General features: G+C 68.5%; 108 protein-coding genes (1 of these 108 running past the window's edge). 26 read left to right on the top strand and 82 right to left on the bottom strand.

What is annotated here, in order from left to right; translation table 11 throughout:
• The 3 genes from ACFQZQ_RS11205 to arfB all read right to left on the bottom strand — a co-directional run.
• Positions 1 to 252: the 5' end (the start) of a glycosyltransferase gene (locus tag ACFQZQ_RS11205; RefSeq protein WP_386812877.1), read on the bottom strand. The gene continues 1194 nt to the left of window position 1, outside the view; the window shows 252 of its 1446 coding nt (coding positions 1–252); its start codon is at positions 250 to 252; its stop codon lies off the left edge, out of view.
• Between the two features lie 209 nt (positions 253 to 461).
• Positions 462 to 1067 (bottom strand): lysophospholipid acyltransferase family protein, encoded by a 606-nt coding sequence (locus ACFQZQ_RS11200; protein ID WP_386812876.1) that lies wholly within the window; start codon positions 1065 to 1067, stop codon positions 462 to 464.
• Between the two features lie 133 nt (positions 1068 to 1200).
• Positions 1201 to 1620 (bottom strand): alternative ribosome rescue aminoacyl-tRNA hydrolase ArfB, encoded by a 420-nt coding sequence (gene arfB / locus ACFQZQ_RS11195; RefSeq protein ID WP_386812875.1) that lies wholly within the window; start codon positions 1618 to 1620, stop codon positions 1201 to 1203.
• Positions 1621 to 1748: 128 nt separating this feature from the next.
• Here arfB and ACFQZQ_RS11190 point away from each other — a divergent pair, with 128 nt between their 5' ends.
• The gene (locus ACFQZQ_RS11190; RefSeq protein WP_386812874.1) at positions 1749 to 2279 is read left to right on the top strand and encodes a DUF2059 domain-containing protein; all 531 of its coding nucleotides are present in this window, start codon (positions 1749 to 1751) and stop codon (positions 2277 to 2279) included.
• On the opposite strand, the gene ACFQZQ_RS11185 is transcribed toward ACFQZQ_RS11190, so the two are convergent.
• Positions 2276 to 3031 (bottom strand): pseudouridine synthase, encoded by a 756-nt coding sequence (locus ACFQZQ_RS11185; protein ID WP_386812873.1) that lies wholly within the window; start codon positions 3029 to 3031, stop codon positions 2276 to 2278. The two genes, ACFQZQ_RS11190 and ACFQZQ_RS11185, sit on opposite strands and share 4 nt — an antisense overlap.
• 239 nt (positions 3032 to 3270) lie before the next feature.
• Here ACFQZQ_RS11185 and ACFQZQ_RS11180 point away from each other — a divergent pair, with 239 nt between their 5' ends.
• Both ACFQZQ_RS11180 and ACFQZQ_RS11175 read left to right on the top strand, forming a co-directional pair.
• Positions 3271 to 6123 carry a M16 family metallopeptidase gene (locus tag ACFQZQ_RS11180; RefSeq protein WP_386812872.1) on the top strand — a complete coding sequence of 951 codons (2853 nt, stop codon included), beginning with the start codon at positions 3271 to 3273 and terminating at the stop codon, positions 6121 to 6123.
• A 241-nt stretch (positions 6124 to 6364) separates the two neighbouring features.
• The gene (locus ACFQZQ_RS11175) at positions 6365 to 8332 is read left to right on the top strand and encodes a tetratricopeptide repeat protein (RefSeq protein WP_386812871.1); all 1968 of its coding nucleotides are present in this window, start codon (positions 6365 to 6367) and stop codon (positions 8330 to 8332) included.
• 146 nt (positions 8333 to 8478) lie between these two features.
• Here the strand turns inward: ACFQZQ_RS11175 and ubiB are convergent, their stop codons facing one another.
• The 6 genes from ubiB to oleC all read right to left on the bottom strand — a co-directional run bounded on the left by ubiB (position 8479) and on the right by oleC (position 14432).
• Positions 8479 to 10155, bottom strand: a complete 1677-nt coding sequence (gene ubiB / locus ACFQZQ_RS11170; RefSeq protein WP_386812870.1) for a ubiquinone biosynthesis regulatory protein kinase UbiB — start codon at positions 10153 to 10155, stop codon at positions 8479 to 8481.
• Positions 10152 to 10805: a ubiquinone biosynthesis accessory factor UbiJ gene (locus ACFQZQ_RS11165; protein ID WP_386812869.1), complete on the bottom strand. Its 654-nt coding sequence runs from the start codon at positions 10803 to 10805 to the stop codon at positions 10152 to 10154. The genes ubiB and ACFQZQ_RS11165 overlap by 4 nt, the downstream gene beginning before the upstream one ends.
• Positions 10806 to 10908: 103 nt before the next feature.
• Positions 10909 to 11922: a 2-alkyl-3-oxoalkanoate reductase gene (gene oleD / locus ACFQZQ_RS11160; RefSeq protein WP_386812868.1), complete on the bottom strand. Its 1014-nt coding sequence runs from the start codon at positions 11920 to 11922 to the stop codon at positions 10909 to 10911.
• Positions 11919 to 12449, bottom strand: a complete 531-nt coding sequence (locus tag ACFQZQ_RS11155; protein ID WP_386812867.1) for an endonuclease domain-containing protein — start codon at positions 12447 to 12449, stop codon at positions 11919 to 11921. Before ACFQZQ_RS11155 ends, oleD begins: the two co-directional genes overlap by 4 nt.
• 64 nt (positions 12450 to 12513) lie before the next feature.
• A complete protein-coding gene (locus tag ACFQZQ_RS11150; protein ID WP_386812866.1) occupies positions 12514 to 12804 on the bottom strand; it encodes a hypothetical protein in 291 nt (96 codons plus the stop codon).
• Positions 12783 to 14432 (bottom strand): olefin beta-lactone synthetase, encoded by a 1650-nt coding sequence (gene oleC, locus ACFQZQ_RS11145; RefSeq protein ID WP_386812865.1) that lies wholly within the window; start codon positions 14430 to 14432, stop codon positions 12783 to 12785. The genes ACFQZQ_RS11150 and oleC overlap by 22 nt, the downstream gene beginning before the upstream one ends.
• A 173-nt stretch (positions 14433 to 14605) precedes the next feature.
• On the opposite strand from oleC, the gene ACFQZQ_RS11140 reads away from it, so the two are divergent.
• A complete protein-coding gene (locus tag ACFQZQ_RS11140) occupies positions 14606 to 16690 on the top strand; it encodes a sensor domain-containing diguanylate cyclase (RefSeq protein ID WP_386812864.1) in 2085 nt (694 codons plus the stop codon).
• A 13-nt stretch (positions 16691 to 16703) separates the two neighbouring features.
• On the opposite strand, the gene ACFQZQ_RS11135 is transcribed toward ACFQZQ_RS11140, so the two are convergent.
• From ACFQZQ_RS11135 to ACFQZQ_RS11120, 4 genes are all read right to left on the bottom strand, one after another.
• The gene (locus ACFQZQ_RS11135) at positions 16704 to 17069 is read right to left on the bottom strand and encodes a hypothetical protein (RefSeq protein ID WP_386812863.1); all 366 of its coding nucleotides are present in this window, start codon (positions 17067 to 17069) and stop codon (positions 16704 to 16706) included.
• A 106-nt stretch (positions 17070 to 17175) separates the two neighbouring features.
• Entirely contained in the window at positions 17176 to 18105 is a 930-nt protein-coding gene (locus ACFQZQ_RS11130; protein ID WP_386812862.1) for an alpha/beta fold hydrolase, read from the bottom strand.
• 290 nt (positions 18106 to 18395) lie between these two features.
• On the bottom strand, positions 18396 to 19283 hold the full coding sequence (locus ACFQZQ_RS11125) for a hypothetical protein (protein WP_386812861.1): 888 nt from the start codon (positions 19281 to 19283) through the stop codon (positions 18396 to 18398).
• A gap of 33 nt (positions 19284 to 19316) precedes the next feature.
• Entirely contained in the window at positions 19317 to 19601 is a 285-nt protein-coding gene (locus tag ACFQZQ_RS11120) for a hypothetical protein (RefSeq protein ID WP_386812860.1), read from the bottom strand.
• A gap of 3 nt (positions 19602 to 19604) precedes the next feature.
• On the opposite strand from ACFQZQ_RS11120, the gene ACFQZQ_RS11115 reads away from it, so the two are divergent.
• Positions 19605 to 19907 carry a hypothetical protein gene (locus ACFQZQ_RS11115; RefSeq protein ID WP_386812859.1) on the top strand — a complete coding sequence of 101 codons (303 nt, stop codon included), beginning with the start codon at positions 19605 to 19607 and terminating at the stop codon, positions 19905 to 19907.
• A 104-nt stretch (positions 19908 to 20011) separates the two neighbouring features.
• Here the strand turns inward: ACFQZQ_RS11115 and ACFQZQ_RS11110 are convergent, their stop codons facing one another.
• From ACFQZQ_RS11110 to ACFQZQ_RS11050, 13 genes are all read right to left on the bottom strand, one after another.
• The gene (locus tag ACFQZQ_RS11110; RefSeq protein ID WP_386812858.1) at positions 20012 to 20332 is read right to left on the bottom strand and encodes a hypothetical protein; all 321 of its coding nucleotides are present in this window, start codon (positions 20330 to 20332) and stop codon (positions 20012 to 20014) included.
• A gap of 128 nt (positions 20333 to 20460) precedes the next feature.
• A complete protein-coding gene (locus tag ACFQZQ_RS11105; RefSeq protein WP_386812857.1) occupies positions 20461 to 21051 on the bottom strand; it encodes a hypothetical protein in 591 nt (196 codons plus the stop codon).
• A complete protein-coding gene (locus ACFQZQ_RS11100; RefSeq protein ID WP_386812856.1) occupies positions 21029 to 22408 on the bottom strand; it encodes a LysM peptidoglycan-binding domain-containing protein in 1380 nt (459 codons plus the stop codon). The genes ACFQZQ_RS11105 and ACFQZQ_RS11100 overlap by 23 nt, the downstream gene beginning before the upstream one ends.
• A complete protein-coding gene (tssI, locus tag ACFQZQ_RS11095; protein WP_386812855.1) occupies positions 22405 to 25542 on the bottom strand; it encodes a type VI secretion system tip protein TssI/VgrG in 3138 nt (1045 codons plus the stop codon). Before tssI ends, ACFQZQ_RS11100 begins: the two co-directional genes overlap by 4 nt.
• A gap of 102 nt (positions 25543 to 25644) precedes the next feature.
• Positions 25645 to 25992, bottom strand: coding sequence for a hypothetical protein (locus tag ACFQZQ_RS11090; RefSeq protein ID WP_386812854.1), 348 nt, complete (start codon positions 25990 to 25992; stop codon positions 25645 to 25647).
• A 26-nt stretch (positions 25993 to 26018) separates the two neighbouring features.
• Positions 26019 to 28826 carry a type VI secretion system ATPase TssH gene (tssH, locus tag ACFQZQ_RS11085; RefSeq protein WP_386812853.1) on the bottom strand — a complete coding sequence of 936 codons (2808 nt, stop codon included), beginning with the start codon at positions 28824 to 28826 and terminating at the stop codon, positions 26019 to 26021.
• A gap of 67 nt (positions 28827 to 28893) precedes the next feature.
• Positions 28894 to 29994, bottom strand: coding sequence for a type VI secretion system baseplate subunit TssG (gene tssG / locus ACFQZQ_RS11080; protein ID WP_386812852.1), 1101 nt, complete (start codon positions 29992 to 29994; stop codon positions 28894 to 28896).
• Entirely contained in the window at positions 29958 to 31793 is a 1836-nt protein-coding gene (gene tssF / locus ACFQZQ_RS11075; protein WP_386812851.1) for a type VI secretion system baseplate subunit TssF, read from the bottom strand. Before tssF ends, tssG begins: the two co-directional genes overlap by 37 nt.
• Before the next feature lie 31 nt (positions 31794 to 31824).
• Complete coding sequence (gene tssE, locus ACFQZQ_RS11070; protein WP_386812850.1) at positions 31825 to 32313, bottom strand: type VI secretion system baseplate subunit TssE; 489 nt, start codon at positions 32311 to 32313, stop codon at positions 31825 to 31827.
• A 243-nt stretch (positions 32314 to 32556) separates the two neighbouring features.
• A complete protein-coding gene (locus ACFQZQ_RS11065) occupies positions 32557 to 33054 on the bottom strand; it encodes an Hcp family type VI secretion system effector (RefSeq protein ID WP_386812849.1) in 498 nt (165 codons plus the stop codon).
• A gap of 148 nt (positions 33055 to 33202) precedes the next feature.
• Positions 33203 to 34708, bottom strand: coding sequence for a type VI secretion system contractile sheath large subunit (gene tssC / locus ACFQZQ_RS11060; protein WP_386812848.1), 1506 nt, complete (start codon positions 34706 to 34708; stop codon positions 33203 to 33205).
• A gap of 3 nt (positions 34709 to 34711) precedes the next feature.
• Positions 34712 to 35212, bottom strand: coding sequence for a type VI secretion system contractile sheath small subunit (gene tssB / locus ACFQZQ_RS11055; RefSeq protein WP_386812847.1), 501 nt, complete (start codon positions 35210 to 35212; stop codon positions 34712 to 34714).
• 42 nt (positions 35213 to 35254) lie between these two features.
• Positions 35255 to 35881: a tetratricopeptide repeat protein gene (locus tag ACFQZQ_RS11050; RefSeq protein ID WP_386812846.1), complete on the bottom strand. Its 627-nt coding sequence runs from the start codon at positions 35879 to 35881 to the stop codon at positions 35255 to 35257.
• 230 nt (positions 35882 to 36111) lie between these two features.
• Here ACFQZQ_RS11050 and tssJ point away from each other — a divergent pair, with 230 nt between their 5' ends.
• From tssJ to ACFQZQ_RS11020, 6 genes are all read left to right on the top strand, one after another.
• On the top strand, positions 36112 to 36768 hold the full coding sequence (gene tssJ / locus ACFQZQ_RS11045; RefSeq protein ID WP_386812845.1) for a type VI secretion system lipoprotein TssJ: 657 nt from the start codon (positions 36112 to 36114) through the stop codon (positions 36766 to 36768).
• Between the two features lie 140 nt (positions 36769 to 36908).
• Entirely contained in the window at positions 36909 to 38246 is a 1338-nt protein-coding gene (tssK, locus tag ACFQZQ_RS11040; protein ID WP_386812844.1) for a type VI secretion system baseplate subunit TssK, read from the top strand.
• Positions 38243 to 39031, top strand: coding sequence for a type IVB secretion system protein IcmH/DotU (gene icmH, locus ACFQZQ_RS11035; RefSeq protein ID WP_386812843.1), 789 nt, complete (start codon positions 38243 to 38245; stop codon positions 39029 to 39031). Before tssK ends, icmH begins: the two co-directional genes overlap by 4 nt.
• A gap of 36 nt (positions 39032 to 39067) precedes the next feature.
• Positions 39068 to 41890 (top strand): type VI secretion system Vgr family protein, encoded by a 2823-nt coding sequence (locus ACFQZQ_RS11030; protein WP_386812842.1) that lies wholly within the window; start codon positions 39068 to 39070, stop codon positions 41888 to 41890.
• A complete protein-coding gene (locus tag ACFQZQ_RS11025) occupies positions 41883 to 42605 on the top strand; it encodes a hypothetical protein (RefSeq protein ID WP_386812841.1) in 723 nt (240 codons plus the stop codon). Before ACFQZQ_RS11030 ends, ACFQZQ_RS11025 begins: the two co-directional genes overlap by 8 nt.
• Positions 42606 to 42673: 68 nt before the next feature.
• Entirely contained in the window at positions 42674 to 43030 is a 357-nt protein-coding gene (locus ACFQZQ_RS11020) for a hypothetical protein (protein WP_386812840.1), read from the top strand.
• A 553-nt stretch (positions 43031 to 43583) separates the two neighbouring features.
• Here the strand turns inward: ACFQZQ_RS11020 and ACFQZQ_RS11015 are convergent.
• The 5 genes from ACFQZQ_RS11015 to glnA form a co-directional block, all read right to left on the bottom strand.
• A complete protein-coding gene (locus ACFQZQ_RS11015; RefSeq protein ID WP_386812839.1) occupies positions 43584 to 44747 on the bottom strand; it encodes a glutathionylspermidine synthase family protein in 1164 nt (387 codons plus the stop codon).
• A 1-nt stretch (position 44748) separates the two neighbouring features.
• Entirely contained in the window at positions 44749 to 45330 is a 582-nt protein-coding gene (locus ACFQZQ_RS11010) for a DUF1190 domain-containing protein (protein WP_386812838.1), read from the bottom strand.
• Positions 45331 to 45339: 9 nt separating this feature from the next.
• Positions 45340 to 45747, bottom strand: coding sequence for a DUF350 domain-containing protein (locus ACFQZQ_RS11005; RefSeq protein ID WP_386812837.1), 408 nt, complete (start codon positions 45745 to 45747; stop codon positions 45340 to 45342).
• Between the two features lie 67 nt (positions 45748 to 45814).
• Positions 45815 to 47101 carry an ammonium transporter gene (locus tag ACFQZQ_RS11000; protein ID WP_386812836.1) on the bottom strand — a complete coding sequence of 429 codons (1287 nt, stop codon included), beginning with the start codon at positions 47099 to 47101 and terminating at the stop codon, positions 45815 to 45817.
• Between the two features lie 622 nt (positions 47102 to 47723).
• Positions 47724 to 49133, bottom strand: coding sequence for a type I glutamate--ammonia ligase (gene glnA / locus ACFQZQ_RS10995; RefSeq protein ID WP_386812835.1), 1410 nt, complete (start codon positions 49131 to 49133; stop codon positions 47724 to 47726).
• Between the two features lie 208 nt (positions 49134 to 49341).
• Here glnA and ACFQZQ_RS10990 point away from each other — a divergent pair, with 208 nt between their 5' ends.
• The gene (locus ACFQZQ_RS10990; protein WP_386812834.1) at positions 49342 to 50196 is read left to right on the top strand and encodes an undecaprenyl-diphosphate phosphatase; all 855 of its coding nucleotides are present in this window, start codon (positions 49342 to 49344) and stop codon (positions 50194 to 50196) included.
• On the opposite strand, the gene ACFQZQ_RS10985 is transcribed toward ACFQZQ_RS10990, so the two are convergent.
• Entirely contained in the window at positions 50142 to 50543 is a 402-nt protein-coding gene (locus tag ACFQZQ_RS10985; RefSeq protein WP_386812833.1) for a winged helix-turn-helix transcriptional regulator, read from the bottom strand. The genes ACFQZQ_RS10990 and ACFQZQ_RS10985 overlap by 55 nt on opposite strands.
• 113 nt (positions 50544 to 50656) lie before the next feature.
• On the opposite strand from ACFQZQ_RS10985, the gene ACFQZQ_RS10980 reads away from it, so the two are divergent.
• On the top strand, positions 50657 to 50896 hold the full coding sequence (locus ACFQZQ_RS10980; protein WP_386812832.1) for a hypothetical protein: 240 nt from the start codon (positions 50657 to 50659) through the stop codon (positions 50894 to 50896).
• Positions 50897 to 50908: 12 nt separating this feature from the next.
• Here the strand turns inward: ACFQZQ_RS10980 and ACFQZQ_RS10975 are convergent, their stop codons facing one another.
• The 43 genes from ACFQZQ_RS10975 to ACFQZQ_RS10765 form a co-directional block, all read right to left on the bottom strand.
• A complete protein-coding gene (locus ACFQZQ_RS10975) occupies positions 50909 to 51286 on the bottom strand; it encodes a YkvA family protein (protein WP_386812831.1) in 378 nt (125 codons plus the stop codon).
• A gap of 7 nt (positions 51287 to 51293) precedes the next feature.
• Positions 51294 to 51923, bottom strand: coding sequence for a YbhB/YbcL family Raf kinase inhibitor-like protein (locus tag ACFQZQ_RS10970; protein ID WP_386812830.1), 630 nt, complete (start codon positions 51921 to 51923; stop codon positions 51294 to 51296).
• 206 nt (positions 51924 to 52129) lie between these two features.
• Positions 52130 to 54205: a tetratricopeptide repeat protein gene (locus tag ACFQZQ_RS10965; protein ID WP_386812829.1), complete on the bottom strand. Its 2076-nt coding sequence runs from the start codon at positions 54203 to 54205 to the stop codon at positions 52130 to 52132.
• 104 nt (positions 54206 to 54309) lie between these two features.
• A complete protein-coding gene (locus ACFQZQ_RS10960; RefSeq protein WP_386812922.1) occupies positions 54310 to 55302 on the bottom strand; it encodes a YheT family hydrolase in 993 nt (330 codons plus the stop codon).
• 256 nt (positions 55303 to 55558) lie between these two features.
• Positions 55559 to 56365: a lysophospholipid acyltransferase family protein gene (locus ACFQZQ_RS10955; RefSeq protein ID WP_386812828.1), complete on the bottom strand. Its 807-nt coding sequence runs from the start codon at positions 56363 to 56365 to the stop codon at positions 55559 to 55561.
• Positions 56366 to 56513: 148 nt separating this feature from the next.
• Positions 56514 to 56966 (bottom strand): hotdog fold thioesterase, encoded by a 453-nt coding sequence (locus ACFQZQ_RS10950; protein WP_386812827.1) that lies wholly within the window; start codon positions 56964 to 56966, stop codon positions 56514 to 56516.
• A 172-nt stretch (positions 56967 to 57138) separates the two neighbouring features.
• Positions 57139 to 57330 carry a hypothetical protein gene (locus tag ACFQZQ_RS10945; protein ID WP_386812826.1) on the bottom strand — a complete coding sequence of 64 codons (192 nt, stop codon included), beginning with the start codon at positions 57328 to 57330 and terminating at the stop codon, positions 57139 to 57141.
• 60 nt (positions 57331 to 57390) lie between these two features.
• Positions 57391 to 57579: a hypothetical protein gene (locus ACFQZQ_RS10940; protein ID WP_386812825.1), complete on the bottom strand. Its 189-nt coding sequence runs from the start codon at positions 57577 to 57579 to the stop codon at positions 57391 to 57393.
• Positions 57580 to 57639: 60 nt separating this feature from the next.
• Complete coding sequence (locus tag ACFQZQ_RS10935) at positions 57640 to 57828, bottom strand: hypothetical protein (RefSeq protein ID WP_386812824.1); 189 nt, start codon at positions 57826 to 57828, stop codon at positions 57640 to 57642.
• A 436-nt stretch (positions 57829 to 58264) separates the two neighbouring features.
• Positions 58265 to 60205: a phospholipase D family protein gene (locus tag ACFQZQ_RS10930; protein WP_386812823.1), complete on the bottom strand. Its 1941-nt coding sequence runs from the start codon at positions 60203 to 60205 to the stop codon at positions 58265 to 58267.
• A 13-nt stretch (positions 60206 to 60218) separates the two neighbouring features.
• Positions 60219 to 60782, bottom strand: coding sequence for a YceI family protein (locus tag ACFQZQ_RS10925; RefSeq protein ID WP_386812822.1), 564 nt, complete (start codon positions 60780 to 60782; stop codon positions 60219 to 60221).
• Positions 60773 to 61249, bottom strand: a complete 477-nt coding sequence (locus ACFQZQ_RS10920) for a SixA phosphatase family protein (protein ID WP_386812821.1) — start codon at positions 61247 to 61249, stop codon at positions 60773 to 60775. Before ACFQZQ_RS10920 ends, ACFQZQ_RS10925 begins: the two co-directional genes overlap by 10 nt.
• A gap of 85 nt (positions 61250 to 61334) precedes the next feature.
• Complete coding sequence (locus ACFQZQ_RS10915; protein WP_386812820.1) at positions 61335 to 61967, bottom strand: nucleotide-binding protein; 633 nt, start codon at positions 61965 to 61967, stop codon at positions 61335 to 61337.
• 92 nt (positions 61968 to 62059) lie between these two features.
• Positions 62060 to 63148, bottom strand: coding sequence for a hypothetical protein (locus ACFQZQ_RS10910; RefSeq protein ID WP_386812819.1), 1089 nt, complete (start codon positions 63146 to 63148; stop codon positions 62060 to 62062).
• Positions 63149 to 63494: 346 nt separating this feature from the next.
• Positions 63495 to 64493 (bottom strand): helix-turn-helix transcriptional regulator, encoded by a 999-nt coding sequence (locus tag ACFQZQ_RS10905; RefSeq protein ID WP_386812818.1) that lies wholly within the window; start codon positions 64491 to 64493, stop codon positions 63495 to 63497.
• 172 nt (positions 64494 to 64665) lie between these two features.
• Positions 64666 to 66903 carry a winged helix-turn-helix domain-containing protein gene (locus ACFQZQ_RS10900; protein WP_386812817.1) on the bottom strand — a complete coding sequence of 746 codons (2238 nt, stop codon included), beginning with the start codon at positions 66901 to 66903 and terminating at the stop codon, positions 64666 to 64668.
• A gap of 280 nt (positions 66904 to 67183) precedes the next feature.
• A complete protein-coding gene (locus ACFQZQ_RS10895) occupies positions 67184 to 70204 on the bottom strand; it encodes a TonB-dependent receptor domain-containing protein (protein ID WP_386812816.1) in 3021 nt (1006 codons plus the stop codon).
• Positions 70205 to 70387: 183 nt separating this feature from the next.
• Positions 70388 to 70888: a hypothetical protein gene (locus ACFQZQ_RS10890; protein ID WP_386812815.1), complete on the bottom strand. Its 501-nt coding sequence runs from the start codon at positions 70886 to 70888 to the stop codon at positions 70388 to 70390.
• Positions 70889 to 70962: 74 nt separating this feature from the next.
• Positions 70963 to 71328 carry a GNAT family N-acetyltransferase gene (locus ACFQZQ_RS10885; RefSeq protein WP_386812814.1) on the bottom strand — a complete coding sequence of 122 codons (366 nt, stop codon included), beginning with the start codon at positions 71326 to 71328 and terminating at the stop codon, positions 70963 to 70965.
• Positions 71329 to 71456: 128 nt separating this feature from the next.
• On the bottom strand, positions 71457 to 71828 hold the full coding sequence (locus tag ACFQZQ_RS10880) for a nuclear transport factor 2 family protein (protein WP_386812813.1): 372 nt from the start codon (positions 71826 to 71828) through the stop codon (positions 71457 to 71459).
• A gap of 95 nt (positions 71829 to 71923) precedes the next feature.
• On the bottom strand, positions 71924 to 72334 hold the full coding sequence (locus ACFQZQ_RS10875; protein ID WP_386812812.1) for a DUF6855 family protein: 411 nt from the start codon (positions 72332 to 72334) through the stop codon (positions 71924 to 71926).
• Positions 72335 to 72440: 106 nt separating this feature from the next.
• Positions 72441 to 72857 (bottom strand): DUF1801 domain-containing protein, encoded by a 417-nt coding sequence (locus ACFQZQ_RS10870; protein ID WP_386812811.1) that lies wholly within the window; start codon positions 72855 to 72857, stop codon positions 72441 to 72443.
• 91 nt (positions 72858 to 72948) lie between these two features.
• On the bottom strand, positions 72949 to 73341 hold the full coding sequence (locus ACFQZQ_RS10865) for a hypothetical protein (RefSeq protein ID WP_386812810.1): 393 nt from the start codon (positions 73339 to 73341) through the stop codon (positions 72949 to 72951).
• A 135-nt stretch (positions 73342 to 73476) separates the two neighbouring features.
• Positions 73477 to 73965 (bottom strand): GNAT family N-acetyltransferase, encoded by a 489-nt coding sequence (locus ACFQZQ_RS10860; protein ID WP_386812809.1) that lies wholly within the window; start codon positions 73963 to 73965, stop codon positions 73477 to 73479.
• Between the two features lie 102 nt (positions 73966 to 74067).
• A complete protein-coding gene (locus tag ACFQZQ_RS10855) occupies positions 74068 to 74268 on the bottom strand; it encodes a hypothetical protein (RefSeq protein WP_386812808.1) in 201 nt (66 codons plus the stop codon).
• A gap of 86 nt (positions 74269 to 74354) precedes the next feature.
• Positions 74355 to 74783 carry a hypothetical protein gene (locus ACFQZQ_RS10850; protein ID WP_386812807.1) on the bottom strand — a complete coding sequence of 143 codons (429 nt, stop codon included), beginning with the start codon at positions 74781 to 74783 and terminating at the stop codon, positions 74355 to 74357.
• Positions 74776 to 75234: an SRPBCC domain-containing protein gene (locus ACFQZQ_RS10845; protein WP_386812806.1), complete on the bottom strand. Its 459-nt coding sequence runs from the start codon at positions 75232 to 75234 to the stop codon at positions 74776 to 74778. The genes ACFQZQ_RS10850 and ACFQZQ_RS10845 overlap by 8 nt, the downstream gene beginning before the upstream one ends.
• Before the next feature lie 133 nt (positions 75235 to 75367).
• Entirely contained in the window at positions 75368 to 75763 is a 396-nt protein-coding gene (locus tag ACFQZQ_RS10840) for a GFA family protein (protein WP_386812805.1), read from the bottom strand.
• A 477-nt stretch (positions 75764 to 76240) separates the two neighbouring features.
• Positions 76241 to 76729: an AAA family ATPase gene (locus ACFQZQ_RS10835; RefSeq protein ID WP_386812804.1), complete on the bottom strand. Its 489-nt coding sequence runs from the start codon at positions 76727 to 76729 to the stop codon at positions 76241 to 76243.
• A gap of 73 nt (positions 76730 to 76802) precedes the next feature.
• Positions 76803 to 77255 (bottom strand): YciI family protein, encoded by a 453-nt coding sequence (locus ACFQZQ_RS10830; protein WP_386812803.1) that lies wholly within the window; start codon positions 77253 to 77255, stop codon positions 76803 to 76805.
• Positions 77256 to 77746: 491 nt separating this feature from the next.
• Positions 77747 to 78121 (bottom strand): hypothetical protein, encoded by a 375-nt coding sequence (locus ACFQZQ_RS10825; protein ID WP_386812802.1) that lies wholly within the window; start codon positions 78119 to 78121, stop codon positions 77747 to 77749.
• A gap of 60 nt (positions 78122 to 78181) precedes the next feature.
• Positions 78182 to 78481 carry a hypothetical protein gene (locus tag ACFQZQ_RS10820; RefSeq protein WP_386812801.1) on the bottom strand — a complete coding sequence of 100 codons (300 nt, stop codon included), beginning with the start codon at positions 78479 to 78481 and terminating at the stop codon, positions 78182 to 78184.
• 69 nt (positions 78482 to 78550) lie between these two features.
• Positions 78551 to 78853, bottom strand: coding sequence for a hypothetical protein (locus tag ACFQZQ_RS10815; protein ID WP_386812800.1), 303 nt, complete (start codon positions 78851 to 78853; stop codon positions 78551 to 78553).
• Between the two features lie 86 nt (positions 78854 to 78939).
• A complete protein-coding gene (locus tag ACFQZQ_RS10810) occupies positions 78940 to 79221 on the bottom strand; it encodes a hypothetical protein (RefSeq protein ID WP_386812799.1) in 282 nt (93 codons plus the stop codon).
• 123 nt (positions 79222 to 79344) lie between these two features.
• On the bottom strand, positions 79345 to 79734 hold the full coding sequence (locus tag ACFQZQ_RS10805) for a DUF6869 domain-containing protein (protein WP_386812798.1): 390 nt from the start codon (positions 79732 to 79734) through the stop codon (positions 79345 to 79347).
• 57 nt (positions 79735 to 79791) lie between these two features.
• The gene (locus tag ACFQZQ_RS10800; RefSeq protein ID WP_386812797.1) at positions 79792 to 80097 is read right to left on the bottom strand and encodes a hypothetical protein; all 306 of its coding nucleotides are present in this window, start codon (positions 80095 to 80097) and stop codon (positions 79792 to 79794) included.
• A 57-nt stretch (positions 80098 to 80154) separates the two neighbouring features.
• The gene (locus ACFQZQ_RS10795) at positions 80155 to 80802 is read right to left on the bottom strand and encodes an ankyrin repeat domain-containing protein (protein ID WP_386812796.1); all 648 of its coding nucleotides are present in this window, start codon (positions 80800 to 80802) and stop codon (positions 80155 to 80157) included.
• A gap of 816 nt (positions 80803 to 81618) precedes the next feature.
• The gene (locus ACFQZQ_RS10790) at positions 81619 to 81834 is read right to left on the bottom strand and encodes a hypothetical protein (protein WP_386812795.1); all 216 of its coding nucleotides are present in this window, start codon (positions 81832 to 81834) and stop codon (positions 81619 to 81621) included.
• Positions 81831 to 83483 (bottom strand): putative 2OG-Fe(II) oxygenase, encoded by a 1653-nt coding sequence (locus ACFQZQ_RS10785; RefSeq protein WP_386812794.1) that lies wholly within the window; start codon positions 83481 to 83483, stop codon positions 81831 to 81833. Before ACFQZQ_RS10785 ends, ACFQZQ_RS10790 begins: the two co-directional genes overlap by 4 nt.
• On the bottom strand, positions 83480 to 84199 hold the full coding sequence (locus ACFQZQ_RS10780; protein ID WP_386812793.1) for a 2OG-Fe(II) oxygenase: 720 nt from the start codon (positions 84197 to 84199) through the stop codon (positions 83480 to 83482). Before ACFQZQ_RS10780 ends, ACFQZQ_RS10785 begins: the two co-directional genes overlap by 4 nt.
• Before the next feature lie 37 nt (positions 84200 to 84236).
• Positions 84237 to 85982, bottom strand: a complete 1746-nt coding sequence (gene ggt / locus ACFQZQ_RS10775; RefSeq protein WP_386812792.1) for a gamma-glutamyltransferase — start codon at positions 85980 to 85982, stop codon at positions 84237 to 84239.
• Between the two features lie 121 nt (positions 85983 to 86103).
• On the bottom strand, positions 86104 to 88002 hold the full coding sequence (locus tag ACFQZQ_RS10770; RefSeq protein WP_386812791.1) for a putative bifunctional diguanylate cyclase/phosphodiesterase: 1899 nt from the start codon (positions 88000 to 88002) through the stop codon (positions 86104 to 86106).
• Between the two features lie 347 nt (positions 88003 to 88349).
• Positions 88350 to 89003, bottom strand: coding sequence for a tetratricopeptide repeat protein (locus ACFQZQ_RS10765; RefSeq protein ID WP_386812790.1), 654 nt, complete (start codon positions 89001 to 89003; stop codon positions 88350 to 88352).
• 248 nt (positions 89004 to 89251) lie between these two features.
• Here ACFQZQ_RS10765 and ACFQZQ_RS10760 point away from each other — a divergent pair, with 248 nt between their 5' ends.
• The 5 genes from ACFQZQ_RS10760 (at position 89252) to ACFQZQ_RS10740 (ending at position 99091) form a co-directional block, all read left to right on the top strand.
• The gene (locus ACFQZQ_RS10760; RefSeq protein ID WP_386812921.1) at positions 89252 to 92902 is read left to right on the top strand and encodes an indolepyruvate ferredoxin oxidoreductase family protein; all 3651 of its coding nucleotides are present in this window, start codon (positions 89252 to 89254) and stop codon (positions 92900 to 92902) included.
• A 207-nt stretch (positions 92903 to 93109) separates the two neighbouring features.
• Positions 93110 to 94528 (top strand): MBOAT family O-acyltransferase, encoded by a 1419-nt coding sequence (locus tag ACFQZQ_RS10755; RefSeq protein WP_386812789.1) that lies wholly within the window; start codon positions 93110 to 93112, stop codon positions 94526 to 94528.
• On the top strand, positions 94503 to 95714 hold the full coding sequence (locus ACFQZQ_RS10750; protein WP_386812788.1) for a hypothetical protein: 1212 nt from the start codon (positions 94503 to 94505) through the stop codon (positions 95712 to 95714). The genes ACFQZQ_RS10755 and ACFQZQ_RS10750 overlap by 26 nt, the downstream gene beginning before the upstream one ends.
• Before the next feature lie 16 nt (positions 95715 to 95730).
• Entirely contained in the window at positions 95731 to 95916 is a 186-nt protein-coding gene (locus ACFQZQ_RS10745; RefSeq protein WP_386812787.1) for a DUF6537 domain-containing protein, read from the top strand.
• 253 nt (positions 95917 to 96169) lie between these two features.
• The gene (locus ACFQZQ_RS10740) at positions 96170 to 99091 is read left to right on the top strand and encodes an EAL domain-containing protein (RefSeq protein ID WP_386812786.1); all 2922 of its coding nucleotides are present in this window, start codon (positions 96170 to 96172) and stop codon (positions 99089 to 99091) included.
• A 55-nt stretch (positions 99092 to 99146) separates the two neighbouring features.
• Here ACFQZQ_RS10740 and ACFQZQ_RS10735 read toward each other — a convergent pair whose 3' ends face one another.
• Positions 99147 to 100223, bottom strand: a complete 1077-nt coding sequence (locus ACFQZQ_RS10735; RefSeq protein WP_386812785.1) for a YeiH family protein — start codon at positions 100221 to 100223, stop codon at positions 99147 to 99149.
• Between the two features lie 79 nt (positions 100224 to 100302).
• On the opposite strand from ACFQZQ_RS10735, the gene ACFQZQ_RS10730 reads away from it, so the two are divergent.
• The gene (locus tag ACFQZQ_RS10730; RefSeq protein WP_386812784.1) at positions 100303 to 101214 is read left to right on the top strand and encodes a LysR family transcriptional regulator; all 912 of its coding nucleotides are present in this window, start codon (positions 100303 to 100305) and stop codon (positions 101212 to 101214) included.
• Between the two features lie 24 nt (positions 101215 to 101238).
• On the opposite strand, the gene ACFQZQ_RS10725 is transcribed toward ACFQZQ_RS10730, so the two are convergent.
• From ACFQZQ_RS10725 to ACFQZQ_RS10715, 3 genes are all read right to left on the bottom strand, one after another.
• Positions 101239 to 102048, bottom strand: a complete 810-nt coding sequence (locus ACFQZQ_RS10725) for a murein L,D-transpeptidase catalytic domain family protein (protein WP_386812783.1) — start codon at positions 102046 to 102048, stop codon at positions 101239 to 101241.
• 188 nt (positions 102049 to 102236) lie between these two features.
• The gene (locus tag ACFQZQ_RS10720; RefSeq protein WP_386812782.1) at positions 102237 to 102908 is read right to left on the bottom strand and encodes a DUF938 domain-containing protein; all 672 of its coding nucleotides are present in this window, start codon (positions 102906 to 102908) and stop codon (positions 102237 to 102239) included.
• A gap of 10 nt (positions 102909 to 102918) precedes the next feature.
• Complete coding sequence (locus tag ACFQZQ_RS10715; protein ID WP_386812781.1) at positions 102919 to 104592, bottom strand: NAD(P)/FAD-dependent oxidoreductase; 1674 nt, start codon at positions 104590 to 104592, stop codon at positions 102919 to 102921.
• Between the two features lie 324 nt (positions 104593 to 104916).
• On the opposite strand from ACFQZQ_RS10715, the gene ACFQZQ_RS10710 reads away from it, so the two are divergent.
• The 7 genes from ACFQZQ_RS10710 to ACFQZQ_RS10680 all read left to right on the top strand — a co-directional run bounded on the left by ACFQZQ_RS10710 (position 104917) and on the right by ACFQZQ_RS10680 (position 110404).
• The gene (locus tag ACFQZQ_RS10710) at positions 104917 to 107256 is read left to right on the top strand and encodes a DEAD/DEAH box helicase (RefSeq protein ID WP_386812920.1); all 2340 of its coding nucleotides are present in this window, start codon (positions 104917 to 104919) and stop codon (positions 107254 to 107256) included.
• Positions 107247 to 108338, top strand: coding sequence for a ribonuclease H-like domain-containing protein (locus ACFQZQ_RS10705; RefSeq protein WP_386812780.1), 1092 nt, complete (start codon positions 107247 to 107249; stop codon positions 108336 to 108338). Before ACFQZQ_RS10710 ends, ACFQZQ_RS10705 begins: the two co-directional genes overlap by 10 nt.
• Before the next feature lie 120 nt (positions 108339 to 108458).
• Positions 108459 to 108773 (top strand): I78 family peptidase inhibitor, encoded by a 315-nt coding sequence (locus ACFQZQ_RS10700; RefSeq protein ID WP_386812779.1) that lies wholly within the window; start codon positions 108459 to 108461, stop codon positions 108771 to 108773.
• A 67-nt stretch (positions 108774 to 108840) separates the two neighbouring features.
• Complete coding sequence (locus tag ACFQZQ_RS10695) at positions 108841 to 108993, top strand: hypothetical protein (RefSeq protein WP_386812778.1); 153 nt, start codon at positions 108841 to 108843, stop codon at positions 108991 to 108993.
• A 37-nt stretch (positions 108994 to 109030) separates the two neighbouring features.
• The gene (locus ACFQZQ_RS10690; protein ID WP_386812777.1) at positions 109031 to 109345 is read left to right on the top strand and encodes an I78 family peptidase inhibitor; all 315 of its coding nucleotides are present in this window, start codon (positions 109031 to 109033) and stop codon (positions 109343 to 109345) included.
• Positions 109346 to 109484: 139 nt separating this feature from the next.
• Complete coding sequence (locus tag ACFQZQ_RS10685) at positions 109485 to 109955, top strand: ribonuclease domain-containing protein (RefSeq protein WP_386812776.1); 471 nt, start codon at positions 109485 to 109487, stop codon at positions 109953 to 109955.
• On the top strand, positions 109952 to 110404 hold the full coding sequence (locus tag ACFQZQ_RS10680; RefSeq protein ID WP_386812775.1) for a barstar family protein: 453 nt from the start codon (positions 109952 to 109954) through the stop codon (positions 110402 to 110404). Before ACFQZQ_RS10685 ends, ACFQZQ_RS10680 begins: the two co-directional genes overlap by 4 nt.
• Positions 110405 to 110536: 132 nt before the next feature.
• Here ACFQZQ_RS10680 and ACFQZQ_RS10675 read toward each other — a convergent pair whose 3' ends face one another.
• Both ACFQZQ_RS10675 and ACFQZQ_RS10670 read right to left on the bottom strand, forming a co-directional pair.
• A complete protein-coding gene (locus ACFQZQ_RS10675; RefSeq protein WP_386812774.1) occupies positions 110537 to 110770 on the bottom strand; it encodes a hypothetical protein in 234 nt (77 codons plus the stop codon).
• Between the two features lie 91 nt (positions 110771 to 110861).
• Positions 110862 to 111974 carry a DNA topoisomerase IB gene (locus tag ACFQZQ_RS10670; RefSeq protein ID WP_386812773.1) on the bottom strand — a complete coding sequence of 371 codons (1113 nt, stop codon included), beginning with the start codon at positions 111972 to 111974 and terminating at the stop codon, positions 110862 to 110864.
• Between the last annotated feature and the right edge of the window lie 183 nt (positions 111975 to 112157).

Here is a 112157-nt window from a genome sequence, read left to right as displayed (position 1 = left end):
CGGCTGGCGGGTTTGCGCGCGCAGGCCGGCCAGGCAATGCACGATCGTCGCCTGGTGGCGCTGCACGTGGATCACCAGGTCAACCGTGGCGCGGCGCCAGTCCTCGGCCGGGGTCGGCACGGTGGCATCGGCGCCACGCAACAGGCCCATCGCCCCGATCAGGGCGCTGGGCCCGAGCATGAAACGCGCGGCGCCCTTGGCACGCCCGTGCAGGCGCGTGCCGTCGCGTTCGGCGTGGCTGGAGAAATCCAATCGCCCCCCTGTGCCGGCCGCCACCGTCGATCTGCGATCGAGCGCTGGCCGCGGCGTCGTCAGGGAAACCTACGCAAGCAACGTGCCAAGCCGGCCGCCGGTGGCGGTGGTTCGCGCCCGGTGGGGCGGGATTGCCATTCCCGCTTGCGGTTGGCCCTTGGCGGGGTTTAACCCGCGGTGGCGATGGCGATGGCGGGTGGAAACCCGCCCTACGGGGTGCCGTGGAACTTGCCCTGCCAAGGTCGGTAGAAGGCGCGGATACGGGCGATGTCGGCGGCCATGTCGTCGGTCAGGGTGAACACCGGGCCGATGCCGATGGTCTTGTCGGGGTAGTGGAAGTAGGCCGGCAGCACCGGCACGTCGGCGGCGCGCGCGATCTTCCAGAACCCGGTCTTCCAGCGCTCGACCGGCTTGCGCGTGCCCTCCGGGGCGATCCCGAACCAGAAACGCTCCTCGTCGCGGATGCGGTCGGCGAGCTGCTCGACCACCCCGTGGGCGGCGCTGCGGTTGACCGCGATCACCCCCAGCCGCCGCAGCAGCAGCCCCAGCGGCCACCAGAACAGCTGGTGCTTGCCGAGGATCCTGACGTCCAGGCCCATCGCCAGCTTGGCGGCGAAGCCGTAGATGCCGTCCCAGTTGCTCGAATGCGGCGCGCCGATCAGCACCAGCTTGGGGATGTCCGGAAACGCCCCGACCATGCGCCAGCCGCCCAGCCGCAGGATCGTGCGCCCGAGCCAGCGTCCGAACGCATTCGGGCGCACCCGCGGCGCGTTCGGCGGCAGCGGCAGGACGATGTCGGTGTGCGTGTCGGTCATGCGTTCCCCTGTGTTTCCGGCCCCCGCCCGCCCAATCCCACTCGGTCTTCGCCCGGGTGCGCTCGAACCGTGGGGGCGCGGATCAGTCCCACTCGGTCTTCGCCCGGGTGCACTTGACCCGTTGGGGCGCGGATCAATCCCACTCGGTCTTCGCCCGAGTGCGCTTGATCGTACCGCGCTCGCGTTTCGCGCCGAGCCGGCGCTCCTTGGAACCGCGGGTGGGCCTGGTCGCGATCCGCGGCGTGGGCGCGCGCCAGCCGCTGGCGATGAACGCGGCCAGCCGCTCGCGCGCGTCCTGGCGGTTGCGGTCCTGGGTGCGGAAGCGCTGCGCGCTGATCACCAGCACGCCGTCGTCGGTGATGCGGCGGTCGCGCTTGGCCAGCAGCCGCGCGCGCACCGGCTCGGGCAGCGAGGGCGAGCCGGCGACATCGAAACGCAGCTCGACCGCGGTCGCGACCTTGTTGACGTTCTGCCCGCCCGGCCCGGTCGCGCGCACGAAGCGCTCGACCAGCTCGGTTTCGGGGATCGGCACGGCTGGACTGGGGTCGGACATGCGTTGTAATGGGAGGAGCCGGCGGGGATGCGGGCGATTGTAGTCGCCGCCAGCGGTTCCACACGCCAGCGCATTGAACCGGCCGAGGCACGGCCAACCGCGCACGATCAACTTGGGGAGTCGATCCGATGAAACACCTCGTCCAGAAGCACGCCTTGGTGCAATCCCTCGCCCTGGCGGCCTTGCTGCTGCTGGCCGCGCCGTTCGCGGCCGCCGCGCCGCCCACCGACACCCAGGTCGACCAGCTGCTCGAGGTGATGCGCGCGCGCAAGACCGTCGAGGCGATGGTGCCGCAGGTGCAAGCGATGCAGCAGCAGATGGTCGAGCAGGTCACCGCCGGCCAGCAACTCACGCCCGAGCAGAAGCAGAAGCTCGACGGCATCGTCTACAAGTCGAACGCGCAACTGCTGGGCATGGTGTCGTGGAACAACATGCAGCCGCTGTACCGCGAGATCTACCGCCAGACCTTCAGCGGCGAGGACATGGACGCGATGATCGGCTTCTACGGCAGCCCGGCCGGGCAGAACCTGCTCGACAAGATGCCGCAGCTGATGCAGAACACGATGAGCGCGATGCAGAGGGTGATGGTGCCGCTGCTGCAGCAGATGCAGAAGGACATCCAGGCCGAGGCGACGAAACCCGCGGCGAGCGGCGGCTAAGCTTCCTGTAGTGCCGAGCCTGCTCGGCACGCCGCCGCCGGGACGTCGCCGAACAACGCCAGCGCCTTGGCAAACTCCGTATCCACCGGCGCCACGACCTCCACCCGCGCACCGCTGCCCGGGTGCACGAACGCCAGCCGCCGCGCATGCAGCAGCATCCGGTGCACGCCGAGCATGCGGAAATGCCGGTTGTGGCGGCCGTCGCCGTGGCTGGTGTCGCCGATCAGGTGGTGGAACGCGTGCTTGAGGTGGCGGCGGATCTGGCGGAAGCGCCCGGTCTGCGGCTGCGCGCACAGCCACGCATAGCGCGAGGTCTCGAACCCGGCCGAGGCCAGCGCCAGCTCGGTGGTCGCCAGCCGCGTGAAACGGGTGACCGCGGGCTTCTTGAGCGGCTTTCCCGGGCCGCCGTCGAGGTCGTGGTCGATCACGAAACTCTGTTCCGGCCAGCCGCGGCATACCGCCCAGTAGTCTTTTTCGACCTCGCCCGACATCAGCACCTTGCCCAGTGCCGAGGCGGTGTCGCGGTCGAACGCGAGCAGCAGGCAGCCGCTGGTCGCGCGGTCGAGCCGGTGCACGAGGAAGATGGGTTTGCCGAACTGCGCGCGCAGGCGGTCGGCGGCGAAGTCGGTCTCGCCGCGCGCCAGCGCGCTGTCGTGGACCATCAGCCCGGCCGGCTTGTCGACCACGGCCAGGACGTCGTCGACGTAAAGCACATTGAGAGCCTGCACGGGCAGCGAAAGCGGAGCGGACATCGAAGCGGCCGGCAGCGTCGTTAGAATCGGCCATTGTCGCCGATTGCCGATGCCTGGCCTTGGCACCCGTTCTCCGTCGCAACGTTCATGGCAATCGGATCAGCACTCCCCCGGCCGTCGTTCCTGCGGAAGCAGGAACCCAGCGCCTTCGCCTCGCAAGCGCGCAAGGCACTGGATCCCTGCGTTCGCAGGGATGACGAGCAAAGATTCCGCTGTTCGACCTTCACCACAGGAATCCCATGTCGCCCAACGCCCACCTGCCGCGCGCGCTCGCGCTGGCCTGCTCGCTCGCCCTGCTCAGCCTGCCGGCGCTCGCCAACGGCGCCACGCCCGCCGCGTCGCCGGCCCGCGCCACCGCGCCGCCCGCGGCTGCCGCGAACGCGCTGGTGCTACCGGCCGGCGTCAGCGCCGGTCCCTGCGTCGAGGGCATCTGCGAGTACGCCCTGGGCAACGGCCTGCGCGTGCTGCTGTTCCCGGACGCGAGCAAGCCCACGGTCACCGTCAACCTGACCTACGGCGTCGGCTCGCAGCACGAGAACTACGGCGAGACCGGCATGGCGCACCTGCTCGAGCACCTGCTGTTCAAGGACACGCCGACCCACACCGACATCCCCGGCGAGATGAAGAAGCGCGGCATCGCGTTCAACGCCACCACCGCGCTCGACCGCACCAACTACTTCGCCTCGTTCCCGGCCAACGACGCCACCCTGGACTGGCTGCTGCGCCTGGAAGCCGACCGCATGCGCAACGCCAACGTCGCCCGCAAGGACCTCGACAGCGAGATGACCGTGGTCCGCAACGAACTGGAGCGCAACGAGAACAACCCCGGCGGCGTGCTGATGCAACGCCTGCGTTCGACCGCGTTCCTCTGGCACAACTACGGCCACGACACGATCGGCGCGCGCAGCGATGTCGAGAACATGCCGATCGAGCGGCTGCAGGCGTTCTACAAGACCTGGTACCGGCCGGACAACGCGACCCTGATTGTCGCCGGCCGCATCGACCCGGCCACGACGCTGGCCGCCATTGCGCGAAACTTCCGCCAGATCGCCCGGCCGGCCGTGCCGATGCGCAGTTTCTACACCGCCGATCCCGCGCAGGACGGCGAACGCAGCGTCACCGTGCGCCGCAGCGGCGACATCGCGCTGGTGGCCGCGGCATACCACATCCCGGCCGGCACCCACCCGGACAGCCCGGCGCTGGCGGTGCTCGACTCCGTGCTCGGCCACGTGCCGAGCGGGCGGCTGCACAAGGCGCTGGTCGAGGGCAAGCTCGCCGCCGGCATCGGCATCGGCAGCGATGGCCTGCGCGACCCCGGCCTGCTGACCGCGATCGCCGCGCTGCCCAGGGACGGCGACGACGCCCGCGCTGAAGCGGTGCTGCTGGCGCAGCTCGAGCAGCTCGCGGCCACGCCGATCACCCAGGCCGAACTCGACGCCGCCAAGCAGCGCATCGGCAACGCCTACGAACTCAACTACACCAACGTCAATGCGGTGGCGATGGGCCTGTCCGAATCGGTCGCCGCCGGCGACTGGCGCCTGTACTTCGTGCGCCGCGATGCGGTCGACAAGGTCACGCTCGACGACGTCAACCACGTCGCGCGCACCTACCTCAAGCCGAGTAACCGCACGCTCGGCCGCTTCGTGCCGACCGACGCGCCCGACCGCGTCGAGGTGCCGGTCGCGCCGCCTGCCGCCGCGCTGGTCGCCGGCTACAGCGGCCGTGCCGCGGTCGCCGCCGGCGAGAACTTCGATCCGACCCCGGCCAACATCCAGGCGCGCACCCAGACCTACACGATCGGCGACGGCCTCAAGGTCGCGCTGCTGCCGAAAAAGACCCGCGGCGAAACCGCGATCGTCACCGCCACCTTCCGCTTCGGCGACGAACACACGCTGGCCGGCCGCGACGTCGCTGCCGGCATTACCGGCGCGTTGCTGATGCGCGGCAGCCAGGGCCTCAGCCGCGAGCAGATCACCCAGCGCTTCGACGCGCTCAAGACCCAGGCCTCGGTCGGCGGCGGCCTGCAATCGGGCGGCATCGTCCTCAACACGCGGCGCGCGCAACTGAGTGAGGCGCTCGCGCTGGCCGCCGACGTGCTGCGCACGCCGACGTTCCCGGACAGCGAGTTCGAGCAGTTCCGCCTGCAGGCGATCACCGGCCTGGAAGCGGCGCGCAAGGAGCCGGGCACCGTCGCCGGCCAGGCCTTGGCCGAGCACTTCGAACCCTGGCCCGAAGGCCACCCGCTGCATGGCCGCAGCATCGACGAATCGCTGGCCGCGCTGAAGGCGCTGACGCTCGACGAGGTGCGCGCATTCCACCGCGATTTCTACGGCACTGCCACCGGCGAGATCAGCATCGTCGGCGACTTCGACGTGGCCGCAGTCAAGCAGCAATTGCAGGCACTGTTCGCCGGCTGGAAATCGCCCAAGCCGTTCGCGACGATCGCCACCCATTACACCGACGTCGCGGCTAGGCGCGCGCGCTTCGAGACCCCCGACAAGCCCAACGCGGTGCTGCTCGCGCGCGCCAACCTCTCGCTCAACGAGGCCGACCCCGACTACCCCGCGCTGATCGTCGCCAACCACATCCTTGGCGGCGGCACGATCAAGTCGCGCCTGGGCGACCGCATCCGCCAGAAGGACGGCCTGAGCTACGGCGTGTCCAGCGACCTCAACGCCGACGCCAGCCGCGTCGGCCGCGACGACGCCGGCAGCCTGTCGATCCAGGCGATCGCCGCGCCGCAGAACATCGACAAGGTCGAAGCCGCGCTGCGTGAGGAACTCGCGCGCCTGGTCAGCGACGGCATCAGCGCCGACGAACTGCGCGACGCGGTCTCCGGCCTGCTCACCCAGCGCCAGCAGGCGCGCGCCGCCGACAGCACCGTGGCCGGACTGCTCGCGCGCAACCTGTTCATGGACCGCACCATGGCGTTCTCTGCCGGCATCGACGCGAAGCTGCAGGCGCTGACTGTCGACGAGGTCAATGCCGCGATCCGCAAGCACTTCAAGCCCGATGCGCTGAGCGTCTATGTCGCCGGAGACTTTGCGAAGGCGGAGAACGGCGCGCCACCGGCGAACGTGCCTGTCAGATGAGCCGGCTTTCCTGAAGCGAACAACGGGCCAGCTGGGTCCGGTCTTTTGATGGGATGTTTGCTTGCGAGCATTTCCGGAACGCTTTGGCGGGGCCCGCGATAAATCCGGAGGTGCGATGACCGCTCCCGACCCAAAGCGGTCGCAAGAGGTCTAGGTCTCGAGCGGCTAATATCCTTTGCACAAGGGCGACGGGCTGGCCGATCCTACACACTGATGCCCGCAATCTTCCCTTGGAGGAATGGTGTTCAAACGTCTGATCGAGAGCCTGACCGGCAAGTCTATCGGCAGCGAAGCTCCTGCGCATGAGCCAGCCGCGCCATCGGTAGCACGCGCCGAGCAATCTGAGCTCATCACCGCGTACGACGTGCACGGCCGCGAAATTCAGATCACGCGCGCGGACTGGCGCGACAAGATGCTACTGCCGCAGCTACAGGCGAAGTGGAACCAGCCTGACGAGCTCTACGGCCTGATTGTCAACGCACTCAACGACGACTTTGTTGCGGAGATCGGGCCGGCCTCCGCCCGCCTGATCGCGACCGATCCGATTGTCGAACGCAGCCACGTGATCCGTGCGATCGTGTTGATGAAGCACGGGCCGCTGGATGAGGCCGAGCGCGTGCTGCTCGATGCGACGACAAAGGTCGGTGAGACCGGAACGATCCTCACCAATCTCGCCAAGGTCTACGACGCGCGCGGGGATCAGGCGAAGACCGACGCCACCCTTTGGAAAGCCATCACGCTCGACCCCAACCAGGACAATGGCCTCGGATGGTGGCTCGCGCGCGAGCGTGAACGCAGCGGGGACGCGGGATACATCGCGGCGTTGGAAAAGGCCGCGGCATTGCCGGGCAGCTGGCGCGCCACGCTCTACCTGGGGCGGGAGCGTCTTGGCGCCGGTGACGTGCCCGCGGCGCTCGAGCTGTTCCGGAAGGTGCTGGCACAGGCCGCACAGAACACGGACGCGCTGCTCACGGTCTCTGGCGACCTCGGCAACGCAGGCAAGATCGCCGAGCTCGTCGACCTCACCGGGCCGTACTACGACGCGGCCGTGCACGGGCCGCAGGTCGGACTGAACCTGCTGCGGGCCTACCTGCAGCTGGGTCGGCTGGACGAAGGCGAGGCGCTGCTCGATCGTCTGTACGCGCTTAACATGCCGCCCTTCAAGCAGCATCTGGACGCGATGGCGGGCGAGTTCCAGGACCGCCGCCGCCAAGCGGCGCGCTCACGCCCGGTCGATGAGTCCGACCTCCAGATCGGCCAGGTTCCCTTCGAGCTGCCCATCTGGATGTACGGCCTGCGCGATCCAGATTGGCTCTTTGCTCCCAAGCCAGCCGATGCACGCAAGGTGACGTTCCTCATGCTCGGAAAGGTTCTGAGTGGCGTGGAACACGCCGAGGAGCAGCGCGAGGACGACCTCGGACGGCTAAGCCGCGCGATCCCGCTCTATCTGGCGGAGAGCATCTACGAATGGACGCCCGCGCACGCGCAATCGCTGGTCACCGTCGTCATGGGTGGCGGGCCAGTTGTGTTCGGCGCGCAGGATGCAGCAGGCGAGCGCGAGACGGCTGCGCAGCTCGCGGCCCACACTGACGTGCTCGTGCAGGGTTCGATCGCGAGCGCGGACGACGCGTGGACGATCGACGTTGGCATCTGGGATACGGCCCGACTCGAGTTGATCGGACGGGAAACTGTCTCGACGCACCATGCCGGGCTGGAGGCGGCGGTCCTTGAGTTGGAGGGCAAGCTCCTCGCGCGACTTGGAGGGGCACAGGCGCGGCCACACGATCGCCTCTATACGCGACCGACGCTTGATCAGATGCAGCCGTATCTCAACGCGCTGGCGCAGTCGCTGATGCTCGGCCTGGTCGCCAACGCGATGATCCCGAAGGATGCCATGTGGGGCGAGCGGAACATGCTCGAGTGGCCGCTGCGCATGGCGCTCCATTGGCCGGACCACGAGGTGCCCAAGGCGATGTACCTCTCGGGCATCAGCCATGCCGCCCGCTACCGATCCGATGTATTGGGCGAGTTCGAAGAACGATCATTCGCGCTGCTGCGGGATATGACCCAAACCAAGTCACCGGTGGCAGACCTGGGCCCCCTACTGTTGCATGCGTTCAACCGGGCCGAGGGGTTGGCGGCGGTGCGACGTGAGACGAAGGACGCACGTCGGCTCTCTTGGATCGAACGCGTGACTGCTACGCCCTAAGAACAGGCGGCGGCCAGCTCGTCCTGCCACCTACTTCCAGGGCCGTAGGCTGGGTTGGCCCTTCTAACCCAGCGCTTTGCCTGGTCGATGTGCTGGGTTGATGGAGCCAACCCAGCCTACGGGCTGACTGCGTTCGGCCGCGGATCTCAGCCGCGCCGCGGCCACGCCGCCAGCAACGCCCACAGGCCACCCACCCCGGCGATCCACGACGACGCCGGCACCGACCAGAAACGCGGGCCGCCGGCTTCCAGTCCGTACAGCACCGCCGCCGCGATCAGCAGGCCTGTGCCGAGGATCGCCGCGACCGTGCGCCGCTGCGCATCCTTGACCGTGCGGGTGAGCTCGGCCATGTCGTCCGAGCGCATCCGCAGCTGGTGCTTGCCCTCGACCTGCTGGGTCAGCCACGCGTGCAGCAGCCGCGGCATCTCCGGCGCATGCGTAACCAGCTCCGGCAGGCGCTTGCGGAATTCGGCTGCGAGCCGTTGCGGGCTGTAGCGCTCGACCAGGATCTTCGACAGCACCGGTCGCGCCACCGCCCAGATGTCGAGCTTCGGGTCGAGCAGGCGGCCGACGCCTTCGATGTTGAGCAGGGTCTTCTGCAGCAGGATCAGCTGCGGCTGCAGCGTCAGCTCGTAGCGCTGCGCGGTGCGGAACAGCTTGATCAGCACCTCGGCCAGCGAGATCTCGCTCAGCGGCCGGGTGAAGTACGGCTCGCACACCGATCGCGTCGCCGCCTCGAGTTCGTCGATGCGGATGTGCGCCGGCATCCAGCCGGCCTGCACGTGCAGCTCGGCGATGCGGCGGTAGTCGCGGTTGAAGATCGCCATGAAGTTCTCGGCGAGGTAGTACTGATCCTCGTCGGAGAGCTGGCCCATGATGCCGAAGTCGAGCGCGATGAAGCGCGGGTTGAGCTTGCGCGCCGGATCGGAATCGACCCAGATGTTGCCGGCGTGCGCGTCGGCGTGGAAGAAGTTGTCGCGGAACACCTGGGTGTAGAACACGCGCACGCCCTTGGAGGCGAGCGCGTGGCGGTCGATGCCGGCCGCGTCGAGCGCGGCGATGTCATCCGACGGAATTCCGCGCACGCGTTCCAGGGTCAGCGCGCGCTCGGCGGTGTGCGACCAGATCACCTCGGGCACGTACAGGTCGTCGCTGTCGAGCCAGAACCGGCGCAGCACGCTGGCGTTGCCGCCCTCGCGCTGCAGGTCGAGCTCGGCGGCGAGCGTGTTCTCGATCTCGGCCACGATCTCGCGCGGGCGAATCTTGTCGGCGCTCGGGTGGGTGCGGTCGACCACGCCGGCCACCGCCTTTAGCAGCGCGATGTCGCCGGCGATCTGCTTCTCGATATCCGGGCGCAGCACCTTGACCACGACCTCGCGCGCCGGCCGGCCGTCGGCCGCGGGCAGGATCGCCGCATGCACCTGCGCGATCGACGCCGACGCCAGCGGCGTGGTGTCGAACTGCTCGAACGCCTGGCTGATCGGCAGGCCGAGCGCCTGCTCGACGATCGCACGCGCGGCCTCGCCATCGAACGGCGCGACCCGGTCCTGCAGCAGCGCCAGCTCCTCGGCGACGTCCGGCGGCACCAGGTCGCGGCGGGTGGAGAGGATCTGCCCGAACTTGACGAAGATCGGCCCGAGTTCCTGCAGCGCCAGGCGCAGGCGCGCGCCGCGCGGTTGCGCGGCGACCTCGGCCGAGGCGCGCGGCACGAACGGGCGCGCGAGTTTCAGCCACGGCTCGACCGGAGTGTCGTCGAGCAGGTCGTCGAGGCGATACCGCAACAGCACCCGGCCGATGCGCCAGGCGCGGAATAGCGGCCTCACGCCGCGCCTCCGGCATCGCCCACGCGCGCACGTAAGCGGGTCACGCGCGCGGCGATGCGCTCGACATCGTCGCGCAGGGTGTCGACGTCGTCGTGGAAGGCGTTGAGTTCCTCGCGCGGGACCACGTCGCGCGATTCCTCGGTGACGAATTCGGCGGCGTTGCCGGCGAACGCGCCGGCCGCGCCGCGCGCGTGCCTCAGGCCGGCGGCGAGCGCGTTGGCGATCTGCACCCCGAGCACGTCGCCGAACGCCGCCGCGAACGGCTGCTGCCAGTCGGGATCGAAGCGCGAGGCGAGTTTCTGCAGGCGGCGCGCGAGGTCGGCATCCCCTTCGATGCGCAGCTTGCCGACCGGCGGCGCATCGTCGCGCTTGAAGAACGGCAGCTGCGCGATCAAGCCACCCAGCGTGCCGCGCACGCCCAGGTCGGGCTCGTCGCCATCGACCGGCCCGACCTCGAGCCGGTCGCCGGCCACGCGCACCTGCAGCGCCAGCGGCGGCGCCACCACGTGCAGGGCCACGCGCCGGCCGTCGAGCGCGCGCAGGCCATCGCGGGTGTCCGGGTCGAGCGCAAGCGCGCGGTTGAGCGCGGCCTCGAGCGCGCGCCCGGCCAGCGGCTTGAGGGAATCGAGGGGCGAGGTGCGTCGGGTCATGCCGGCATTGTCCCCCAAGGGGACTTCCTTCGGGGCGCCCCTTCCTTCCCGGCGTAGGGCGGGTTTCAACCCGCCGTGTCGCGGTGGCCGGCTGAAACCCGCCCTACGCGGATCGACCGCTTGCGCCGGCGACATGCGCCGCGCGCAGGCGTGCCAGTCCTTCCGCGAACGACACCTGCGGCACGTAGCCGAAGTCGCGCCGCGCCGGTGCCATGTCGTACCAATGGGTCGTGGCCAGCTGTTCGGCCAGGAAACGCGTCATCGGCGGTTCGCCGCGCAGCGGCAGCGCATGCCACAGCCCCTCGCAGACCACGCCGACGGCATAGGCGGCACCGAACGGGATCGACTTCGTCACCGGCGGCGCGCCGACCGCGCCGAGCAGGCCGTTGAGCGTCTCGCGCATGGTCTTCGGTTCGCCGTTGCTGATGAAGTACGCGCGCCCGGCGCACGCGGCGTTGGGTGCGAGGTGCTCGAACGCGTCGAAGTGCGCCTGCGCGGCGTTGTCGATGTAGGTGGTGTCGACGCGGTTCTCGCCGTCGCCGACGAAACGCAGCCGGCCGGCATTGGCGCGCGCGACCAGGCGCGGCAGCAGCTGGTTGTCGCCGACGCCCCATATCAGCCGCGGCCGCAGCGCGACCGTCGCCAGGGTCGCGTCGTTGGCCGCGAGCACCGCGAGCTCGGCGATCTTCTTGGTGGTCGCGTACGGCGCCTTGAAGCCCTCGCCGTAGGGCACCGTGTCCGCGGTGCCGCCCTCGACCGGGTGGGTGGCGCGGTGGGTGACGCTTGGCGTCGAGGTGTAGACCAGCTTGCCGATGCCGTGCGCGCGGCACGCGGCCAGCACGTTGTCGGTGCCGACCACGTTGGCGCGGTGGTAGCTGTCGTAGCTGCCCCACGCCCCGGCCTTGGCGGCGTTGTGGAACACCGCGTCGCAGCCGCGGCCCGCGGCGACCACCGCATCGCGCGCGGCGAGGTCGCCCTGCACCTGCGTGACCCCGAGCGCGTCGAGCGTGTCGTAACGGCCGCGGTTGAAGCTGACGACCTCGTGCCCGCGCGCGCGCAGCCCGCGGCACAAGGCCTGCCCAAGGAACCCGCCGCCGCCGGTGACCAGGATCTTCATTCGCCTTCGCCTTCGCTGCTTTCGTTGCTGTTGCTTTCGCTGTTTCTGCTGTTGCTGTTGCTGTTGCTGTTGGCCCCCTCCCTTCCGCATAGCGAAGGGGGTGAGGAGGGCCGCTTGCAAGCCATCAGCTTGCGGCCTGACGAACGCCCGCAGGCTATGCCTGCGGGCCGGACGGGCTGGGGAGGGGTAAAGCCCTCCGTGATATGCCGATGGATATCCGCGACGACGTCGTCGATTTTCATCAGTACATCGTCATTCCAATACCGCGCCACACGATATCCAAGCCCCACCAACGCCGCAGTCCGCCGTTGGTCATACGCGATCTGTTCCAAATGCTGGCCGCCATCGAGTTCGATGATCAACCTCGCTTGTGGACAAAGGAAGTCCACGACATAGCCGGCCAGCGGCACTTGCCGACGGAAGCGGAACCCATCCAGCTGTCGTCCCCGCAAGTAGCGCCAGAGCTGGCGCTCGGCATCCGTCGATCTGTTGCGGAGCGCACGTGCATTGCGACGCAGGCTGTCCATGATTCGCCTCCTCCATGAGCTACCCCTCCCCAGCCCTCCCCTTCGCTATGCGAAAGGGAGGGAGCTAAAACCAGCTTCGCGTCCGATTGCTGTTGCTGTTGCTGTTGCTGTTGCTGTTGGTGTTGGTGTTGGTGTTGGTGTTGGTGTTGTTGCTGTTGGTGTTGTTGCTGTTGCTGTTGCTGTTGGTGTTGTTGCTGTTGGTGTTGTTGCTGTTGGTGTTGTTGCTGTTGCTGTTGCTGTTGGTGTTGTTGCTGTTGGTGTTGTTGCTTCTTGCCCCTCCCCTTGCGAAGCAGGGGGAGGTTGGGAGGGGGTCGGCTCTTGCTGTCGCTTCCCCTACACCTTCTTCGCCACCCACGCCGCAAGCTTCTCCCGTCCGATCTTGGCGTTATGGCGGATGTCGACCGGAAACCCTGGATGCCGCGCGAACCGCTCGATCCGCGCGGTGTGCGGCTGGGTCGCGCCGAGCACGCGCAGCTCGCGTTCGATCCGCGGCCAGTCGCGCGCCGGCACGCCGCGCTCCAGCTCCACGCACAGCACCGGCACTTGTGCCCCCAACGCGCCGACGCCGACCAGCGCCGTGCGCCGCACCTGCGCATGCGGGTTGAACACCGGCTCGACCTGCTCGGTGTACAGCGGCCCCATCGCGGTCTCGACGCGGTGCGACTTGCGCCCGCAGAACCACAGGCGGCCCTCGCCATCGACGTAGCCGATGTCGCCCATGCGATGCACCACGCGCTCGCTGCCATCTGCCAGGCGTTCGCGGATCTTGGCCAGCGCCGTGGCAGCGTCGCGGTTGAAGTAGCTGTCGGTCGCGGTTGGCCCGGCGACGGTGATCTCCCCGACTTCGCCCTCACGCACCAGCAAACTATTCGACCAGTCCGCGATCGCCGTGTCGCTGATGCGGATGATGCGCACCTCGTTCGGCGCGACCGCGCGGCCGACGCAGGTGCCGGCGCCGCGCTGCGTCGCGTCGCGCGTGGCCTGCAGTTCGCGGCCCTCGATCACTGCCACCGGCAGGCACTCGGTCGCGCCGTACGGCGTCCAGAACTGGGCGTCGTCGGGCAGCAGTTCGCGCATGCGCGCGACCACGTCGGCCGGCACCGGCGCGCCGGCGGAGGTCACCCGCGTCACCCCAGGCAACGACGCGCCATGCCGTGCCAGCACCGCCATCAACGCCGGCGAGCCGAACAGCTGGTCGACGCCGAAGCGCGCGATCGCATCGTGCAGCTTGCGCGGGTCGGCCAGCGCCGGCTTGGTCGCGTCCATGTCCGGAATCACCGAGGTCACGCCCAGCGCCGGATCGAACAGCGCGAACGGCGGGAACGTCGGCAGGTCGACGCCGCCGGGCACGATGCCGAAGGCGTCGCGCAGCATCGCCACCTGCGCGGTGAAATGACGGTGTCGGTACACCACGCCCTTGGGTACGCCGGTCGAGCCGCTGGTGAACAGGATCGCGGCGACGTCGTCGGGCTGCGTCGCTGCCAGTTGCTGTGGCGCGTCCGCACCGTCGCGCTCGACCTGCGCCAGCGTCGCATCGGCGAGCCACGCCCGCGTACCCGTGGTGATGCGGATGCGCGCCGATTTCGCCCAGCCCAGCAGCACGCGCGCGACCTGCGCCAACGGGATGCCGATGAACGCCTGCGGCTGTGCCTCGTCCAGGCATTGCCGCAGCGCGCGCTTGTCGATGCCCGGGTCGACCAGCACCGGCACAGCGCCGGCCTTGAACAACGCGAACATCAGCAGGAAGAACTCGGGCCCCGGCCGCACCATCACCACCGCGCGGGTGCCACGCGCGATGCCGCGCAGCGCCAGGCCCACCGCGATCGCATCGCTGCGCGCGTCGAGCTCGCGGTAGCTCAGGGTCAGGTCGTAGCGCGCGAAGCCGTCTGGCCCACGGGTGCCGGGGCAGCGGATCGCGATGCGGTCGGGGGCTTGCGCGGCCAACAACGGCAAGGCCGCGGCGATGTTGCACGGGGCGATCATATGGCGCGATTGTAAGGCGCGGTGTCCGTCGCCCGCCTGGGTTCGGCGCACCGGCGCGGAATGGTTTCACCCAGACGCTCCCGAAACCCTGTTCTACTCGCCCGTTATCGCGCGGGCTTCGGGTATCGGATGCCCTGGCTGTCAGTCGTAGGTGCGCTTGACCGGAGAGTTGCATGCGAGATGCGGTTTCGCAGGTGGAGAAAGAAATCGGGATCGCACCGGGTTCCCATGGCAGCCCCGCGCGGGTGCGGGCGTGGCGCCGGATCTCCCTGCGCAAGCAGATGGCGTTCGGCTTCGTCGTGCCGTTGTTGATCGTCCTGCTGGCGTCCGTCTCGCTGGTGAGGACGCTCGATGCATCCAGCGACAGCGAAGCCGCCATCGCCGAGTCGAGCGAGGCGATGGCGCTGCGCTACACCCTGCTCAACCTCGTGCTCAGCGCCGAAACCGGCCTGCGCGGCTACCTGATCACCGGCAGCCCCGATTTCCTGCAGCCGTATCACACGGTGTGGACGCAGCTGCCCCAGGTGTTCGCACGCCTGGAGGAGACGGAAGCCGATGAACCCGATCACCTCGCCAAGCTGCACGAGGTGCGCGCGTTGCTGCTGCTGTGGCGCGAGGACTTCGCCAGCCCGGTGATCGCGCTGCGTCGGCGATCACCGGTGGGCCTCCACGACGATCTGCGCCGGCTTGCCGCGACCCCGCCATCGGCGCCTTCGGTCGGCGGGTCACCCACCGGGGAGCAGGCACGGCTGCTTGCTGTGCTGCAGGACCGGCAGCGGCTCGTGCCCGCTGGCCCACGTGCCGAGGAGCTGGCGGCTGCCTTGTCGATGGTCCGCTCGCGCGGCCCCTATGCTCCGCGGCTGCTGGCATTGGCCGAACGCTTTCAGGCGGACGAGCGGCGGCTGGTGGCGATCGCCGAAACCCGGCGCGGCAAGCACCGCATCGACCGGATCCGCAGCTTGATGCAGGCCTCGTTCCAGGAAGAATTGGCCGAGCAGCGCAGCGACGCCGCCCGGGCCACCGCGGAGGCAGACCGTGCGCGCTGGATCGCCATGCTGGGGCCGGTAACAGCGCTCGCGATCGGGCTGTCGCTGATCCTGCTGTTGATGTTCGACGCGATCCGCGCGATCACCGCCGCGACCAGGGCGGCGGTCGCCGTGGCCCGCGGCGACCTGGACAAGCGCGTGCGCGTGCTGCGGCGCGACGAGATCGGCGCGTTGAGCACGGCCTTCAACCTGATGGCGGCCGAACTTGCCGACCGTCGCCGTCGCAGCGCGGCGATGGACAGCTTCCAGGCGCTGCTGATCACGTCCAACAGCATCGCGGAAACCCAGGAGGTCACCGCACGCATGAGCGAGGTGATGTTTCCGGGCATGGCGGGCGCCATTTACGCGGTGTCTGGCTCGCACGACCTGGCCGAGCGGCTCGCGCAGTGGAACTGGCCGGACATCGGCCAAGGCCAGGTGTGGCACCCGGACGAGTGCCGCGCGGTGCGTGCCGCACAGCCCTATTGCACAGGCGTCAACATGGTCGAAATTCCCTGCCCGCACACCGCGTCGATTGGCGTGCCGGTCAGTTGGAGCCTGTGCCTGCCATTGGCGGCGCAAGGCGAGATGCTGGGCGTGCTGCAGCTGTGCCGTTTCGAGGACACACCGGCCGTGCCCTTCACCGACCGGCAACGCGAGTCGGCCGAGTTGATTGCCGAACAGCTTTCCATGTCATGGGCCAACCTGCAGCTTCGCGAGAAACTGCACAACCAGTCGATCCGCGACCCCCTCACCGGGCTGTTCAATCGGCGTTTCCTCGAGGAGACGATGATCCGTGAGTTGGCGCTCGCCGCCCGCACTGGCAACCCGCTGGTGGTGGCGGTCATCGACGTCGACCATTTCAAGCGGTTCAACGACCGCTTCGGGCACGAGGCCGGCGACCTGGTGCTGGTGGAGTTGGCGGCCATCCTGCAGAAGTTCGTACGCAGCAGCGACATCGTCTGCCGCTACGGCGGCGAGGAGTTCGTGCTGCTGATGCCGGACAGCCCGCTTCCGGTGGCGATCGAGCGGGCCGAGGCGCTGCGTGTCCAGGTGGGCAAACTGCGGGTCCGCCTTGGCATGGACCAGCTGGAGTCGGTCAGCATCTCGATAGGCCTGGCCAGCGCGCAGCCGGGCGAGTCCGCGGAATCGTTGCTGCGCAATGCCGATACCGCCCTATACGCCGCCAAGAGCGCCGGGCGCGATCGCGTCGAGGCTTACGCCAGGCCGTAGCCGCGAGCCGCCGCTAGGCCAGCAACCACGCCAGCGCCGAATCCCGGTCGAAGAAGCGCTCGAACGAATAGCCGCGCGCCGATGACATGTTCTCGACGGCGATGTTGAAGGTATGCCCAGCCCTGCCGACGAACGCGATCCGGCACCGCTTCAGTTCAGCGTTGGTGGCGATCAGGGTGGCAAACCCGCTTTGGGTGGGGATCGGGTCGTCGGGCAACCGCGCGCGGTCGTAGTCGATAAGGATGCGGCGGATCTCGGTCGCACGCAGGATCTCCAGGGTTTCGTCCAGCGCCAGGACGCGTTCGGCGACCGGCACGCGGTCGCTGTAACGCACATCGACCATTTCCAGCTGCTCATCTTTTTTTACTTCGTAGGCCATTCCCCGCGCCCCCCGGAACCTGGTCCCAACCGTGTCACGAGCAGTGTGTCCACGAAGTCACGATCGGCGCATTCATTGTCGACGGCAAGCCGCCGGCCGTTACCGTTCAGGCGGAATCGGCCTTGGCCATCGGATGCGTGTCGAGAAATTCGCGGATGGCCGGCACCAGCACGCCGGCCTTGTCCTCCAGCACGTAGTGCCCCGCGTCCTCGAATGCGTGCACCTGCGCCTGCGGCCACGCCGCGGTGAAGCCGGCGAGAAAGTGCCGGTCGAACACGAAGTCGCGCAGCCCCCAGCCGATAAACGCCGGCCGGTCGGCGTACTGCGGCAAGCGCTGCGCCGACGCCTCGAGCAGCGGCCACGCGCGGTCGCGCGCATCCAACGGAATGTCCTGCATGAAGCGCAGCGTGCTGATCGCGTTGCGCCAGCCGCGGTAGGGGCCGATGTAGGCCCGGCGCACCGCCGCCGGCATCCGCCGCCGGGTGCCGAACCACGCTGCGCCGCGCGCGAACAGGTTGAAGCCACGGATCAGCAGGCCGCCGACGCGCGAATGGCGGCCCATCGCGATCTGCCACGGCATGGGCTTGGTCGCCGGCAACGGGAACGCCGCGGTGTTGAGCACCACCAGCCGCCGCACCTGCGGCATGTGGGTCAGCGCCCAGCCAAAGCCGATCATCCCGCCCCAGTCGTGCACCGCCAGCGTCAGCGGCCCGTCGATGCCCAGGTGCCGCAGCAGCGCCGCCAGGTCATCGACCCGCGATTGCAGCGTGTAGTCGTAGCGCGGCGCGGCACCAGCCGCGTCGTCTGGCTTGTCCGACAGGCCCATGCCGACGTGATCGGGCACGATGCAGCGGTAGCGATCGGACAAGCCGCGAACCAGCTTGCGCCAGTAAAAACTCCACGACGGGTTGCCGTGCAGCATCACCACCACCTCGCCATCGCGCGGCCCCTCGTCGAGGAAGCTCATGGCGATGCCGGGGCGAACGTCGAAGCGCTGGGGCGTAAAGGGATAGTCGGGAAAACTGCGATTCGTCATCGACGGCTCATCGAGGACGTCGGATCCAGGCCGGACCCGACGATCCGGCGGGAAAGGCCCATTGTCGTCGCTCAGACGCGCTCGCAACAACCGCGCGGAGGGCTGACGGGCGTGCCTGATGGTCCTGTGACCGCGGCGCTGGTTTGCTGGGCGCCTCGGTACAACCTGATTGGCAACCTAGAGGTCGCTGGCGTCGGCCAGCGAACGACGGCGGTGCTGCCGTTGCTGCCGAGCGAGAAATCCATGTTCGCCGCGCGGGCCCGGATGGCCCCGTCAACGTCGCTCCAGACTCAGCAGCCGATCCAGTATTCGACTCTGTCGAGCTTGCCGTGGACAAAGGAGAAGTCGTACGCGGTTTCGAAATCGCCGCCGGGAACGATGCTGGTTCGGTAGGTGTGGCCCTTCAACAACTCGGCCTTCAAGCCAAGCAGCTTCTGGAACTCCGCTTCGGCATACCCCGCCATGGACACGACGCCCGGCAGTGCGACCCGGTTGCCACCCACCACCTTCATTGAGCGCAGCACGGCCATGCCCCCGTCGGTCTCGAACGTCAAGGTCGGATAAATGTATTCCTGCGTGCCCTCTTCCTCGAAGGCGCTGTCACAGCTGAACTTCGATTCAGCGATGTGCTCGGGTTTTCCCAGTTTCCGGATCAATTGATCTAGCGGAAATCCGTCTGTCGGCATGGGGACCCCGTCGATGGTCAACGCGATTGCCTCCGCATGTTCTGCCTGCTTGGCAGGCGCCGTTTCCCCGGCGCAAACATCCTGTTCAAACTGGGCCCGATCGACCTCAGCCGATTTAACGTTGCACGCCCGCTCGCAGTAACGATCAAACTGCTGCGGGGAGAACCAGGACTGTCGAGTCAACAACACGTGCTGACTGCGGGACGCAGACGGCAGGAACATCGTCATCTCGGCCGAGCAGGACGTCTCGTGCGCACAGGTCGCGAGGATCTCGAGCGCTCGCTGGCAGCCCTCTCCGCTCCCCAGCGTCAGCCGTTTCGGCAAGCCGCTTTCTTCGGTAACGGCGGACTCGGTCGCAGCCGGTGTCGGCACGGCCAGCCGCGAACGCGAGGCCTCGACGGCGGACACCGAAGCCGAAGGCTTGCAGCCCAGCAACACCAAGCCAATCAACAGCCCCGGCAGATCCGTCGCCCATCCACGCAATCGGATCATCGTTACTCCCTGGAAAGTGCTCTGAACATGACATCAGCCCGATTTGTTGTCTGCTGTTGGCAGCGCCACTTCCTTGGCGCTGCAGAACTCGGCGAGTTCCGGATCGTCGTCTGGCGGCCCGTAGCGGAACTGCGCGGGATCAAAACTGAGTCGGAACTGACGGGTCTGAGTTTCCCCTAACGCATCGTTGAAGCAGGTTCTCGCCACCTCAAGATCCGCCCAACCTTCCCGGCCCTGCGAAAGTGCAACTGACACGTCCCGGAGCATGTCGTCGGCAACCTTGATGTAACTACCGTCGTCGCACTGCGCAAACGACATGAAGTGGACGACCTCGTGCAGTCCGTACGCATTGGTGTAATCCTTGATTACTGCATCGGCGCGACCATCGGCGTTGAGGTCCGGCGTGGCATGCCCGTAGGTCTTGCCAGACTCGCCCGTTTACAAACAATCCTCATCGCCGCCGACCGCGCACACGCTGACGGCATTGCGGGCATAGGCCGTTATTGCGATTCGATCGCTGCCGGCTACGGCCATGCAGTGCTGCGCGAGGCCTGCTGCAACCTTGCCGGAAGGCGCGCCTGTAGTGCAGCTGCAGAGCGCTGCCGTAGCAAGGAACGCGGCTAGAAGTGGCGTTGAATGTGCCATGGCAATGTTCCGACAGAATCGACTGCGAGTTGTGAGTACTCCGCAGGCGGGGGCAGTTCACTCGAACCGGCCGCCAGAAGCGATCAGCCCGCGATGAGCTTTACCCAGGACGCTCTCACCCATCCCGATTTGCACACATCCATGTAAGCGCGTGCATCCGCTAGGGGCGAGGTGACGTCGCAATCACTTTCTTCGGACGTGGAATAGACGATGCCGAGCCAAGCACCGTTCTTCGCGGAGTCGCACATGAAAACGACTTGTCCGTTGAAGATCTTGTCCACCAGATCAAAGTTCTTGCCAGGCCCTTTCCGCACGGCCAGGAAGCCATCTCCTCCGGCGCGCAGCCCCGCCACCCGTCCGACCGCGCCGCAGGCATCAATCTCGGCGCCGCCGCCTACCCTCAACGGGGCACCCGCATAGGCGCTCGCAACGTTTGAACTGACACAAAGCACCGCCAGCAGAACGGCTATCGAGCGCCTAGGTCCGAGCACATGAAAATGATCAGGGCCACGACCTTCGCCGTGTCTGCGAGTCAGTTGGGGCAACTGAATTCGGCCCACACGCTTTCTCCATCACAAGGTAATACGCCCTCGACATTGGCGTCGATGCCGGTCAAGCCGTCGCTTGCGCATTTCAACTCGAGCTCCAGGCTTCTGGGTCCCGACACAGAGATTCCGGCGCCATAGGTGTGAGGCGACTCCTCGGAGTTGTTCTCGACCTCGATCAGGTACTCGTGATCCTTGTTGATGAACCGCAAGGTCTGCCGAGTAAGCAGCGGCCGCGTGTACTCGGCGTAGAAGAACTTGGAGAAGCTTCCTGAGGCGATCTCAGGATAGGTCAGCTCGACACGACCCGGCCGTCCATACCTATAGACGATGTGGCCCTGACTATCGTTCATATCTGGCGATGCGCAAACCGAGGCGGTCTTCCTGCTTCGCTCGATTCCGCAGCTGAACACGACATGTTCATCGGATTGGCACAGCGTCGCACCTGCTGTTTCATTTATGTCGCTTGCAGGTGGCTGTTTGGCGCTTGTCGCACGAGCGTCTGCGCTTTCCTGGCCACAGCCTGCAAGAACGACGAAAGCTATCGCGTACAAGCTATTTCTTTGCATATATTTCATAAGCTTTCCGCATCTTCTCGTCGTAGTTGAACGCCTTGTAGTTCTTGCCGTTGTAGGCGCTGGCGAACTTTGCCCAGTCCAAGGTCTGAACTCCCTTGAGAGCGGCATGGTTGTTCTTGACGAAACGAACAAAGCTATCCAGATGTTCACTCTCGGAAACAGCCATGAGCTTCACGAACTCGGAAACGTCGCGGTAGCCCAACCATTCGGCATTCTCACCTAGCACCTGAAACTTTCCCCAAGAGCAGGATTTTAGTGCCGCGTCCTTATCGAGGAGATAAGCCTTGGCCAGGCGCACATAGTTGGTGTCCGACGTAGCACCATAGAAGTCGCCAGTCGAGTGCGTACCTGCCTGACGTTCCGCTTTCAGAAGCGCCTTCTTTGCTTTGGTGTTGGCAAGACTGTAGCCCTTCTTCGACGATAGCCAGGGATACTCTTCCGAGAATTTTCCGCCGGTATGCTTGTGAAACTTATGTCGCTCGAAGAGGATGACTGGTCGATTCTTGCTGTCGAATGACCTCTTGCCGCCGGACTCGACTTTTGCAACCGCCTTGATGGCGGCCACTTCGCAATTCAGCTTTTTCGCTGCCGCCTGATAGTCCGCTTCGCTAACCACCGCGCCAGTGTATCCACCCAGAAACTCGAGCTCAGACTGGTCGTTTGTAATCAGGTACGAAGGCAATCCGTTCTGATATGTCACTGCGGTTGACTTGATCCCGAGCTGGGCCAGCACATTCGAGAACAAGCTTTGCGGGTCACCCGTGGCGACGGTCGCTCTTGGCGAGTTCAGTGGCTCACGTCCTTGAACGTTGCCGCTCTTGGTGTTTGGCGGATTGGCATCGGGTGCCTTTGCAGCAGATACGCGCTGCGGTTTCTTAGACTCTGCTACCGGGCGACCTTGGCCATCCTGAGGGTGCGGGTAGGTCTTGGCCTCGATTCTGATCTTAGGACTGACCAAGGTGACCAGTTTGTTGCCCCAGTCCGAGGTGGTTTGCGCCATTAGTTTCCACGTTTGATCGGCGCGCTGGATCCATACCTTTACTACGTCGTCTGGCTGCTGGGTCGTAACCCCTGGCACTCGCCCATCTTTTCCGCTGGCTCGGTCGAGTATCCGGCCGTTGTGCTCAAGTCTGACCTTCGCATTCGGCAAAGGGTTGCGATCACGATCCAGCAGCTGGACGTCCACCCGTAGGACGCTCTCGGGCTTCAACGCCAGAAGTTGACCCGCGCCTATTCGATTGACGTCCTTGATCCCGTTGATTTTTGCCAGTTGTGTAACGGTCGTGTTGTTCCGCTTGGCAATGCGACTCAGGGAGTCTCCGGCGCGAACCCTGTAGAACCTTGCGGCGTCCGTCATGTCGCATCCTCAACCAGTTCGCCGTCGACGTCGTCATCCCCGCTGCAGTCCACTTCGAACTCCTCTTCCATCTCCCACTCTCCGTCGCCTACCCATGCGATTACGTCCTGCTCAGCATCAGTGAAGAGGCGGGTCGATACTCCCTGAGCGTCGGTGCGCAGCGTAGCGAGGTACTCCCCCGACTTGGTGGTTACGGTAATCGGCGCGTTGTCGAGGGCCAGACCGGTATGACTTCCGCTCACCACCATTTCGCTGAAGTCAAAGCGCTGGCTGTATTTCTTCTTGGTCTCGGGGAGGTTCAGGGCAGCTTTCGGTAGCGATGGAAGACTGGCTTGCGACGCGTGCGGCCCCGTCCACGCCTTCTTGCTCGCCTTGAACTCGATCTTCCCCGGTGCGCCCAGTTCGATGTTGCCGCCTTCCATGCGCAGGTAGGCGCCGGCGGCGGTGGCGAGGATGTGCTGGCTGGCGGCGACGTTGATGTCCGCCTGGGTGCTGGCGATGGTGACGCTGGTCTGTGCGGCGACGCGCGCCCGATTGGCGTGGGCGCGGGCGCTGACCGGGCCGTGCGCGGCGTGCAGGGCGATGCCTTTCTCTTGGTTCGGCTTGCCGGCGGGGGCGTCATGGCCTTGGGTGTAGAGGGCGATGCCGCCGGCGACGCTGACCACGGTTTCGCCCTGGCTGAGCCAGTGCAGGTCGCGGTCGGCGCTGAGCGTGGCCTGGGTGCCGGCGACCCAGACCTGGTCGGCCGGAGTGACGCTGGCGATGCCGTCGGGGCTGCTGGCGACGATGGCCGGGTTCGACCAGCCCGGAGCGCTGCCTTCGCCGCCGCCGATGCCGTCGCCGGCGGCGCGGCCGGACTGGGTCGCCCGCAGGGTTTCCTGCAGTTGCTTGAGCGCGGTCTGCGCGCGCAGCTCGGCGGCTTCCTCGGGCAGGCCGGCGCCCTGGTTCCTGGCGGCGTCGTTGAGGCCGGCGAGCAGTTGCTCGGCCAGCGCGAGTTGCTGTTCGGCGATCGGCGCGGACAGTTGCTGCGCGCCAGACTCGGTGCTCAGCAACAAGCCGGCGCCGGCGCGCAGGGCGCCGCCGGCCTGGGTGGCCAGTTCCGCGCCGAAGCCGCGGTCGGTGCCGCGCAGGTTGTCGCGGCCGCCCTTGAGGTGGCCCAGGGTCAGGGTGCTGTCGTGCTGGGTGGTCGAGGCCTGGGCGCGGCCCTGGCCGGGAGTGTCGTCCAGGCGCAACTGCCCGAAGCCGCCGCTGCCGCCCTGGCTGTCGGCCAGCGCCTGGGTCTTGAAGCCGGTGAACACCGGCGCGTGCCCATTTCCGTCGAACCAAGCCGGGGCGTTGCCGGTCGCGCCGGCGGCGCCGCCGACCAGCTGGTTGTGCGGCGCATCGATTTGACCGCGGCCGTTGTAGACGCTGCCGATCACGACCGGGCGGTCGATGTCGCCTTCCAGGAACGCGACCAGCACTTCCTGGCCGCGGCGCGGGACGAACACGCCGCCCCAGTTGTCGCCGGCCCACGGCGTGGCCACGCGCACCCAGGTCCAGGCGCCGGCGGTGGCCGGGGCGTTGTCGTCGCCGGCCGCGTGGTTGAGGCGGTTGCCGGCGTTGCTGCCGCGCTGCCAGGCGAACTGCACCTTGATGCGGTGGTCACGGTCGGTCTGCAACGGCGCGCCGTCGCTGACCACGATCGCGGTCTGGGTGCCGTGCACGGTCGGCTTGGGATGCAGGCGCAGGCCGTGGCCGTCGGCGGTCTGCGCGCGGTAGGGAACGGCGGCGGGCAGGGCGTCGAAGGTGTTTTGGTAGAAGTCGGTGGCGGGCTTCGACGCGGAGTCGACGCGGGCTGGGGCGCCTTCGGGTCCCGAACCCTCACCCCAACCCCTCTCCCGGGGGGAGAGGGGCTCGAAAGCGGCCCCGTCCAGTCCTGCGGGCAGCCGCAGCGCCGGCAGCGTGGCCAAGCCGAGCTGCTGTTCGATCTGCGCGAACACTTCCGCGCCGAGGTTGTTGCGCGCACGGTGGCGCACGCCCACGCAGGCGAAGCGGGCACTGCTCGCGTCCGGGTACGCCGGATGCTGGGTCAACTCGAAACACGCGCCCGGCCGCAGCCGGCGCCAGCTGCCGCGGCCGCGCACGCTGTCGGCCGCGACCTGCAGCGCTTCTAGTTGCTGGCGCGCGCGGCGGTCGCCGGTGGCGCGATCGGGGTAGGCGTACGGGCCGGCGGTGTCGATGTCCTCGAGTGCGACCTCGCCTGTCGGCGCGCCGCTGGCCTCCGTGGTGCGCACGTCGAGGCTGCGGTAGTCCCAGCTCGCGCGTTGCAGGCGCGTGGTCTGCCAGCGCCGGGTCGCGCTCCAGTGCTGGATGCTGTCCTCGCGCTCGGTCGCATCGCTGCGATGGAAGCGCACCCGCCCGGCGTCGCCGAACGCGGCGTTGTCGTCGGCCAGCACCAAGGTATGAACGCCCAGGCTCTCGCCGTCGGGGTCGCCGGCGTGCTCGAACCAGTAGAACAGTCCTTCCTCGGCGAGCAGGCGTTCGACGAAGGCCAGGTCGCTTTCCTCGTACTGGGTGGTCACGCTGCGCGTGCGGTAGGCCGCCGGATCGGCAAGCTCCCAGCGCCACGCCGGCACCAGCTTGCCTTGTTCTGCGTAGTCGGCGAACACCGACTCGACGATCTCGACCACGCTCATGTCCTGGAACACGTAGCTGTCGATCCGCTGGCGCGCGAACGCGAGCCACGGCTCCACCCGCAGCCGGTAGCGCGCGAGTCCACCGTTGCTGCCGACCCGCTCGAACGCGCTGACATGACCGTGGAACGGCCGCACCCCAGGGGTACTTCCTTCGGGGCGCAGCTCATCGATCGAATCGGCGGCCAGCCCCCCAAGAGGACTTCCTGCGGTGCGCAGTTCCAGCAGCACCTGCTGGCCGAGCAATTCCGCCAGGTCGAGGTGCGCGTCGATCGATAACGCGGTCAGCTGCAGTGCGAAGCCGGCAAGGCCGCGCGGCGACGGCGAAAGTGATTCGACCCCGTCCAGGGTTTCGGCGACCAGCACGTCCGCGCCCAGCGGCGTGTGCAGCCGCAGCAGGCGGTCGTGCTGCTTCGGTCCGGCCGCCAGGGCCGTCAACAACGTGGCGAGGTCATCCATCGGTTCGCTTCCTTGCGATCAACACAAACTACGGGGTGCGACGGCTCCGCGGATTGCCGCGCGGCAGACGGGCGCTACCCGCCTGCGCATCGATCGAACAACTCAGGCGGTGACGCCGATCACGTGCAGGCCCGGCTGTTCCTTGCAGCGCAGATGGTAGCTGCGGCCGGCGACCGCCACGGTGAGATGCGGCTGCGCATCGACGCCGCGTGCGTCGCCATTGCCGCCGGCGTGCACGGTTGCACCGATCCGCCACGGCGAGCGCGCCAGCTGGCGCAGCAGGGCATTGGCGTCGGTGCGGGCCCCGGCAGTGGCGGTCTCGAGCAGGTGGATCACGTGTTCCGGGCCGAGCTTCTGCCAGCTGCGCACGCGGGTGTCGCCGGGCTGGTACTGGCGGCTCCACTTGTGGCTGCAGTTGCGGATCGCCTGTTCGCGCTGGTTGCTGTGCATACGCTGCTCCTGTCCGTGGCTGCGGGTTAGCTGATCTTGTACTTGAACGCGCCGTTCTTCGCGGCGCCGACCTTGATCCTAGCGATCGCGTCGCCTTCGGCCATGCGCGCCAGCACCGACTCGGCGATCTCCGGCAGCAGCGTGCCGTTGAGGATGTGGTCGACGTTCCGCGCGCCCGAATCGACCTCGGTGCAACGCGCGAGCACGCCCTCGACCAGGCTCGCGTCCCACTCGAACGTGGCCTTGTGGTTGGCCTGGATGCGGTCGCGTATCAGGCCCAGCTTGAGTTCGATGATGCGCACCAGGGTCTCGTCGGCGATCGGGTAGTACGGCACCACCTTCGTGCGCCCGAGGAACGCCGGCTTGAACGACTTCATCAGCACCGGGCGCAAGGCGTCGGCGAGCTCGTCGGCCTTGGGGATCTGCGCGGCGGGCTTGTTCAACGCCGCTTGCATGATCTGCGCCGAACCGATGTTGCTGGTGAGGATGATGAGCGTGTTGCGGAAATCGATCTCGCGACCTTCGGCGTCGTCCATCGCGCCCTTGTCGAACACCTGGAAGAACATCTCCAGCACGTCCGGGTGCGCCTTCTCGACTTCGTCGAGCAACACCACCGAGTACGGGTTGCGGCGCACCGCCTCGGTCAGCACCCCGCCCTCGCCGTAGCCGACGTAGCCCGGCGGCGAACCTTTGAGGCCGGAGACGCTGTGCGCCTCCTGGTACTCGCTCATGTTGATGGTGATCAGCTTGCGCTCGCCGCCGTAGAGGATGTCGGCCAGCGCGAGCGCGGTCTCGGTCTTGCCGACGCCGGACGGGCCGACGAACAGGAACACGCCGCGCGGCTTGTTCGGGTCCTCGAGCTTGGCGCTTGCGGTGCGCACGCGCTGCGCGACCGCGTCGAGCGCGTGATCCTGGCCGATCACGCGCTCGGCCAGCAACGGGCTGAGGTTGCGCACGATGCGAATCTCGTCCTTGACCATGCGCCCGAGCGGCACGCCGGTCCAGGCGCTGACGATCTCGGCGACCACGGTGCCGTCGACCTGCAGCGGCACCATCGGCGTTTCGCCCTGCAGCGCGCGCAGCTCGGCCAGCAGCAGGTCGAGTTCGGCGAGTTTGGGGCTGAGCCGCTTGGCGTCCTGCTTGGCCTTGAGTTTGCTGGGCTTGGCTTTGGGGTTGATAACGACCGCGACGTTGGCATCGGTGTTGCCGAGGGGTTCCCCGGATTCCAAAGCAACCCCTCCCCAACGCTCCCCTTCGCTACGCGAAAGGGAGGGAGCAGAACTGGCTTCGAGCTGCGCGCGCAGGACCTGGATCTTCTCCGCGATCGCGGTCTCGGCGGTCAGCCGCTTCTCGTTGTCGGCCAGCACCCGGCGCGCCTGTGCTTGTTGCTCGAGCAATTCAGCCAGTCGCGTGTCATGGCGCGCGCCACCGGCGGTCTCGCGCTGCAGCGCGTTCAATTCGGCCGCAAGGCGGTCGAGGAACTTGCGGGTGTCCTCGATGATCGCCGGGGTCGCGCTGCGCCCCAGCGCGACCTTCGCGCAGGCAGTGTCGAGCACACTGACCGCCTTGTCCGGCAGCTGGCGGCCGCTGATGTAGCGGTGCGACAGGCGCACCGCCTCGGTGATCGCCTCGTCCATCACGCGGATGCCGAAGTGCTTCTCCATCAGCGGCACCATCCCGCGCAGCATCGCCGCGGCCAGTGTCTCGGAAGGCTCCTCGACCTTGACTACCTGGAAACGCCGCGCGAGCGCCGCGTCCTTCTCGAAGTACTTCTTGTACTCGCCCCAGGTGGTGGCCGCGATCGTGCGCAGCTCGCCGCGCGCGAGCGCCGGCTTGAGCAGGTTGGCGGCGTCGTTCTGCCCGGCCTGGCCGCCGGCGCCGATCATGGTGTGCGCCTCGTCGACGAACAGCACGATCGGGTGCGGGCTTTTCTTGACCTCGTCGATGACGGTCTTGAGGCGGTTCTCGAACTCGCCCTTGACGCTCGCGCCGGCCTGCAGCAGACCCATGTCCAGCGTGTGCAGCTCGACCCCGAGCAGCACCGCGGGCACGTCGCCGCCGGCGATGCGCAGCGCCAGGCCTTCGACCACCGCGGTCTTGCCGACGCCGGCTTCGCCGGTGAGGATCGGGTTGTTCTGGCGGCGGCGCATCAGGATGTCGATCACCTGGCGGATCTCGCCCTCGCGGCCGATCACCGGATCGAGGTGGCCGTCGCGCGCGCGCTGGGTCAGGTTGGTGGTGAACTGGTCGAGCGCCGGCGTCTTGGAGAAGCCGCCTTGTGCCGCCTGCGCGGCAGTGGCCGCGTCGTCGGGCAGCGCGGCGCCCTCGGGACCAGCGCCGGCCTGGCGCACGCCGCCGGCTTCCTGCGAGCCTTCGGTGAGCTTGGCGAAGTGGTGCTTGAGCTCGTCGCGCTTGATCTGCGCGAACCGCGCCGAGCCGCGCTGCGCCAGCTGCGCGAGATCGGGCTGGGTCAGCATCGCCAGCAGCAGGTGGCCGCTGCGGATGCGGGTGGTCTGCGCGTCCAGCGAGGCGAGCAGCCAGGCGTGCTCGAACAGCGTCGGCAGGTGCGGCGAGAACACCGGGGTGCGCGCGTTGCCGTGCTTGAAGCGCGCGATCTCGTCCTCGAGATCGCGGCGCAGTGCCTCTGGTGCGACGCCGCTGCGCTGCGCGATCAGCGCGACGTCGCCCTTGGGGTGTTCGAGCAGGGCCAGGAACAGGTGCTCAAGGTCGACCTCGTAATGGCCGCGCGTCATGCACAGATTCGCGGCGCGCTCGGCCGACGTGCGGCAGGTGTCGTTGAGTTTGCCGATCAGGGTCTTGAGGTTGATGCTCATGCGATGCGTTCCATGCGGGTGCGGGGCGGTTTGTTGAATGTGGCCAGCGGCGGTTGCGCAGGGCGGTCTACTGCAAGGTATGGATCCCATAGCCGGTGTCCCACCGCGGCGCGACGGCCGGGCGCGAACAGACGTAGCTGTCCCAGCCCAGGCGCGCGCCGCCGTCCTTGTTTAGGCCCGCGCCGAGGGTGATCCCCTGCACGTGCTCGGCCTTGAGGGTCAGCCGGATCTCGTACTCCAGGCAGGCGCCGGTCAGCAGCGTCAGCCACTTGGCCAGCGCCAGCGCGGCGCTGCCGCCGGGCAGGAAGGTGTCGAAGTCGTCGCGATCGAGCGGTCCGATCCACACCCGCATGCGCAAGTCGCGTTGCCAGACCCGTTCGCCAGCCAGCGCGGTCGAGCCCAGCGCCGCGTTGCCGACACCCAGCCGGGTGCGCTGCGCGACGGGCACCGGGTACCACGCGCCGACGAACTGCTCGATCCGGATCGGCACGCGAAAGTAGTCCGACAGCACCCGCTGCAGCAGCGTCGCCGACACCGGGTGCTGGCCGATGCCGCCGGCGTAGTGCGCGATCGCCTGGTCGAACACGTCACCGGCGCCGTCAGCCATGCGCCCGCGCAGCGCCTGCTGGCCGACACCGGCCAGCGACAATACCAAGGGCAGGAAGCGTTCCTTGCGGTCGAGTTCGTACTGCAGCGCCAGCCGGTACTTCTTCCACGCGCCGTAGTGCAGCGCGACCGCGCGGTTGGTGAACACGTCCAGGAACGCGCGCGCGGCGCGGTCGCGCTGGTAGGTCTCGCGCTCGCCGAGCAGCTCGGTGTAGTGCAGCGGCAACGCGCCGCCGGCGCCGAGCAGGCCCATGAATGCCGGTGTCAGGTGCACCTGGCCGACGTCCTCCATCGTCACCGCGTGCGCGACCGCGGCCTCGCGCTCCAGCGCCAGGCCGTCGTTGGAGTAGGCCTGCACCGACTCGATCTCGCTGGGCGGGAACCCGAGCGACATCGAGTTGCGGAAGCGCAGCTTGCGCGGCAGCACCTCCTCGGGTGCGACGCCCTGCCGCGTGAACAGCCGTTCGAGCACCCGCAACGCCTGGAAGAACTCGAAGCGATGCGGTTGCGCGAGCAGCTGCTGCGCTACACCAGGATCGATTCGCCGCTTCGCGGTGCGCATTGGACCAGGACCTCGCCGCCATGGGCGGACAGCAACGTGAGTTGGGTGAAGCTGTTGGCGTGCACGTACAGCCCGAAGAAGTGCTCAAGCACGCGCGCGAATGCGGCGATGCCGGTGCCGACGAAGTGGGCCTCGTCGATCGTCAGGCGGATCTCGATCCCGCGCACCACGCTGGCGAAGTGCTTGCCCGGCAGCCAGGCGGTGGTCGCCACGTGCTCGAGCGCGACGATGCCCTCGATCTGCCGGCCCGATACCGCGGTGCGCGCGAGGTCGTAAAGGCGCAGCATTTCCTTGAGCGCGGGCAGCCCGCTCTGGGTCAGCGACAGGTGGTTGAGCGCCAAGTGCGAGACCAGCCGCCACTGCGCGCCGCGACCGCGGTCGAACTGCATCGGCCGGGTCGGCTTGCGCAGCAGCGCGATGCTGCGCGCCACGCCGCCGCCTTCCATCGTCAGGTCGCCGCCTTGCACGCCGTACGCCAGGTGGCTGGGCAGGTCGCGGTTGGTGCAGGTCAGCTCCAGGCTGACCACGTCGGTCTGCGGCAGCACCGGGTTGAAGTCGAGGTCGACGAACGACAGCTCGGTCTCGAAGCCGGGGCTCTGCCGCGCGACCTGCTCGTCGCGGTGCGCGAGCCAGTAGTGGCCGGTGTTGTCGGGGGTCTCGCCGTGGTGCAGCGAGTAGAACGGCCGGAACTCGGTCACCTTCTCGCCTTGCGGGGTCTGCCGCACGCGCTTGACCGAATCGATCGAATGCACCTCGTAAGCGAACGCGCGCCGCGCATCGGCGACCACCGGGTAGCTCGCGGCGCGGTGGGTGACGCGGATCGGCTCGCCGTGCTGCGCGAACAGGTTGACCACCGGCGTGCAGCCCAGCTGCACGTGCTCGCGGTTCAGGCCTTCGAGCACGCGCGTGGCCGGCGCCTCGGGAGGGGTCGCGCCGAGCACCAGGTGCAGGGTGAACGCGTTGCCGGCACTGCCGCGCAACGCTGTCAGGTCGAGGTCGAAGAAGCCGAACTTCTCCGGGAACACGAACAGCTCGGTCAGCAGCCGGTAGGCCGGGTGCGAGCGCTCGGGGAAGTCGATCAGCGCCTCGTCCTCGCCGAACCCGACCTGTGCCAGCGGCACCTTCGGCAAGGCCAGCCAGCGGCCGCTGCCGGCCGGTTCGAGGTAGGCCGCGCGCACCCGCAGCGACAGCGCATCGCGCAACGCCGCGCAGAACGAGGGCTCGCCGTCGACGAACAGGCGCAGGCGGTCGAGTCCCAGCCCCGCCAGCGACGGTTGCTCGCCGAGCAGCTCGAACGCCAGCGACACCTGCCCGCCCGAGCCTGGCGGCAGGCTGACCGCCATCGGCGCCTCGGCGACCGCGCGGAACTTCGCATCACTCAGCTGGATCGGCGCCAGGGTGACGTCGTAGCTGCTGCGGAACTTGCAACTGACACCGCGCACGCTGCGCGAGTGCAGCAGCGTGCCGTGCGGGATCGTCACCGGCGCGCTGAGCTTGGCCAACGCCGGGCCCATCTCGAAACGCGCGATCGAGCACGACGGGAACGGGCGCAGGTAGTGCGGGTACAGCACCTCGAGCAACGCTTCGGTGAACTCGGGGTAGTCGTCCTCGATCTTCTTCGACACGCGCGCGCTGAGCAGCGCGAACGACTCGATCAGACGCTCGACATGCGGGTCCTGGCTGGTGTCGCCCGACAGCAGCAGGCGGCCGGCGATTTTCGGGTACTTCTCGGAAAACTCGCGCCCGGAACGGCGCAGGAACGCGAGCTCGCGCTCGTAATAGGGCAGCAGGTCTTCCATCGCTCAGTGCCCCCCGTGGCCGGTGGTCATCTCACGCCGCCGCTGCGCGCCGCAGGCGGCTGACCGAGTACTGCAGGGTGCTGGGCTGGAGCATCGCGTCGAAGCTGATCGGCTCGCGTGCCGGCTGCAGGTCGAGCAGCGCGTGGATCGAGAAATGCAGGCCACCGACGCTGCGCGAGTTGCCTTCCAGGGTTACGCGCACGTTGTGCAGGCGCGACTCGTGGCGGGCGATCGACTGCTCCAGCGAGCGGCAGATCGAGGCGCGGTCGTGGGCGTTGGCCAGGCTCATCGTCGAGAAGTCGCGCAGGCCGTAGGTCATCATCGACTTCTGGCAGTTCGGGTAGGCCTTGAGCGCGTCCTCGGTGAACGCGGCGCGGCTGTTGAGCAGCCCTTCCAGGTCGCGCGCGACCGATTCCTTGTACTGCTCCAGGGAGATCGACTTGAAGATGCCGCTGGCCGCGCTGGAGCGCGAGTCATTGTCGAAGAGCTTTTCCAGCAGGCTGGGTTCGAATCCTTTCATGGCATTCCTTCGGCCGAACAGCTCGTCGGCATACCGCTTCCCGCAGGCCGGGCATCTGCCGCGCTGGCGTCGCGTTCGACTCGGCGCGCGGCAGGCAGCGCTGAAGCGGTTGCGAGACGACCAGGACAGGCCGGCGTTGCTGGCGAAACACGGTTGAAACTTGGTTGCGGTGCCACTGCGCGCGTAAGGCGGCGTGCACCCGGCAAATGCGGTGGCAGCCAGGGCCGCCACCGCAAGTTCACATCAGACGCCGTGGGTCGGCTTGTTGAGCGTGTTGCTCCACTGGGCGACGGCCTTGCCGCCCATGCCGCCTTCCGGCTTCTGCTGGTTGTAGGTCCACTTGATCGAGCCGAAGCTCAGCTGGACCACTTCCTGCGGCATGCCATTGGCGCCGATGGTGGTGGCGACGCGGTGTACCAGCACGTTGATCAACTCGATCTGGTAGTAGTTGATCGCGTTGCCGTCCTTGTCCGCGCGCATGAACTTGATCTGCGCCTTCGGGTAGGTGGTGCCGTTGGCACAGGCCTGGTGCAGGGCGGTCGAGGCCAGGTCGATCTGCTTGAGGATCTCGATCGGCTGCATCTCGACGCGCGCGGAGCTGGAGCCACCGCTGGTCGATGCCGTCGCCGAACGAGGCTGCAGGATGTCGTGGTTGAACGACTCGATCTCGATCCAGTCCTTGTGCAGGCTGTCGCGCGATTCGCCCTTGATGCTGTCGATGCTCAGAAATGCGTGTTGCATGGTCTGGTTCCTTTGTTCCGTTCTTCCGTGAGATTGGGTGCCGGGCCGATGCGTCATGCGGCGGCCCGACGGTGGTTTACAGACGACCCGATGCGTTACCGCTCACAACGAAGTCAGGATCTGCGCCCCTTGGTGCAGCGCTTGCGCGTTACGACTTCCTGGCACCGGCCGGGAGCTCGGCCACCAGTCGCAACGAAACGGACAGCTCATCGAGCTGGAAATGCGGGCGCAGGAAGGCCACCGCCCGGTACACACCGGGTTTGCCTGGCACTTCCGACACCTGCACCGACGCCTCTCGCAGCGGGTATTGCGCTTTCGCTTCCTGCGTCGCGTTGTCATCCAACAAGACGTACTGGGCGATCCACCGGTTGAGGAAATCCTCGACGTTCCCTGCCGAGGCAAAACTGCCGATCTTCTCCCGCATCATCGCCTTGAGGTAATGGGCGACGCGCGACACGGCAAAAATGTACTGCAGCTGCGAAGACAGCACCGCGTTGGCGTTGGCCGCGTCGGTGTTGTACTTCTTGGCCTTCTGGATCGACTGCGCGCCGAAGAACGCGGCGTAGTCGGTGTTCTTGCAGTGCACCAGCGGGATGAAGCCCAAGTCGCTGAGTTCCTTCTCGCGGCGGTCGGTGATCGCGACCTCGGTCGGGCACTTGAGTGCGACCTCGCCGTCGTCGGTGCGGAACGTGTGCGTGGGCAGGTCCTCGACCAGGCCGCCACCCTCGACGCCGCGGATCGCCGCGCACCAACCGAAATCCTCGAACGCGCGGGTCAGGCGCGCGCCGAACGCATACGCGGTGTTGCACCACAGGTACTTGCCGTGGTCGGCGCCGTCGACGTCCTCGACGTAGTTGAAGCCCTCGACCGTGGTGCCGTCCTTGGGGTTGTACGGCAAGCGGCCGAGGAACCGCGGCAGGGTCAGGCCGACGTAACGGGCGTCCTCGGAGTCGCGGAACGACTTCCACTTGGCGTACTCGACGGTGTCGAAAACCTTGGCCATGTCGCGCGGCTTGCCCAGCTCGGTGAAGCTCTCCAGGCCGAACATGTCCTCGGACGCGGCCGAGATGAACGGCGCGTGCGAGGCCGCGGCCACGTGCGACATCTGCTCGATGAAGTACATGTCCTCGGGCTGGCGGCCGATGTTGTAGTCGCCCAGCAGGGCACCGAACGGCGAGCCGCCGAAGGTGCCGAACTCCTCCTCGTAGACCTTCTTGAACAGCGCGCTCTGGTCGAAGTCGATCGCCGACTTGAAGTCGCGCACCAGGTCCTTCTTCGGCGCGTTGAGCACCTTGATCTTCAGCTGCGCACCGGTCGAGGTCTGCTCGCACAGGTAATGCAGCCCACGCCAGGTGCTCTCGAGCTGCTGGAACTCGGCCGCGTGCATCACCGCGGTGAGCTGCTCGGAGATCATCCGGTCGAGCTCGGCGACGCGCACGTCGAGGGTCAGGTTGAGGTTGTCGGAGACCACCATCGTGCCTTCAAGCACCTCGCGGGCGAGCTCGGAGATGATGTCCTTGGCCCGCTGGTGCTCGGTCTCGGACTTGGCGACCTTGCTCTGCTCGATGATCTGGTCAAGCAGGCCGGTGGTGTCCAAGCCCGCTTCGGTCAGGCCGGTGCTGGCCTGCGCTGCAGTAACCGCGTGTCCGTTCATCACTTACTCCTGGCCAGCCTGGCCGAGTTTCTTCAGCTGCTCGGTATTGCCCAACACGTCGCTGAGCAGGTCCTCGAGCTTCTCGTTGCCGGCCAGCTTGTTGCGCAGGTCGGCCAGCTTGGAACGCGCCTCGAGCAGCTTTCGCAGCGGTTCGACCTGCTGCACCACCGCCTCGGGGCGGAAGTCGTCGATCGAGTTGAACTTCAGTTCGACCGCGAACTCGCCGCCCTCGTCGCTGAGCTTGTTCGGCACGCGGTAGACCGCGCGCGGCGCCATGCCTTCCATGACCTCGTCGAAGTTGTCGAGGTCGACGTTGACGAACTTGCGGTCCTTGATCTTCGGCAACGCCTGTTCGGGCTTGCCGCTGAAGTCGCCGAGCACGCCGACCACGAACGGGATCTCCTTCTGCTCGATCGCGTCGCCCTTCTCGACGTCGTAGGTGAGCTGCACGCGCGGCGGACGCACCTTCTGCAGGCGCTTCTGGATGCTTTCCTTCTTCGACATCACATCGTCTCCCTGACGACAGTACGGACCGGTGGCAACGGCTTAGTTGCCACCGAGGACTTCAAACGGGTTGCCGGCGCGCGGCTTCGGCGCGGCCGGTACGGCGGGCGGGGCCTGCGGAGCGGGCGCGGCGGCCTGGCTCGACGAACGCCGCGGGGCGCCGCGGGTACTGACGCGGCGGCGCGTGGCGGCGGCGCGCGCGGCCTTTTGTTCGTCGGACACCAGGATGTCGTCGCCCAGAGTCGCACGCATGGTCGCGGCCAGCTGTTCGGCTTCCTTGCGGGCGGTATCGGAGGTTTCCAGGACGCCGTTCTTGCGCAGGCGCTGCAGCGACTGCGAGGCGACGCGCAGGCCGCCAACGGTCAACACGCTGTCGGCGACCAGGTCGCCGGGGTCACGCTTGAGGACTTCCTCGGCGGCGACGATCGCGCGGCCGTAGTTGCCGGCGTCGAACTGCAGCTGCGCGGTGCGCACCCACGGTTCCTTGCGGGTCGGGTCGGCCTGGGCGGCCGCGTCGAACGCGACCAGTGCCGTCTCGATGCGCCCGCGCCCGACCTCGGCTTCGGCGGCGACGAGCAGCTTGTCGACATCCTTCGGGCGCTTCTTCGCCAGTACCGGGGTGGCACACAGGCACAGGGCGATCGCCAGCAGCGCGGCGCTAGCCAGCATGCGGCGGGAACGAAACGGGGGGGGCAACGACTGCATCCCTGCACTCTCCTTGTAAGGTCCGCGCACTGCCCGCGCGATCCCAATCCTTGGGTGACAAACCGTGACGCCGTCGGCGCCAGTAGCCGATATAGTAGCCTTTCTTCCTGCCGTCAAGGTGACAGTGCTCGGCAGGATTGGTGATACGCCGCTGCGCAGCCTTGCCAAACGTCCCCTCAATGGAGCAACACACTATGGACAGTCCCGCACCGGGCGGCGCTCGCCGCATCCTTGAGTTGCCCTCGCCGGAAAGCCGGACAGCGGCCCGCGCGGCCCATGCTGTCGCGCTCGCCGGCGTGCTGCTTATGGCCGGCGGTTGCGCCAGCCAGGGCGGGGTCGGCGGCATGGTCGGCAAGACCCTCGAAGCGGTCGGCCTCAAGGGCCAGGCGCCGCGCGAGCAGGCGGTGCCGCTGCGCCTGTACGCGGGCGACAACCTCAACGCCGGCAAGGACAAGCGCGGACTCGCGCTGGTGGTGCGCGTCTACCAGCTGCGCGGCGCGCAACGCTTCGAGCAGGCCCCGTTCGAGGCCTTCCTCGACGAGGCCAGCGAGAAGGCCGCTCTGGGCGACGACCTCATCAAGGCCACCGAAATCCTGTTGATGCCGGGACAGCGCCACGAACTGGCCGAGACGGTCGCCGCCGAGGGCAGCCACCTGGGCGCCGTCGCGCTGTTCCGCGCGCCGGTGGCCAACCGCTGGCGCTTCGTGTTCGACGCGCGCAAGGCGGCCAAGGACGGCATCACCCTGGGGCTGCATGCCTGCGCGATGACCACCACCAGCCCCGCGCTGATCACCGCGCTGGCCAGCCCGCCGCACAGCCTGTCGGCGGTCAACTGCGCCGGCAAGCGTTGAATCGGTCAGGACGCGAGCGGCACTACACCAAACACATGTAGTACCCTCGTCCGGCACGGCCACCGCCCATCAGGTGGGGCACGGTCGAAGGAAAGCACCACCGCGGTACGTCAACGGATTGCGAGGCACGAGTGACCAGGATGTCGAAGGTTTTCTGGGGCGAGGGACTGTTCCTGCGCCCGCAACATTTCCAGCGCCAAGACGCGTACCACGAGGCGCGCCTGCAGGATCTGGCCGCCGCGCTCCATCCCTATGCCTGGGGCGTGCGCCAGGCGCGCTTCGATCTGCAGAGCCTGGCCAGCGGCACGCTGCGCGCGCAGCAACTGTCGGCGGTATTTCCCGACGGCGAGGTGTATGCCGCGCCCGGCGACGACGAGTTGCCCGAGGCAGTGTCGCTGGCCGACCTGCCCGCCGGCCTGCAATCGACCACCATCCACCTCGCGCTGCCGCTGCTGAAGGAGTACGGCGGCAACTGCGCGGCGCAGGCCGATGGCGCGGTCGCCACCCGCTACACCCAGAGCAACCGCGCGACCCCCGACCTGTACACCGATGCCGGCGAGGCCGAGCTGTCGTACCTGCGCAAGAGCGTGCGCCTGCTCACCGACGACGAGCCACGTGATCCGTACGTCACCTTGCCGGTGGCGCGCGTGCGCCGTACCGCGACGGGTGGCTTCGAGCTCGATGAAAGCTTCCTCGCGCCGAGCCTGACCCTCGCCGCCTCGCCGCAACTGCTGCTGCAACTGCGGCGCCTGCTCGACAGCCTGCAGGCCAAGACCGACGCGCTGTACGGCCTGCATCGCGAGCCGTCGCAGTCGGTGATCGAATTTCGCTCCGGCGACATCGCCTCGTTCTGGCTGCTGCACACCGCCAACGCCGCGTTCGCCGCGCTGTCACACCTGTTCCGGCACCCGGGCCTGCACCCCGAACGCCTGCATCAGGAGCTGCTGCGGCTGGCCGGCGGCCTGCTGACGTTCTCCAAGAGCTACAGCCTCGCCGACCTGCCGATCTACCAGCACGGCAATCCCGAGGCCGGGCTCAACCAGCTGTTCGAGATCATCCGCGAGCTGCTCGACACGGTGATCTCGGCGCGCTATTTCGCGATCGCGCTGTCGGAGGTCAAGCCGTCGTTTCATCTTGGTCGCCTCGACTCGCAGCGCATCGACCTGCAGTCGGCGTTCTACCTCAGCGTCGCCGCCGACCTCCCGGGCCCGGAACTGGTGCAGACGGTGCCGGTGCGGTTCAAGGTCGGCGCGCCCGACGACGTCGACAAGTGCGTGCTGTCGGCGTTGCCCGGGGTCAAGCTGACCCATGCCGCGCAGGTGCCGGCCGCGATCCCGCTGCGCCCGGGCAGCCACTACTTCGCGATCGAACCGCGCGGCCCGCTGTACGAGCGCATGCTCAAGTCGCAGTCGCTGATGATCTACGTGCCCGGCGGCATGCGCGACCTCAAGCTCGAACTGATCGCCCTGACGCCATGACCTATCCCCTGCCCCCCGTCCCGCAATCGATGCCGTCGCTGTCGCCGGCGCTGGCCCAGCCCGCGCCGTCCGGTGCCGGTGGCGCGCGCAGCCTGCTCGACCTGATGTCCGACGGCTTCTACCTGCTGATGCTGCTCAAGCGCGGCCAGCTGCCGCAGGCCGAAGCGGCGTTCGTCGAATCGGTGCAGCGCTTCCTGGAAACCGTCGAGCGCGGCGCGATCAAGCTCGGGATCGCCTCGGAGGATGTCTACGCCGGCAAGTACGCGTTTTGTGCCGCGGTCGACGAGGCGGTGCTCGCACAGCCCTCCGCGTTGCGCGACGCGTGGGAATGCAACCCACTGCAGCTGCGGCTGTTCGGCGAGCACCTGGCCGGCGAGCACTTCTTCGACCGCCTCGAGCAACTGCGCGCGCAGGGCGCGCCGCGGCTGGCCTCGCTGGAGGTCTACCACTACTGCCTGCTGCTCGGCTTCGAGGGCAAGTACCGGCTCGAAGGCCCGGAGAAACTCGGGTATCTCACGGCGCGGCTCGGCGACGAGATCGTCTACCTCAAGGGCAAGCGCACCGGCTTCGCGCCGCACTGGGCGCCGCCGGACCGCATCGCCCACGCGCTGCGCCGGGTCACGCCGCTGTGGGCGCCGGCAGCGGTGCTCGCGCTGGTCGGCGTGCTCGGCTACGTCGGCTTGAACACGCTGCTCGGTCGCCATACGGAAAAGCAGTTGGCCGGCTACCACGACGTGGTCCAGTTGCCGGCGCGCACCGCACACCTGACGATCACCCTGCCCTGACGCAGCGCTTCATTCTTCAATGGGATCGGTATGGATATGGATATCCAGTCACTCGCCCGCCACGCCGGCGACTGGCTAGGGCGACTCTCCCCCAAGGAGACTTCCTTCGGGGCGTCGCAACACGCACGCCTGATCGAGATCGACACCGCGCTGCCCGGCGCGTTCGTGGTCGAACGCTTCGCCGGTCGCGAGGCGGTGTGCGCGCCGTTCGAGTTCACGATCGACTGCCTGTCGGCATCGGCGTTCCTCGACGTGCGGGCGTTGATCGGCCAGCCGATCGCCTTGCGCCTGCGCCAGGCAACGGGTGCGCAGCGCCAGTGGCACGGCCACTGCACCCAGCTCGCACCGCTGGGCAGTGACGGTGGGCTGGCCCGCTACCGGCTGACGATGGCGCCGTGGACCGCGTTCCTGGCCCTACGCCGCAACGCGCTGATCTTCCAGGACCTCGATGCGCTCGGCGTGCTCGAGCGGGTCTTCGCCGACTACCCGCAGGCCGCGTTCCGCTTCGACGCGGGCCAGGCGCTGACGACACCCGCGATCACCACCCAGTACCGCGAGAGCGACTGGGACTTCGTGGTGCGGCTGCTCGCCGACGCCGGACTGGCGTGGCGCTTCGAACACGCCCAGACCGACGAACCCAGGTCCCCCGGGGGGACTTCCTTCGGGGCGCACACGCTGGTGGTGTTCGACCGCGCGGCGCAGCTTCCCGCCGCGACCCCAGACACCCTGCGCTTCCACCGCAGCGATGCGACCGAGTCGCTCGATGCGATCACCCAGTTCGGCGAGCAACGCCAGGCCACGGTCGATGCATTCACGACCGCGAGCTGGATGCCCGAGCAGGTCGAAGCGCTCTCGGCCACCAGCGAAGCCGATCCCGCCAGCCCGCACCTGCCATTGCGCGAGGCCTACCGCGTGCCGCGCGCCGGCCGCTTCGCGCAGCGCGAGCACGCGCAGCTGACGGCCGAACTGCGGCTGGATGCATTGCGCCTGCCGCAACGCCTGCACGCCGGCTCCGGCAACGGCCGCGGCCTCGACGCCGGCGTGGTGTTCACCCTGAGCCAGCATCCGGATCTGTCGGGACAAGCCTTCGTGCCGCTGGCCGTCGAGCACCTGGCCGCCAACAACCTGGGCAGCGGCATCGTCGAACTGCTCGACGACGCTGGCCTCGAGCACGGCAGCTACCGCAACCGCTTCCTCGCCGTGCCGCAAGGCACCCCGATCGTGCCGATGCCCGGCCGCAAGCCGCATATCGCCGGCGCCCAGACCGCGCGCGTGGTCGGCCTGCCCGACGCGGCCAACACGTCCAACCGCGACCATCAGGTGCGAATCCAGTTTGCCTGGCAGCGCGGCGCGCAGCCGCATGCCGGCGGGTTGAGCGAGAGCGGCTCCAGCGCGCACCCGGACGGCCACGCGCCGGGCAACGAGACCAGCGGCACATGGGTGCGCGTGGCCGAGTGGCTGGCCGGGCCGAATTGGGGTTCGCACGCGCTGCCGCGGATCGGCAGCGAGGTGCTGGTCGAGTTCCTGCACGCCGACATCGACCAGCCGCTGGTCACCGGCCAGCTGTACAACGGCGAGGTCGCGCCGCCGTTTGCGCTCGGCGATGCCAGCAACCACCTGGGCACGCTCTCGGGCCTGCACACCCAGTCGCTCGACGGCGGCGGCCAGCAGCAATGGCTGCTCGACGACGCCCCCGGCCAGCTGCGCCAGCGGCTGCACACCACGCTGGCCGACAGCCGGCTGGAACTGGGCTACCTGGTCGAGCACGGCAACGGCCACCGCGGCAACCTGCGCGGCCAAGGTTTCGACCTGGCGACGCTGGGCTGGGGCAACCTGCGCGCCGGCGCCGGCGTGCTGGTCTCGAGCACCGCCAGGGCGAATGCAAGCTCGACCCAGTTCGACGTCGCCGAAGCCGTGTCGCAACTGCAGGCCGCCGCGCAGACCGCGCAAGCGCTCAGCGACGCCGCCGGCCAGCACCACGTCGCGCCACTGAGTGCCAACGCGCAGCAGACGCAGTTCATCACCATGCTCGACGTCGAGCAGGACGGCAAATACGCCGGCGCCGTCAACGGCCAAGCCACGACCAAGCCCAGCGGCGGCAAGCGCGACGGTGCACAAGGAGGTGCGAGCGCCGCGGGCGCAGGAGGCGCAGGCGCGGCCAGCGGCGATCCGGTCGAACGCTTCGCCCGGCCGCTGCTGCTGGTCGAAGGTCCGGACCGCATTGCCTTGGCCACGCCCAAGAGCGCACTCGCCTACGCCGGCGGCAACGTCCACCTGACCGCGCAGCAAGACCTCCACCTCGTCGCCGGCGAGACCTATGCGGCCGTCAGCGGCGCGCACGTCGCCCTGTTCGCCCAGCAAGGCCCGATCCGCACCATCGCCGCCAACGGCCCGGTCAGCCTGCAGGCCCACGTCGGCCCGCTGGAATTGCTGGCCGACCAAAGCGTCACCATCACCGCCACCGACGAGCGCATCGACGTGCTGGCGAGCAAGAAGATCGTGCTGCAGGCGGGGCAGACCCAGGTCACTCTCGAAGGCGGCAACATCACGTTTGCGTGCCCCGGGAATTTCACGGTCAAGGCCAGTGAGAACCCGTTTTTGAGCGGGGCTAGGGATGCGGCGATCTTGGCCAAATTGCCGGATACGCGCATCAAACGATTCGATCAGCAGTTCCAGTTGATCAACGAACTGACGGGGGAGCCTGTCGAAGGCATGCCATACAAGCTGCTACTTGCATCGGGAGACGAGTACTTCGGCAGCACCGACCATGAAGGCAAAACGCTGCGCGTTGGTTCTGTGGCGAGCGAAGAAGCCAAAGTCGTATGGGGCGAAACACAAGCGGGAGCGTCCAATGCCTAAGCCCACAACGAAGGCGCAAACGGTCGCTCCGCAGAATAGCGTTGTGCGAGCGGCGCTCAAGCCAGATTCGGAGCTCGAGATCATTATAGGCGGGCCGTATACGCGACAAGGAGTCGAGCACAAGTATGGGCACACCGCGCTGAGGATAAAGACACCTCGCACCGAACATACCTATGACTTCGGGCGTTATGGAAGAATCTACCCAGAGTCGCTGGGTTTTGGCATCGACCTTGATGGCGAAGACAGTCCGCGCGGCGAAGGTATTCTCAATATTTGGGCTAATTTCGGGGCGTACATCGCTTCCGAGAATCAAACCGGGCGCACGTCCTGGGGATATCAGTACGCGATATTCGAAGCCCAAGCCAATCGGACCATCGCCTACTTCGACAAGATGATCGCTGGATCCAACCCTTTAAAAACAACTGCCAGCTACAAACGATACAAAATTTCGACAGACTATTTTGCGCTCGGCCCCAATTGCACGACGCTGAGCATTGATGGCGCGAAGCAAGCGATTCCTAGAGTCGTTGAAGGGTCCGAAAAGCACATTCGACCCGAGGATGTCCTGTCCACTTTGGTGTCGACCGCGATGAAGGCAAAGTACGGAACACCTAAACGCTTGTTCCTACCAGCAAATCTGCGAACCTACTATGGTTCAAACGACGTAAGGATCCGGGTGGATAAACGCAAGACCTACCAAGCGGGTGCAAGATGAGTGTTCGATCCTTCACCTACGTTTGTTCAATGGCACTCGCCATGGCCGGGTGCACACAGGATGCCAAAATGGACAAAGTCCACGTTCTAAAGACTCCGCTTTACATAGGCTCGGAAACCTACCCCAGCCCCTACATGATTCCTGCCGGAACCACGCTCTATTACGACGGATCACTGTCGGAAGGCACATCGCGCTACAGAATTTATATCAACGTCAAGCCGGGACTTAATGAAGAAAGCAACGTTGATGGCTCGATTGCCCCCATATCGGCCGACCCGGTTTCCAAGGATGACATTCTCGAGTTTGTTAAAGGGGTTAGATTTAGCGCCGAAGAGGTCATGGAAATTCTTAGAAACGGCAACTTTTCAGCCGCCGAGAGGGCTGAGATTGAGCGTTATTTAAAGGCAACCAGGGAACAGAAATAGCCCCACTCTGCCATGTGGCTATAGAATTTTCTCCGTGTAATCATCTACAGGCCAGTTGCCGGCTGGATCAAGATAGTGGCGGGGAAGTGACCGCATCGAGATGCAGGGCGCGCGCTGGGCGATTTCGATTTTGTCTATGGCGCTTGTTGCCTCGTGTTCGTGAGGATCCGCCACGCTCGATCGCTTGGCCGTCAACTCCCAGCAATTCGTGCGGGGCGAGTTCGACAGAAGGGTGCAGGCTGAAGCGTTCAGAGGCGGTCTGCGCAGCGCGCTAAGGACCCTGGGCACTACGATCGAGTTCAACCTCGATACTGACTCGACGTAAGGCGTCCCGATCTCGATCTACTCGGACCGTGCTGGGCGCGTTCCGCTGTACCACGGGAAGTTCGTTGGTGCTGTCGAGGTATTTCCGAGCGACGAACTCTTTCAGGCCAAGGGTCTGGACAACCTCCACTTCAAGTTCTTCGATGCGCAGTCATCGTTTATCGCCGCTTCCATGCGCGGTCTTCGCTCGTGTTCAAAGTGGCTGCCCCGAGCAACCGGAAGAGTGGATCTACCCCACGATCACATGCGGCACGAAGCACGACGTGTCGCGCGTGATCGGTCCCGCGTCCTCGCGCAGGCCCATGCCGACGGCCTGGTCGGCGACCACCCAGCTGCCGACCAGCGGGTAGCGGCCGGCGAACTGCGGCAACGGGTGGTGCGCCTGCAGAATCGCGGGGCCGGTGTAGGGGCCGTCGGAGGCGTGGCGCTCGCCGTGTTGGGTGACGATCTCGATGTTGGAGCCTTCGCGCGAGTGCAGGGGCTTGCGCACCCAGCCGCGCGGGAGGTCGCCGCCGGCGGCGTCGAAGCGCGCCTCGAGCAGGTTCGGGTGGCCGCGGTGGCGGTCCCACAGCAGCGGCAGGATGCCCTTGTTGCTGAGCACCGCCTTCCACGCTGGCTCTACCAGTTGGATGCGCTCGCCGCGCAGCTGCGCGCCGAAGCTGTCCTCCATCAGGAACTCCACCGGGTACAGCTTGAACAGGGTGCGGATCACGTAGTCCTGGGCGTCGGTGAACCAGCCCTCGGCGCTCAGGCCGATGTCCTCGATGGCGACGAAGCGGGTGTCGATGCCGACCTGTTCGGCGCAGTCCTGCAGGTAGCGCACGGTGCCGCGGTCCTCGGCCGACCCGCGCACGCACGAGAAGTGCATCGGCGACGCCAGCCGCTGCGTGCTGGCGAGCGTGGCCAGGGTTTCGCACAGCGCTTCCTGGATGCGGTTGTACTGGTCGGCGCCGGCCGGCAGCTGGCCCGCGGCGAGCTGCTGCTCCAGCCACAGCCACTGGAAGTACGCCGCTTCGTACAGCGCGGTCGGGGTGTCGTAGTTGAACTCGTAGAGCTTGGCCGGGCCGTGGCCGTCGTAGGCCAGGTCCATGCGGCCGTACAGGTGCGGTTCGTCGCGCTGCCAGGAGTCGCGGATCCAGTCCCAGTGCGTGGCCGGGATCGCGAGCTGGGTCAGCAGCGATTCGGAACCGACCACCTCGCCAACCAGGTCCATCGCCATCGCATGCAGCGATTCGGTGGCGGCCTCGATGTCGTCTTCCACCTGGCGCAGGGTGAACGCGTAGTACGCCGACTCGTCCCAGTACGGCGCGCCGTCGATGGTGTGGAACTCGAAACCGTGCTGCTCGGCCTGGTCGCGCCAGTCCGCGCGCGGGGCGATGGCGATGCGCTGCACGTCAGGCGCCGCGGCCGCCGGTGAACGCGCCGCGCGCGCCGAAGCCGCCGCGCGACACGGTGATTGCGCGGCCGGGCGCGGGCAACGCGCCGCGCTTGCCGAACACGGTGCCGCTGCTCTTGGCCACGGCGTCGCCGCGGGCGTTGTGGAACTCGCCGCCGGCGCGGGTGCGGTACAGCGGTGCGGCGCCGGTGTAGGTGGCAGGGTTGGCGGGGCCGGGCGCCATGCCGCGGCCGCCCATGCTGCCCATCAGGTAGCCGATCAGGAAGCCGCTCATCGGCGGCATGTACGCGGTGCGCTGGCCTTGCGGCGTTTCTTCTTCGGCACCTTGTTGTGGGGCCGGCGTGCACTGGCCGAACTCGGCTTCGCAGTCGGCCTGGCTCTCGTAGCGCGGCGCGCTGGTGGCGTGCGCGGCCAGCGCCTCGTTGTGCGCGGTCTCGCATTGCGCGGGCGTCATCCAGCCGCCGGCCTGGCATTCGGCGACGGTCTGCACGACGGTGCCGGTCGGTTCGGGCTGGCAGGCGGTGAGGGCGACCGGCACGGCGGCCATCAGCACGAGCTTCATGTGGCGGGAGCGTTTCATCGGCAAGCCTCAGGGGGTCATCGCGGCGGCGTTCATCAGGCCGATGGCGATGGATGCCGCGGCCAGGAAGGTGCCGGCGGCGGTGTCGCCGGCCTCGATCTTGCGCGAGATGTTCGGCACGAACAGGTGCGACACGCCGTAGGCGATCAGCTGGAACACCACCGCGACCGCGCCCCACGCCAGCGCGTCGAGCAGGCTGACCGCGTGCGTGATCACGCTGCTGACCGGCAATGCCACGCCGATCGCGGCGCCGCCGAACGCGATCGCCGCGGCGCTATTACCGGTGCGGATCAGCCTGAACTCGCCGTGGCGGGTGACCAGCGCGTACACCGCCAGCGCGATCGCCCACACGGCGATGCCGGTCAGCAGGTAGGCGACGAAGCTGCCCAGGGCGTGCGGGGTGATCACGAAGCTCATGCGCGGGGGTCCGGGGTCGGGAGCGAACCGCGAGTGTGCCGCATGTCGGCGGCGAGGGTGGGCCGCGTCAGATCTCGTACGCCGATTCGCCGTGGGCGCTGATGTCGAGGCCTTCGCGTTCGGCCTCGTGGTCGACGCGCAGGCCGAACACCGCGCGCGCGATGAAGAACGCGAGCAGCGCGGCGATGCCGGACCACGCCACCGTCAGGCCCACGCCCAGCGCCTGCACGCCCAGCTGCGCGGCCCAGGCGAAATCGGCGGCGCCGCTGCCGCCCAGCGCGGGCGCGGTGAACACCGCAGTCAGCAGCGCGCCGACGATGCCGCACACGCCGTGGATGCCGAACACGTCGAGACTGTCGTCGGCGCGCAGGCGACGCTTGAGCGCGTTGACGCCCCAGAAGCCGGCGATGCCACCGAGCGCGCCGATCAGCAGCGCGCCGCCGACGCCGACCGTGCCGCAGGCCGGGGTGATGGTGACCAGGCCCGACACCGCGCCCGACGCGGCGCCGAGCATCGAGGCGCGGCCGCGGAAGCGCGCTTCGACCGCGCTCCACGCCAGCACCGCCGCCGACGCGGCGACCAGCGTGTTGAGGAACGCGAGCGCGGCAATGCCGCTCGCCTCGAGCGCGGAACCGGCGTTGAAGCCGAACCAGCCGACCCACAGCAGTGCGGCGCCGGTCATCGTCAGCGGCAGGCTGTGCGGCGACAGCCGCTCGCGGCCGAAGCCGATCCGCGGGCCGAGCATCCACGCCCCGACCAGGCCGGCGACGCCGGCGTTGATGTGAACCACGGTGCCGCCGGCAAAATCCAGCGCGCCGAGCTTGAACAGCAGGCCTTCGCTCGCCCACACCATGTGCGCCAGCGGCAGGTAGGCCAAGGTGAACCACAGCACGGTGAAAAGCAGCACCGCGGCGAACTTGGCGCGCTCGGCGATCGCGCCGACCACCAGCGCGCAGCTGATCGCGGCGAACGCGCCCTGGAACGCGACGTAGGCCAGTTCCGGGATCTGCGCTCCCGCGCTGAAGGTGTCGACCGCGGAGTCGACGCCGACGCCGTGCAGGAACGCTTTACCGAGGCCGCCGATCAGCGCGTTGCCGCCGTCGAACGCGAGGCTGTAGCCGTAGGCGACCCACAGCACGAACGCGAGCGCGGCCACCACCAGCACCTGCATCAGCACCGACAGGATGTTCTTGGCACGCACCAGGCCGCCGTAGAACAGCGCCAGGCCGGGCACGATCATCAGCACCACCAGCGCGGTGGCGACCAGCATCCAGGCGGTGTCGCCCTTGTCGATGGTGGACGGGGCGGCGTGGGCGAGGGCGGTGAATGACGTGAGCGCGGCGAGCAGGGGCACGCGCGCGATTTGCGCACGGGAGGTGTGCCGAGATGATTGCCGCTGCCGTCGCTTGCCGTGCATGCCCGCCCCCGTGGTCGTTGGAGGCATCGCCGCGGGCGACGCCTCGCCGTTGTCGTGTTCGACGCAGGCCGGCGTGGCGCCGGCGTGCTTGCTCGTTTCTACTTTTTTCTTTTCGCTTTTCGCTTTTTGCTGTTTGGTACTTGGCTGTTGCCCCTCCCCTTGCGCACAGCGCAGGGGGAGGTTGGGAGGGGGTGCTGTTGATCTGTTCTGCACGAAAGCGCGAAGAGCACCCCTCCCCAGCCCTCCCCTGCTTCGCAAGGGAGGGGGCAAAACCGGCCTGCTCGCGTAGACCGGGGTGTTGCTTTTTGCTTTTTGCTTTTTGCTTTTTGCTTTTTGCTTTTTGCTTTTTGCCCCTCCCCTTGCGCGCAGCGCAGGGGGAGGTTGGGAGGGGGTGCTTCTGATTTGGATTCTGCGTCGCGGTCGAACAGCACCCCTCCCCAGCCCGTCCGGCCCGCAGGCATAGCCTGCGGGCGTTCGTCGGACCGCAAGCCAATGGCTTGCGAGCGGCCCTCCTCACCCCCTTCGCTACGCGAAAGGGAGGGAGCAAAGTCCAACGCCGCTAGATCGCGTAGTACATCTGGTACTCGAGCGGGTGGGTCGCGCCACGGAACGCGGTGACTTCCTTCATCTTCAAGGTGATGTACGCGTCGATGAAGTCGTCGGTGAACACGCCCCCGGCCTTGAGGAAGTCACGGTCCTTGTCGAGTTCTTCCAGCGCCTGGTCGAGCGAATGGCACACGGTTGGGATGCCCTTCTCCTCTTCCGGCGGCAGGTCGTACAGGTCCTTGTCGGACGGCGCGCCCGGGTCGATCTGGTTCTTGATGCCGTCCAGGCCGGCCATCATCAGCGCGGCGAAAATCAGGTAGCCGGAGTTCATCGGATCCGGGAAGCGGATCTCGATGCGGCGCGCCTTCGGGTTGGCGACGTACGGGATACGGCAGCTCGCCGAACGGTTCGAGGCCGAGTACGCCAGCATCACCGGCGCCTCGTAGCCGGGCACCAGGCGCTTGTAGCTGTTGGTGGTCGAGTTGGCGAACGCGTTGATCGCACGCGCGTGCTTGAAGATGCCGCCGATGTACCACAGCGCCATCTGCGACAGGCCGCCGTAGCCGTCGCCGGTGAACAGGTTGGTGCCGCCCTTGGCGAGGCTCTGGTGCACGTGCATGCCGCTGCCGTTGTCGCCGACCAGCGGCTTGGGCATGAAAGTCGCGGTCTTGCCGTTGCGGTGGGCGACGTTCTTGATGATGTACTTCATCGTCAGCAGTTCGTCGCCCTTCTTCACCAGCGAGTTGAACTTGGTGCCGATCTCGCACTGGCCGGCGTTGGCGACTTCGTGGTGGTGCACTTCGACTTCGATGCCGACCGCTTCGAGGGTCTTGCACATCTCGGCGCGGATGTCGTGCAGCGAGTCCAGCGGCGCGACCGGGAAGTAGCCGCCCTTCACGCCCGGGCGGTAGCCGGTGTTGCCGCCGTCGTATTCCTTCCCCGAGTTCCACGCCGCTTCTTCCGAGTCGACGTGGAAGAAAGTGTGGCCCATCTCGTTCGCGTAGCGGACCGAGTCGAAGATGAAGAATTCCGGCTCCGGGCCGAAGAACGCCTGATCGGCAATCCCGCTGGACTTGAGGTAGGCCTCGGCGCGCTTGGCAATGCCGCGCGGGTCGCGCGAGTAGGCCTGCATGGTCGCCGGGTCGAGGATGTCGCAGGTCAGCACCAGGGTCGGGTCGGCGGTGAACGGGTCGAGGAACGCGGTCGACGCGTCCGGCAGCAGCACCATGTCGGACTGGTGGATGCCCTTCCAGCCGGCGATCGAGGAGCCGTCGAACATCTTGCCGTCCTCGAACAGGCCCGGCTCGATGATCGACTTGGGGAAGGTCACGTGGTGCTGCACGCCGCGCATGTCGGCGAAGCGCAGGTCGACGAACTCGACCTTGTGGTCCTTGATCATTTTTTCGACGTGTTCGAGCGACATGGGGCAGCCTCGGCGGGAATGGATGGCTTAAGCAAAGCAATGGCCGTGCCAACGTTGGTTGGCTTCCAAGCCGTTGATTCTTCTAGCACCGCCTCGGCTCGGCCGGGCATTTAGCACCATCTCGGCGCGTCCCGGCGGGCCGATGCACCTAGATGGTGCGCGCGACGGTTCGGCTATGCTGGCGCGCCTTTCCCCGCCGACCCCGCGCATGACCGACCTGCTCGCCGCCCTCCTGCTCGGCATCATCGAAGGCATCACCGAGTTCCTGCCGATCTCGAGCACCGGCCACCTGCTGCTCGCCGAACGCTGGCTCGGGCACCGCTCCGACCTGTTCAACATCGCGATCCAGGCCGGCGCCATCGGCGCGGTGGTGCTGATCTACCGCAAGCGGCTATGGGGCATGTTGGTCGCGTTCTTCGGTTACGACGCGCCCTCCGAGTACGACCCGCTCGGCATCAGCGCCACACCAGCGCAATCGCGCGATTACGCGTTCAAATTGGCCGCCGCGTTCGGGGTGACCGCCGCGCTCGGGCTGCTGGTCAAGGCGCTGGGCTGGGAGTTGTCGGCAGAGGTTGCACCGATCGCGTGGGCGCTGGTGCTCGGCGGCATCTGGATGATCGCGGCCGAGCATTTCGCGGCCAAGCGCGCGGCGACCCTGGGGGAACGTGCGGCGATCACCTGGACGGTGGCGATCCTGGTCGGGATCGCGCAGGTGGTGGCCGGCGTGTTTCCCGGCACCTCGCGCTCGGCGGCGACGATCTTCGTGGCGCTGCTGGCTGGCACCACCAACCGCGCGGCGGCGACCGAGTTCGCGTTCCTGGTCGGCATCCCGACCATGTTCGCGGCGACCGCGTACGAGCTGTTCGACATCCACGGCACGCCCGAGGCCGCGCACGAGGACTGGGCCGCGCTCGCGGTCGCGTTCCTCGCTTCGGCGGTGACCGCGTTCGTCGCGGTGAAGTGGCTGCTGCACTACATCCAGAGCCACCGCTTCACCGCATTCGCGGTCTACCGCTTCGTGCTGGGCGCGGCGCTGCTGCTGCTGGTGCCGGCCGGCGACTGAATCGCGCGGCTGTCGCGCTGACGCCCGCGGTCGAGCTCGCGGATCTGCCCGACCAGCGCCAGCAGCGCCTGGCCAAACGCAGTCAGGGTGTACTCGGTGCGTGGCGGGACCTCGGGGTAGCGGTGCTGCTCGATCAAGCCGTAGTGACCGAGTTTTCGCAGGCGTTCGTTGAGCACCTTGGTAGACAGCCCGGGGATATGCCGCACCAGTTCACCCGGCCGGCGCACGCCGTCGTGCAGCGCCAGCAGCACGCTCACCGACCACTTGCAGCCGATCACGTCCTCCAGGCAGCGGTAGACGCGTTGCGTGGGGTCGGCGGCGATATCTCTTTTCGCCAACGATTTCATCGATCGTCACCGTTTTGTGCCTGGGGTACCGCGCGGTGCGTGCTGGCGCGGCGGCGGTGCGCGTGGCCTGATAGCGGTGCCGCCAGTGCGCGGCGCTGCATGGGAGTGCTGCGATGAAGACGCCTGCCACGTTCTACCACGCCGGTTGCTCGGTCTGCGTCGAGGCCGAGCGGCAGGTCGCGCAAGCGCTCGACCCGGCGCGCTACGAGGTCGAGGTCGTGCACCTGGGCGAGCAGTCCGGGCGCATCGACGAGGCGGCGCGCGCCGGGGTCAAGTCGGTGCCCGCGCTGGTCATCGGCGGCGCCCCGTTCCACATCAATTTCGGCGCCGAGTTGTCGGCGTTGCGCGGCTGAGCGACCGCGTCGTCAGCCCTGCCAGGGTCGCCACAGCCACCAGCCCACGGCGGCGAGCAGCAGCAGCCAGATCGCGGCGATCACGATCGCGGCGGCGACGCTGACCGGGCGCACGGCGACGCGTTCGGCGCGCAGCCGCGCGTCGGCAAGGATCGCCGGCGGGGTCAGCTTCACCACCAATGCGACCCCGAGCGGCACCAGCACCAGGTCGTCGAGGTAGCCCAGCACCGGGATGAAGTCCGGGATCAGATCGATCGGGCTCAGCGCGTAGGCGGCGATTCCCAGCGCCAGCAGCCGCACCGGCCAGGGCAGGCGCGGGTCGCGCGCGGCGAAGTACACCGTCAGCGCCTCGCGCTTCAGGTGGTGCAGGCGCGCGCGCCAGCCGGCCACGTGGGCGTCAGCCCTTGACGCCCGGGTGCAGCGAGTAGGTCGCGTAGACCAGTGCTTCGGCGAGCACGTGGCCCTGCATCGCGCGCAGCACGTCGGCGGCGGTGAAGCGGTCGGGCAGTTCGAGGGTGGCGACATCCAGCGCGAACAGGCGGAAGAAGTAGCGGTGCAGGCGCAGGTCGTTGGGCGGCGGGAACGGGCCGTCGTAGCCGCGCCAGTCGCCGGCCATCGCCGCGTCGGCGGCGAACCAGCCGGTGTAGTCGTTGAGGCCCTGGCGGCTGCCGGCCGGACCGGCGGGCGCCGGCTTGCCGTGCGGCACCACGCCGTCGCTGCAGCTGCCGGCCGGGATCTCGCGCAGGTCGGCAGGGAGGTCGGCCATCGCCCAGTGGATGAAGTCGGTGCGCGGCTGGTCGGCCGGGATCTCGACGCCGGGCTGGCCGACCATCTCGGCCACCGTCGGCACGTCGGGGTCGATGCACAGCAGCGCGAACGAGCGCGTGCCCGCGGGCACGCCGTCCCAGGCCAGGTGTGGGTTGCGGTTGAGCGCGAAGCCGACGCCGCCGTCGGGGCTGGCTTGGCCGGCGGCGAACTGCGCCGGCAGGCGCTGGCCGTGTTCGAAACTGTCGCTGCGGATGCGCATGGGGTCTCCTGATTCGTGTTCGACCCCTCCCTTTGCGCGTCAGCGCAGGGGGAGGCTGGGAGGGGGTGCTGTTGATTTTGATTCTGCGTCGCGGTCGAACAGCACCCCTCCCCAGCCCTCCCCGTCGCTACGCGAAATGGAGGGGGCAATATCCAAGCACTCCTCCGTGATCCATTCGCTGTGCGAAAGGGAGGGGGCAAAGAACCTTAACCCTCGGAATACCCCAGCCGCTGCGCCACCGGGGTCAGCAGCGCGAACGCCGCGGCCAGCGGCTGCGCGAACGCGCGCCAGTGCCCGGGCGCGAAGCGCTGCGGACCGAACGCGCCCTCGGGCAGCGCCGGGATCCGGGTGTCCAGCGCGTCGCCGAGCGCCTGCGCGATCGCGATCGGGTCGTCGGCGATCGCGTCGAGCCGGACCAGGCGATGCGGGAACAGGTCCTGCTCGTGCAGCGCGGCGATCTGGTTGAGCACGGTCGCCATCCAGCGCGCGCCGGCTTCGGGCGATTCCAGCGCCAGCGGCACCGGGCCGCCGTACGCGAGCCAGTCGAGCAGCATGTCGCGCGGGTCGCGCAACGCGATCATCAGCACCGCTTCGGGCAGGTACGGGCGCAGCGCCAGCAGCAGCGCGTTGTCCCACCACAGCAGCCAGTCGAAGACGTTGCCGTCGGCGATCCCGCGCGCCGGCAGCGTCGCGCGCCACTGGTTCACCAGGAAGCTGCCGTCGAGCGCGTCGCTGGCCAGCTCGGCCGGGGTCGGGTAGCGCTGCAACGGGTCTTGCGGTGGCTGCGCGCCGAAGCGGTCGGCGCGCAACGGGCCGCCGCCGGCCTCGAAGGTCAGCGCGATTCGCTCGACCAGCGAGCCCGGCGCGCCCCACAGCAGCAGCACGCCCGGGGCCGGCTCCGGCAGCGGCGCCAGTTCCGGCCATTCGCTGCGCGGCGCGGTCGCCTCGAGCAGGGGCAGGCGCTGGTCGACGACTTCGGCATGCAGCTCGGCCCAGGTCGCCGCGGCCGCGTCGGGCTGGCCGGCGATGTCGAACGAGCGGCCGAGCAGCTGCCGCAGCATGCGCTTGACGCCGTCGTCCTCGGCGCGCGCGAGCAGGCTTTCCACGCGCGCGATCGCGGCTTCGGGTTCGCGCTGCAGCAGCGCGTCGATCAGGCGCAGTTCGGCCTGGGTGTGGCCGGGCTGCAACTCGGTGATGCGGGCCGAGACCGCCTCGGACTGCGCGCTCTCGCCGGCGTGGTCGTGGATCGTCGATTGCGCCTCCAGCGCGGGCACGAAATCGGGCATCGCCTCAAGCCAGCGCGCGACCACCGCGCGCGCCTCGTCGCCGGCGAACGGTTCGAACAGCAGGCGCGCGCGCCACAGGTCGGCGGACTGCGGGTGCGTGGCGAGCGTGGCGTCGAGCGTCGTACGTGCCTCGTCGAGCGCGCCCAGCCGCTGCCAGGCCTCGATCAGCGCCATCAGCGTGCGGCGGTCGTGCGGGGCGGCGTCGAACGCCGCGCGCAGGCGCGGCAGCGCGCGCTCGTTGCGGCCGGCCTCGAGTTCGAGCTCGCCGACCAGGCGCTGCAGCGCCGGGGTCGCGTCGGCCTCGTCGAGCAGCGGCGCGAGTTCATCGGCGGCCTCGGCCGGGCGGCCCTGGCGGCGGACGATGTCGGCCACCAGCGCGCGCAACGGGCGCGACGCCGGATTGCCTTCGAGCATGCCGCGGAACGCCTGCTCGGCGAACGCGAAGTGGCCCTTGGCGAGATAGGCGAAGCCCAAAGCGTGGCGCAGTGTCGGCTCGTCGGCGCCGCCGCGTTCGGCCGCGCCGCTGAGGATCGCCAGCGCGCGGTCGGCGTCGCCGCGACGCAGCGCGAGGGTGCCTTCGAGCGCGGCGACCTGCGGGTGCTCCGGGGCGATGCGCGAGGCGGTGCGGGCGAGGCGCTCGGCCTCGTCGAGGTCGCCGCGACCGAGCGCGAGCTGGCCCTGGACGATGTAGGCCGGGAACTGGTTCGGGTCCAGGCCGATGCTGCGCGCGAGCGCGGCCTGGGCGTCATCGAGCTGGCGCTCCTGCAGCAGCAGGCCGGCGCGCTCAAGGTGCAGGTTGGCGTCGTCCGGGGCCAGGCCGATCGCGTGGTCGATCGCGGCCAGCGCGCCGTCGCGGTCCCCGCCCAGGCGCAGGGCGGCGGCCAGCAGGCGCTGCGAGGTCGGGTCGTGCGGCTGCGCGGTCACCGCCTCGCGGGCGGCAGACAGGGCTTCGGCGGCGGCGCCGCGGCGCAGCGCGTCGATGATGGGTTCGTACATGGACGGCTCGGGAAGTAGGAGGATTTGGGACGAAAGAGGCCGATTGTAGCGGCTGGGGTCGGCGGCGCCGCGCGGCGGCCCTCGCCGGCCGGCGTGGCGTTCGCTCAGGCCGCGGCCGCGGTGTCGTCCAGCCGTTGCGCGATCCAGCGTTCGGCGAAGCCGTCCAGGCGCGCGTTCTCCAGGAAGCTGCAGTGCCCGCCCCAGGGCGCGATCTCGAGCCGCGCCGAATCCGGCAGCCGCAGCGCGTGGAAGCCGTCGACCGGGATCACCGGGTCGTCGGCCGCCATCAGGATGCTGGCCGGCGTTCGCAACGCCGCCAGCCGTTCGCCGGCGACCGAGTAGCCGTCGAAGTAGCGGTCCAGACTGCCGAAGTCGGTGTGGCGCTCGACCATCCACTGGGTCAGCGGGCGCATCCGCAGCCCGAGCGTGCGGTCGTCGAACGCGTGCTGCTGCGGGAACAGCGCCCGCTTCCGCGCCAGCGACTCGCGCCATTTGCGCTCGAAGTACCACAGGTACAGTGGGAAGCCGTGCTCCATCGCGTCCATGGTGCGCGCCGGGTCCAGCACCGGGCAGACCGCGGCGACGTGCGCCAGCGGCAGGCCCGCGGCCGGCGCGTGCAGCGCCAGGCGCAGTGCGAAGTTGCCGCCCAGCGAGTAGCCGGCGACCGACAGCGGCCGCAGCGGGAAGCGGCGGGCGACGTCGCAGGCGGCGTGCACGACCTCGTCGATGCGGTTGGAGTGGAACAGGCCTTCGTTGAGGTGGTGGGTGCCGCCGTGGTCGCGGAAGTTGAGGCGGAACACCTCGAAGCCGCGCGCCAGCAGCTGCGCCGCGGTCAGGCGCATGTAGCTCGAATCGACGCTGCCCTCCCAGCCGTGCAGCAGCAGCACCAGCCCGCGCGGCTCGACCCCGGGCACGGCGCTGTGCAGGCCCTGCAGGCGCACGCCGTCGCCGCCGTCGACCAGGTGCGGCGTGGTGACCGCGCCGGACGCCGCCAGCCGGCGTTCGCCATGCCGGCGGCGCTGCGGGCTGGAGCCGAGCACCGACTGCACGTGCGCGTTGTGCAGCCAGCGCGGCGGCCGGTAATCGGCCGCGGTCAGCGAACCGGTGTCGATCCCGGCGAGCGCGGCGCGGCGCGCGAGCGGCACGCGCTCGTCGTCGTAGCCCAGCTCCTGGGTGCCGATCACCGCGTCGAACTCCGCCAGCCCGGTGGGCGGTGGCTGGCAACGTTCGGCATGCGGGTTGGACATGGGCTTCCCGGGACAGTGAGGGCCTTGTCTGGGCTAACGCAAGACCGCGCCGCGGCGAGCCACGGCTGCAGGGCGTGGTCGGCGCCGCCGCCGCGGCCGGCGCGGTTCAAAGGCCCATCGCCTCGACGATACGCTGGCGCGCGAGGTCGGCGATGCGGCGCCGGCCGTCGGTCTCGCCGGGGCCGATCGGCGCGAGGAAATGCACCTCTGCCAGCCGCGCCGGCTCGCCGAGCAGGCGCAGAAAATTGCCGAGGAAGCCCTCGCGCGGGCCGAACGCGACCACCCGCTGCGCGTCGCCGTGGGCGCCGTAGCGCAGCGCCACCGGTTGCACCGGCACGCCGGCCTCGACCGCGGCCAGGAAGATGCGGGCGTGGAACGGGCCGACCTCGCTGCCGCCGCGGGTGCCGCCCTCGGGGAACACCCCGACCGAGCGCCCGCCGCGCAGCCGCGCCAGCATCTCGTGCAGCACCCCGCCGAGCGACTCGGTGTTGCCGCGGTGGTGGAAGATCGTCTCGCCGCGCGCCGCCAGCCAGCCGATCAGCGGCCAGTTGGAGATCTCGCGCTTGGCGACGAAGCCCATCATGCGCTGGCTGTGCAGCAGCGAGATGTCGATCCAGCTGACGTGGTTGGCGACGAACATGGTCGCGCCCGGCAACGGCGTGCCGACCCGGCGCAGGCGGAACCCGAACACCCGCAGCAGGCCGGCCGACCAGGCGCGGATCACGCGGTGCTCGAGGCTCTCGTCGCCAACGCGCAGGCGCGCGGTCAGCGGCGTGAGCAGCAGCAGCGTCAGCGGCAGGTGCACCAGCAGGTGCCACAGCAGCAGCGGCACGCGGTAGAGGTAACGCAGGGCGCGCGCGGCCGGCGCAGCGGACGGCGCGGCGGCGCCGGCGGGGGGAATCGGCGCATTCATTGCGCGCAACGATAGCAGTGGCGGGGGGAAAGGCGGGAACGGGGAACAGGAACAGCGGGGGAAAGGCGGGAACGGGGAACAGGGAAACAAAGCGACGCGCACCCGCCGTTGCTTCCCGGTTCCGTGTTCCCTGTTCCCCGCTCCCGCTTTAGTCCCCGCTGCGCGCGATCACCGCCAGGGTCAGCCGCGAGACGCAGGCCAGGCGGCCGCGCTCGTCCTCGATGCGGATTTCCCAGACCTGGGTGCTGGCGCCGACGTGCAGTGGCCGCGCGGTGCCGGTCACCAGGCCGCTGCGCACGCCACGCAGGTGGTTGGCGTTGATCTCGATCCCGACCACGCCCTTGCCGGCCGGCACGCACATGCCGCCGGCGCTGCTGCCCAGGGTCTCGGCGAGCAGCACCGAGGCGCCGCCGTGCAACAGGCCGTAAGGCTGCAGCGTGCGCGCATCGACCGGCATGGTGGCGCGCAGGTAGTCGGGGCCGATCTCGGTGAAGACGATGCCCAGCGGCTGCATCGCGGTCCCGGCGGAAAGCGCGTTGAGGTCGGCGACGGTGGTGGTGCCGCGCAACAGCGGCGCGGCGGGGGTGGCGGATGGGTTCATCGGGCCACGATAGCGGAGGCGCTCGGGTGGCGGCCAGCGCGTTGCGGGGTGAGGCGGGCCGCTTGCAAGCCATCGGCTCGCGGTCCGGCGAACCCCCGAAGGCTGCGCCTGAGGGCCGGGGCACGGTCGCGACGCCAAGGCGGGCGGCGACTGCGAGCCCCGGCTCGCCGCGTCATGCGCAGCGGAAACGCGGTTGGGCCCAGTCGCTGACGTAGCGGCGCTGGCTGGCGTAGCCACTGCTGTTGCCGTAGCCGATGCCGAAGTCGCGCTCGCGGTGGACATGGCGGGTCGGGATCGCGACGACATTCGCGGACTTGGCGGAGGCGGTCGGGTTCAGGGTCGGCAGGGAGAGGTCGGCGTTCATGGCGGGATCCTGGGGGGACGGGTCGCGGGGTAAGGCGGGGTAGCCAGGTCGGCCAGCGGTTCAGGCGAACTTGAAACGCGGCGGCGCCCACTGGCTGACGTACTTGCGGTCGCTGGCGTAGCCGCTGCTGTTGCCGTAGCCGACGCCGAAATCGCGGGCGCGGTGGACATGGCGGGCGGGCATGGTGACGACGTTCGCGGGCTGGGCGGAGGCGGGGGTCGGGGCCGGCAGGGAGATGGTGGCGTTCATGGCGGGATCCTGGGGGGACGGGTCGCGGGGTGAGGCGGGGTAGCGGGGTCGGTCGGTGGATCAGGCGAACTTGAAGCGCGGCGGCGCCCACTGGCTGACGTATTTGCGGTCGCTGGCGTAGCCGCTGCTGTTGCCGTAGCCGACGCCGAAGTCGCGGGCGCGGTGGACATGGCGGGTGGGCATCGGGATGGCGGCGGCGGAGGCGGCGTTCACGGTGGACGGGGTCGGGAGGGTGCGGGTGGCGTTCATGGCGGTCTCTCTGGCGGGGGGTGTGACTTGGTGTGTTGGTAAAGTACAACACCAGATCGATTCCGCCATGGGCCGGAAGTCACCCCACCGAAGACCTAGGCAAAACGGGTCGCATCGGGGCGGCCGCAGCCGGAATACCCCTCTACAGATGGGTTTCAGGGGCGGTGGGTTGCCATGACCGACGACAGGGGGTGAAGCGGCACGCTGGCGAACCAAGGATTCGCTGCCGCTGAACGCCCGGCCAGGATGGCGACGCGACCCGATCGTCGACCCGGAGCACACCCCCGTCCCGGATTACGCCGCTGGCGCCTACACCGAGCTAGCCGCAGCGCCGCCAGGCCCTTGTTGTGCCGAGCCTGCTCGGCACCCCCACGTCCCATAACGAAAAGCGTGCCGAGCAGGCTCGGCACTACGGGGTACACCCCGCCGGACGGCGCTACAGGATCGGTGCCAGCCCCGCGCCGAACGCGGTGAAGATCCGCGTGGTCAGGCCCTTGAGGCCGAGGTCGACCTCGGGGAAATCGCCGACCGGGCGGTAGCACGCGCGGAAGCCCGGGGCGTCTGGCGGCAGCGGCTGCGGGCACGCCGGGCCGGGCACGAACTCGTAGCTGGTCGCGTAGCGCCAGGGCCACAGGTCGAACACCGGCAACTGCTCGAACACCTTGCCGACCGAGTAGTCCAGCCCCGACAGCACCGGCAGCTTGTCGCGGCGCGCGATCACCCACGAGTTGGCCGGGGCGATGTCGCGGCGGATGCTCGCGGCCAGCGCGCGGGCGAACGCCGGGTCGTCGATCACCACCGCACTCTCGGTGTTGTAGTGGTCGCCGCGCGGGTCGAAGTTGTGGGTGCCGACCACGCCGATGCGCTCGTCGATCACCAGCGACTTGGCATGCATGCCGATGCGCACGCCGGCGCGCTCCAGCGGCACCGGCTGGTTGGCGCGGCGGCCGGCGTAGCGCAGCGCCGCGTACTCGCGCGATAAGGCATGCCGGTAGTGCGCGCGGTCGACCGCGCTGCCGCGGTCGTAGCGCCGGCGCAGCTGCTTGCGGTCGGGGCGCGGCACCGGTTCGGGCGCGGTGTCGGGCAGCAGATCCGGCAACGGTGCGCCGGTGCTGGCGATGTCGATCGGCGCGTCGAGCGGGAATGGCTTGTACTCGTAGATCTGGAAGCCGAACTCGCGCAGGTAGCGGCGCTTGTACTTGTGCGACAACGCGTAGGCGATGAACGCATCGGTCGAGGCCAGGCTGTTCGTCGACACCACCACCCGCGGTGCATCCGCGCGCGCGCGCAGTGCGCGGAACATCTGCTGGGCCGGCTTCGACAGCACCAGGTACGGGGTCTGCAGCAGCACTTCGTGCTGCGCCGACTCGATCAGGCCGCGCAGCGACTCGGACGCGGCCGCGTTGTCACGCGCGTCGCCACGGTGCTTGTCGGGCGAGTCGGACACGTAGCGCACCGCGCCGACCGGCAATGCCTGCGACGCCAGCGCGCGCTCCACCAGCGCGGCGTCGGCGGCGTCGGCGAGCATCGCCGCGGCGCGTTGCGGGCGTTCGAACACCGCCGCCGGCAACGCCGGCACGCCGCCTTCGAGCAGGCGCGCGCCGACATCGGTCAGGCGCTCCACCGGCACCGAACGCCGGTCGTTCCAGAACGCGACGAAGTCCGCGTCCATCGCCTGCGCGCCGGGACCGGCGACGAGCACGTCGCGGTCGCGGAAGTTGTACTCGTCGTCCCAGTCGTAATAGTCGTCCTGGTAGTTGCGCCCGCCGGCGATCCCGACCGCGCCGTCGACCAGCAGCAGCTTGCTGTGCATGCGCTGGTTGAGCTTGCGCCAGCAGCAGGCCGCGGCCAGCAGGTACTGCGGCGAGCTGATCTGGGCGCGGCGCAGCATCGGGTTGTACAGGCGCACCTCGAAGTTGACGTGTGCACCCGCCAGCGCGGCGAGCGTGTCGACGTGCTCGAGCGCCGACAGCTGGTCCATCAGCAGCCGCACGCGCACGCCGCGGCGCGCGGCGGCGAGCAGCTCGTCCAGGACCAGCCGGCCGGCATCGTCCTCGTCGAAGATGTAGGTCTGCAGGTCGATCGCGGTGGTCGCGCTGCGGATCAGGTTGATGCGCGCGAGCAGCGCGTCGGTGCCGCGGTCGAGGATCAATGCGTAGTGGCGCGGCGCGTCCGGCGTGGACTGCGCGAACGCGCGCGCGGCCAGGCCGCGCAGCGGCGACGGCTGCGCGCACGCGTCCTGCGTCGCGCACTCGACCTGTGCGCTGCGGGCGGCGACCGCGATCGCGCTGGCGCGGTCGCGCTGCGCCGGGGTCAGCGTCGCGCACGCCGACAGGGCGAGCAGCAAGGTGGCCAGCAGGGCGCGCAGCAGGGGCATCGACGGGGACCTGTTAGAGCGATTGGTCGCGAAGGCGGACGCGCATTGTGAAGGACACGCGCGCATGCAGCGCCAGTTGCCAGCTGTCCAGGCCGTAGTCCTCGCGCCGCACGCTGCCGCGCGCGACCACGTCGCAGTCGCGGCCGGGGCGCGCGCACGTGGCCGCTTCCAGGCCGAAGGTCTCGACGTGGCGGGTGCCGTGCAGCGACAGGGTGCCGCGCAGCGGGCCGCCGTCGCGCAGCAGCGTGTCGGCGTAGGGCTCGGACACGAACTCGATCAGCGGGTAATTCTCGGCGTCGAAGAAATAGCGGCCGCGCGCGAGTGCGGCGTAACGCGGCGAGCCGGCGACCTCGACCGAGCGCGTCGCCAGGCGGATCCGCACCTGGTGGCGGCCGTCAGGCAGCGCGCTGACCTCGCCGTCGTAGTCCGGGAAAGTCCCGGCGATGCGCGGCCCCCAGCGCGTGCGCACCTCGAAGCCGAAGCGCGTGTGCGCCGGGTCGAACTGCTGCGCGGCCGTGGGCCACGCCAGCAGGCAAAGCAGCAGCAGGCCGAGCCGCGCGCTGCGCGTCACGGCCACCAGAAGGCGCTGAGCTGCGCCACGCCCGGCTCGATCGCCGCGCCGACCGGCACCGTCAGCACCGCGATCCCGCCCGGCGGCATGCCGCGGTAGTCGCCCGACTGGCCGGAGTGCATCAGCGCGGCCAGCTGTTCGAAGCCGGGGTTGTGGCCGACCAGCAGCAGCCGCTCGGCGTCGTGGTGGGTGTCGGCCAGCGCGATCAGCGTGCCCGGGGTGGCCTCGTAGATCGACGGCTCGATGCGCTGGTCGACGTAGCCGACCGCAGCCAACACCGCCTCGAGGGTTTCGCGCGCGCGCCGGGCCGGCGAGCACAGCACGCTGTCGGGTACCAGCTTGTTTTCGGCCAGCCAGCGGCCGGCGGCCTCGGCTTCCGCCAGGCCCTCGGCCGACAACGGCCGGTCCATGTCGGCCTGGCCGGGGGTGGCCGGTTCGGCGTGGGCGTGGCGGAGCAGGATCAGTTCGCGCATTCGTGGCCTCGGTAGGGGACGTTCGGGAGGGTGCGATCAGTGGTTGCGATCAAGGCCATAACGTTTCGCGCGGTCGCGCCGCGGATCACGCTTTCTTCAGCCACTTCAGCAACGGCTGCCAGTCGGCCTGGTGCTCGCGCACCTGCGCCGAGTGGTAGTCGAACAGGCTCTTGCCCAGCGCGGTCATCACCACGTAGGCCTGGCTGTCGCGCAGCTGCGCGACCACCGGGTACGGCCACGCGCGCAACAGGTCGACCGATTGCTGCGAGGCGTTGGTCCACGGCTTGAGCTTGTTGCCGACCAGGCCCACGCGCAGCGCGCCCTTGCGCACGCGCGGGTGGCGCGCCAGCGAATCCAGGAACGGCACGGTGGCCTCGATGTCGAGCGTCGACGGCGGCACCGGCACCACCACCGCGTCGGCGATCTCGAGCAGGCCGTCGAGGTCGTCGGCCATCGCCCCGGCGCGCGCGTCGATCACCAGCCGCTGGGTGTCGTCGGGCAGCTGCTTGCGCCAGGCCTTGCGGCTGGTGCCGTCGATCGGCAGCACCGCCGAGTCGAGCACCGCGCGGCGATGCGCCCAGCGGGTCGAGGAACCTTGCGGGTCGGCGTCGAGCAAGGCCGTGTGCAGGCCGTCGAGCGCCGCGTGTGCGGCGAGGTGGGTGGCGATCGTGGACTTGCCGACGCCACCCTTGGAACTGGCCACCAGTACGGTCTTCATCGAGCCCCCTTGGGCGCTCACTCGACGGAGCCTGCAGCGTACACCGGGCCTGCGAAGGCGACCATCACCGCCAGCGCGGTGTGCGATCACGCTCAACCACGCGGCGGCGGGCGGCCGCTGGTGACCAGAGCGCGGTTGTACGGGTTGCTGGGCAACCATCCGGGTGGCGGTGACGCCAGGCCGAGTTGCTGCAGCCGCTGTTGCAGGGCGGGGACCTCGCCGAGGCGCCAACTGGCAAGCACCTGCTCGCCCGTCATGAACAAGCCTCCTCGTGAGTACTGCTGGTATTGCCAGTGGTGCAAGCGATAGCGCTCGCGCCAGGCGCCGCCCTCGGGGCCATCGGCGGTCAGTTGCACCAGCGTCGGCAGCGCCATGCCGGGGCCGATCAACGTGTCGCTGCCGGCCAAGTGCGACAGCACTGCGATGCACGGCGCACGTCGTGCGGGTGGCGGCCCGATCCCGTCGCGCAGCCCACAGGCCTGCATCAGCCCCTGCAGCGCCGGCGTCAGCAACGCGCTGGTCACTGCGGCAACCTGCGATACGCGCAGGTCGACATCACTGGCGGGACGCTTCCAACCCATGCCTTGGCCGAACAGTTCGCGTTCGGCCTGGCCCAGCGGGGGCAATGGCAGCTCTGCAATTTCGGCATAGCCCGCGAGGCCGGCATCACCGAAGTGCAGGTCGTAGCGATCCGCGGCCGCCGCCAGCCGCAGGTAGCGGTCGACGGCGGCGGCATCGCCGCGCTGGTGCGCGGCCTGCAGTTCGATCAGCCAGACCGCGGCGTTGTCCGGCTCCAGCCGTTGCAGGCGCGCCAGCGCTGCGTTCGGGTCGCATTGCGCACCCGGGCAGTCCACGGCCTGCAACCACGCGACCAACACGTCATCGGGGTCGAGTTGTGCAGCGCGCTCCAACGCCTGCCTTCGTGCCGCCTGCATCGCCGCGGGGTCCGCATCGCCCGACGCCAGCGGCAACAACAGCGCGTACGCCAGTTGGCTGCGCGCGTCGGCCTGGGTGGACAGTTGCTGGAGACGGTTTGCGAGCGCGGCGTTCCAGTCGCGTTGCCAGCGCTCGATCTCGGCGCGCGTGGCACGAGCGGCCGGCGTCTGCGCGGTCAGCAGCGCCAGCAGCGACGCTGGGATGGTCGGGGGCGATGCTGGTGCCTGATCGGGGATAGGCGCCACGGCAGTTCCCGGGGGGGCTGCGGCGGCGCCCTCATGCGGCGCCCGCTCGCAGCCGAGGCAAAGCGCGGCAATCAGGGCCAGCACTGACAGCCGTCGAAAATCCATTTCTTGGTTATTCCCGGAGCGCCCATGGCGGACGCGTCAGCCTACCCCACCGCTCCCGGCGCGTGCGACGGCAAGACCAGCAATCCGTCGCAGCGACCGTGGTCAACCGTCGTCGTGGCGCCGCGCGTTCGCCACGCGCCGCCCCGTCACCGCGAACGCTGCGTGCAAGACCGACGGTGCGCTGGCGCGCAGCAATAGGTCACTCGCTACGCTCGGAATGACAGTTGGGAAACTCGCGGCCCTAGAGCCGCGCGCTATCCCCCAACTCGAAGCGCAACCGCGCGCGGCGTGCGGCGCGATGGCGCAGGCGGAACTCGGTGGCGGTGGTGCCGCTGCGGGCGCGGAATGCGCGCGCGAAGCTGCAGGCATTGTCGAAGCCGCACGACTCGGCGACCTCGGTGATGTCCATCGCGGTGGTGGCCAGCAGCTCGCAGGCGCGCTCGATCCGCAAGCGCGACGCGACCGCCTGCACGCCCTCGCCGTACAGGGTGTGGAAGGTCTTGGACACGTACCAGATCGAGTAGTTGGTGATCTCCGCCAGCTCGCTGATGCGTACGATGCGGTGGGCGTTGCCTTCCAGGTACAGGTGCGCGCGTTGCATGCGGTTGAACACGCGCCGCTTGCGGGTCAGCGAGTAACCCGGGCAATGCCCGAGGCCGGCGATCGCGTTTTCCTGCACGCCCGCCAGGTGGAGTGCCAATGGCCGCAGGCTGCGCTTGAGCATCTCGTCCGGGCAGGTGATGTGCGCCGGCAGCTGCCGCATCGGCACCCGCCACAGGCGCAGCGCGACGGCCAGGTGGCGCGCCGCCATGCGGCCCTTGCCGACGAACAGGCCGTGCTCGAGCGGCGAATTGAACAGCTCGCTGGGCAGCAGAAGTCCCAGGGTCAGGCCGCCGCGCCCGCACTGCAACTCCGGCGCGGAGTCGGCGTCGAACGCGATCCAGTCGCCGGCGTGCAGCGTGAACGCGCCCTCGCGGGCGCGCACCTGGGTGCTGCCGCGCACCTGCACCCAGACCGAGAATGCCGGCGCCGCCAGCTTGATGCTGCCGAAGCGCGACAGCCCGGCCCAACACACGCGGCGGTGCTCGCGGCCGGGGCCGATCTCGATGAAGCGGCCCTGGTCGGCCCAGGCGTGGTGGCGCGCGGCGACGTCGGCCGGCGCGGCCGGGTCGCGTCCGTGCAGGACGTCGGCGAAGGTGGTGACGTGCGGGTGGGCGCTGCGGATCCGTGTGCTGGCCATGGCCGGCCTCCTGTCGAGAGAACGGCCTCCTGTGTGCGCGCCTTGGCCGGCGATGTCCTAGCGTTGTCCGCAAGCCTTGCCGAAATTGCCGCGCAGAAGTTCTGAAGAAAACCTGAAAGCCCCGCTCCGCAACGGTTTGCGCGGCGGCCTGCTAACGCTATCCGAGCAGGCCCTAGCGCGGCAGCCGCGCCCAGCCGATGTCCTGGCTGCCGTCGGTGCTGTAGGAGTAGTACAGCTGGCGGCGCGCGGCGTCGAAGCTGATCCCGCTGAGCGCGCCACCGCGCTCGTCGAGGCACGGCGCGGGTGTGCGGCTGGCGGGGGCGGCGACGGCGATCCAACGCAGATTGCAGTCGCTGTCCGAGCCCAGCACCCAGGTGCCCGCGGGAGACACGACCAGGCGTCGGGTCTGCACGTAGAAGCCGGCCTCGGGCATCACCAGTGGGGCCGACGGATCGCCGCCGGTGCGCAGATTGTCGAGCAGGGTCGGCGCCCGCAGCGCGAGGTCGGTCTGCCAGACGCCCCAGGAGGCGGTGCGCACGAAGATGATGCGCTGCCCGAGCGGGTCGAAGCGGGCCATGGCGACGTCGTCGAGCTGGGCGCGCACTTGCCACGGGGTCTTGCCGCGGTCGTACAGGGTCATGCCCAGGCGCCCGGCGCCGCGATCGGCGATCACCAGCAAGTGCTGCGGGTCGGGCAGGTAGCTCGCGAACGTCGGCTTGCCGTCCGGCAGCGCCAGTTTGCGGACGCGGCCGCCGGCCGGGAAGATCTCGAACAAGGCCTCGTCGCCACCCTCGCTGCCCACCATCAGCAGCTTCTGGCCGTCGCCGTCCCACACCGCCGGGTGCCGCGGAAACGGCGTGAAGCCTTCGATCGGACGCAGCGAGGTCGGCCGCCCGACCTGCCCCCACCACAGGCGCAGGTCGCCGCTGCGGTCGGACGCGAACACGATCTGGCGGCCATCGGGCGACACCGACGGCAGCAGCTCGCTGCCCGACGAGGCGAACACCGGCTCCGGCGCCGACCGCGCGCCTCCGGCCGGGGCCGCGATCGGCACCCGGAACAGCGCGGTGCGGCCGTCCTCGATCACGAACGCCAGCGACGGATTCTTCAGTGCCACGCTCGGCGACATCGCGCCCTCGATCCCGAGTGGCGTCACCTTGCGCGACGGCAGCGCCAGCCGGTACAGCATCGGGCCCAGGCCTTCGTGGGCGGAAAACACGATCGCGTTGCCGTCCGGCGCCCAGGACAGGCCATACAGATTGGCTTCCAGCTTGGTCAGCCGCTCCGGGGTGCCGCCGGCGGCGGGCATGCGCCAGATGTCGCCGCGTGAGATGTTGCGCTGGAACGCGATCCAGCGGCCGTCCGGGGAGTACGCCGGGCTGATGTCGATGTCGTTGGGCCCGCGCGCGTATGCGAGTGTGCGACTGCGACCGGTCGCCAGTTCCAACCGCTGGATGGCGCCGGTGTGCGCCGGGCCGGACATGCTGCCGGCCATGAGCAGGCTCTTGCCGTCGGGATGCCAGCTGAACCGGCTGGCGACCCGGGCGCCGTCGCAGGGGCCGATCGGGCGCGCGTCGCCGCCGGCCGCGGCCACCCGCATCAGCTGGCAGCGGCCGTCGACCGGCAGCCGCGCGAAGGCGATCTCGCGGCCGTCCGGCGACCAGGCCGCCATCACATCGCGCTCGCCGCGCGCCGGGGTCGTCAGCGCGCGCGGCTCGACCGGCGCGGTGGTCTGCAGCATCAGCACCGTGCGGTGCTGGTCCTCGAGGTAGGCGCTGTAGACCACCAGCGCGCCATCGGGCGAGACGCTGGGCGCGAACTCGCCGCCCGGCGCCGAGGTGATTTTCTCGAAGGCGATCGCCGGCGGTGATTCATCCGCCGCGGCCGGTCCGCGGCGATTGGAGGTGCCGATGGCCACCCAGATCGCCGTCGCCAGCAGCGCCACGCCGAGCACCGCCGCCAGCCGCAGTGCCGGGCGCAACGCGCGTGGCGGGGCCGGCGGCGCCACGGCAACGATCGGTTCGACGACCGGCGCGGTCGCGAGCGCGGGCGCCGCCGGGCTGTCCAGCCATTCGATCGGCGCACGCAACCGGTAGCCGTGCTTGGCGATCGTCTCGATCACCGGCTCCGCGCTGTCGAACGCCTTGCGCAGCTGCGCGACCGCCTGGGTCACCACGTCGTCGCCGGGCAGGGTGTCGGGCCACACCGTCTCGAGCAGGGTCTCGCGGCTGACCACCTTGCCCGCGTGCGCGACCAGCACCAGCAGCAGGTCGACCGCCTTGAGGCTGACGCGGTGCGGGCTGCCGCCGGCCGGGGTGATCTCGCGCACCGCCGCGTCGACCACGCAATCGCCGATGCGCAGGCGCTCGGACGGCAGGGACTGCAGGATGCTGTGGTGGAGTTTCGGCATGGGTCGGGGGGAACCGGAAGGCGCGACGCTGCGGGTGAGGACGGGCACCGTCCGGCGGCGGCAGATGCTCAGGTGGTTCGAGTGTGCACGCGTCGGCGGCATTCGCGAAGGCCGAAAGTCACGCCGCCATTGGGGCGCGCGCGCCGGCGCGCCAGGCCGAGTGGCACGAGAAAAGCCGGCCTGACCGGCCGCGCGGACGCAAAAAAAGGGCGGCCTTGTGGGCCGCCCTTGCTGACACATACCGCCGGCCAGGATCGCTGGCCGCGCTAGCGCTGCGGGATCAGAACTTCTGCGAGTAACGGAAGTAGACGAACTGCCCCGGGATCTCGTACGCGGGGTCGAACGAATTGGCGAACGCGCGCGGTTGCGTTGGCGGATCCTTGTCGAACAGGTTGTTGACGCCGACGGTGATGCGCGCGTTCCACGGCGCGTTCCAGTAGGCGCTGACATCGTGGTAGGTGACGCCGCCAATGCGGGTTTCCGCGGCGTCGCGCTGCTCGAAGGCGTCGCCGCCGGCGACGCCGTCCCACACGCCGTTGTTGTTGGCGTCGTTGGGCACCGCGATCGTGCGTTCGGTGTCGGTGCACAGGAAGCCGTAGCCGTAGTCCTCGAACGCCTGGCAGGTCTCCGTCTCCGACGAGTAGTAACGCGCGTTCCAGGTCGCGCCCCAGTCGCCCTTCTCCCAGCGCGCCGACAGGTTGGAGCGGATCCGCCAGTTGTTGGTGAAGGTCGGGCCGTCGGCCTCGCCCACGGTGTTGCCGCCCTCGTTGAAGAACAGCGGCTGGCCGATCGCGGGCACGTCCTGCTCGTCTTCGCCGAACACGCCGTCGCCGTCGATGTCGTTCTTGACGAATGCCTGGTAGGTCGTGTCCCAGACGAAGCTGAACTTGCCCCACGCGGTCTCAGGCAGACGGTAGCCCACGGTCAGGTCGTAGCCCTCCACCTCGGTGCCGCCGATGTTGGTGGTGGTGTCGAGCAGCGTCTGGATATTGCCGTCGGCCCGGCGCGTGTACAGCGCGCAACTGGGACCGGTGCCGCCGGAGTCGACGCATTGCTGGATGATGTTTTCGCCGCCGATGGTGGTGATCGCGTCCTCGATCTTGATGTTCCACCAGTCCAGGGCGATGTCGAAGCCCGTGATCCAGCCTGGGCTGTAGACCAGACCCAAGGTCTTGGAGGTCGACGTCTCGGGCAGCAGGTTGGGATTGCCGCCGGCGGTGATGCGGATCTGCGGGTTGTCCTGGGCGTAGCCCCCGGGCGCCACGCCTTCGGCGATGCAGCGCGATTGCGCGGCCGGCGACAGGTTGCCGAAGTTGGCCACGTTGCACGGGTCGCTCAGGGTCGGGAAGTTGTCGGCCTGGCCGGCGAACAGCTCGGCGATCGACGGCGCGCGGAAGCCCTCCGACCAGTTGCCGCGCACCAGCAGGTCGTCGATCGGTTTCCAGCGGAAGCCGAACTTGCTGTTGAGCGTGTCGCCGAAGTTGCTGTAGTCGGAGTAGCGCGTGGCCAGCGAGAAATCCAGCAGCTTGGCGAACGGCATGTCGACCAGCACCGGGATCGCGAACTCCAGGTAGGCCTCGTCGAGGCTGTAGCCGCCGTTGGTGGCGGTGCGGTCGCTACCGTTGGTCTGCCCGGAATTGATCAGTGCATCGGGGGAGTCGTACCCCGATTCGGTGCGGTGCTCGACCCCGAACGAGACCGCGAACGGGCCGCCGGGCAGGTCGAACAGGTCGCCGCCGATATTCGCGTAGTAGGTCTGCTGGGTGTAGTTGTATTCGTCGTGCGCGTCGATGCCGATGAACGCGAGCTGCGCCGGGGTGATCGTGCCGGGGCCACCGATGAGGTTGACCGGCACGCAGCCGGCGATCGCGGTGCTGGCATCGCCGGCGGTGGCGACGCAGGTCGGCACGCCGTTGATCAGCAGCGACGGACCGATGCCCTGGCGCAGGGCCGCCAGGCTGACCAGGCCGCGAGTGGTGTTGTTGGCCTTGTTCTCGCCGCGGAAGTAGCCCGCTTCCCAGTCGAAGTACCTCTCGCCGAAGGTCAGCGTGCCTTCCAGGCCGGCGTTCATCGCGAATGTGCGCACGTCCTGGTTGAACGAGCGGCCGCCGGTCTCGACCACGCGGCGGTTGATGCGGGTGATGTCCTCGCCAAACGTGTTGTAGAAGTTGCTGCCCGAGATGAACAGCGTGCTCGCCACCGGCGTGGCGCCGGAGGCGGTGCCGCCGACAATGTTGGACGACGCCAGCAACTGCTCGGATATGCGCTGGTTGTAGATGATGGTGGTCTTGAAGCGCAGGTTGTCGCTGATGTCCAGCGAACCGCTGGCGAACACCGAGCGGCGCTCCTGCGGGGTCAGCAGGTAGTTCTCGGGCGCGAAGTTGTAGAGGTCGGCGCCGTTGATGTACGGCCGGAACGGCGTGCCGGCTCCGTCCCGGGTCAAGGTCCCCGGCCGGCAGCCGCCGCCGGGCAACTGCGCGCCCACCCCGACCACGGCGCCGGTTGCAGTGGTGCACGGGGTCGTGCCGAAGCCGAAGCGGCCGTTCGGGCTGGTGCCGCTGCCGCCCAGCGCCGCGCCAGTACCGATGATCGGCTCCTTGGAGATCGCACGGTCACCGGCACCCACCGGCTCTTCCTTGACGTAGTTGAAGCCCATCATCGCGCTGAAGCGATCCGACGCGGTGCCGATCAGGAAGTCGTACGACTGGCGGAAACCGTCGCCCTTGTCGAACACACCGACGTACGCATTGGCCTCGGCGCCTTCGAAGTTCTTGCGCAGGATCACATTGACCACGCCGGCGATCGCGTCGGAGCCGTAAATGGTGGAGGCGCCGTCCTTCAGCACCTCGATGCGCTCGACCGCGGCGGTCGGGATGGTGTTGAGGTCGACCGCGCCACCCAGGCCGGTGCCGCCGACCCAGCGGCGGCCGTTGACCAGCACCAGGGTGCGGTTGGAGCCGAGGCTGCGCAGGCTGACCTGGGTCTCGCCGTTGCCGGCGTTGTTGAAACCGCTGTTGAGCGCGGACCCGTTCGTGGTGATGTTCTGGATCACGTCGCCGACCGAGGTCAGGCCCTGCGCGGTGATGTCGTCGCGGCTGAGCGAGAAGATCGGCTGCGAGGTCTCGACATCGGCGCGCTTGATGCGCGAACCGGTGACCTCGATCCGGTCCAGCGTGGTGGTGTCTTCGTCCGGCGGCGGCGGCGCGTCCTGGGCGTGGCCCAGCGCGGGCAGCAAGGCCAAGGCAATGGCGGCGGGCAAGGAGGCGAACGGCACCGCAGGCCGTGGAATGGGGTGCTTCATGGGGTCATCTCCGCTGAGCGTTATGGGCGCGTTAAACACGCGTCCACGCTAAGCGCTGCCCCACCCGATCCGCCTACCCGCAGTTGGTAAGGGTATTTGCCCGTGTTGGTATGGACGCAGACCCAACGTGCGGCCGCCGACGGCCCTGTGCGCGAGGACCGCGGCGCGCCACCCGGGCCGCGATTACCGCTCGCCGGCCGCGATCCGCGCCAGCTCCGCCGGCAGCCTTTGTTGCAACTCGCGCAGCAGTTCGCGCGCCGCGGCGCTGTCGTTGGGCTTGCCGTCCAACCAGCCCGCGCGCACCCGGGTCAGCATGCCGCGCTTGGGATCGTCGATCACCAGCGCGCGCGTCATGACCAGGAACCGTTCGCCGCGATAGCGCACCGCGTAGATGCCGAGCATCTGGGCGCGGCTTTCGTAGGTCACCCCGTCCAGCCGCACCAGCACTTGGCCGACCGCGTTCCAGGTGTCGAGCATGCTCGCGGCGATCGCGAACTCCGCGCGCTCGCGCGGCGCCGTTTCCGCGACGGCCGGTGGCGGTGCCGCGGTGTGCGCTTCGTGCGGCGGGCGCGGCCGCGAACTGCAACCGACACCGGCCGCGAGCGCCAGCGCGCAGGTCGCGAGCAACCACGCGCGCAGCGCGGTGCGGCACAGGACGATCGGGTGATCCAGCTCGACGGCCATCGCAAAAACTCCCTGTCGGCGCAGGGGCAAGCTACCGCGCGGCGGGCGTCGAGGCAAAAGCCGCGCTCGCACCGCTACGCCGACGGCGCGCGGAGCATCTGCCAGTGGGTCGCGGTCTGGCCCACCACCACGAAGCCAAGGCGCTGGTACCAGGCCTTGGCCGGGTTGACCTTCAACACCTGCAGCCAGACCGGCTGATCGCCGGCGCGCGCGATGACCCCCGAGAGGACGGCGGTGCCGTGCCCCCGGTTCTGCTGCGCGGGCAGGATCTCCAGCGAACAGACCTTGACCGGGTTAGCGCCGTGATCCACCACCAGCATGCCGATGGGCCGCGCATGCCACTGGATGATCAGCGCCCTGGCCGGATCGAAGCTGGTGTCGAACCGCCGCGCCTGGTCGACCTCCTCCCAACCCCAGGTCGCGTCGACGTAGCCGCGCATCGTCTGCCGGTGCAGGTCCCAGCAGAAGGCGCGGTCCTGAGCCGTGGCTGGTCTCAACGCCAGCATCGCTGCTCCAGGTCGGCCCAACGCCGGATCACGCCGGCCTGCATCGGGTCGGCTTCCACTTCTCAGAACATCCCCCGTGCGTTCGGCGATTGCGCCGGCACTTCCTGCACCACGTCCCACATCTCCACGATCTTGCCGTCGCCATCGAACTTCAGGATATGCACGACGGCGTAGCGCAGGTCCGCGCCGGCACGCGTCAGGCGCGAGTGGATCGCGACGGTGTCCGCGTCCTCGATCGCCTGGAGGACCTCGAACGACTGGTTGCGCGCGGTCGCCGCGCTTTGCACCATGGCATCCAGCAGCGACGGGCGGTGGTGCGCAAAGCCGGGATTGTGATGGGTGAACCCGGGTGCGACGTGGCGTGCATGCGCCTCACGCACCTCGCCGGCCGCGGCCATGCGCAGGTACTCGATCGCCGTTGCCTTGTTGGCCATGCCGATCTCCGCATTGCTAGTCGCAGCGCCTGCAATCCCGCCCGGCCGGGCCCCGCGAGGCAGGTGGCTGGAATGAATGCCAGCCGTCACCGCCGTTACTTGGCGCGCATGCGATTGTTCCTGGGGTTGTGCTCCAGCTCGCACAGACCCAGTTCTTCCATGAGCGGCGGTATGTAAACGCCGAAGCGGCCGCGCAGGCCCTTCTTGAGACCGTACCAGCCACCGACCGGATTGGACTCCGATCGCCCCCACGCTTCTACCGTGCCTGCCTTGGCCGGCTTCTGCTCGTCTGCGCCGCCCAGTTCAACCCAGTCCCCGGCGCTCTTCAGCATGGCGTGCAAGTCGTCGATGCAACGCGCGTCATAGTGCAGGACCGTGCTGCCGACTGTGCACACGAGCAGCTTCTTCCCGTCTTTTTCATCGGTGTGCATCAGGTACTCCGACGTGCCTGGCGGTGTCTTCAGCTTCCAAGGCTTGTCTTTGGCGCGGGTCAGCGAAGTAGCCATCGCAGTTGCTCTCCGAGAGTTCGGGTGGGGGCAGTGCCCCTGATTCCGGCGTTACGCCGAAGCGCGAAGCAGCCTCGGCTTGAACCAATTGTCGAGCGCCGCCGCCCTAGCCATAACGCTGCCTTACTTCGGCGATGGAACCGACGACAAGATCTTCGAGCACCGACCGGTCAAGATCGGCCAGCTGTTTGAAGTACAGACACGCCTTGCCCATCTTGTGTTTGCCCAGCCTGGACAGCAAGGACTTGGGCTCCTCGCCCTCGCACGCCAGGTACACCACCAGTTCTCGGCCACGGATGGCAAAGGCCGCCAACGGGGCTTCCCCGGTTCGTCCACTGGCGTAGGTGTACCGGTAGCAGCCATAGCCGACGATGCTGGGCCCCCACATTCTTGGCGCGTCGCCGGTGAGCCGCTTGAACAGCGCCATCAACTCGGCGCAGTCGGCGCGCTGCTGCGCGCTGGCCCTGGAGGCAATGTAGTCCTCGACGCTGGCGTCGGTGGGCTGGGTCTTGTTCTGGGTCATGGGGATAGTCCGTGGTTCCCGGTTCTCGGCGCCCGACACCGCAATCAAGCCACGCCGCGACGCGGCCTCGGCCCAATTGAACCCCCGGGCATCACCGCCGTGCAACCTGCACGGTGACGCCCTGCATGGCGCCACCGGCAACGATCTCGTCGACTGTCGCTCGATCGGGGATGGCGAACGCCGGGCCAGACTCGATCCAGACGACGCTTTCTCCACTGGCCAACGTTGACAGGCGGGCTTTCAGCTCCCTGACAGACCGCATCACGCCGGCAGCTGCCAGAACTTTCTGCGCGGTCTTGTTGCGGTTCGTTCCAGGCACGAGTACGAACCGCCACTCGCGCGTGGCCGGATCGACCCAGCTGTAGAGCTCGACCCCCTTGAACATGGGCCTGGCCGCCCGAACCGCGGGCTCGCCCGACGCATGGCACGCAGCCGGCGCAATCAGCACGAACAGGAGCAGCGCCGGGAAAACTCGATGAGCCATGGTGGGATGCCTCTCGCCTGAACTGGGCCGGGGCGCAACGCACGCGCCGAAACTTGACGCAGCAACTGCCATTACCTGTATCAGCGAAGCAACGGCTATTCGGTCGCCAAGGGTGGTCGCGCCTGCCGGTCGAATTCAGATCATCGCTGCTTGCAGCGAAACCTGCTTGGTGCCAGCTGCAACCCACTGCCGGCCCACCTCCTTGAAGCCGAACCTGTCGTGAAACGCACGAGACGCCGGATTGGGCGGCTCGATGTTGTACTCGCAGGTGATTGCTTCGACGCGATGCGCCCGCGCGAACTCGAACATCTCGCCATACAGGCTGCTACCGATCTTGCGCCCCGAGAAATCGGCGCCCACGACAATACGATCCACGTACAGGAAGCTGGGAAAGCGACCAGCAAACCATTGGTAGTTGTCGTTTTGGTAAGGCGCACCCTCGCGCAGTGCAATCAGAAACGCCGCCACGTGGCCATCGACCGTTGCCACCTTGCAATAGCTGGACAAGTGCACGAGCAGGCCAAGCCGATCCCGGTCCATCTGGCTGGTTTGTTGAACCTCGGCGTCATTGAGCCTGACGACGCGTTCGAAGTCGGACTCGACCATGTCGCGGATATGGATCATGCACAGACCTGACGCCAGAACTGGATTGGCCCGCGCCGCGGGCTCGGCTTGAATTGTTGGGCGGCCGACCGAGGCCGGCGACCTACCGCGCGCTGAAACACATCAGCTGCCCAAGTCCGCGCGGTGTTGCCAACGGAAGACCAGAAACACGCCGACAAGCCCAAGTGGAATACAGACGATCCATTGGGCCGTGTCGTTGGGGATCAATACGACCAGCAGCCAACAAGCCAGAGCGGTGAGCGCAAGGCCGACACCCAGCCGCCAGTACGCGAACAGATCCACGATGCCAACGATGAAATCCATGAGTCCCAACATTGTTCCCCCTGCCGCCTGACGTCTGAACTAGGCCGAGCCGCGAAGCGGCTTCGGGTTGAATGAACTGTCAGCGCTCATGGCGACTCGCGCTTGAGAGGCTCCCACGCCAACTCGCCCGAAGGGCTGAGTGGCTCGAGGACCTTATCGCTGGCGACTCGTACTCGCGCCAGCCAGTCCACAGGCTTCTCCGTCTTCGCGACCAGTTGAATCATGTCTCCGCTTAGCGACCACGTGCCCGAGGCCTCGTGCCACGGGCCGATGTCTCCTGCCAGTTGCGAGGTGTACGTGCCATCGCGGTCCAGGCACAGACGCAGCCGGTTGTAGCCGATGCCATCGCCTGCCGCATAACAACCAGCCACGCGGTGCGAAATCGGCGCTACCGACGCACAGGCGCTGAGGCTGGCCAAGATACTGAAGACTGCGAGCCATCTGTGCATGATCGCTAGCCTCTGAATCAAACCGAGCCGCGAAGCGGCTTCAGCTTTGAATGAACTGTCAGGCATCAGCCTTGTCTGCGGTGATAAGAGCAGCCTTGTCACGCACCATGTTGCCTGACTGCCCCGTCTCCAAGAGACTCTTCAAGTCACACAGAACAATCGTGAACCCCTCCGTAGCGTTCAGGGCCTGCGACGATGCATCTGTGCCCTTGAAGCCGATGGCAGTTACCGAGACCCTGGTGCCTATTGCATCTTGCGGATGGAGTTTGATCGTGACGGCAATGCCGTCAGACCACACAAACGTGATGGCTTCACCTGCAACGAACTTGGTGACCTTGACGGTCTCACGCGCACCTTGAACCAAGAACTCCCACTCAACGACCGCATCTTCGGCTAGCGGGCCGCTCGCGCTTTTCAGCCAGAATTTCTCAAGCGTGCGCGGATCAGTGAACGCATCAAAGACGTCGTTCGGCGGCTTGCGGATCAGCATTTCCGCGCTAGCGGCAATCTTGCTCATGATCTGTTTCCTCCAAGGCCGCAGAACATCTTCATCTGATGCTTGACCGTTGAGCTAGGCCACGCCGTCAAGCGGCGTCGGCTTGAACGAACTGTCGGGCTTCACCGCAGTTGGCTCGAGGGACCACGCCGGATCAAGCAAGGTGCTCGGCGGATGCCGGTGGAACGACCCAACTGTGCATGCGCTCCTCATACACGGAAACGCTGGGAGGAGGAAAGCCCGGATCAGCAAACGCGCCTACTGGAACACTGACGTAGTCGGGCATGGACAGCGGCTCGTAGTAGACGGTTGCCCCGCACCTGGGACAGAAGTGGAACTTGGCGCCCGGGCCCTCATCTCCAGCCAACACGAACTCAGACGAGATACCCGAAGGCGAGACGTTTGCACGAAGGAATCGGGCTTGATGACTGAAGGCGCAACCTGTGCGCCGCTGACAAGCAAGACAGTGACAGATGGACACCCGCACTGGCTCGCCCGCGACGTGGGCGGTGAGCTGACCACAACTGCATGAGGCAAGTCGCTCGATCATGAAGTTTCCTAGCGATCACCTCGTTTGTGGGGCCCAACGCCTGAACCAAGCCGACGCCACTTGTGGCGTTCGACTTGAATGAATTGTCAGGTTGCCACGCCGGAAGCTTGGGCAACCAAGAAATGATAAGCGCCGTAACCCAAAGCCAGCGCAACGGCTGCCGACGCCGCAAGAGAGCCCCAATAGTGCTCGGGCTGCTCTGACTTGCTGAAGCGAGCTACCCAGCCGCTATCCAGGCCATAACCGGTGACTACTTGGATAGCGAGCGGAACCAAGCCAGCGATCGCGATGAGGACTGCCCGAACTCCGGACTCCAGGCCAATGGTCCGACCCCACGAAGCGCCGCAAGTGACCAAGGTGGCTACAAGCCAAAACGCCCAACCGAAAGATTTTTCCCTGAACTGCTGCATTACGGCCATAACAAGCTAACGCCTGAATTAGCCCCAGCCGCGAAGCGGATTCGGCTTGAATGAATCGTTAGGCCGCGACCGCGCTGCCACTTAGGCGCTCGCTCTTCCGGCCCCTGAAAGAATCGAAGATCCGACGGTGGGCGTGGTACGACCACTGATCCTGCCGCTCGTAGTAGCCAGCCACCCAAGCTTGCAGATTCTCCAGCATCCCGTCTTGGGCTTCTTTTGAGGCGTACTTGTGAGGCTCCCACGGACGCGTGCGGTTGTGCTCCAGGCACGTCTCCAGCCCCGGGTTGAGAAAAACTAGTTCGGTGCAATGGTGGGACGTAGCTTGCACGAGCTCGCCGTAGCAGCCCTCAATGGCCCAGCGTTGGTGCTCGGACAGGAACGCAGCCAAGGAAGTCGCGATCGCATCGGCTGGACGCTGGACTGCGATCTTGCCGGGCTCCCAGACGATGGTATCGAGGTCGAGGTGGGCCAACCCATGCTCCTCGGCCAATTGCTTGGCCAACGTGCTCTTGCCAGAACCTGAGTTGCCGAAAACGAGAACTCTCATAGCGGCCTAGCGCCTGAGTTAAGCCGCGCCGCGAAGCGGCCTCGGCTTGAATGAATCGGTAGACGCTTGCCCGCTACTGGGGGGCAATACGCTCATGTGTAGAACTTACCGTCATCAGCGCGGCTGAGGCGTATAAAGCGTGATATTCGGCAACCATCTCGCCCGACTTGATTACAGGGTCTGTGGCAACGAGTGTTTCGGCTTCCTCAAGTGATGGAACGGCAAAGATGAACATGCCGCGCCAGTCAGTTTTGTCTTCGAATGGTCCGGCAAGCACCAACTTTCCCGCCTTGGCTAGGCGCTCCATGTTGTCAAAGTGTCCCTTGAGCATGTTGGTGCGGTCCGGTCCGTCCGGAACTCGTTTAGGTCCCGTCTTCAGGATAACTAGGATGTACCGACGCATCCCGCGCTCGTCCGCGCCTAGTTGTTTCGCAGTAGCGGAGTCGGCGACCACAGCTTTTGATTGCGCATGAACTCCCGTGGAGAGGAGGAACGAAAGGCACATTGTGTAGATGATGGTTTTCATAGACACCTCGCACAAATGGTTCAAGCGCCTAACGCCTGAATTAAGCCGACCCGCAACGCGCTAGCCGGTGAGTGGTTGCAACAGAACAACGACACAGTTGAACCATCTAACTAAGCGGGTTCGGCTTGAATGAATTGTTAGGGGTGCAGCCTAGCTTTGGCCTCCCTGCTGAGCAATGGGCGGAGTTTTCGTAGAAGGTCACTGGGGCCTAGCCCCTCAAAGAACGACGTAGCCACCGCGTTCTCAGCATCGCCTCCAGACGCGACGGCATCGTTGAGGATGGCAGCTAGCCGCTCAAGTTGATTGGGCGAGGCATCTATGCGCGCGAGGAACGGCAAGAGAGTCATGTACACAGAATGCAGCGATGCATCTGGTAGCAGCGCGCCCTCGCTGTCGCGAATCCACTCTGCCTGGAAGGTAGGAAACACTGCGTCTAGGGCAGACAAGAGAGCCGATTGCGACTGATGATCCATGCACGCCTAACGCCTGAATTAAGCCGAGCCGCGAAGCGGCTTCGGCTTGAATGAATTGTTAGGCGCGCGGCGACGAAGCCACCAACCGCCGCCAACAGCAAGAATTTGGACGATCGGGCCGGCCCAGGAAGCGACCACATACAAGAAGCTTGCCTCTTGGAGTATGGCGGGGCCAACGTCTGGGCTGTGGACCTCAATGAGCTGGGCTGCAAAGAGGACACCCGTGATGGGGAGCAGGACGAAGAGCCAGCCAGGCTTGAACCGCGCCGCCAGAAAGCCTAGAAAGCCGACTACCGCTGTCATTGCAAGGATCGATGTCATGGACGGCTCCTTATCCATGACCTCTGCGCGAGCCACGATTGGAAAGGCCATCAATGCGAGCAGCTGTTTCATAAAGCGCCTAACGCCTGAAATTAAGCCGAGCCGCGAAGCGGCTTCGGCTTGAATGAATTGTTAGCGCTCATCCGCGCGACTGACCACAAGTGTGTACAGGTAGGCGGCCGGCCAAAGGAAGAGGCAAACGAAGAACCAGAACTTGCTACCGGCACGAGCGGCGCGACGCAAAGCTACGAACATTGAAGCAAACACCGACAGCGCCACCAACAGAACAAATGCCTTCTCCCCGAAGCTCATCTCTTCGCCGGTCAGGCCGCCATCCAGCATTCTGGGCGGACCGGAAATGGCCCACAGGTAGAACACTGCCGAAGCCAGCAACGCGAGCGAAACGAGTGGAGCGGCGTTGTCCTTGCTCATGAGCGCTAACGCCTGAATTAAGCCGAACCGCGAAGCGGTTTCGGCTTGAATGAATTGTTAGCACTCTGGCTACGCATAAGCGAGTGCAAAGATGGCGATAAGTAAAAGAATCCCAAGTAAAGCGCCAAATAGTGCGGCCTGACGCGGGGTGCGGCATAACAACAGCAGTGGCAAGCAACCCAACAGCACCACAACTAGGCCATAGGCACGTGCATCGTTCCCGAACAGCGGGCCCGCATAGCCAAACCGAGTGAAGCGTTCCGGCGCGTGCGCCTGAACAATTATGTAGGCACCGTATGCGATGACGAGAAGGGCGATGATCAACGCCAGCCAGCGTGTCTTCGCTTTTATCGCTTTCTCCGGTTGCGACATTCTCAGTCCTGAGTGCTAACGCCTGAATTAAGCCGAGCCGCGAAGCGGCTTCGGCTTGAATGAATTGTTAGACCCCGCGCGGCCCATCACAGAGCGAGCGCCAGCATGAGCGCCGCAACCAAAGCCAACGCTATCAGCTGCATGAGCCAAGCGCCTTTGGATTGCCGCAGAAAAAGTTGCCCGGTTGCGAAGGCCGCAAGCGCGACAGGTGCCAAGAACATGCCGGAGAAAGCCGCGAGTAGGCCGCCATGAGAGTCGCCCGCCAGAGGATGCAATGGCATTGAGATGAGGTAGAGGCTCCAAGCGCCGATGCCCGTAGCCACCAGGAAGTTTGCATACGCGACTAGCTTGCGGGATTGAGAGGTCATGGCTCTTGCGGGGTCTAACGCCTGAATTAAGCCGACCCGCAACCGGCAGATCGGGAAGTGGTGGCAATGGGACAACGACACATATGAGCCAAGCAACGAAGCGGGTTCGGCTTGAATGAATTGTTAGGCAGAATTGTCGGGTGTTGCGCGTGCGAGCTCAACGCGAGCCCAAACCTCAGGCGGACCACTCTCCCAGGCACTGTGGAGCATGCGGCGGAACACTGGGTCCATGCGCGCTTGTAGTTCAAGGCGATCAATGAACTGCGGTCCTGAGCAGTTAAGCAGATCTTCCAAGAGGCCCGCACCCACCATGCCCAAAACTTTCTCAGAGGGGCGACGTTTAACGACCTGTAGAATGCCGGCCCAGCACTCTTCCGCTAAATTTCCGGTGAGCTCGACCATGAACTCATAGATTGCTGGCCGGTCGGGATGTGATTCGTCCGAGTCCTCGTAGGAATCCTGCGCGCGGATGTACGCCTCGGCCCACTCTCCCAAACTCGACCATCTGTCCATGCTGCCTAACGCCTGAATTAAGCCGAGCCGCGAAGCGGCTTCGGCTTGAATGAATTGTTAGGTGCCAGCTGACAGCACCTGCCACGCGATGATAGCCACAAACAATATTGGCGGCAGCGCGAGCACGCCCAGCTCCAGCTTGCGATGCAATGGGCGGGGTGCGGGAAGATCTTGGAACGCCGAGTAGCCGAGCCGGATTGCGATGGCAGACAGCAGGCCGGAGACAACGAGTGCGCTTGCCGTAAGAAGCAACCACAGCATTGCGTGCTTGCTGTGCTCGGCGGTTGGCCGGAGCGCGTAGCCGACCGCTATTGGCAGAAGAATTGCCGAAATAGTTGCCACGAGTGATACGACTCTTTCCATGGCACCTAACGCCTGAGTTAAGCCGAGCCGCGAAGCGGCTTCGGCTTGAATGAATTGTTAGCGCTCATGCCGGGAGAGTTTGAGGCCGTGTCTCTCAGCAAGCGATTGAGCTCTGGGGTCGATGGCTGCACCAGCAGAAAGCAACACATCTACCATCTCCTGATTGCGACAGCCAATTGCGTAGTGCAATGCAGTGCCACCATCTGTGTTCTTTGCGTTTGGCGTTGCGCCGGCAACCAACAGGGCGCGAGCTACATCAACTCTGCCGTTAGCGGCGGCCGACATAAGCGCAGTTGCTCCGTAGGAGCTAGAAGCGTTTGGGGCGACGCCACTAGCTAACAAGAACGGCAACGCCTGCATTGAATTATGAAGCGCCGCGTCATGGAGCAAGGTATTGCCAGGGGAGTTAAAAGAGTACCCGAGAGTGCTAAGGCGCTTGAAAGTTGGAATGTCGTCGGAAATGACAGCTAGGTTTAGTGGACTAAGGCCCGTAGGATCGGACAACCCGCCTCGGTCAATGCGAGCTAGGGCCTGAGCCATGGCTTTACGCTGATGTTCCGGGATTGGCGCGGGTTGACAGAACTGCCCATCAAGCTCCGCATTGATGATCTCGAGAGCCAGATCGCGTGCATCACTAAAGAAATCTCGCGCCGCACATCCAGAAGATGCGGCTAGTAAAACGACAAATGCGATGACCTTGCTCATGAGCGCTAACGCCTGAATTAAGCCGACCCGCAACGCGCTAGTCGGTGAGTGGTTGCACTGGAACAACGACACAACTGAATCACCTAACGAAGCGGGTTCGGCTTGAATGAATTGTTAGGCATGCGACTCACCAGCAATGAGCGCCTCAAGAGCCCTCACGGCTGGGAAGATATTTGGGTGGGAACGGAGCCAGCTGCAGCCAAGGTACTCACTAATGGATTGGCCGCCCAACACGTCAGCAAGCCGACCTTCCACCGCAGCTCGCGCCAATAGCTGGCTCCTGTGCATCGCCAGTTCGCTCTCATTAGCAAGCGGCTCTCCCATCTCCGCCACCCAATCCTTTTGGATGGCCGACGTGAGCTTGCCGGCTGCTTGTTCGAGTGCTGTGCGATTCCGTGGCATGCCTAACGCCTGAATTAAGCCGACCCGCAGCACGCCAGTCGGTGAGTGGCTGCAATTGAACAACGGCACAGGCGAACGAAGCAACGAAGCGGGTTCGGCTTGAATGAGTTGTTAGGGCGCAGCAACCCGCCAGCTCCCACTTGTGGCTCTACCGAAAGACTACCCACCGAACACTCCGCGAGCTGCGAGCCGATCCGATCGCCGCAGACCGACGCTTTGCCGAGAAGCCGCGACGCGCCATGCCGCCGAAGCGGCGCTACGCGCAGACTGACGACCTGGCCGAAGCAACCCAAGCCCAACAACAACGCACCTGTGTTTGATGCGGCCTAACGCCTAGTAGACCCCGGATCGGGTCATATGCACCGATGGTCAGCTGCGCGTCCGGGGCGCGTCAAGGCAATAAGTTGCTCGGTATCAAGCACTTGCGCAGTGGCTATATCGGCCCAGCTTCACCGGGCCGATTTTTTTATCGGGCGCTTTTTCACATATGCCCTTTATTTCCTCGCTTCCGCGGTCTATCTGGTACGGAAAACCGCGCAGCAGCAACGGATGCCGGCCCTGGTCGTTCAGAAATCCACTGCGTCCGCGCCGCCGCGAGGCGTTGGCGAGCGGGCCGATGCCTACGCTCAAACCGCGGCCAGGTCGAACGAGATGCTGATGCGCTCGCCGTCGCCGCGGTACGGCAAGGTGCGGTGGAACAGGTACGACGGGAACAGCAGCAGGGTGCCGACCTGCGGGCGCACGCGGCGCAGGGCGTGCTCGGGCCAGGGCGGCAGCGTGGCGTAGGGGCGGCCGAACTCGATCCAGCCGGCGTGGTCGGGGTCGTCGTCGCGAATAGCCGCGGGCAGTTCGACGTAGTACGCGCCGGACAGCCACGACTCCTCGTGGATGTGGGTGTCGATGTAGCCGGTTTCGGCGGCCTGGGTCGCCCAGACGTGCAGCCGGTAGTCGCGCGGGACGTGGCGCAGGAACAGGTCGTCGGCCGCGCCGGCATTGGCCTGTGCGCGGCAGCGGGCGATGAACGCGTCGATTGCCTCGCGCAGCCGCTGTTCGAAACCGGCGATCGCGGCGGTGCGGTCAGCGAGCAGGTCGCCGCTGAGGTAGGCGTTGCGCGCGGCCAGGCCGGCCGGCTGCCAGCGCTGCTGGCTGTGGCGGCGGATGTCGTCGGCCAGCGCGGCGTTAAACGCGCTGGCGCCGGCGAAGCCGTCGGGCACGGGCACCGCGAGCGCGTGCACGTGGCGGTGCAGGCCGAGCAGGTGCGTGGCGGCGTCGAGCTGCGCGTTCGCGGCCAGCGCCACGCCCAGGTGCGCGATCGCGCGCTGGTCATCGCCGTGCTCGCGCAGCAACGCTGCCAGCGCATCGCGCGCGGCGCCGGCCTGGCCGGCGTGCAGCAGCGCGATGCCGTGCTGGCGGCGCAGCGCGACGCTGGCGTCGCCGGCGTCCACCGCGGCGGCGTAAGTGGCCACGGCCTCGGCGCTGCGGCCGTTGAGCAGCAGTTGTTCGCCGAGGGTGTCGATGGTGTGCGGGTCGTGCGGCGCGAGTTGCAGCGCGCGGCGCGCGTGGGACTCGGCGCGCGCGGGATCGCCGAGCTTGCGCAGCACGATGCTGGCGTTGCGGTGCGCTTCGGCGAGGTCAGGATCGAGCTGCAGCGCGCGCTGCGCGAACTGCAGGCCTTCCTGCAATGACTCGCGGTCGAACAGGTTCGACAGCAACGCGGCCAGCGCCTGGTGCGCGCCCGCGGACTGCGGCTGCAGGCGCAAGGCGTTGCGCGCGGCGGCGATCGCCGCGGGGTACTGCTGCAGGCGGCCGTGCGCGGCCGACAGGTTGTTCCAGGCCTCGGGCCACGCCGGGTCGCGTCGGGTCGCGGCCTCGAATCCGTCCACCGCCGCGGCGAAATCACCGCCCACGAACGCGGCAGTGCCGAACCGGAACGCGGCGCGCGGTTCGCTGGCCAACGCGTCCATCGCCACGCGCAGCAGCGGCCGCGCGGCCGCCGGGTCGCCGCCGTGCAGCAGCGCGGTGCCCAGGTCGAGCGCGGTCGCGCCGTCGTGCGGACGCAGGGCGTGGGCGTGTTGCAGGGCATCGCGGCAGCCGTCGGCGTCGCCGAGCGCCTGGCGCGCGACCGCGAGCAGGCGCCAGCCGTCGAACGATTGCGGTGCGAGTTGCAGGGCCGCCTCGCACGCGCGTTGCGCCTGCGCCGGCTGCCCGCGTTGCAACGCGGCCCAGGCGTCGCGCAGCAACGCGGCGACGTCCTGGTTGCCGTTGCCGGGCGCGCTCACGCCAGCCACCAGCCGGTGATTGCGAGCCGGTCATCGGCGGCCCACGGCGCGACCAGCGACACCGCGTGGCCGGCCGGCACCGCAAACAGCGACAGCGCGTTCCAGCGCGGCAGGTAGCTTTCGAGCACGGCGCCGTCGTCGCCGATGAACTGCAGCTGCCCGCCCCAGTCGGCCTGCCAGCCGCGACTGAGGTTGAGCACGTAGGCGTACAGCCGACCTTCGTTGGACTCCGCATCGGTGTGGTAGCGCAGGAACTGGCCGCGCCGGTAGCGCGTGGCCTGTGCGTCGGTGCGGCGGATGCGCGCGTCGCCGGTCAACGCGCGCGCGAAGGCAATGTAGTCCGGCGAGTTGAACAGTTCCAGCACCCGGTGCAGCAACAGGCCGGGGTCGCGGCCCTCCTGGTAGGCGCGCACCATCATGTAGCTGTCGTAAGCGAAGCGGAAGCCGTCGTCATCGCGGCCTTGCTCGCCGGCCGAGCCGGCGACCTGCGCGTACAGCGCTCGACGCGCGGCGTCGTCCATCGCCGCGTAGCTCACATGGTCGAGCGTGCGCGCACCCTCCGCATCGCGCAGCGCCAAGGTCCACGGCACTTCGCGCTCGAGGCAGGCGCGCAGGCGCTGCGCGGCGTCGGGCTGCAGGTAGTTGTCGATCTGCGCGCGGCCGTCGCGCTGCAGCCGCGCGCGCCAGTGCGGAAGGTCGAGGGCGTCGTTGATCACCGGCGGCAGCGCGCGTGCAGTAGCGAGTTACGCAAGGTCAGTAGCCCGCCGCCTGGCCGTCCTTGCGCGACTCGCTGGCGCCGATGTAGCCGCCGTGCGGGTTGACCATGATCGCCTGGTAGCCGCCGTAGGGGCCGTCGGCGTAACGCACGCTGTGGCCCTTGCGCATCAGCGCGCGCACGGTCTCGTAGTCGAAGCCGGTTTCCAGGTCGAGCTCGCCGCCGTCGCTCATCACCGTCGCCTGTCCGGCCGGTTCGGTCGAGCCGTCGTGCTGGATGCGCGGCGCGTCGCCGGCTTCCTGCAGGTTCATGCCGAAGTCGACCAGGTTCATCACGATCTGGGCGTGGCCCTGCGGCTGCATCGCGCCGCCCATCAGCCCGAACGACAGCCACGGTTTGCCGGCCTTGGTCACGAACGCGGGGATGATGGTGTGGAACGGACGCTTGCCGGGGGCGAAGGAATTCGGATGATTTTCCTTCAACACGAACTGCTCGCCGCGGTCCTGGAAGATGAAGCCCAGCCCCGGCGGCGCCATGCCGCTGCCCATGCCGCGGTAGTTGGACTGGATCAGCGAGACCATCATGCCGTCGGCGTCGGCGACGGTCATGTAGATCGTGTCGCCCTCGTCGAGTTCGGCCGGCGTGGCCGGCTGCACCTCGCGCGCGGCCTTGTCCATCGAGATCAGTTTGCCGCGCTGCCTTGCGTACGGCTTGCCGATCAGCTTCTGCACCGGTGCCTTGGCGAACGCCGGATCGGCGTACCAGCGCGCGCGGTCGGCGAACGCGAGCTTCTTGGCTTCGGTGAACAGGTGCACGTGCTCGACGCTGCCGAAGCCGTAGCGCTTCAGGTCGTAGGGTTCGAGCAGGTTGAGGATCTGCAGCGCGGCGATGCCCTGGCCGTTGGGCGGCAGTTCCCAGACGTCATAGCCGCGGTAGTTGGTCGAGACCGGCTCGACCCACTCGCCGGCGTGCGTGGCCAGGTCCTCGTACGACAGGAAGCCGTCGTTGGCCTTGAAGTAGGCGTCGATGCTGCGCGCGATCTCGCCCCGATAGAACGCGTCGCGGCCGCCATCGGCGATGGCTTGCAGGGTGTTGGCGAGGTTCGGGTTCTTCCAGGTCTCGCCGCGGCGCGGCGCGCGGCGCTCGCCCTTGGCGCCGCCGTCGACGGTGAACTGCTCGGCGAAGCCCGGCCACTTCGACAGGCGCGGCACCGACGCGTTCCAGTAGTAGGCGATCACCTCGTGCACCGGGTGGCCTTCGCGCGCGTAGCGGATCGCGGGCGCCAGGTTATCGGCCATCGGCTTGCGCCCGAACTTGCCGTGCAGCGCGAACCACGCGTCGACCGTGCCCGGCACCGTCACCGGCAGCGGGCCGTGCGCCGGGATGTCGGTCAGGCCGCGGCGCTGGAACTCGGCCAGGGTCAGCGACTTGGGCGAGCGGCCCGAGCCGTTGTAGCCGTGCAGCTTCTTCGTCTTCGGGTCCCAGACGATCGCGAACAGGTCGCCGCCGACGCCATTGCCGGTGGGCTCCATCAAGCCGAGCGCGGCGTTGGCAGCGATCGCGGCGTCGACCGCGCTGCCGCCGGCCTGCATCACGTCGAGCGCGATCTGGGTGGCGAGCGGGTGCGAGGTCGCGGCCATCGCGTGCGGCGCGTAGACCTCGGAGCGGGTCGCGAACGGCTTGCCGGTGACGCGGTCGGCGGCCGCGGCCGGGATGGCGGTGACCAGGGCTGCGGCGGCGGCGGTAGCCAACAGGCCGCAGCGGATCAGGAATGCTGCCGACATGGCACGACTCCACGGAGATGATGGCGAAGAATACAGGCGGCGACGGCGCAGGCGACTGCGCCCGGTCTGGGGCGCTGCTCCGCTGGCCTGGACGGCCGCGCGCCGCCGGGCCCGCCGGTGGTCAACCCGGCGCCGCGGCGAACAGCTCGCGCAGCTGCGCCTGGGCCATTGCCGGCGCATACAGCCAGCCTTGCAGGCGCTCGACCCCGAGCGCCTGCAGCGCGTGCTGCTGCTCGAGCCGCTCGATCCCTTCGGCCACGACCTCGACCCCGAGCGCTTCGGCCAGGCCGACCACGGCGGCGACGATCGCGGCGTCGGTGCGGTCGTGCGGCAGGTCCTGCACGAAGCTCCTGTCGATTTTGAGCGTGTCGATCGGGAAGCGCTTGAGGTAGACCAGCGACGAATAGCCGGTGCCGAAATCGTCGATCGCGATGCGCACCCCCAATGCCTTGAGTTCTTGCAGCACCGCCAGGGTGCGGTCGATGTCGTGCATAAGCGTGGTTTCGGTGATCTCCAGGCACAGCCGCCCGGGCGGCAGGCCGGAGCTGGCCAGTGCGGCGGCGACATCGCCGGCCAAACCAGCGCCATCGAACTGGTGCGCGGAGACGTTGACCCGCAGCATCGGCGGCGCGTTGCCGCAATGCGGCCACTGCGCGGCGTCGACGCAGGCCTGGCCCAGCACCCAGCGGCCGACCGGCAGGATCAGGTCGGACGCTTCCAAGGTGGCGATGAACTCGGCCGCCACCACCAGGCCGTCGTCGGTGCGCCAGCGCAGCAGCGCCTCGGCGCCGGACCAACCGCCGCCGAGTTCGCGTTCGGGCTGGTAGTGCAGCTCGAAGTGGTTGTTCGCGAACGCCGCGCGCAGCGCGCGCTCCCGGCGCAGGCGCTCGACCAGTTCCTGGTGGTGGTCGATGTCGAACACTTCCACCGCGTGACGGCCTTGCTCGCGGGCGTAGTCAGCGGCTTGTTCGGCCTTGCGCATCAGCACCCGCGCATCGCTTTCGTCGACCTCGGCAAAGGCGATGCCGACCGCGGCGACTGGCTCGATCTCCTCGTGCTGCCGCGGCAGCGTCTGCACCGCGATCACGCAGCGCTCGGCCAGCCGCACCACGTCGGCCTGGCTGGCGCCGCGCGCGACCACGAACGCGAACGCATCGGCGCGCGCCCGCGCCAGGCTCAGCGGGTTGCTCGCGGGCTGGTCGCTGACCAGTTCGCGCAATCGCGGCGCGACCTGCGCCATCACGTCTTCCAGGGTCGGCGCGCTGGCGGACATTGCGGTGCCGTGCGCGGCGTTGATCCGCACGTGCACCACCGCCGCCGGGCGCGCCAACGGATGCGGCGCGGCCAGCCGCTGCCGGATCAGCTCGACCATGTAGTCACGGTTGGGCAGGTTGGTGGTGGCGTCGTGCAGCCGCAGGTGCTGCACTTCGTCCTCGGCGCGCTGCCGGCGCGCTATCTCGTGGGCCATCGCGACGTAGTCGCCCATGCTGCCGGCGAAGGCGAACTCCTCGCGGGTCCATTGCCGCGGCGAATCCACGCTCTCGTGGCAGATCACTCCGAGCAGCTGGCCTTCGATCCGCACCGGCGCGTCCAGCAACGCGCAGATGTTGTACCGGCGAAGGTAGTGGCGCAGGGCGCCGACCGAATGCGCGGTGCTCGGGTCCGACTCGACATCGGACGCGTCGATCGCGCGCACCTCCTCCAGCGTCACCGCATAGTCGTTGCCGTCGAGCGACAGGGTTTCCAGTTCCTCGGGGTGCGCGTGGCGGTCGTCGCTGCGGGTATAGGCGTGGGTGCATTGCAGGCAACGGCGCTGCGGATCGTAGCGCCAGGCATTGACCCGCTCGACCTGCAGCGCCTCGGCCGCGACCTCGCAAATCAGGCCCACCGCTCTATCGAACGTGCAGTCCGGGTGCCAGACCTCGCGCGTCAGCCGCACCAACGCGTGGGTGTAGCGCTCGGCGGACGTGTCGGTGTCGCCAGCACGCTGGGCCTTTCGCAAGGTGAAAAGCGGTGACATGGCTGGCACGCTCCGGTGCACGGGGTGGGTCGCGCCCAATACTAGTCCTCCCGCACGCACGCCAGCCATCGTGGCCGCGAATCACGGTGGCATCGCGCGTCCGCTTCGCGCGCCGCGGCCGAGCTTGGCCCGCGTCCTGCAGGTGCGGGCGTTCGGGGTAGTGGGGAGGTGGGCTGCAGGCGACACGGTCGCGCAGTCGCGGGCGTGGCCACTGCCCATTCGCGCCGGAGCGCTCGTGTCTGGAGGGTCGGCGCGGCGCACCAAGGTCTGGCGGCCGCTTGCGGGCACCCGCGACGGCGCCGGCCCTCGACGCGGGTGGTTGCTGTCGGCGAGCGCCGCGCCGGGGATTACTGCCCGGCGACGACCTTCGTCGCCCAGGCGGCCTGCACTTCGGCCAGGGTTGCGCGCTCGGCCGGCAGCCAGGCCGGCAGCAGCTGCGCGTAGCGCTGCGTGCCGGCCCACTGGTCCGGCTCGGTGCGCACGGCCGCGGCGTACCACTGCACGGCCTCGTCGCGGCGACCCAACGACCACAGCGCCAACGCGAAGGTCGGCGGCATCCACGCCGCGGTCACGCTGCGCGCGGTCATCAGCGTGCGCCACTGCTCGAGTGCCGCGGCATCGTCGCCGGCGCGGTACAGGTCCCAGCCGTAGTTCCACATCACCGCGCGCCAGGCGGCGTCGCTCGTGTCGAGGCGCTGCAGCGCGCGCGCGTACAACTCGCGGCCCAGCTCGACGCGGCCGGCCTCCATCGCCAGGTGCGCCAGCTGCGCGCGTTCGGCGCTCGCGTGCGGTTTGCGTTCGATCAGCTTGAGCAGCTTGGCCATCGCGGCCTCGCCGGTCTCGCGCACCGCGACCACCGGCTTGGTGGCGTTGGCGTCGGCATCGAAATAGAACTCGGCCGGTTTGGGCAGCGCGGTCGACGCGGCTGCTTGGGCGTGGGCGCCGGAGGCGGCCAGGGCGGCGGCCAGCGCGGCCGCGAGTACGATCGGTCGGAAATGCATGCGGTGGTCCCCCTGTGATGCCCGGCAATGCTACCCCGTACGGGGCTTTGGGTGGACCCGGCTGATACAATTCCGGGGCTAAATCCCGCGATTTTCACCGGCCCGGCTCGTTCCGGACCGGCGCACCACCAGCCGCCCCGCCTTTCCCGCAGCCACGCCGCGAGCCCCTTTCGCGCCCGGAGCCACGCATGACCAGCACCGCCGAACTCAGCTCGCCGTCCTCGGCCAACACCGGCCTGACCAACTCGGTGCTCGACGCCGACTACACGCTCGAGCACAAGTACAGCCGGGAACAGGGCCGCATCTACCTGTCGGGCGTGCAGGCCCTGGTGCGCCTTCCGCTGATGCAGCGCCTGCGCGACCAGGCCGCCGGCCTGAACACCGCCGGCTTCATCTCCGGCTACCGCGGCAGCCCGCTGGGCGGCTTCGACCTGGAGCTGTGGCGGGCGAAGAAGCACCTCGAGGCGGCCGGCGTGAAGTTCACCCCGGGCCTGAACGAGGACCTCGGCGCGACCATGGTCTGGGGCACCCAGCAGACCAACCTGTTCCCCGGCGCCAAGGTCGAGGGCGTGTACGGCATGTGGTACGGCAAGGGCCCGGGCGTGGACCGCACCGGCGACGTGTTCAAGCACGCCAACGCCGCCGGCACCTCGAAGTTCGGTGGCGTGCTGGCGCTGGCCGCCGACGACCACGCCTGCCGCAGCTCGACCCTGCCGCACGGCTCGGAAGATGAGTTCGTCAGCGCGATGATGCCGGTGCTGAATCCGGCCGGTGTGCAAGACATCCTCGAGATGGGCCTGGTTGGCTGGGCGATGAGCCGTTACACCGGCCGCTGGGTCGGCTTCAAGACGATCGCCGAGACGGTCGAGTCCTCGGCCTCGATCGACGCCAACCCGCTGGCGCTGCGGATCGTCACCCCGGACGACTTCGAGATGCCGGCCGGCGGCCTCAACATCCGCTGGCCGGATCCGCCGATGGACCAGGAGATGCGCCTGCACCGGTACGCGGTCAAGGCCGCGCAGGCGTTCGCCCGCGCCAACGGCATCGACCGCACCGTGATCGATTCGCCGCGCGCGCGGCTGGGCATCGTCACCACCGGCAAGTCCTACCTCGACGTGCTGCAGGCACTCGAGTACCTCGGCCTTGATGAGCAGGCCTGCGCCGACCTCGGCATTCGCGTCTACAAGGTCGGCATGACCTGGCCGCTGGAGCCGGTCGGCATCGCCAACTTCGCCAAGGGCTTGGAAGACATCGTCGTCGTCGAGGAGAAGCGCGCCTTCATCGAGCGGCAGATGAAGGAGTACATGTACAACTGGTCGCACGGTGCGCGCCCGAGCATCGTCGGCAAGTACGACGAGTCCGGCGAGTGGATCCTGCCGAGCACCGGCGAGCTGACCCCGGCCACGATCGCCGGCGTGATCGGCCGCCGCATCCAGAAATTCCACGACAGCGAACAGATCCGCGACGTGCTGCAGTGGATGGCGCAGAAGGAATCCGAGCTCGCCCTGCCGCGCGCGCAGTTCCCGCGCGTGCCGCACTACTGCTCGGGCTGCCCGCACAACACCTCGACCGTGGTCCCGGAAGGTTCGCGCGCGCTCGGCGGCATCGGCTGCCACTACATGGTCACGTGGATGGACCGCAGCACCGACACCTTCACCCACATGGGCGGCGAAGGCGTGACCTGGTCGGGGCAGGCGGCGTTCACCGAAACCCAGCACGTGTTCCAGAACCTCGGCGACGGCACCTACTTTCACTCCGGTTCGCTCGCGATCCGGCAATCCGTGGCCACGGGCGTCAACATCACCTACAAGATCCTCTACAACGACGCGGTCGCGATGACCGGCGGCCAGCCGGTGGACGGCACCCTGACCGTGCCGCAGATCGCGCACCAGGTGCGCTCAGAAGGCGTGCAAACAATCGTGCTGCTGTCGGACGACATCGAGAAGTGGTCCGACCGGTCGCTGTTCCCGAGCGGCCTCGAATACTACGACCGCAAGGAACTGGACGCGGTGCAGAAGCGCCTGCGCGAAGTGAAGGGCACCTCGGTGCTGATCTTCGACCAGACCTGCGCCACCGAAAAGCGCCGCCGCCGCAAGCGCGGCAAGATGGTCGACCCGCAAAAGCGCGTCATGATCAACTCGCTGGTCTGCGAAGGCTGCGGCGACTGCGGCAAGAAGTCGTTCTGCGTGTCGGTGCTCCCGAAGGAAACCGAGTTCGGCCGCAAGCGCGACATCGACCAGTCCAACTGCAACAAGGACTATTCCTGCGTGAATGGTTTTTGCCCGAGCTTCGTCACCGTCCACGGCGGCGCGCTGCGCAAGAAGAAGGGCTCGGGCGCGAAGGACCTGCTCGCGAACCTGCCGCTGCCGACCCTGCCCGCGCTCGACCAGCCCTGGAACATCCTGCTGACCGGCGTCGGCGGCACCGGCGTGGTCACGATCGGCGCGCTGCTCGGCATGGCCGGCCACCTGGAGGGCAAGGGCGCGAGCGTGCTCGACCAGACCGGGCTGGCGCAGAAGGGCGGCGCGGTCACCACCCACATCCGCATCGCGAACGCACCGGGCGACATCCACGCGGTGCGCATCGCCGCCGGCGAGGCCGACCTGGTGCTGGGCTGCGACATGGTCGTGGTCAACGACTACTGGGTGCTGTCGAAGATCCGCAGCGGTCGCGCCCAGGTCGTGCTCAACACCTACGAGGCGATGCCGGGCACGTTCACCACCCGCCCGGACATGCAGTTCCCGGCCACCGACATCGTCGCCGCGATCAACAGCGCGCTGGGCGGCAGCGGCTTGCACCAGGTCGATGCGACCCAGCTCGCGACCGCGCTGATGGGCGACGCGATCGCGACCAACCTGTTCATCCTCGGCTACGCCTGGCAGAAGGGCCTGGTGCCGCTGGCGTTCGACTCGATCATGCGCGCGGTCGAACTCAACGGCGCCGCGATCGAGATGAACAAGACCGCGTTCGCGTGGGGCCGCCTGGCGGTGGTCGATCCGCAGGCGGTCGCCGAGGCCGCCGGCCTGATCCGCAACGCGCAGACCACGGCCGAGTCGACCCCGCACGCACTGCCGATGTTGTCGCCGGGCGAGTGGGAAGGCCACGAGTGGGGCGCCAATGCGGCCCCCGCGCCGAGCCGCAACGGCGACGACTTGCGCCACCTGCCGAACTCGAGCGGCGGCGCCGCGACCCACAACGGCGACCAGCTCGCGTTCGCACCACTCGACGACGCACGCCTGTCTCGCTCGCTCGATGAACTGATCAGCCGCCGCGTCGCGTTCCTGACCGACTACCAGGACGCCGCGTACGCGAACCGCTACTCGAGCTTCGTCAGCCGCGTGCGCGACGCCGAGGCCAACCGCGCGCCGGGCAGCACCGACCTCACCGAGGCGGTCGCGCGTTACGCGTTCAAGCTGATGGCCTACAAGGACGAGTACGAGGTCGCGCGCCTGTACACCAGCGGCGATTTCAAGAAGAAGCTCGAGCAGCAGTACGAGGGCGACTACAAGCTCAAGTTCCACCTCGCCCCGCCGCTGCTAGCCAAGAAGGACGCGCAGGGCCGGCTGATCAAGCAGGAATTCGGTGGCTGGGTGCTGCCGGCGTTCAAGCTGATGGCCAAGCTCAAGTTCCTGCGCGGCGGCGCGTTCGACATCTTCGGCAAGACCGAGGAGCGGCGGATGGAACGCCAGCTGATCGTCGATTACTTCACGACGATTGAAAACCTGCTGGCCACGCTCGATGCCGGCAACATCGACCTCGCCGCGCAGATTGCCAGCGTGCCCGAGCACATCCGCGGCTACGGCCATGTCAAGGAAGCGCACCTGCACGAGGCCAAGACGCGCGAAGCGGCGCTGCTGGCGCAGTGGCGCAACCCGCTGCGGCTGGTGCAGGTGGCGTAACCCGCCACCGCGCCAACGCAGCCCCGAAGCCCCGCCCAGGCGGGGCTTTTTTCTGCGCAACCCGCTCAGGTCGGATCAGCTCGCGCAGCGCCGTATCCGGCGTTTTGCAGCTTGGTCCGCCTCACCCGCGTTGGCCTATCGCCGGCGAGTGCCGCGTTCTTTCGCTAGTGCCCGACCGCCCCGCGATCGGCCTGACTGGGGACGCGGATGGTCTTCAACTCGCTGACGTTCGTTGTGTTCTTCGCGCTGGTACTTGTACTGCATGCGCTGCCGCTGCGCTGGACCACGAAGAAGATCAACCTGCTGGTGGCCAGCTACCTGTTCTATGCGGCGTGGAACCCGCCGTTCGTGATCCTGTTGTGGGTGTCGACCGTAGTCGACTGGTGGGCGGCGAAGAAACTGGTCGATGCCGAGAAGCCGCACGCACGGCGCGCCTGGATGCTGCTGTCGGTGGTTGTGAACCTCGGCATGCTGGGTTACTTCAAGTACGGCGGCTTCTTGATGGACAACTTCGAGACGCTGATGGCCTCGCTGGACGTGGTCTACCAACCGCCCGAACTAGACATCGTGCTGCCGGTCGGCATTTCGTTCTACACCTTCGCCACGCTGTCCTACACGCTCGACATTTACCTGCGCCGCGCCCGGCCTGCGCGCAACTTCCTCGACTACGCGCTGTTCGTGACCTTCTTCCCGCACCTGGTCGCCGGGCCGATCATGCGCCCGACCGAGCTGGTGCCGCAGTTCGCGCACGAGCGCCGCGCCAGCGCCGACCAGCTGCGTTTCGGCCTGACGCTAATGGTCCTGGGGTTGTTCCAGAAGGTCGTGCTGGCCGACGCGTTTCTGGCGCCGGCGGCCGAAGCGGTCTACGACACGCCAGGCCGGCTGGCCGGCGCGCTGGACGCATGGATGGGGACGCTCGCCTTCAGCGGCCAGATCTTCTGCGACTTCGCCGGCTATTCGACTACCGCGATCGGCGCGGCGATGTGCCTCGGGTTCGCCATGCCGGACAACTTCCGGTTCCCGTATGCGGCGGTGGGCTTCTCCGATTTCTGGCGGCGTTGGCACATCACCTTGTCGGCGTGGCTGCGCGATTACCTCTACATCCCGCTCGGCGGCAGTCGCCATGGCGAAGCGCGCACCTATTTCGCGCTGATGGCGACCATGCTGCTCGGTGGCCTGTGGCATGGCGCGAGCTGGACATTCGTGGTCTGGGGCGGGCTGCACGGACTGTATCTGGCAGTCGAACGCGCGCTGCGTGCGCGCTCCAAGGGCTATCGTCCGGGGCCACTGGCGATGCTCGGCTTGGGCCTGTTGACCTACGCGCTGATCAACATCACCTGGGTGTTCTTCCGCGCCAAGGGCTTCGAGCAGGCGTGGGGAGTGCTGCGCGGCATGTTCGGTGGCAACGCGAAGGCAACACCCATCCTGAGCACGGCGCATCTGGCGATGGTGGCGCTGATCGTCGGCGGCATCGTGACCGCGCACTGGCTGATGCGCAGCCGCACGCTGGAAGCGATGCTCGCGCGGCAACACCCGGTGCCGCTGTCGGCGGCGCTGGGCCTGATGGCGTTCGCGGTGGTGGCCGCACAGGGAGCGGGCAATGCCTTCATCTACTTCCAGTTCTGAGCTGGCCGCGGACGTCGCGATGGCGATGGCCGGCGACGGCGGCATGGCAACCGCGGACCGTTTCGAGCGCCCCGGCTTCGTACGGCTAACGGCCTCCGACCGGCCCGGCGTCGCGCAGCCGGTACCGGAACGCGACATCCCCCCGCAGCCGTGGGGACGCATCCTGCTCGGCGCGCTGGTGCTGTTCCTGCTGCTGATGGCGGCCTGGGAGTGGCACTGGCGCGCGTTCGGCGCGACGCCGGCGTACCGCAACAGCGACGGCGCATGGACCCTGCAACGCCGCCGCATCGATCACGGCGAAGGCGACGCCACAGTGCTGCTCGGCTCGTCGCGCATGCTCTCGGATGTGCAGCTGCCGGTGTGGGAGCGCCTGTCCGGGCGCCGTCCAATCCAACTGGCGCTGGAGGGCACCACTCCCACGGTTCCGCTGGAGCAGCTGGCCGACGATCCCGACTTCACCGGCCGTCTGCTGGTCGACATTACAGCGAACCTGTTCCGGGCCGGCGGCGCCGGCGGCGCGCGCGTCAGCGCGTTCAAGCGCTATCGCGAAGAAGGGCCGTCGCAGCGGATCGGCCAGTGGCTGTCGATGCGGCTGCTGGAGCCGTACCTGGCATTCTACGATCCCGACTTCGCCCTCGCGCGCGTGGTCCGGCGGCAGGCCTGGCCGCAACGGCCCGGGCTTGCGCCGCGGCCCGCGGTGCGCAAGCTCTTCGTTGGCACGGCCGATCGCAACAACCGGCTATGGGACAAACTCGAACACGATCCGCGGTACTTGGCGGAGGTGCGCGACGGCTGGGCCAAGTTGAACTGGCAGGCCCCGCCACCGACGCCGGCCGAGCAGGCGAAATTGCCGCGCCAGCGCGAAGAGACCCTCCAGCGCGTGGTCGCTGCCGTGGCGAAGCTGCGTGCCCGCGGCGTGCAGGTGATCTTCATCCGCCATCCCACTGTTGGGCCGTATGCCGCCTTCGACAACAAAACCGTCCCGCGCGCGGACAGCTGGGACCTGCTGCTCGCGCGCACCGGCGCGCCTGGCATCCATTTCGAGGATTACCCGGAACTGCAGGGCTACTGGCTACCCGAGTGGTCGCACATGGCTGCAGCGGACGCGGACCGCTACACCGTCGCGCTGTACCGCATCCTCGAACGCGAGCACGGCTGGGCGCCACCCTCCCCGGCTCCGCGCTAGGACCGCCGCTGGCAGGGTGGACGCCGTTGCTGGAAGCCACCACGCCGGCAACGTCGACCTCGCCGCGCAGATCGCCAGCGTGCCCGAGCACATCCGCGGCTACGGCCACGTCAAGGAAGCGCACCTGCACGAGGCCAAGGCGCGCGAAGCGACGCTGCTGGCGCAGTGGCGCAACCCGCTGCGGCTGGTGCAGGTGTCGTAACCCGCCACCGCGCCAACGCAGCCCCGAAGCCCCGCCCAGGCGGGCTTTTTTCTGCGCAGTGGGTTTTTCGGCGGTGTCGTGCAACGGCAGATCAGGACCACGCGCGGCAGCCGCGCGCGCGTTCGCGTGCCCGCAACCGCGACAGCGGTCGCACTTTTTGCATGGTTCAGAGTGCTGACTGGCTTGACTTCGCGTCTCTCACCGGGGCCGTGGTAGAGCTGGCATCCCGAAATCCACGTTCCGTCCCACCGCGATGCCTGCACGCACCGACATCCTGCCCCCGCTCGCGGCTTCGTCGCTGGCCTGGCTCATGCCCCTGATGGACGCCACCACGCCGCGCGCGGTGGCGCTGGCCACGGTGGAGCTGGTGCGCGGCCTGCCCGGCTGTCGCGGCGTGCGCGTGCTGTGGGATTTGAACGGCGCCGAAGGCCCGGCGAGCGAGCCGGCGCAACCGATCGCCAGCGACGACATCGCCGCCGACCTCGACCTGGCCTTCGCCGTCTCCGCCGACGACCTGCCCCGACTGGCGCCGCAGCCGCGCGCGCGCTTGGCGATCCCGCTGTGGCGCAGCGCCGCGGTGGTGCTGGTGGAACTCGACCAGCGCAGCCGCGCGACGCAACTGCTCGAGCACGCCGCCGAACCGCTGCAGATCGCCGACCAGCGCCTGCGCCACGCCCTGGAGATCGCCGAGCTGCACGGCACGCTGGCACGGCTGGAGCATTCCGAGCTGGTGCAGCGCGCGCTGTTCGAGATTTCCGACCTGGCCGGCTCCGACCGCGACATGCCCGACCTGCTCAAGGGCATCCATGCCGTCGTCGGCACGCTGATGCATGCCGAGAACTTCTTCATCGTGCGCCTGGAGGACGACCTCATCCGCTTCCTCTACTTCGCCGACGTCGAGGATCCGCCGCCGGACGGCGACGTGCGCCTGGGCGACCGCGAGGGCACCCTGACCTGGTACCTGCTGCACGGCGGCAAGCCGCTGCGCGGCGATGCCGAGCAGCTGCGCGCGCAGGTGTCCGGCCCGCTGCACATGTTCGGCACCGACAGCCAGGACTGGCTCGGCGTGCCGATGCTGCGCGACGGCGTGGTGCAGGGCGCGATCGTGCTGCAGAGCTACGAACGCCGGGGCGTCTACTCGGCCGAGGACCAGGCGCTGCTCGGTTTCGTCGGCAGCCACATCCTCACCGCGCTGGAGCGCAAGCGCACCCAGGACGACCTCGAACACAGCGTCCACCAGCGCACCCTGGAACTGGCCGAGGCCAACCGAGGCCTGCAGTTGGAGATCGTCGAGCGCGAACGCGCCGAGCGGCTGCAGGCGGCGCTGTTCCAGATCGCTCAGCTGGCCACGGCCGGCATCGACGAGGACGCGTTCTACCGCAGCATCCACGACGTGGTCGGCAAGCTGCTCAACGCCGAGAATTTCTACATCGGCCTGCTGTCGGACGACCGCCAGCTACTCGAGTTCCCCTACTTCGTCGACGACCAGCAATGCGGCCATCCGGCCCGCCCGCTCGCGCGCGGACTGAGCGAGCACGTGCTGCGCCATGCCAGGCCGCTGCTCGCTGACCACGGCCTGATCCGGGCGATGGCCGCGCGCGGCGAGATCGAGCTGCCGTTCGGCGATCGGCCGTCGGTGTGGTGGCTCGGGGTGCCACTGGTGTCCGGCGACGAGGTGGTCGGGCTGATCGTGGTGCAAAGCTACGACCCGGCGGTGCTTTACGGCCCCGCCGACCAGGAGTTGCTCGGCTTCGTCGCCTCGCAGATCGCCAACAGCCTCAACCGCCGCCGCGCGTTGCAGATCCAGCAGCAGGCCTACGCCTTGCTCGAGGACCGCGTGCAGGAGCGCACCCACGAACTGCGCAAGGAAATCCACGAGCGCGAGCGCATCCAGGACCAGCTCGAGCACGAGGTCATGCACGACGCGCTGACCGGGCTGCCGAACCGCGGCCACCTGCTCGACCGCATCGAGCGCGTGCTCGCGCACGTGCGCCACGATCCACGCCGGCGCTGCGCGCTGCTGTACCTGGATGTCGACCGCTTCAAGGTGATCAACGACAGCCTCGGCCACCTCGCCGGCGACGAGGTGCTGCGCCAGGTCGCCCAGCGCCTGCAGTCGTGCGTGCGCGAACCGGACCTGGTCGCGCGCCTGTCCGGCGACGAATTCGCGATCCTGCTGGACGACGTCGACGTGCCGCAGACCGCGTTCCACGTCGCCCAGCGCGTGCTCGACGTGCTCGGCACGCCGATGCAGGTCGCCGGCAAGACGCTCGAGCCGTCGGCCAGCATCGGCATCGCGGTCGGCAACGACGACTACCACGATGCCGACGAGTTGCTGCGCGACGCCGACACCGCGCTTTATCGCGCCAAGGGGCTGGGCCGCAAGCGCTTCGAGATGTTCGACGAGACGCTCAAGCGCAACGCGATCGACGTGCTGGCCATGGAGGCGGAACTGCGCACCGGCCTGCTGACGGATCACTTCGAGCCGCATTTCCAGCCGATCGTGCGCCTGCTCGACGGCGACGTGGTCGGGCACGAGGCGCTGCTGCGCTGGCACCACCCGTTGCATGGCCTGCTCAGACCGGCCGACTTCCTGCAGGTCGCCGAGGACAGCGGCTGCATCGAGGCGATCGACTGGCGCATGTTCGAACTGAGCTGCCAGCTCGCCACGCGCTTCCCCGAAGACCGCTACGTGACCATCAACGTCGCGCCGCGGCACTTCCGCCGCGACGACTTCGACCAGCGCCTGCTCGGCATCGTGCGCGACAGCGGACTGGCGCCGGCACGGCTGGTGATCGAGGTCACCGAGGGCTCGCTGCTCGACGATCCCGACCGCGTGCGGGCGACCCTGGGCCGCCTGCAGGCCGCCGGCGTCGGCGCCGCGCTCGACGACTTTGGCACCGGCTACTCCTCGCTCAGCTACCTGCACACCTTCCCGCTGCGCGTGCTCAAGATCGACCGCGCGTTCGTCGCCGAACTGGGCAAGGAAGGCAAGGACAACAGCGCATCGGTGATCGCCGCGGTGCTGGCTTTGGCCCGGGCCCTGGGCATGGGCGTGGTCGCCGAAGGCATCGAGACCAGCGAGCAGCGCGCCGCGCTGATCGGGCTGGGTTGCGAGTTCGGTCAGGGCTACCTGTTCGGGCACCCGGCACCGATCGGCACCTGGGTGGATTAGCGCGGCGCCGGGGCGGGCCGCACCCGCGCGGTGGTCGACACGCCGCCGGCGGCACCTAGGCCGCCGTCGCCAACATACCGCCGACCGCGAGGTTGAGCGCCCAGCCGCCGACCACCAGCACCGCGAACAGGCTCGCCGCCAGCACCAGCGGCCGCATTCCGGCGTGGCGAACTGCGCCGACGTGGGTGCGCAGGCCGAGCGCGGCCATCGCCATCGCCAGCAACGCGGTGTCGAGCTGCACGATCGCCGCGACCGACGCCGGCGGCAGCAGCTGCAAGGAGTTGAAGCCGCTGACGACGATGAACAGCACCGCGAACCAGGGCACGGTGACCCGACCGCGTGCGCCCGCGGCAACATCGCCGCCGCCAGCGCCTTGGCGCAAGCGCGCCGACAGTAGCAGCAGGAACGGCGCGAGCAGCATCACCCGCAGCATCTTCTCGATCACCGCGACCGACGCGGCGTGTTCGCCCACCGCCTTGCCGGCGACCACCACCTGCGCAACCTCGTGGATGGTCGAGCCGACGTAGATCCCGTAGGCATGCTCGCTGAAGCCCAAGTGCGGGTACAGCCACGGGTACACGAACATGCCCAGGGTGCCGAACACCACCACCGTCGCAACCGCGACCGCCACTTGGGGCGCCTGCCCGCGCACCACCGGCTGCGCGGCCATCACCGCCGCCGCGCCGCAGATCGCGCTGCCGGCGCCGATCAGCATCGCGGTCTCGCGGTCGAGCTTGAACACGCGCGTACCCAGCCACACCGCCAGCCCGAACACCGACGCGACCACCACCAGCGCGATCAGCAGGCCGGCGACGCCGACCCCGGCGATGTCCTGGAAGGTGACCCGGAATCCGTACAGCACGATGCCGACGCGCAGCAGCGTGCTGCGCGAGAAGTCCACGCCGGCCGCGGTGTGCGCCGCGATCGCCGGGAACACGCTGTTGCCGATCGCGATGCCGAGCACGATCGCCAGCGTCAGCGCGCTCAGGCCCATGCCCTGCACCCGCGGCAGTCCGGCAACCGCGATCGCCACGGCCGCGATCACCGCGGCGAGCAGCAGCCCGAGCCAAAACGCGTGCGGGCGATGGCGTGGCAGGGAAACAGGCGAGGACGCGCTGGCGGCGTGGGCCACGGATCGATCCAGGGGCGGAAAAGGCGGCCAGCGTGGACGCGGGGCCTCGATGAGTCCAATGCATATACTTCAAGCCCCGATGAACTCAGGTCATACCGTGAACCTGCACCTGCTGCGCATGTTCGTCGCCGTGGTCGAGCACCAGGGCTTCTCGCGCGCGGCCGAGTCGCTGTTCGTCACCCAGTCGGCGGTGTCCAAGGGCGTGCGCGAACTCGAGCACCAGCTCGCGCTGCCGCTGGTCGAGCGTGGCGCGGGCAGCGGCACTTCGTCCGGACGCGGCGTGCGCCTGACCGACGGCGGCCAGGCGCTGTACGAGCACGCGCGCGGGATCTTCGCGATGGAGCGCCTGGCGCTGGAGGACGTGCGCGACCGGGTCGGCCTGCGCAAGGGCTGGCTGCGCGTCGGCGCCAGCACCACCGTCGCCGGCTACTGGCTGCCGCCGCTGGTCGCCCGCTTCATGCAGCAGTTCCCGGACGTGCAGGTCGAATTGCAGGTTGGCAACACCGGCGACACCAGCCGCGCGATCGTCGATGGCCGCCTCGACGTGGCGTACGTCGAGGGCGCGGTCGACGACCCGCGCATCGTCGCCACGTTTTGGCGCAGCGAACCGCTGCAGGTCGTGGAAGCCGGCGATGCCACGCGCGGCGCGAGCCGGCGGCCGACGCCGGCCGCGCTCAACCGGGAGACCTGGCTGGTGCGCGAACCGGGTTCCGGCACCCGCCAGGTCGCCGACGCGCTGCTCGCCGCGCGCGGCATCGCGCCGCAGCGGCAGGTCGAAATCGGCAGCAACGAGGCGATCGCGCACGCGGTCGCGCACGGCGCCGGGATGGCGGTGCTGCCGGCGGCGGTGGTCGCCGACCTGATCGCGACCGGGCGCCTGCGCACGGTGCGGGTCGGGGCTGACAAGGATTTCTCGCGGCCGCTGTTCCGGCTGGAGCTGGCCGGTAGGCCGCGGCCGCCGTCGGTGGTCGCGTTCCTGGCGTTGCTGTAAGCGCCGGCGCGGCGCTGGCCCGGGTCAGCGCGCGGCGACGGCCTGCGAGCTGGCAGCGCCGGCGGCGTCGCCACGCGCCGCGGCGAGGATGTCGCGGGCACTGCGGCCGCTGCAGCCGAACCACCGCGAACCCGCCAGCCACGCGTCGTCCGGGTAGTAGGCGAACAGCAGCTGGTCGTGCTTGAGGGTGTCGATCACCGCGCGCGCGACCTGCGGCCGCAGCGCCGGGCAACCATAACTGCGGCCGAGCCGACCCTGCCGCAGTGCCTGCGCCGGGTCCACGTACGGCGCCCCGTGCATCACGATCAGGCGATCGCGCGCGGCATCGTTGACGCCCGGCTCCAGCCCGTCCATGCGCAGCGAATAGCCGTTGCCGCCGTCGTAGGTCTCGGCGGTGGTGAACAGGCCGAGGCTGGTCTGGTGGCTGCCATCGCGGTTGGAGAAGGAGCGCGCGAAGTTCTCGCCGCTGCCGCGCCCATGCGCGACGTGCTCGGTGTGGAGCAGCGCTTTGCGTTCGAGGTCGAACACCCACAGCCGCTTGTCCGTCGACGGCCGCGAATAGTCGATCACCGCCAGCCGCGTGCCGCGCGCCGCGCCGTTGCGCAGCGCACACGCGCGCGCCTCCAGCGCCAGCGCGAGCACGCCCGGATCGGCGTCGGGCGCCAGGCGCCTGACCTGCTCGAGCACGGCGTCGGCCGGCGCGGCCGGCGCCGCGGTGCTCGCCACCGGCGCATGCGGCCCGGGCGTAACCTGCACATCGGGGCGCGAGTCGGTCGACGAACACGCGGTGAAGGCCGCGGCCAGCACGAATGCCGTGAAGAAGTTGCGAATCATGGCCGCAGGATACGCGCGGCACGCACCCGGCTGGCTGAATCGGGGCCGGAGGCGCCGCCGCTGACTGACTCGTTCAGCCGCGGCGGCGTCCTCAGCCCTCGCAGGACGGGTTGAGCGCAGCGATACCCGTCATCGCCCGCTCCATCCCGGCGCGGTGGTGGGTCACGCCGCTGCGCGGCTAATCCACCCTACGACTGCCGCCGCCAGACCGGGCAACGGTTGTTGGCCGGCATCGCCACGTCTTCGACCAGTTGCAGTCCGATCGACCGCGCCAGCGCATCGACCGCCTCGAAATCGCGGATCCGCGAACGCGGGTCGCGCGCCTGCAACCAGCCGTCGAACTCGCGGTTGCTGTCGCTGGTGTAGGCGCCGGCGTAGTTGAACGGCCCGTACACGACCAATGTCGCGTCGTCGGCCAGCACCGCGTCGAGACCGGCGAAGCACGCCTCGACCTCAGCCCAGCCCATGATGTGCAGGGTGTTGGCGCTGAACACCGCGTCGAACCGCTGGAGCTCCCTCCCTTGTCCCCCTAGGGGAGAGGGGAGGGCTGGGGAGGGGTCACGCGAACCATCGGCATCGACGCAAGGCCAAGGCCCCGTCGCCACGTCCAGTTCGATCGGCGCCGGCGTGTTCGCCAGTTGCGCCTCGTCCAGCCAGGCGCGGATCCCCGGCAAGTACTCCACGCGATCCGAGCACTGCCATTGCAGCCACGGCATCGCCGCGGCGAAGTACACCGCGTGCTGGCCGGTGCCGCTGCCGATCTCCAGCACCCGCTGGCGATCGGCGAAGTGCTGCCGCAGCACCGCCAGGATCGGCTCGCGGTTGCGTTCGCACGAGGGCGAGAACGGTTTGTCGCTCATGCCGTCGCGCTCACGCACTCGCGGTCGCGCGCGACACGCCGGCCATGATGCTCAGCGCCACCGCCTCGGCGGTCTTGATGCCGTCGACGCCGGCCGACAGGATGCCGCCGGCGTAGCCCGCGCCTTCGCCGGCCGGGAACAGCCCGCGCGTGTTGAGGCTGTGGCCGTCGACGCCGCGGGTGATGCGCACCGGCGACGAGGTCCGGGTCTCGACCCCGGTCAGCACCGCATCACTCATCGCGAAGCCCTTGATCTGCTTGTCGAACGCCGGCAACGCCTCGCGGATCGCGTCGATCGCGTAGCGCGGCAGCGACGCGTCGAGGCTGCCCAGGCGCACGCCCGGGGTGTACGACGGCTGCACCGCGCCGAACGCCTGCGACACGACGTTGCCGATGAAATCTCCGACCAGCTGCCCCGGCGCCTCGTACTCGCCACCGCCGAGCTCGAACGCGAGCGACTCCCAGTGCCGCTGCAGCGCGATGCCGGCGAGCGGGCCGTCGCCATACTCCGCGTAGTCCTCCGGCGTGATCCCGCACACGATCGCCGCGTTGGCGTTGCGCTCGTTGCGCGAGTACTGGCTCATGCCGTTGGTGACCACGCGCCCGGGCTCGCTCGCGGCCGCGACCACGGTGCCGCCCGGGCACATGCAGAAGCTGTAGACCGAGCGTCCGTTGCGGCAGTGGTGCACCAGCTTGTAGTCGGCCGCGCCGAGCAGCGGGTGCCCGGCCTGCGGCCCGAAACGTGCCTGGTCGATCAGCGATTGCGGGTGCTCGATGCGGAAACCGATCGAAAAAGGCTTGGCTTCGACGAACACGCCGCGCGCGTGCAGCATCGCGAACGTGTCGCGCGCGCTGTGGCCCAGCGCCATCACCACGTGGTCGGCGCGCAGTTCGTCGCCGTTCGCCAGCGTCACCCCGCGCACGTGGCGGCTGCCGGCGGCATCGGTCTCGACCAGCACGTCGTCGACGCGGCTGGAGAAACGGATCTCGCCGCCGAGCGCCTCGATCGTCGCGCGCATTTCCTCGACCATGCCGACCAGGCGGAACGTGCCGATGTGCGGCTTGCTGACGTAGAGAATCTCCTCCGGCGCGCCGGCGGCGACGAACTCGGTCAGCACCTTGCGGCCGTGGTGGTGCTTGTCGCTGATCTGGCTGTAGAGCTTGCCGTCGGAGAACGTGCCCGCCCCACCCTCGCCGAACTGCACGTTCGATTCCGGGTTGAGCACCTTCTTGCGCCACAGCCCGAACGTGTCGACCGTGCGCTCGCGCACCGCCTTGCCGCGCTCGAGGATGATCGGCCGGAACCCCATCTGCGCCAGCACCAGCCCGGCGAACAGCCCGCACGGGCCCATCCCGATCACCAGCGGCCGCAGCGGCAGGCTCGCCGGCGCGCGGGCGACGAATTTGTAGGAGGTGTCCGGGGTCGGCGCGACCTTGTTCGCTGCCGGCGACGGTCCCGCGACGGCGGCCTGCGCCCGACGCAACAGCTCCGCCTCGCGCGGCGTGTCCACGTCGACCGAATAGATCAGCACGATCCCGCCGCGCTTGCGCGCGTCGTAGCTGCGCTTGGCGACCGTGTAGCCGACCAGGTCGCCCGCGCCGATCCCGAGCCGCGCCAGGATCGCGTCGGTGAGCGCGGCCTCCGGGTGATCGAGCGGCAGCTTGATGTCGGTCAGTCGGAGCATGCGGGGCCAGGCTGCAGATCGGGATGGACGGGCCATTTTAGGGCCCGGGCCGCCCGCGACGGGGTCGCATCGCCAGTCTCACAGGCTGCGACGCGGATCGGGCCCACTGCGCTCCTCAGAATCAAGGGGACGCAGATGGCACCGGGACAGGCACTCGCGCGGCAAGCTCAAGAAGGAAACGCCGAGGGCGGCGACGCCGCGGGCAACGCGTATCCGGCGGTGCCGGGCTCGGTTCGCGACGGCGGCGCGATCGTCCGCGGCGACGGCGCGGCGCTGACGCAGGCGCTGTCGCGGCGGTATGCGGACCGCATCACCGGCAGCTTCATGATTCCCGGGCGCGAAGGCTTGTACGCGCCAATTCCCGACGACGTGCCGGAGAACCTGAAGGCGGCATTGCGCGCGCGCGGCATCGACCGGCTCTACCGCCACCAGGCGCAGGCGTGGGACGCGGCGCAGCGCGGCGAGCATGTCGCGATCGTCACCCCGACCGCGTCGGGCAAGTCGCTGTGCTACACGCTGCCGGTGGTCGCCGCGGCGATGACGTCGCGGGCGAAGGCGCTGTACCTGTTCCCGACCAAGGCGCTGGCGCAGGACCAGGTGGCCGAGCTGCTGGAGCTCAACCGCGCCGGCGAACTCGGAGTCAAGGCGTTCACCTTCGACGGCGACACCCCCGGCGATGCGCGCCAGGCGATCCGCCTGAACGGCGACATCGTGGTCAGCAACCCGGACATGCTGCACCAGGCGATCCTGCCGCATCACACCAAGTGGGCGCAGTTCTTCGAGAACCTGCGCTACGTGGTGATCGACGAAATCCACACGTACAGAGGTGTATTCGGCAGCCACGTCACCAACGTGCTGCGCCGGCTCAAGCGCATCTGCGCGTTCTACGGCGTGCGGCCGCAGTTCATCCTGTGCTCGGCGACGATCGGCAACCCGCGCGAGCACGCGCAGGCGCTGATCGAGGACGCCGTGCACGCGATCACCGAATCCGGCGCGCCGACCGGCGACAAGCACGTGCTGCTGTGGAACCCGCCGGTGGTCAACGCCGACCTCGGCCTGCGCGCGTCGGCGCGCTCGCAGAGCAACCGCATCGCGCGGATCGCGATCAAGTCCGGCTTGAAGACGCTGGTGTTCGCGCAGTCGCGGCTGATGGTCGAGGTGCTGACCAAGTACCTCAAGGACGTGTTCGACCACGACCCGCGCAAGCCGGCGCGCATTCGTGCCTACCGTGGCGGCTACCTGCCGACCGAGCGCCGCGCGGCCGAGCGCGACATGCGCGACGGCCGCATCGACGGGATCATCAGCACGTCCGCATTGGAGCTGGGCGTCGACATCGGCTCGCTGGACGTGGTCGTGCTCAACGGCTACCCGGGCACGGTCGCGGCGACGTGGCAGCGCTTCGGCCGCGCGGGCCGCCGGCAGAAGCCGAGCCTGGGCGTGCTGGTCGCGAACTCGCAGCCGCTCGACCAGTACGTGGTGCGGCACCCGGACTTCTTCGCCGACGCGCCGCCGGAGCACGCGCGCACCGCGCCGGACCAGCCGCTGATCCTGTTCGACCACATCCGCTGCGCCGCGTTCGAGTTGCCGTTCACCGTGCGCGAGCTGTTCGGGCCGATCGAGCCCGAGGTGTACCTGGAGGCGCTGGCCGAGACCGAGGTCGTGCACCGCGAGGGCGAGCGCTGGGAGTGGATCGCCGACAGTTACCCGGCCAACGCGGTGTCGCTGCGCTCGGTCGCCGACGGCAACTTCGTGGTGGTCGACCGCAGCGACGGCCGGCAGGTGATCATCGCCGAGGTCGACTACTCGGCCGCGGCGCTGACCCTGTACGAAGGCGCGATCCACATGGTGCAGTCGACGCCGTACCAGGTCGAGCGGCTCGACTGGGAGGGGCGCAAGGCGTTCGTGACGCGCACGCGCGTGGACTACTACACCGACTCGATCGACTACACCAAGCTCAAGGTGCTGGAGCGCTTCGACGGTGGCGGCGCCGGGCGCGGCGATGCGCATCACGGCGAGGTGCACGTGGTGCGGCGGGTGGCCGGCTACAAGAAGATCCGCTACTACACCCACGAGAACATCGGCTACGGGCCGGTGAACCTGCCCGACCAGGAGCTGCACACCACCGCGGTGTGGTGGCAGCTGCCGCAGGCGGTGCTGCTGGCGTGGTTCGGCTCCAGGCAGGACGCGCTCGACGGCTTCCTCGGCGCGGCGTATGCGCTGCACATCGTCGCGACGGTGGCGGTGATGGCCGATGCGCGCGACCTGCAGAAATCGGTCGGCAACGGCGATGGCGCGTGGTTCGCGACCGCGGATGCGGGCGGGCGCGGGCAGCTGCGCGGGGTCGAGGGCAATGCGCTCGCGGTGGGCGAGATCGAACTCGACCAGGGCCGGCAGTTCGTGCCGACCGTGTACCTGTACGACAACTTCCCCGGCGGCGTCGGCCTGAGCGAGCCGCTGTGGACGCGCCAGGAGGAACTGGTGCGGCGCGCGATCGAGCTGGTCGAGCGCTGCGATTGCCGCTCCGGCTGCCCGGCGTGCGTGGGGCCGGTGCTCGCGGTCGATGAGCACAAGGACGCGATGACGCCGAAGGCGCTGGCGCGGCGGGTGCTGGGTTTGCTGGTCGAAGCCGACGCATCGCGCGACGCGAGCCCGGCATGGGCGTGACGCCGGAGAAACTGCGCGCGCTGCGTTCGCAGGCGGGGCTGGCAGGAAGCCAGGCTTCGTTGCGCACGGTGGTGCCGCCGGTCCCCCAATCCAATCCGATCTCGAAAGATGGAACGGCATCAGCTCCCTCTCTTTCCGCTTGCGGAAGGGGAGGGTTGGGGAGGGGTTGTTCGGAGGACGGCGTACAGCTGAGCCAGAGCACCCCTCCCCAACCCTCCGGTCCTGCCGGACGTTCTTCGTCGCACGAACTGCCACTGGCAGTTCGTAAGCGCGACTCATCACCCCCTTCGCCACGCGAAAGGGAGGGAGCCAAAGCCTCGATCGAATCGCTGCGTCGCCTGCTCGGCGTGCGTGAACGCAAGGTCGTTCCGCTGGTGTCGCGCGGCCCGCTCGACCGCGCCCTGCCCGGCGAGGAAGTCGCCCCCGGCCTGCGCCTGATCGAAACCCACCTGCCGTATCCCGCCCCCGCCACCGCGCTGTCGCTCGCGTTCGCCAAGCGCGACGGCGAGGCGGTCGACCCGCGCGCGCTGCTGTTCTTCGACACCGAGACCACCGGCCTGGCCGGCGGCACCGGCACGCGCGCGTTCATGATCGGCGCGGCGGACTGGCACCACGACCCGCAGCGTGGCGACGGCCTGCGCATCCGCCAGTTGCTGATCACCACGATGGCCGCGGAGCCGGCGATGCTGCGCGCGTTCGCCGGCTGGCTGGCGCCGGGCACGGTGCTGTCCAGCTACAACGGCCGCTGCTACGACTCGCCGCTGCTGAAGACGCGTTACCGGCTGGCGCGCATGGCCTGCCCGATCTCGGCGCTCGACCACGTCGACCTGCTGTTCCCGACCCGGCGCCGTTACCGCGGAGTGTGGGAGAACTGCCGGCTGGCGACGATCGAACGCGAGCTGCTGAAGATCGTGCGCGACGACGACCTGCCCGGCTCGGAGGCGCCGGCGGCGTGGCTGTCGTTTCTGCGCGGCGGCCCGGCCCGCAACCTGCGGCGGGTGGCCGAGCACAACCACCAGGACGTGGTGACGCTCGCGCGCCTGATGGAGCGGCTGGTGCAGGCGCAGGCCGTGCCGGGCTGAGCCGCGCCGGGCGCCATCTCCGCCGCTGGCGGCCGCGCCGGGCCTGCGCACGGGGTGTTTACGCGCCGCACACGCAGCGCGCCGCAGGCTGCCGGCAACCTCCTCCTGCCGGAACTCGCCATGTCCGACCAGACCCCCGCTTCCTCGCACCTGTTGCTCCCGGCGATCGTGCTGGTCCTGGCGGCCGGTGCCTGCGCCACGATGCCGCCGCCCGGCGGCCCGCCGCCGAGCGCGATGTGCAACGCGCAGGGCGCGATCGGCGCGATCGGCCGCGCCCCGACCGCGGACGTGGTCGAGCGCGCGCGTATCGATTCAGGCAGCGCCAGCGTGCGCGTGATCCGTCCCGGCGACGCGGTGACCAAGGACCTGCGCAGCGACCGCCTCAACCTCAACGTCAACGCGCGCGATGCAATCGAGGGGGTGACCTGTGGTTGACCTGGCCTGCTCCCCGACCCCACCGGATCCCGCGCCCGATCCCGGCGCCGAACGCCGCGCGTGGCCGATGCGCACGCGTCCGCTCGCCGCGCATTGGCGCGCGCTGCGCAACGTGACCGAGGCCGAGGCGCGCCCCGCGCCGTCGCCGCACGCCGCGGCGGCCGAGACCACCACGATCACCACGACCCGCGGCACGGCGAGCGGCTTTTCCGCTCGTTGACCCCGATGCCGTCCCCATCCACTCCTAAGGAGTTCGCATGCGCAACCCGATGCTTCCCGTCCTGCTCGCCGCCGCCTTCGGCCTGGCCGGCTGTGCCACCGCCGCGGATCCGCCGATGAGCGACCCGACCCCTCCCGCCACCGCAGACAGCTGCAATCCCGATGCCGCACGCGCCAACGCGCTCGGCAAGGTCGCCACAGCCGCGGTCGTCGAGCAGGCGCGCAAGGACGCCGGTGCGCGCATGGCGCGGGTGCTCAAGCCCGGACAGATGGTGACCATGGAGTACATGGAGGGCCGTCTCAACATCGACGTCGACGCGGGCAACGTGATCACCAACCTGCGCTGCGGCTGAGGCGGCATCCGCTCAGGCCGGGCGACGTTGGGATTGGCCGCCCCATTGCTCCGGCACCGGGAGTCGGCGCGCGTAACGGCGCCGACTGCCAACACGCGGGCACGGGACTAGACTGGGCGCACGCCACCGGAGAAACGCCATGCGCCGCCACCACTGGTTGCTCGCCGCGATCGTGCTGCTCGGGTTGTGGTTCTGGACCCAGCGTCCCGACCAGGGCGGCGAACTGGCCACGCCGGCCACACCGCCCGGCTCGCCGCCGGTGGTGCTGTCCGATGCGCGCCCGCCGCAGCCCGCGGAGGCCGGGCGTTCCCCGGCCAGCGCCTACCCGGAATTCCTGCCGCGCGAGGCGCACGCGGTGCTCGCCGCGATCGCCCGCGGCGGCCCGTACGCCTACCGCCAGGACGGCGGCGTATTCCAGAACCGCGAGCGCCTGCTGCCGGCGCAGCCGCGCGGCTACTACCGCGAGTTCACGGTCGCGACGCCGGGCTCGGACGACCGTGGCGCGCGCCGCCTGATCACCGGCGGCGAGCCACCGGTCGAATACTTCTACACGGAGGACCACTACCGCAGTTTCCGCCGCTTCGAACTGCGCGGCGAGGCGCGGCGATGACCGCGGTCGCGTTGCAGGCGCTGCTCGCCGATGCCGGCCAGAGCGGCGCGTTCTTCGTCGCCGACAGCGACAGCGAGGCGATGGCGCAGGCCGGCGCGGCGCTCGAGTACGAGGTCGTGCGTATCGACCTGCGCGGCTGCGTCGACAAGGACGAGGCGCTGGCGCGATTCGCGCGCGCGCTGGGGTTCCCGGGCTGGTTCGGCGGCAACTGGGACGCGTTCTCCGATTCGCTGCGCGACCTGTCGTGGTTGCCGGCGGCGGGCTACCTGCTGCTGATCGAGCATGCCGCGGCGTGGCGAGAGTCCGAGGACGCGCGCGCCGGCGAGGACTTCGACACCGCGCTCGACATCCTCAATGAGGCGGCCAGCGACTGGGCCGAGCGCGACGTCGCGTTCTGGGCGCTGATCCCGCTGCCCGAGGACGTGCTGGCGACGCTCGAGGCAGGCTGAGCGCAGTCCGGTTCCGAGGCACCAGCCACTCTTCGCCAGTATTCCTTTTGCGAGGACGGGCGCTTCGGTAGGGCGGGTTTCAACCCGCCGCCACCTGGGGCGCTGGCCCGACACGGCGGGTTGAAACCCGCCCTACACGCGGTCGTCGATGCCTTTGACCCCGGCGTGCTTGGCGCAGTGCGCGCAGCAATAGAACCTGCCGTCGTGCTCGGCGCCGTGGCCGATGATCCGGCAACCGCAGTGCGCGCACGCCGGGGCCAGTGCGTGGATCGCGCATTCGAACGAATCGTAGGTGCCGCTCGCGGTCGGGGTGGTGACCGTGAACGCCTTGTCGTAATCGTTGCCGCACACGTCGCAGCGGGCCATCGCACACCTCGCACTCGGGTCGGGCCCGCAGTGTCGCGCCGCGCAGCGCCACGCCAAGTGAAGGTCGCCGCGCGCTGCGCGCCGCCGTGGCTCACGGTTTGCGGGAGCGACCTGCCTGGCGTTGCGCGCGCTTGAGGAACTTCAGCGTCGCCTGCTCCCATTGCCGCGCGCCGCGCGCGCCATCCGAGCCGGCCGCCGCGGCCGCGCGCTGCAGCGAACCGTCGCGCCAGCCGGCGAACACGCGCGGGTCGATATACGCCTTGCGGCACACCGCCGGGGTGTTGCCCAGCTCGTGCGCGACCCGTTTCACTACCTCGTTCTGCGCCGCGGCCAGCGCGGTCTCGCTCGGCGGGTTGGCCGCATCGCCGGGCAGCGGCGTCGCCGCGAACTGCTGGAACGCGGTCAGGGTGCCGCCCCACGTGCGGAAGTCTTTGGCGGTGAACGCCTCGCCCATCGCCGCACGCAGGTAGTCGTTGACCTCGCCCGAGTCGACCGGCTGCACCGCGCCGTCGTCGTCGCGGTACTGGAACAGCGCCTGCCCCGGCAGCTGCTGGCAGCGCCGGATCAGCCCGGTTAGGCGGCGGTCGTCGAGCACCACGTCGTGCTCGAGCCCGCCCTTGCCGCGGAAGCGGAACCGCGCGCGTCCGTCCTGCACGAACGCGACGTGGCGGTTGCGCAGCGTGGTCAGGCCGTACGACTTGTTGCTGCGCGCGTAGGCGTCGTTGCCGACCCGCACCAGCGTCTCGGCGAGCAATGCCACCACCATCGCCAGCACCTTGTCGCGCGGAAACCCGGCCAGGGCGAGGTCGGCGCGCAGGCGCCGCCGCAGCCGTGGCAGCGCTTCGCCGAACGCGACCACGCGCGCGAACTTGCCGTCGCCGCGCACGCGTTGCCAATGCGCGTGGTAGCGGTACTGCTTGCGCCCGCGCGCATCGCGGCCGGTCGCCTGCAGGTGGCCATCGGCGCGCGCGCAGATCCACACGTCGGTGTAGGCCGGCGGGATCGCGAGCGCGCGGATGCGGTCGAGCGTGTCCTGGTTGCGCACCGCGCGGCCGCCGGCATCGAGGTAGCGGAAGCCCTTGCCCGCGCGACGGCGGCGCAAGCCCGGCTCCAGGTCGCTGACGTAGCGCAGGCCGCTGTCGGTGGCGGCCTGGGCGTTGTCGTGGTTGTTGGCGGTGATGGCGTTGGCGGGTGTGCGCGGCATGGGCGCAGGATCGCGGCGCGGGCGTCAAGGGCGTGGGAAGCCGGTGTGGCCGGCGCTCGCGTCAGGAAAAAAGAAAGCGGGCCGGAGCCCGCTTTCTTTCCTCGTCAGGACAAATCGTGATGCCGATACAGCTGTGCACCACATCAACTACGACTACGCGGCCGCGCGGGCTTCACCGTCCGG

The organism is Lysobacter koreensis (assembly GCF_042677045.1).
Taxonomy (GTDB): Bacteria; Pseudomonadota; Gammaproteobacteria; order Xanthomonadales; family Xanthomonadaceae; genus Lysobacter_K; species Lysobacter_K koreensis.
This window is presented reverse-complemented; position numbering and strand designations above follow the sequence as displayed.

Bases quoted from the DNA above. Each gene is read 5' to 3' on its own strand.
- ACFQZQ_RS11200 (WP_386812876.1), bottom strand. From the start codon at position 1,067: ATGACCGACACGCACACCGACATCGTCCTGCCGCTGCCGCCGAACGCG.
- arfB (WP_386812875.1), bottom strand. From the start codon at position 1,620: ATGTCCGACCCCAGTCCAGCCGTGCCGATCCCCGAAACCGAGCTGGTC.
- ACFQZQ_RS11190 (WP_386812874.1), top strand. From the start codon at position 1,749: ATGAAACACCTCGTCCAGAAGCACGCCTTGGTGCAATCCCTCGCCCTG.
- ACFQZQ_RS11185 (WP_386812873.1), bottom strand. From the start codon at position 3,031: ATGTCCGCTCCGCTTTCGCTGCCCGTGCAGGCTCTCAATGTGCTTTAC.
- ACFQZQ_RS11180 (WP_386812872.1), top strand. From the start codon at position 3,271: ATGTCGCCCAACGCCCACCTGCCGCGCGCGCTCGCGCTGGCCTGCTCG.
- ACFQZQ_RS11165 (WP_386812869.1), bottom strand. From the start codon at position 10,805: ATGACCCGACGCACCTCGCCCCTCGATTCCCTCAAGCCGCTGGCCGGG.
- oleD (WP_386812868.1), bottom strand. From the start codon at position 11,922: ATGAAGATCCTGGTCACCGGCGGCGGCGGGTTCCTTGGGCAGGCCTTG.
- ACFQZQ_RS11155 (WP_386812867.1), bottom strand. From the start codon at position 12,449: ATGGACAGCCTGCGTCGCAATGCACGTGCGCTCCGCAACAGATCGACG.
- oleC (WP_386812865.1), bottom strand. From the start codon at position 14,432: ATGATCGCCCCGTGCAACATCGCCGCGGCCTTGCCGTTGTTGGCCGCG.
- ACFQZQ_RS11140 (WP_386812864.1), top strand. From the start codon at position 14,606: ATGCGAGATGCGGTTTCGCAGGTGGAGAAAGAAATCGGGATCGCACCG.
- ACFQZQ_RS11135 (WP_386812863.1), bottom strand. From the start codon at position 17,069: ATGGCCTACGAAGTAAAAAAAGATGAGCAGCTGGAAATGGTCGATGTG.
- ACFQZQ_RS11130 (WP_386812862.1), bottom strand. From the start codon at position 18,105: ATGACGAATCGCAGTTTTCCCGACTATCCCTTTACGCCCCAGCGCTTC.
- ACFQZQ_RS11125 (WP_386812861.1), bottom strand. From the start codon at position 19,283: ATGATCCGATTGCGTGGATGGGCGACGGATCTGCCGGGGCTGTTGATT.
- ACFQZQ_RS11120 (WP_386812860.1), bottom strand. From the start codon at position 19,601: ATGTCGTTTGCGCAGTGCGACGACGGTAGTTACATCAAGGTTGCCGAC.
- ACFQZQ_RS11105 (WP_386812857.1), bottom strand. From the start codon at position 21,051: ATGAAATATATGCAAAGAAATAGCTTGTACGCGATAGCTTTCGTCGTT.
- ACFQZQ_RS11100 (WP_386812856.1), bottom strand. From the start codon at position 22,408: ATGACGGACGCCGCAAGGTTCTACAGGGTTCGCGCCGGAGACTCCCTG.
- tssI (WP_386812855.1), bottom strand. From the start codon at position 25,542: ATGGATGACCTCGCCACGTTGTTGACGGCCCTGGCGGCCGGACCGAAG.
- ACFQZQ_RS11090 (WP_386812854.1), bottom strand. From the start codon at position 25,992: ATGCACAGCAACCAGCGCGAACAGGCGATCCGCAACTGCAGCCACAAG.
- tssH (WP_386812853.1), bottom strand. From the start codon at position 28,826: ATGAGCATCAACCTCAAGACCCTGATCGGCAAACTCAACGACACCTGC.
- tssG (WP_386812852.1), bottom strand. From the start codon at position 29,994: ATGCGCACCGCGAAGCGGCGAATCGATCCTGGTGTAGCGCAGCAGCTG.
- tssF (WP_386812851.1), bottom strand. From the start codon at position 31,793: ATGGAAGACCTGCTGCCCTATTACGAGCGCGAGCTCGCGTTCCTGCGC.
- tssE (WP_386812850.1), bottom strand. From the start codon at position 32,313: ATGAAAGGATTCGAACCCAGCCTGCTGGAAAAGCTCTTCGACAATGAC.
- ACFQZQ_RS11065 (WP_386812849.1), bottom strand. From the start codon at position 33,054: ATGCAACACGCATTTCTGAGCATCGACAGCATCAAGGGCGAATCGCGC.
- tssC (WP_386812848.1), bottom strand. From the start codon at position 34,708: ATGAACGGACACGCGGTTACTGCAGCGCAGGCCAGCACCGGCCTGACC.
- tssB (WP_386812847.1), bottom strand. From the start codon at position 35,212: ATGTCGAAGAAGGAAAGCATCCAGAAGCGCCTGCAGAAGGTGCGTCCG.
- ACFQZQ_RS11050 (WP_386812846.1), bottom strand. From the start codon at position 35,881: ATGCTGGCTAGCGCCGCGCTGCTGGCGATCGCCCTGTGCCTGTGTGCC.
- tssJ (WP_386812845.1), top strand. From the start codon at position 36,112: ATGGACAGTCCCGCACCGGGCGGCGCTCGCCGCATCCTTGAGTTGCCC.
- tssK (WP_386812844.1), top strand. From the start codon at position 36,909: ATGTCGAAGGTTTTCTGGGGCGAGGGACTGTTCCTGCGCCCGCAACAT.
- icmH (WP_386812843.1), top strand. From the start codon at position 38,243: ATGACCTATCCCCTGCCCCCCGTCCCGCAATCGATGCCGTCGCTGTCG.
- ACFQZQ_RS11030 (WP_386812842.1), top strand. From the start codon at position 39,068: ATGGATATCCAGTCACTCGCCCGCCACGCCGGCGACTGGCTAGGGCGA.
- ACFQZQ_RS11025 (WP_386812841.1), top strand. From the start codon at position 41,883: ATGCCTAAGCCCACAACGAAGGCGCAAACGGTCGCTCCGCAGAATAGC.
- ACFQZQ_RS11020 (WP_386812840.1), top strand. From the start codon at position 42,674: ATGGACAAAGTCCACGTTCTAAAGACTCCGCTTTACATAGGCTCGGAA.
- ACFQZQ_RS11010 (WP_386812838.1), bottom strand. From the start codon at position 45,330: ATGAAACGCTCCCGCCACATGAAGCTCGTGCTGATGGCCGCCGTGCCG.
- ACFQZQ_RS11005 (WP_386812837.1), bottom strand. From the start codon at position 45,747: ATGAGCTTCGTGATCACCCCGCACGCCCTGGGCAGCTTCGTCGCCTAC.
- glnA (WP_386812835.1), bottom strand. From the start codon at position 49,133: ATGTCGCTCGAACACGTCGAAAAAATGATCAAGGACCACAAGGTCGAG.
- ACFQZQ_RS10990 (WP_386812834.1), top strand. From the start codon at position 49,342: ATGACCGACCTGCTCGCCGCCCTCCTGCTCGGCATCATCGAAGGCATC.
- ACFQZQ_RS10985 (WP_386812833.1), bottom strand. From the start codon at position 50,543: ATGAAATCGTTGGCGAAAAGAGATATCGCCGCCGACCCCACGCAACGC.
- ACFQZQ_RS10980 (WP_386812832.1), top strand. From the start codon at position 50,657: ATGAAGACGCCTGCCACGTTCTACCACGCCGGTTGCTCGGTCTGCGTC.
- ACFQZQ_RS10970 (WP_386812830.1), bottom strand. From the start codon at position 51,923: ATGCGCATCCGCAGCGACAGTTTCGAACACGGCCAGCGCCTGCCGGCG.
- ACFQZQ_RS10965 (WP_386812829.1), bottom strand. From the start codon at position 54,205: ATGTACGAACCCATCATCGACGCGCTGCGCCGCGGCGCCGCCGCCGAA.
- ACFQZQ_RS10955 (WP_386812828.1), bottom strand. From the start codon at position 56,365: ATGAATGCGCCGATTCCCCCCGCCGGCGCCGCCGCGCCGTCCGCTGCG.
- ACFQZQ_RS10950 (WP_386812827.1), bottom strand. From the start codon at position 56,966: ATGAACCCATCCGCCACCCCCGCCGCGCCGCTGTTGCGCGGCACCACC.
- ACFQZQ_RS10945 (WP_386812826.1), bottom strand. From the start codon at position 57,330: ATGAACGCCGACCTCTCCCTGCCGACCCTGAACCCGACCGCCTCCGCC.
- ACFQZQ_RS10940 (WP_386812825.1), bottom strand. From the start codon at position 57,579: ATGAACGCCACCATCTCCCTGCCGGCCCCGACCCCCGCCTCCGCCCAG.
- ACFQZQ_RS10935 (WP_386812824.1), bottom strand. From the start codon at position 57,828: ATGAACGCCACCCGCACCCTCCCGACCCCGTCCACCGTGAACGCCGCC.
- ACFQZQ_RS10930 (WP_386812823.1), bottom strand. From the start codon at position 60,205: ATGCCCCTGCTGCGCGCCCTGCTGGCCACCTTGCTGCTCGCCCTGTCG.
- ACFQZQ_RS10920 (WP_386812821.1), bottom strand. From the start codon at position 61,249: ATGCGCGAACTGATCCTGCTCCGCCACGCCCACGCCGAACCGGCCACC.
- ACFQZQ_RS10915 (WP_386812820.1), bottom strand. From the start codon at position 61,967: ATGAAGACCGTACTGGTGGCCAGTTCCAAGGGTGGCGTCGGCAAGTCC.
- ACFQZQ_RS10905 (WP_386812818.1), bottom strand. From the start codon at position 64,493: ATGGCCAGCACACGGATCCGCAGCGCCCACCCGCACGTCACCACCTTC.
- ACFQZQ_RS10900 (WP_386812817.1), bottom strand. From the start codon at position 66,903: ATGCCGAAACTCCACCACAGCATCCTGCAGTCCCTGCCGTCCGAGCGC.
- ACFQZQ_RS10895 (WP_386812816.1), bottom strand. From the start codon at position 70,204: ATGAAGCACCCCATTCCACGGCCTGCGGTGCCGTTCGCCTCCTTGCCC.
- ACFQZQ_RS10890 (WP_386812815.1), bottom strand. From the start codon at position 70,888: ATGGCCGTCGAGCTGGATCACCCGATCGTCCTGTGCCGCACCGCGCTG.
- ACFQZQ_RS10885 (WP_386812814.1), bottom strand. From the start codon at position 71,328: ATGCGCGGCTACGTCGACGCGACCTGGGGTTGGGAGGAGGTCGACCAG.
- ACFQZQ_RS10880 (WP_386812813.1), bottom strand. From the start codon at position 71,828: ATGGCCAACAAGGCAACGGCGATCGAGTACCTGCGCATGGCCGCGGCC.
- ACFQZQ_RS10875 (WP_386812812.1), bottom strand. From the start codon at position 72,334: ATGGCTACTTCGCTGACCCGCGCCAAAGACAAGCCTTGGAAGCTGAAG.
- ACFQZQ_RS10870 (WP_386812811.1), bottom strand. From the start codon at position 72,857: ATGACCCAGAACAAGACCCAGCCCACCGACGCCAGCGTCGAGGACTAC.
- ACFQZQ_RS10865 (WP_386812810.1), bottom strand. From the start codon at position 73,341: ATGGCTCATCGAGTTTTCCCGGCGCTGCTCCTGTTCGTGCTGATTGCG.
- ACFQZQ_RS10860 (WP_386812809.1), bottom strand. From the start codon at position 73,965: ATGATCCATATCCGCGACATGGTCGAGTCCGACTTCGAACGCGTCGTC.
- ACFQZQ_RS10855 (WP_386812808.1), bottom strand. From the start codon at position 74,268: ATGGATTTCATCGTTGGCATCGTGGATCTGTTCGCGTACTGGCGGCTG.
- ACFQZQ_RS10850 (WP_386812807.1), bottom strand. From the start codon at position 74,783: ATGCCTGACAGTTCATTCAAAGCTGAAGCCGCTTCGCGGCTCGGTTTG.
- ACFQZQ_RS10845 (WP_386812806.1), bottom strand. From the start codon at position 75,234: ATGAGCAAGATTGCCGCTAGCGCGGAAATGCTGATCCGCAAGCCGCCG.
- ACFQZQ_RS10840 (WP_386812805.1), bottom strand. From the start codon at position 75,763: ATGATCGAGCGACTTGCCTCATGCAGTTGTGGTCAGCTCACCGCCCAC.
- ACFQZQ_RS10835 (WP_386812804.1), bottom strand. From the start codon at position 76,729: ATGAGAGTTCTCGTTTTCGGCAACTCAGGTTCTGGCAAGAGCACGTTG.
- ACFQZQ_RS10830 (WP_386812803.1), bottom strand. From the start codon at position 77,255: ATGAAAACCATCATCTACACAATGTGCCTTTCGTTCCTCCTCTCCACG.
- ACFQZQ_RS10825 (WP_386812802.1), bottom strand. From the start codon at position 78,121: ATGAAACAGCTGCTCGCATTGATGGCCTTTCCAATCGTGGCTCGCGCA.
- ACFQZQ_RS10820 (WP_386812801.1), bottom strand. From the start codon at position 78,481: ATGAGCAAGGACAACGCCGCTCCACTCGTTTCGCTCGCGTTGCTGGCT.
- ACFQZQ_RS10815 (WP_386812800.1), bottom strand. From the start codon at position 78,853: ATGTCGCAACCGGAGAAAGCGATAAAAGCGAAGACACGCTGGCTGGCG.
- ACFQZQ_RS10810 (WP_386812799.1), bottom strand. From the start codon at position 79,221: ATGACCTCTCAATCCCGCAAGCTAGTCGCGTATGCAAACTTCCTGGTG.
- ACFQZQ_RS10805 (WP_386812798.1), bottom strand. From the start codon at position 79,734: ATGGACAGATGGTCGAGTTTGGGAGAGTGGGCCGAGGCGTACATCCGC.
- ACFQZQ_RS10800 (WP_386812797.1), bottom strand. From the start codon at position 80,097: ATGGAAAGAGTCGTATCACTCGTGGCAACTATTTCGGCAATTCTTCTG.
- ACFQZQ_RS10795 (WP_386812796.1), bottom strand. From the start codon at position 80,802: ATGAGCAAGGTCATCGCATTTGTCGTTTTACTAGCCGCATCTTCTGGA.
- ggt (WP_386812792.1), bottom strand. From the start codon at position 85,982: ATGTCGGCAGCATTCCTGATCCGCTGCGGCCTGTTGGCTACCGCCGCC.
- ACFQZQ_RS10770 (WP_386812791.1), bottom strand. From the start codon at position 88,002: ATGTCACCGCTTTTCACCTTGCGAAAGGCCCAGCGTGCTGGCGACACC.
- ACFQZQ_RS10765 (WP_386812790.1), bottom strand. From the start codon at position 89,003: ATGCATTTCCGACCGATCGTACTCGCGGCCGCGCTGGCCGCCGCCCTG.
- ACFQZQ_RS10755 (WP_386812789.1), top strand. From the start codon at position 93,110: ATGGTCTTCAACTCGCTGACGTTCGTTGTGTTCTTCGCGCTGGTACTT.
- ACFQZQ_RS10750 (WP_386812788.1), top strand. From the start codon at position 94,503: ATGCCTTCATCTACTTCCAGTTCTGAGCTGGCCGCGGACGTCGCGATG.
- ACFQZQ_RS10740 (WP_386812786.1), top strand. From the start codon at position 96,170: ATGCCTGCACGCACCGACATCCTGCCCCCGCTCGCGGCTTCGTCGCTG.
- ACFQZQ_RS10730 (WP_386812784.1), top strand. From the start codon at position 100,303: ATGAACTCAGGTCATACCGTGAACCTGCACCTGCTGCGCATGTTCGTC.
- ACFQZQ_RS10725 (WP_386812783.1), bottom strand. From the start codon at position 102,048: ATGATTCGCAACTTCTTCACGGCATTCGTGCTGGCCGCGGCCTTCACC.
- ACFQZQ_RS10720 (WP_386812782.1), bottom strand. From the start codon at position 102,908: ATGAGCGACAAACCGTTCTCGCCCTCGTGCGAACGCAACCGCGAGCCG.
- ACFQZQ_RS10715 (WP_386812781.1), bottom strand. From the start codon at position 104,592: ATGCTCCGACTGACCGACATCAAGCTGCCGCTCGATCACCCGGAGGCC.
- ACFQZQ_RS10710 (WP_386812920.1), top strand. From the start codon at position 104,917: ATGATTCCCGGGCGCGAAGGCTTGTACGCGCCAATTCCCGACGACGTG.
- ACFQZQ_RS10705 (WP_386812780.1), top strand. From the start codon at position 107,247: ATGGGCGTGACGCCGGAGAAACTGCGCGCGCTGCGTTCGCAGGCGGGG.
- ACFQZQ_RS10700 (WP_386812779.1), top strand. From the start codon at position 108,459: ATGTCCGACCAGACCCCCGCTTCCTCGCACCTGTTGCTCCCGGCGATC.
- ACFQZQ_RS10695 (WP_386812778.1), top strand. From the start codon at position 108,841: ATGCGCACGCGTCCGCTCGCCGCGCATTGGCGCGCGCTGCGCAACGTG.
- ACFQZQ_RS10690 (WP_386812777.1), top strand. From the start codon at position 109,031: ATGCGCAACCCGATGCTTCCCGTCCTGCTCGCCGCCGCCTTCGGCCTG.
- ACFQZQ_RS10685 (WP_386812776.1), top strand. From the start codon at position 109,485: ATGCGCCGCCACCACTGGTTGCTCGCCGCGATCGTGCTGCTCGGGTTG.
- ACFQZQ_RS10680 (WP_386812775.1), top strand. From the start codon at position 109,952: ATGACCGCGGTCGCGTTGCAGGCGCTGCTCGCCGATGCCGGCCAGAGC.
- ACFQZQ_RS10675 (WP_386812774.1), bottom strand. From the start codon at position 110,770: ATGGCCCGCTGCGACGTGTGCGGCAACGATTACGACAAGGCGTTCACG.
- ACFQZQ_RS10670 (WP_386812773.1), bottom strand. From the start codon at position 111,974: ATGCCGCGCACACCCGCCAACGCCATCACCGCCAACAACCACGACAAC.